104 protein-coding genes and 1 tRNA gene (1 of these 105 only partly in view) are annotated in these 113,593 nt (G+C 72.7%); 67 read left to right on the top strand and 38 right to left on the bottom strand.

The window, feature by feature from the left end:
- Positions 1-912, bottom strand: the 5' portion of a protein-coding gene (locus tag ACWGO8_RS01490; protein WP_452041385.1) for an NADH:flavin oxidoreductase/NADH oxidase. The gene continues 198 nt to the left of window position 1, outside the view; the window shows 912 of its 1,110 coding nt (coding positions 1-912); its start codon is at positions 910-912; its stop codon lies beyond the left edge, outside the window.
- Entirely contained in the window at positions 909-1,544 is a 636-nt protein-coding gene (locus ACWGO8_RS01485; RefSeq protein ID WP_452041384.1) for an HAD family hydrolase, read from the bottom strand. The genes ACWGO8_RS01490 and ACWGO8_RS01485 overlap by 4 nt, the downstream gene beginning before the upstream one ends.
- Positions 1,545-1,567: 23 nt before the next feature.
- Between ACWGO8_RS01485 and ACWGO8_RS01480 the strand changes: the two genes are divergently transcribed.
- Positions 1,568-2,410, top strand: coding sequence for an ADP-dependent NAD(P)H-hydrate dehydratase (locus ACWGO8_RS01480; RefSeq protein ID WP_452041383.1), 843 nt, complete (start codon positions 1,568-1,570; stop codon positions 2,408-2,410).
- Between the two features lie 34 nt (positions 2,411-2,444).
- Here ACWGO8_RS01480 and ACWGO8_RS01475 read toward each other — a convergent pair whose 3' ends face one another.
- From ACWGO8_RS01475 to ACWGO8_RS01465, 3 genes are read right to left on the bottom strand one after another with little or no spacing between them, the layout of a single operon-like run.
- Positions 2,445-3,239 carry an amino acid ABC transporter ATP-binding protein gene (locus ACWGO8_RS01475; RefSeq protein ID WP_452041382.1) on the bottom strand — a complete coding sequence of 265 codons (795 nt, stop codon included), beginning with the start codon at positions 3,237-3,239 and terminating at the stop codon, positions 2,445-2,447.
- Positions 3,236-4,111: an amino acid ABC transporter permease gene (locus tag ACWGO8_RS01470; RefSeq protein ID WP_452041381.1), complete on the bottom strand. Its 876-nt coding sequence runs from the start codon at positions 4,109-4,111 to the stop codon at positions 3,236-3,238. The genes ACWGO8_RS01475 and ACWGO8_RS01470 overlap by 4 nt, the downstream gene beginning before the upstream one ends.
- Positions 4,108-4,947, bottom strand: coding sequence for an ABC transporter substrate-binding protein (locus ACWGO8_RS01465; protein WP_452041380.1), 840 nt, complete (start codon positions 4,945-4,947; stop codon positions 4,108-4,110). The genes ACWGO8_RS01470 and ACWGO8_RS01465 overlap by 4 nt, the downstream gene beginning before the upstream one ends.
- A 103-nt stretch (positions 4,948-5,050) precedes the next feature.
- Between ACWGO8_RS01465 and ACWGO8_RS01460 the strand changes: the two genes are divergently transcribed.
- The 3 genes from ACWGO8_RS01460 (at position 5,051) to ACWGO8_RS01450 (ending at position 8,063) form a co-directional block, all read left to right on the top strand.
- Positions 5,051-6,325 (top strand): glycosyltransferase 87 family protein, encoded by a 1,275-nt coding sequence (locus ACWGO8_RS01460; RefSeq protein WP_452041379.1) that lies wholly within the window; start codon positions 5,051-5,053, stop codon positions 6,323-6,325.
- A gap of 61 nt (positions 6,326-6,386) precedes the next feature.
- Positions 6,387-6,707 (top strand): thiamine-binding protein, encoded by a 321-nt coding sequence (locus ACWGO8_RS01455; RefSeq protein WP_452041378.1) that lies wholly within the window; start codon positions 6,387-6,389, stop codon positions 6,705-6,707.
- An 81-nt stretch (positions 6,708-6,788) separates the two neighbouring features.
- On the top strand, positions 6,789-8,063 hold the full coding sequence (locus ACWGO8_RS01450; protein ID WP_452041377.1) for an MFS transporter: 1,275 nt from the start codon (positions 6,789-6,791) through the stop codon (positions 8,061-8,063).
- A 70-nt stretch (positions 8,064-8,133) separates the two neighbouring features.
- On the opposite strand, the gene ACWGO8_RS01445 is transcribed toward ACWGO8_RS01450, so the two are convergent.
- From ACWGO8_RS01445 to ACWGO8_RS01420, 6 genes are all read right to left on the bottom strand, one after another.
- Positions 8,134-8,784 (bottom strand): response regulator transcription factor, encoded by a 651-nt coding sequence (locus ACWGO8_RS01445; protein ID WP_148731917.1) that lies wholly within the window; start codon positions 8,782-8,784, stop codon positions 8,134-8,136.
- Positions 8,777-10,048: a hypothetical protein gene (locus ACWGO8_RS01440; protein WP_452041376.1), complete on the bottom strand. Its 1,272-nt coding sequence runs from the start codon at positions 10,046-10,048 to the stop codon at positions 8,777-8,779. Before ACWGO8_RS01440 ends, ACWGO8_RS01445 begins: the two co-directional genes overlap by 8 nt.
- Positions 10,045-11,205, bottom strand: coding sequence for a sensor histidine kinase (locus ACWGO8_RS01435; protein ID WP_452041375.1), 1,161 nt, complete (start codon positions 11,203-11,205; stop codon positions 10,045-10,047). Before ACWGO8_RS01435 ends, ACWGO8_RS01440 begins: the two co-directional genes overlap by 4 nt.
- A gap of 121 nt (positions 11,206-11,326) precedes the next feature.
- The gene (gene metX / locus ACWGO8_RS01430) at positions 11,327-12,532 is read right to left on the bottom strand and encodes a homoserine O-acetyltransferase MetX (protein ID WP_452041374.1); all 1,206 of its coding nucleotides are present in this window, start codon (positions 12,530-12,532) and stop codon (positions 11,327-11,329) included.
- Positions 12,533-12,685: 153 nt separating this feature from the next.
- A complete protein-coding gene (locus ACWGO8_RS01425; RefSeq protein WP_452041373.1) occupies positions 12,686-14,011 on the bottom strand; it encodes a bifunctional o-acetylhomoserine/o-acetylserine sulfhydrylase in 1,326 nt (441 codons plus the stop codon).
- A 115-nt stretch (positions 14,012-14,126) separates the two neighbouring features.
- Complete coding sequence (locus ACWGO8_RS01420) at positions 14,127-15,287, bottom strand: acyltransferase family protein (RefSeq protein WP_452041372.1); 1,161 nt, start codon at positions 15,285-15,287, stop codon at positions 14,127-14,129.
- A 120-nt stretch (positions 15,288-15,407) separates the two neighbouring features.
- Between ACWGO8_RS01420 and ACWGO8_RS01415 the strand changes: the two genes are divergently transcribed.
- The 6 genes from ACWGO8_RS01415 to ACWGO8_RS01390 are packed head-to-tail and all read left to right on the top strand — an operon-like array spanning position 15,408 to position 19,492.
- Positions 15,408-16,193, top strand: coding sequence for an SDR family NAD(P)-dependent oxidoreductase (locus ACWGO8_RS01415; protein WP_452041371.1), 786 nt, complete (start codon positions 15,408-15,410; stop codon positions 16,191-16,193).
- Positions 16,193-16,903, top strand: a complete 711-nt coding sequence (locus ACWGO8_RS01410) for a potassium channel family protein (protein ID WP_452041370.1) — start codon at positions 16,193-16,195, stop codon at positions 16,901-16,903. Before ACWGO8_RS01415 ends, ACWGO8_RS01410 begins: the two co-directional genes overlap by 1 nt.
- Positions 16,904-16,930: 27 nt before the next feature.
- Positions 16,931-17,449 (top strand): phosphoribosyltransferase, encoded by a 519-nt coding sequence (locus ACWGO8_RS01405; RefSeq protein WP_452041369.1) that lies wholly within the window; start codon positions 16,931-16,933, stop codon positions 17,447-17,449.
- Positions 17,446-18,171, top strand: a complete 726-nt coding sequence (locus ACWGO8_RS01400; RefSeq protein ID WP_452041368.1) for a Type 1 glutamine amidotransferase-like domain-containing protein — start codon at positions 17,446-17,448, stop codon at positions 18,169-18,171. The genes ACWGO8_RS01405 and ACWGO8_RS01400 overlap by 4 nt, the downstream gene beginning before the upstream one ends.
- Before the next feature lies 1 nt (position 18,172).
- Positions 18,173-18,904, top strand: a complete 732-nt coding sequence (locus ACWGO8_RS01395) for a uracil-DNA glycosylase (protein WP_452041367.1) — start codon at positions 18,173-18,175, stop codon at positions 18,902-18,904.
- Positions 18,905-18,913: 9 nt separating this feature from the next.
- Positions 18,914-19,492 carry an N-acetyltransferase family protein gene (locus ACWGO8_RS01390; protein ID WP_452041366.1) on the top strand — a complete coding sequence of 193 codons (579 nt, stop codon included), beginning with the start codon at positions 18,914-18,916 and terminating at the stop codon, positions 19,490-19,492.
- A 61-nt stretch (positions 19,493-19,553) separates the two neighbouring features.
- Here ACWGO8_RS01390 and ACWGO8_RS01385 read toward each other — a convergent pair whose 3' ends face one another.
- Positions 19,554-20,204, bottom strand: coding sequence for a hypothetical protein (locus ACWGO8_RS01385; protein ID WP_452041365.1), 651 nt, complete (start codon positions 20,202-20,204; stop codon positions 19,554-19,556).
- 48 nt (positions 20,205-20,252) lie between these two features.
- Between ACWGO8_RS01385 and ACWGO8_RS01380 the strand changes: the two genes are divergently transcribed.
- The 6 genes from ACWGO8_RS01380 (at position 20,253) to ACWGO8_RS01355 (ending at position 26,786) form a co-directional block, all read left to right on the top strand.
- A complete protein-coding gene (locus ACWGO8_RS01380) occupies positions 20,253-21,677 on the top strand; it encodes an amidase (protein ID WP_452041364.1) in 1,425 nt (474 codons plus the stop codon).
- A gap of 64 nt (positions 21,678-21,741) precedes the next feature.
- Positions 21,742-22,707: a siderophore-interacting protein gene (locus tag ACWGO8_RS01375; RefSeq protein WP_452041363.1), complete on the top strand. Its 966-nt coding sequence runs from the start codon at positions 21,742-21,744 to the stop codon at positions 22,705-22,707.
- Positions 22,708-22,712: 5 nt separating this feature from the next.
- Positions 22,713-23,777: a FecCD family ABC transporter permease gene (locus ACWGO8_RS01370; RefSeq protein WP_452041362.1), complete on the top strand. Its 1,065-nt coding sequence runs from the start codon at positions 22,713-22,715 to the stop codon at positions 23,775-23,777.
- On the top strand, positions 23,774-24,853 hold the full coding sequence (locus ACWGO8_RS01365) for a FecCD family ABC transporter permease (protein WP_452041361.1): 1,080 nt from the start codon (positions 23,774-23,776) through the stop codon (positions 24,851-24,853). The genes ACWGO8_RS01370 and ACWGO8_RS01365 overlap by 4 nt, the downstream gene beginning before the upstream one ends.
- Positions 24,850-25,656 carry an ABC transporter ATP-binding protein gene (locus ACWGO8_RS01360; RefSeq protein ID WP_452041360.1) on the top strand — a complete coding sequence of 269 codons (807 nt, stop codon included), beginning with the start codon at positions 24,850-24,852 and terminating at the stop codon, positions 25,654-25,656. Before ACWGO8_RS01365 ends, ACWGO8_RS01360 begins: the two co-directional genes overlap by 4 nt.
- 113 nt (positions 25,657-25,769) lie before the next feature.
- Entirely contained in the window at positions 25,770-26,786 is a 1,017-nt protein-coding gene (locus ACWGO8_RS01355; RefSeq protein WP_452041359.1) for an iron-siderophore ABC transporter substrate-binding protein, read from the top strand.
- A gap of 3 nt (positions 26,787-26,789) precedes the next feature.
- On the opposite strand, the gene ACWGO8_RS01350 is transcribed toward ACWGO8_RS01355, so the two are convergent.
- From ACWGO8_RS01350 to ACWGO8_RS01295, 12 genes are all read right to left on the bottom strand, one after another.
- Positions 26,790-27,269, bottom strand: a complete 480-nt coding sequence (locus ACWGO8_RS01350) for a Fe-S oxidoreductase (RefSeq protein WP_452041358.1) — start codon at positions 27,267-27,269, stop codon at positions 26,790-26,792.
- Positions 27,221-28,663 (bottom strand): dihydrolipoyl dehydrogenase family protein, encoded by a 1,443-nt coding sequence (locus ACWGO8_RS01345; protein ID WP_452041357.1) that lies wholly within the window; start codon positions 28,661-28,663, stop codon positions 27,221-27,223. Before ACWGO8_RS01345 ends, ACWGO8_RS01350 begins: the two co-directional genes overlap by 49 nt.
- Before the next feature lie 86 nt (positions 28,664-28,749).
- Complete coding sequence (locus ACWGO8_RS01340; RefSeq protein ID WP_452041356.1) at positions 28,750-29,628, bottom strand: arginase family protein; 879 nt, start codon at positions 29,626-29,628, stop codon at positions 28,750-28,752.
- 32 nt (positions 29,629-29,660) lie between these two features.
- Positions 29,661-30,284, bottom strand: a complete 624-nt coding sequence (locus ACWGO8_RS01335; RefSeq protein ID WP_452041355.1) for a J domain-containing protein — start codon at positions 30,282-30,284, stop codon at positions 29,661-29,663.
- A 149-nt stretch (positions 30,285-30,433) separates the two neighbouring features.
- Positions 30,434-31,171 carry a PspA/IM30 family protein gene (locus ACWGO8_RS01330; protein ID WP_452041354.1) on the bottom strand — a complete coding sequence of 246 codons (738 nt, stop codon included), beginning with the start codon at positions 31,169-31,171 and terminating at the stop codon, positions 30,434-30,436.
- A gap of 160 nt (positions 31,172-31,331) precedes the next feature.
- A complete protein-coding gene (locus ACWGO8_RS01325; protein WP_452041353.1) occupies positions 31,332-33,356 on the bottom strand; it encodes a TPM domain-containing protein in 2,025 nt (674 codons plus the stop codon).
- 110 nt (positions 33,357-33,466) lie between these two features.
- A complete protein-coding gene (locus ACWGO8_RS01320) occupies positions 33,467-34,249 on the bottom strand; it encodes a hypothetical protein (protein WP_452041352.1) in 783 nt (260 codons plus the stop codon).
- A complete protein-coding gene (locus ACWGO8_RS01315) occupies positions 34,236-34,769 on the bottom strand; it encodes a sigma-70 family RNA polymerase sigma factor (RefSeq protein ID WP_452041351.1) in 534 nt (177 codons plus the stop codon). The genes ACWGO8_RS01320 and ACWGO8_RS01315 overlap by 14 nt, the downstream gene beginning before the upstream one ends.
- A gap of 100 nt (positions 34,770-34,869) precedes the next feature.
- Positions 34,870-35,517, bottom strand: a complete 648-nt coding sequence (locus ACWGO8_RS01310) for a DUF2461 domain-containing protein (protein ID WP_452041350.1) — start codon at positions 35,515-35,517, stop codon at positions 34,870-34,872.
- A 52-nt stretch (positions 35,518-35,569) separates the two neighbouring features.
- Positions 35,570-35,642 (bottom strand) — tRNA-Arg (locus ACWGO8_RS01305).
- An 87-nt stretch (positions 35,643-35,729) separates the two neighbouring features.
- A complete protein-coding gene (locus ACWGO8_RS01300; protein ID WP_452041349.1) occupies positions 35,730-36,926 on the bottom strand; it encodes an ROK family protein in 1,197 nt (398 codons plus the stop codon).
- 11 nt (positions 36,927-36,937) lie between these two features.
- Complete coding sequence (locus ACWGO8_RS01295) at positions 36,938-37,558, bottom strand: iron ABC transporter ATP-binding protein (protein ID WP_452041348.1); 621 nt, start codon at positions 37,556-37,558, stop codon at positions 36,938-36,940.
- Between the two features lie 39 nt (positions 37,559-37,597).
- Here ACWGO8_RS01295 and ACWGO8_RS01290 point away from each other — a divergent pair, with 39 nt between their 5' ends.
- The 9 genes from ACWGO8_RS01290 (at position 37,598) to ACWGO8_RS01250 (ending at position 49,743) form a co-directional block, all read left to right on the top strand.
- Positions 37,598-39,274, top strand: coding sequence for an arginine--tRNA ligase (locus ACWGO8_RS01290; protein WP_452041347.1), 1,677 nt, complete (start codon positions 37,598-37,600; stop codon positions 39,272-39,274).
- Positions 39,271-40,059, top strand: a complete 789-nt coding sequence (locus tag ACWGO8_RS01285; RefSeq protein ID WP_452041346.1) for an LmeA family phospholipid-binding protein — start codon at positions 39,271-39,273, stop codon at positions 40,057-40,059. The genes ACWGO8_RS01290 and ACWGO8_RS01285 overlap by 4 nt, the downstream gene beginning before the upstream one ends.
- A 271-nt stretch (positions 40,060-40,330) precedes the next feature.
- Complete coding sequence (gene lysA, locus ACWGO8_RS01280; protein WP_452041345.1) at positions 40,331-41,746, top strand: diaminopimelate decarboxylase; 1,416 nt, start codon at positions 40,331-40,333, stop codon at positions 41,744-41,746.
- Positions 41,743-43,053, top strand: a complete 1,311-nt coding sequence (locus tag ACWGO8_RS01275) for a homoserine dehydrogenase (RefSeq protein ID WP_452041344.1) — start codon at positions 41,743-41,745, stop codon at positions 43,051-43,053. Before lysA ends, ACWGO8_RS01275 begins: the two co-directional genes overlap by 4 nt.
- Positions 43,050-44,147, top strand: coding sequence for a threonine synthase (gene thrC, locus ACWGO8_RS01270; RefSeq protein ID WP_452041343.1), 1,098 nt, complete (start codon positions 43,050-43,052; stop codon positions 44,145-44,147). Before ACWGO8_RS01275 ends, thrC begins: the two co-directional genes overlap by 4 nt.
- A complete protein-coding gene (thrB, locus tag ACWGO8_RS01265) occupies positions 44,144-45,106 on the top strand; it encodes a homoserine kinase (RefSeq protein WP_452041342.1) in 963 nt (320 codons plus the stop codon). The genes thrC and thrB overlap by 4 nt, the downstream gene beginning before the upstream one ends.
- A 258-nt stretch (positions 45,107-45,364) precedes the next feature.
- Positions 45,365-47,500 carry a transcription termination factor Rho gene (gene rho, locus ACWGO8_RS01260; RefSeq protein WP_452041341.1) on the top strand — a complete coding sequence of 712 codons (2,136 nt, stop codon included), beginning with the start codon at positions 45,365-45,367 and terminating at the stop codon, positions 47,498-47,500.
- A 4-nt stretch (positions 47,501-47,504) separates the two neighbouring features.
- On the top strand, positions 47,505-48,581 hold the full coding sequence (gene prfA, locus ACWGO8_RS01255) for a peptide chain release factor 1 (protein WP_376956799.1): 1,077 nt from the start codon (positions 47,505-47,507) through the stop codon (positions 48,579-48,581).
- Between the two features lie 187 nt (positions 48,582-48,768).
- On the top strand, positions 48,769-49,743 hold the full coding sequence (locus ACWGO8_RS01250; protein WP_452041340.1) for a hypothetical protein: 975 nt from the start codon (positions 48,769-48,771) through the stop codon (positions 49,741-49,743).
- A gap of 145 nt (positions 49,744-49,888) precedes the next feature.
- On the opposite strand, the gene epsC is transcribed toward ACWGO8_RS01250, so the two are convergent.
- Positions 49,889-50,467: a serine O-acetyltransferase EpsC gene (gene epsC, locus ACWGO8_RS01245; RefSeq protein WP_452041339.1), complete on the bottom strand. Its 579-nt coding sequence runs from the start codon at positions 50,465-50,467 to the stop codon at positions 49,889-49,891.
- A gap of 4 nt (positions 50,468-50,471) precedes the next feature.
- On the bottom strand, positions 50,472-51,407 hold the full coding sequence (gene cysK / locus ACWGO8_RS01240; protein ID WP_452041338.1) for a cysteine synthase A: 936 nt from the start codon (positions 51,405-51,407) through the stop codon (positions 50,472-50,474).
- Between the two features lie 136 nt (positions 51,408-51,543).
- Here cysK and prmC point away from each other — a divergent pair, with 136 nt between their 5' ends.
- Positions 51,544-52,413 carry a peptide chain release factor N(5)-glutamine methyltransferase gene (prmC, locus tag ACWGO8_RS01235; protein WP_452043506.1) on the top strand — a complete coding sequence of 290 codons (870 nt, stop codon included), beginning with the start codon at positions 51,544-51,546 and terminating at the stop codon, positions 52,411-52,413.
- Positions 52,414-52,443: 30 nt separating this feature from the next.
- Here prmC and ACWGO8_RS01230 read toward each other — a convergent pair whose 3' ends face one another.
- Positions 52,444-53,481, bottom strand: a complete 1,038-nt coding sequence (locus tag ACWGO8_RS01230) for a TetR/AcrR family transcriptional regulator (RefSeq protein ID WP_452041337.1) — start codon at positions 53,479-53,481, stop codon at positions 52,444-52,446.
- A 109-nt stretch (positions 53,482-53,590) separates the two neighbouring features.
- On the opposite strand from ACWGO8_RS01230, the gene ACWGO8_RS01225 reads away from it, so the two are divergent.
- From ACWGO8_RS01225 to ACWGO8_RS01155, 15 genes are all read left to right on the top strand, one after another.
- Entirely contained in the window at positions 53,591-54,508 is a 918-nt protein-coding gene (locus ACWGO8_RS01225; RefSeq protein WP_452041336.1) for an ATP-binding cassette domain-containing protein, read from the top strand.
- Between the two features lie 2 nt (positions 54,509-54,510).
- A complete protein-coding gene (locus tag ACWGO8_RS01220; RefSeq protein WP_452041335.1) occupies positions 54,511-55,335 on the top strand; it encodes an ABC transporter permease in 825 nt (274 codons plus the stop codon).
- A 145-nt stretch (positions 55,336-55,480) separates the two neighbouring features.
- Positions 55,481-56,386, top strand: a complete 906-nt coding sequence (locus tag ACWGO8_RS01215; protein ID WP_452041334.1) for an L-threonylcarbamoyladenylate synthase — start codon at positions 55,481-55,483, stop codon at positions 56,384-56,386.
- Entirely contained in the window at positions 56,383-57,765 is a 1,383-nt protein-coding gene (locus ACWGO8_RS01210; RefSeq protein WP_452041333.1) for an MraY family glycosyltransferase, read from the top strand. The genes ACWGO8_RS01215 and ACWGO8_RS01210 overlap by 4 nt, the downstream gene beginning before the upstream one ends.
- Positions 57,746-58,225 (top strand): hypothetical protein, encoded by a 480-nt coding sequence (locus ACWGO8_RS01205; protein WP_452041332.1) that lies wholly within the window; start codon positions 57,746-57,748, stop codon positions 58,223-58,225. Before ACWGO8_RS01210 ends, ACWGO8_RS01205 begins: the two co-directional genes overlap by 20 nt.
- A 180-nt stretch (positions 58,226-58,405) precedes the next feature.
- A complete protein-coding gene (gene atpB / locus ACWGO8_RS01200; protein WP_452041331.1) occupies positions 58,406-59,185 on the top strand; it encodes a F0F1 ATP synthase subunit A in 780 nt (259 codons plus the stop codon).
- Positions 59,186-59,231: 46 nt separating this feature from the next.
- Positions 59,232-59,468 (top strand): ATP synthase F0 subunit C, encoded by a 237-nt coding sequence (gene atpE, locus ACWGO8_RS01195; RefSeq protein WP_452041330.1) that lies wholly within the window; start codon positions 59,232-59,234, stop codon positions 59,466-59,468.
- A 30-nt stretch (positions 59,469-59,498) separates the two neighbouring features.
- On the top strand, positions 59,499-60,068 hold the full coding sequence (locus tag ACWGO8_RS01190) for a F0F1 ATP synthase subunit B (RefSeq protein ID WP_452041329.1): 570 nt from the start codon (positions 59,499-59,501) through the stop codon (positions 60,066-60,068).
- Positions 60,069-60,071: 3 nt separating this feature from the next.
- Positions 60,072-60,866 carry a F0F1 ATP synthase subunit delta gene (locus ACWGO8_RS01185; RefSeq protein WP_452041328.1) on the top strand — a complete coding sequence of 265 codons (795 nt, stop codon included), beginning with the start codon at positions 60,072-60,074 and terminating at the stop codon, positions 60,864-60,866.
- 76 nt (positions 60,867-60,942) lie between these two features.
- Positions 60,943-62,583 carry a F0F1 ATP synthase subunit alpha gene (atpA, locus tag ACWGO8_RS01180; protein ID WP_452041327.1) on the top strand — a complete coding sequence of 547 codons (1,641 nt, stop codon included), beginning with the start codon at positions 60,943-60,945 and terminating at the stop codon, positions 62,581-62,583.
- 42 nt (positions 62,584-62,625) lie between these two features.
- A complete protein-coding gene (locus tag ACWGO8_RS01175; protein ID WP_452041326.1) occupies positions 62,626-63,522 on the top strand; it encodes a F0F1 ATP synthase subunit gamma in 897 nt (298 codons plus the stop codon).
- Positions 63,523-63,543: 21 nt separating this feature from the next.
- On the top strand, positions 63,544-65,004 hold the full coding sequence (gene atpD, locus ACWGO8_RS01170; RefSeq protein WP_452041325.1) for a F0F1 ATP synthase subunit beta: 1,461 nt from the start codon (positions 63,544-63,546) through the stop codon (positions 65,002-65,004).
- A gap of 2 nt (positions 65,005-65,006) precedes the next feature.
- Complete coding sequence (locus ACWGO8_RS01165) at positions 65,007-65,267, top strand: F0F1 ATP synthase subunit epsilon (protein ID WP_376957226.1); 261 nt, start codon at positions 65,007-65,009, stop codon at positions 65,265-65,267.
- Positions 65,268-65,277: 10 nt separating this feature from the next.
- Positions 65,278-65,850 (top strand): AAA family ATPase, encoded by a 573-nt coding sequence (locus ACWGO8_RS01160; protein WP_452041324.1) that lies wholly within the window; start codon positions 65,278-65,280, stop codon positions 65,848-65,850.
- On the top strand, positions 65,850-66,608 hold the full coding sequence (locus ACWGO8_RS01155) for a YaaA family protein (RefSeq protein ID WP_452041323.1): 759 nt from the start codon (positions 65,850-65,852) through the stop codon (positions 66,606-66,608). Before ACWGO8_RS01160 ends, ACWGO8_RS01155 begins: the two co-directional genes overlap by 1 nt.
- A gap of 103 nt (positions 66,609-66,711) precedes the next feature.
- Here the strand turns inward: ACWGO8_RS01155 and ACWGO8_RS01150 are convergent, their stop codons facing one another.
- Positions 66,712-67,338, bottom strand: coding sequence for a DNA-3-methyladenine glycosylase I (locus ACWGO8_RS01150; protein ID WP_452041322.1), 627 nt, complete (start codon positions 67,336-67,338; stop codon positions 66,712-66,714).
- Positions 67,335-67,826 (bottom strand): methylated-DNA--[protein]-cysteine S-methyltransferase, encoded by a 492-nt coding sequence (locus ACWGO8_RS01145; protein WP_452041321.1) that lies wholly within the window; start codon positions 67,824-67,826, stop codon positions 67,335-67,337. Before ACWGO8_RS01145 ends, ACWGO8_RS01150 begins: the two co-directional genes overlap by 4 nt.
- Positions 67,827-67,993: 167 nt before the next feature.
- Between ACWGO8_RS01145 and ACWGO8_RS01140 the strand changes: the two genes are divergently transcribed.
- Positions 67,994-68,962, top strand: a complete 969-nt coding sequence (locus ACWGO8_RS01140; protein WP_452041320.1) for an aldo/keto reductase — start codon at positions 67,994-67,996, stop codon at positions 68,960-68,962.
- A gap of 99 nt (positions 68,963-69,061) precedes the next feature.
- Positions 69,062-70,249 carry a DUF4192 family protein gene (locus tag ACWGO8_RS01135; RefSeq protein ID WP_452041319.1) on the top strand — a complete coding sequence of 396 codons (1,188 nt, stop codon included), beginning with the start codon at positions 69,062-69,064 and terminating at the stop codon, positions 70,247-70,249.
- An 8-nt stretch (positions 70,250-70,257) separates the two neighbouring features.
- On the opposite strand, the gene ACWGO8_RS01130 is transcribed toward ACWGO8_RS01135, so the two are convergent.
- From ACWGO8_RS01130 to ACWGO8_RS01120, 3 genes are read right to left on the bottom strand one after another with little or no spacing between them, the layout of a single operon-like run.
- The gene (locus ACWGO8_RS01130) at positions 70,258-71,703 is read right to left on the bottom strand and encodes an NAD(P)/FAD-dependent oxidoreductase (protein WP_452041318.1); all 1,446 of its coding nucleotides are present in this window, start codon (positions 71,701-71,703) and stop codon (positions 70,258-70,260) included.
- The gene (locus ACWGO8_RS01125) at positions 71,703-73,175 is read right to left on the bottom strand and encodes an aspartate aminotransferase family protein (RefSeq protein WP_376957213.1); all 1,473 of its coding nucleotides are present in this window, start codon (positions 73,173-73,175) and stop codon (positions 71,703-71,705) included. The genes ACWGO8_RS01130 and ACWGO8_RS01125 overlap by 1 nt, the downstream gene beginning before the upstream one ends.
- A 27-nt stretch (positions 73,176-73,202) precedes the next feature.
- A complete protein-coding gene (locus ACWGO8_RS01120; RefSeq protein ID WP_376957211.1) occupies positions 73,203-73,685 on the bottom strand; it encodes an Lrp/AsnC family transcriptional regulator in 483 nt (160 codons plus the stop codon).
- Between the two features lie 192 nt (positions 73,686-73,877).
- Between ACWGO8_RS01120 and ACWGO8_RS01115 the strand changes: the two genes are divergently transcribed.
- The 14 genes from ACWGO8_RS01115 to ACWGO8_RS01050 all read left to right on the top strand — a co-directional run bounded on the left by ACWGO8_RS01115 (position 73,878) and on the right by ACWGO8_RS01050 (position 97,610).
- Complete coding sequence (locus ACWGO8_RS01115; RefSeq protein ID WP_452041317.1) at positions 73,878-75,329, top strand: gamma-aminobutyraldehyde dehydrogenase; 1,452 nt, start codon at positions 73,878-73,880, stop codon at positions 75,327-75,329.
- Positions 75,330-75,374: 45 nt separating this feature from the next.
- Positions 75,375-76,547 carry an FHA domain-containing protein gene (locus ACWGO8_RS01110; protein WP_452041316.1) on the top strand — a complete coding sequence of 391 codons (1,173 nt, stop codon included), beginning with the start codon at positions 75,375-75,377 and terminating at the stop codon, positions 76,545-76,547.
- Between the two features lie 25 nt (positions 76,548-76,572).
- Positions 76,573-77,400: a PP2C family protein-serine/threonine phosphatase gene (locus tag ACWGO8_RS01105; RefSeq protein WP_452041315.1), complete on the top strand. Its 828-nt coding sequence runs from the start codon at positions 76,573-76,575 to the stop codon at positions 77,398-77,400.
- Positions 77,401-77,533: 133 nt separating this feature from the next.
- Positions 77,534-78,949: a serine/threonine-protein kinase gene (locus ACWGO8_RS01100; RefSeq protein WP_452041314.1), complete on the top strand. Its 1,416-nt coding sequence runs from the start codon at positions 77,534-77,536 to the stop codon at positions 78,947-78,949.
- The gene (locus ACWGO8_RS01095; RefSeq protein WP_452041313.1) at positions 78,949-84,825 is read left to right on the top strand and encodes an Ig-like domain-containing protein; all 5,877 of its coding nucleotides are present in this window, start codon (positions 78,949-78,951) and stop codon (positions 84,823-84,825) included. The genes ACWGO8_RS01100 and ACWGO8_RS01095 overlap by 1 nt, the downstream gene beginning before the upstream one ends.
- A gap of 13 nt (positions 84,826-84,838) precedes the next feature.
- A complete protein-coding gene (locus ACWGO8_RS01090) occupies positions 84,839-85,810 on the top strand; it encodes an AAA family ATPase (RefSeq protein WP_376957196.1) in 972 nt (323 codons plus the stop codon).
- Positions 85,807-87,126 carry a DUF58 domain-containing protein gene (locus ACWGO8_RS01085; RefSeq protein WP_452041312.1) on the top strand — a complete coding sequence of 440 codons (1,320 nt, stop codon included), beginning with the start codon at positions 85,807-85,809 and terminating at the stop codon, positions 87,124-87,126. Before ACWGO8_RS01090 ends, ACWGO8_RS01085 begins: the two co-directional genes overlap by 4 nt.
- Positions 87,123-89,420 carry a transglutaminaseTgpA domain-containing protein gene (locus tag ACWGO8_RS01080; RefSeq protein ID WP_452041311.1) on the top strand — a complete coding sequence of 766 codons (2,298 nt, stop codon included), beginning with the start codon at positions 87,123-87,125 and terminating at the stop codon, positions 89,418-89,420. The genes ACWGO8_RS01085 and ACWGO8_RS01080 overlap by 4 nt, the downstream gene beginning before the upstream one ends.
- Positions 89,417-90,175 (top strand): hypothetical protein, encoded by a 759-nt coding sequence (locus ACWGO8_RS01075; protein ID WP_452041310.1) that lies wholly within the window; start codon positions 89,417-89,419, stop codon positions 90,173-90,175. Before ACWGO8_RS01080 ends, ACWGO8_RS01075 begins: the two co-directional genes overlap by 4 nt.
- 109 nt (positions 90,176-90,284) lie before the next feature.
- A complete protein-coding gene (locus ACWGO8_RS01070; RefSeq protein WP_452041309.1) occupies positions 90,285-93,212 on the top strand; it encodes an FtsK/SpoIIIE domain-containing protein in 2,928 nt (975 codons plus the stop codon).
- A gap of 181 nt (positions 93,213-93,393) precedes the next feature.
- Positions 93,394-94,581 carry an ABC transporter substrate-binding protein gene (locus ACWGO8_RS01065; RefSeq protein WP_452041308.1) on the top strand — a complete coding sequence of 396 codons (1,188 nt, stop codon included), beginning with the start codon at positions 93,394-93,396 and terminating at the stop codon, positions 94,579-94,581.
- Positions 94,582-94,600: 19 nt separating this feature from the next.
- Positions 94,601-95,800, top strand: coding sequence for an ABC transporter ATP-binding protein (locus ACWGO8_RS01060; RefSeq protein WP_452041307.1), 1,200 nt, complete (start codon positions 94,601-94,603; stop codon positions 95,798-95,800).
- Positions 95,801-95,802: 2 nt separating this feature from the next.
- Complete coding sequence (locus ACWGO8_RS01055) at positions 95,803-96,714, top strand: ABC transporter permease (protein ID WP_452041306.1); 912 nt, start codon at positions 95,803-95,805, stop codon at positions 96,712-96,714.
- 131 nt (positions 96,715-96,845) lie between these two features.
- A complete protein-coding gene (locus ACWGO8_RS01050) occupies positions 96,846-97,610 on the top strand; it encodes an ABC transporter permease (protein WP_376957269.1) in 765 nt (254 codons plus the stop codon).
- 129 nt (positions 97,611-97,739) lie between these two features.
- Here the strand turns inward: ACWGO8_RS01050 and ACWGO8_RS01045 are convergent, their stop codons facing one another.
- On the bottom strand, positions 97,740-98,729 hold the full coding sequence (locus tag ACWGO8_RS01045; protein WP_452041305.1) for an asparaginase: 990 nt from the start codon (positions 98,727-98,729) through the stop codon (positions 97,740-97,742).
- Between the two features lie 4 nt (positions 98,730-98,733).
- A complete protein-coding gene (gene gabT, locus ACWGO8_RS01040; RefSeq protein WP_452041304.1) occupies positions 98,734-100,110 on the bottom strand; it encodes a 4-aminobutyrate--2-oxoglutarate transaminase in 1,377 nt (458 codons plus the stop codon).
- A 148-nt stretch (positions 100,111-100,258) separates the two neighbouring features.
- Here gabT and ACWGO8_RS01035 point away from each other — a divergent pair, with 148 nt between their 5' ends.
- Positions 100,259-100,735, top strand: a complete 477-nt coding sequence (locus ACWGO8_RS01035) for an OsmC family protein (protein ID WP_376957267.1) — start codon at positions 100,259-100,261, stop codon at positions 100,733-100,735.
- 21 nt (positions 100,736-100,756) lie between these two features.
- On the opposite strand, the gene ACWGO8_RS01030 is transcribed toward ACWGO8_RS01035, so the two are convergent.
- Positions 100,757-101,671, bottom strand: coding sequence for a hypothetical protein (locus ACWGO8_RS01030; RefSeq protein ID WP_452041303.1), 915 nt, complete (start codon positions 101,669-101,671; stop codon positions 100,757-100,759).
- A 46-nt stretch (positions 101,672-101,717) separates the two neighbouring features.
- Positions 101,718-102,479 carry a lysophospholipid acyltransferase family protein gene (locus tag ACWGO8_RS01025; RefSeq protein WP_452041302.1) on the bottom strand — a complete coding sequence of 254 codons (762 nt, stop codon included), beginning with the start codon at positions 102,477-102,479 and terminating at the stop codon, positions 101,718-101,720.
- Between the two features lie 126 nt (positions 102,480-102,605).
- On the opposite strand from ACWGO8_RS01025, the gene ACWGO8_RS01020 reads away from it, so the two are divergent.
- The 6 genes from ACWGO8_RS01020 (at position 102,606) to ACWGO8_RS00995 (ending at position 108,150) form a co-directional block, all read left to right on the top strand.
- Positions 102,606-103,244, top strand: a complete 639-nt coding sequence (locus ACWGO8_RS01020) for a 4'-phosphopantetheinyl transferase family protein (RefSeq protein ID WP_452041301.1) — start codon at positions 102,606-102,608, stop codon at positions 103,242-103,244.
- 44 nt (positions 103,245-103,288) lie between these two features.
- The gene (dxr, locus tag ACWGO8_RS01015; protein WP_452041300.1) at positions 103,289-104,380 is read left to right on the top strand and encodes a 1-deoxy-D-xylulose-5-phosphate reductoisomerase; all 1,092 of its coding nucleotides are present in this window, start codon (positions 103,289-103,291) and stop codon (positions 104,378-104,380) included.
- Positions 104,381-104,438: 58 nt separating this feature from the next.
- Positions 104,439-105,764 (top strand): M50 family metallopeptidase, encoded by a 1,326-nt coding sequence (locus ACWGO8_RS01010; protein ID WP_452041299.1) that lies wholly within the window; start codon positions 104,439-104,441, stop codon positions 105,762-105,764.
- A 112-nt stretch (positions 105,765-105,876) separates the two neighbouring features.
- Complete coding sequence (locus tag ACWGO8_RS01005; RefSeq protein ID WP_452041298.1) at positions 105,877-107,061, top strand: sensor histidine kinase; 1,185 nt, start codon at positions 105,877-105,879, stop codon at positions 107,059-107,061.
- On the top strand, positions 107,058-107,723 hold the full coding sequence (locus tag ACWGO8_RS01000) for a response regulator (protein WP_452043505.1): 666 nt from the start codon (positions 107,058-107,060) through the stop codon (positions 107,721-107,723). The genes ACWGO8_RS01005 and ACWGO8_RS01000 overlap by 4 nt, the downstream gene beginning before the upstream one ends.
- 130 nt (positions 107,724-107,853) lie before the next feature.
- Positions 107,854-108,150, top strand: a complete 297-nt coding sequence (locus ACWGO8_RS00995) for an SHOCT domain-containing protein (protein WP_376957146.1) — start codon at positions 107,854-107,856, stop codon at positions 108,148-108,150.
- A 129-nt stretch (positions 108,151-108,279) separates the two neighbouring features.
- Here the strand turns inward: ACWGO8_RS00995 and ACWGO8_RS00990 are convergent, their stop codons facing one another.
- Together ACWGO8_RS00990 and ACWGO8_RS00985 are read right to left on the bottom strand one after the other, a co-directional pair.
- Entirely contained in the window at positions 108,280-109,566 is a 1,287-nt protein-coding gene (locus ACWGO8_RS00990; protein WP_452041297.1) for a low temperature requirement protein A, read from the bottom strand.
- 203 nt (positions 109,567-109,769) lie between these two features.
- Positions 109,770-110,954 carry an acetyl-CoA C-acetyltransferase gene (locus ACWGO8_RS00985; RefSeq protein WP_452041296.1) on the bottom strand — a complete coding sequence of 395 codons (1,185 nt, stop codon included), beginning with the start codon at positions 110,952-110,954 and terminating at the stop codon, positions 109,770-109,772.
- 216 nt (positions 110,955-111,170) lie between these two features.
- On the opposite strand from ACWGO8_RS00985, the gene ACWGO8_RS00980 reads away from it, so the two are divergent.
- From ACWGO8_RS00980 to ACWGO8_RS00970, 3 genes are all read left to right on the top strand, one after another.
- On the top strand, positions 111,171-111,917 hold the full coding sequence (locus ACWGO8_RS00980; RefSeq protein WP_452041295.1) for a 3-hydroxybutyrate dehydrogenase: 747 nt from the start codon (positions 111,171-111,173) through the stop codon (positions 111,915-111,917).
- A gap of 124 nt (positions 111,918-112,041) precedes the next feature.
- Positions 112,042-112,812, top strand: a complete 771-nt coding sequence (locus ACWGO8_RS00975; protein WP_452041294.1) for a CoA transferase subunit A — start codon at positions 112,042-112,044, stop codon at positions 112,810-112,812.
- Position 112,813: 1 nt separating this feature from the next.
- On the top strand, positions 112,814-113,455 hold the full coding sequence (locus tag ACWGO8_RS00970; protein WP_452041293.1) for a CoA transferase subunit B: 642 nt from the start codon (positions 112,814-112,816) through the stop codon (positions 113,453-113,455).
- The last annotated feature ends 138 nt before the right edge of the window (positions 113,456-113,593 follow it).

The raw sequence follows: 113,593 nt of genomic DNA, 5'->3' as shown, positions 1-113,593 counted from the left end.
CGCGGAGACGGGCACGTCGGCGCGGTCGCCCACGTACTCGGCGAGGTGCGCCTGGTAGCTCGGGCCGACCGGGATGCGCGCGTGCGCGACGAGGCCACCGGTGGAGACGTCGAAGAAGTCGGCGCCGGCGTCCTGCGCCCAGCCGGCGACGATCGCGGTCTGCTCCTCGTCCCAGCCGCCCTCGGTCCAGTCGGTCGCGGAGAAGCGCACGAAGAGCGGCATCCGCTCGCCGACCTCGAGCCGTACGCCGCGGACGAGCTCGAGGAGGAGCCGCGCTCGGTTCTCGAGGCTGCCGCCCCAGCGGTCCTCGCGCCGGTTCGACAGCGGGGAGAGGAACTGGTGCACGAGGTAGCCGTGCGCGGCGTGCACCTCGACGACGTCGAAGCCGGCCGCGACGGCGCGTCGGGCGGCGCTGCGGAAGTCGTCGATGACCTGCTGGATGCCGGCCTCGTCGAGCGCGGTGGGCTCGCGCAGCCCGTCGAACGCGACGGCCGACGCCGAGACGGTCGGCCAGCCGCCGTCCTCGATCGGCTGCGAGCCCGGGCGGCGCAACGGCTCGGGCCACACCGAGGCCTTGCGGCCGGCGTGGGCGAGCTGGATGCCGGAGGCCGCGCCCTGCGAGCGGATGAACCGCGTGATCCGGCTCCACGCCTCGGCCTGCTCGTCGTTCCAGAGCCCGGTGTCGTAGTCGGAGATGCGACCCTCGGGGCTCACGGCGGTCGCCTCGGCGACGACGAGCCCCGCGCCGCCGGCGGCCATCGCCCCGAGGTGCACGAGGTGCCAGTCGTGCGGCACGCCGTCGCGGTCGGTCACCGAGTACTGGCAGAGCGGCGGCACCCACACGCGGTTGCGGATCGTGAGGCCGCGGAGCGTGATGGGCTGGAACAGCGCCGGCTGGTCGTTCGCGCTCATGCCTGCAGGCCTCGCAGCCAGGCCTCGAGGCCCGCGGCATCCGTGAACACGTGCCCGTCGCCGCCCACGGCGCGCGCACCCTCGACGTTCTCGGACTTGTTGTCGACGAAGAGGAGCTCGGCCGGCGTGATGCCGAGCTCGGCGATGACGTGCTCGTAGATGTCGGCGTTCGGCTTCACCAGCCCGAGCTCGCCGCTCACGAACACGCGCTCGAAGAGCGGCGCGAACGATCCGGAGCGCAGCCAGCCCGAGAAGTCGGCGCCGGCGTTCGAGAGCAGCGCCATCCGCGTGCCGCCGTCGGCGAGGGCGTGCAGCACTCGCAGCGTGCCGGGGTCGACGCTGAGCCAGCCGCGGTGGTCGAGCGCCCAGAGCTCGTGCACGTCGACCGCGTCCCACTCGACGGCGAGGTCGGATGCAACGGCGTCCCAGTAGTCGGCGATCGACAGGGTGCCCTGGTCGAGGGGTTCGCGATGCGCCCAGTACGCCGTCCAGAACGGCTCGGCGTCGACGCCGGCGCGGGCGACGAGTGCGGCGCGGTCGGCCTCGGTCGGCTCGCGGGAGATCACCTCGCCGTAGTCGAAGACGACGACGTGCGGGGCGAGGCTGATGGGGGCTGGGGCTGTCGGAGGCATCCACCCCAACCTATCGTTGGAGCATGACGACGGGGTGGCAGGAGTGGACCGCCGAGGACGCGGCCGAGTGGATCTCGGCGCCCGGCGCCGGCGACGACAAGTACACGCGCGGCGTGCTGGGGGTCGTCACCGGCTCGCAGGACTACCCGGGGGCGGCGGTGCTCGGCGTCGAGGCGGCGCATCGCACGGGCGTCGGCATGGTGCGGTTCACCGGACCGCGGGCGTTGCGGCAGGCCGTGCTCGCCCGACGGCCCGAGACGGTGACCGTGTCGGGGCGCGTGCAGGCGTGGCTCATCGGATCGGGCATCGACCAGAACCGCCGTTCGTTCGTGCTGATCGGCGACCTGGAGCACGCGCTCGCCGACAAGGTGCCCGTCGTGCTCGACGCGGGCGCGCTCGACCTCGTCGGCACGCACACCGCCCCGACCGTGATCACCCCGCACGCGCGCGAGCTGGCCGGCGTGCTGACCTCGCGGGAGATCCGCACGACCGTCGAGGAGGTCGCCGCCGACCCGGCGACGTGGGCCGAGCGCGCCGCCCGGGAGCTCGGCGTCGCGGTGCTGCTGAAGGGCGCCGTCACGCACGTCTGCGATCCCGATGGGTCGCGCTACACGGTCACCGCGCCGACGCACTGGCTCGCGACCGCGGGCAGCGGCGACGTGCTCGGCGGCATCCTCGGCGCGCTCACGGCCACGCACCACGCCGAGCTCGCATCGGATGCCACGGTGCTCACGCAGCTCGGCGCGACCGCCGCATGGGTGCAGGGCGAGGCCGCCCGCCGGGCGAGCGCCGACGTGGGCGGCGGCCCCGTGACGGCGCTCGACATCGCGCAGGCGGTGCCGGGCGTCATCGGCTCGCTGATCTGAACCTCGCCGATCCGAGCGGGGCGCTCGGGTGCGCTCAGGCCTCGGGCGGCAGGAACCTCGTGAGGAAAGCGCGCGTCCGCGCCTCGCGCGGCGTGGCGAAGAACTCGTGCGCGGGGGCGTCCTCGATGATCAGGCCGTCGTCGAGGAAGACCACGCGGTCGGCCACGTCGCGCGCGAACGCCATCTCGTGCGTGGCCATGACGATCGTGGTGCCGCGGTCTGCGAGCGAGCGCACGAGTTCGAGCACCTCGCCGACGAGCTCGGGGTCGAGCGCGCTCGTCACCTCGTCGAGCAGGAGCAGCTCGGGCGACGTCGCGATGGCGCGCACGATCGCGACGCGCTGCTGCTGTCCGCCCGAGAGGCGATCGGGATAGGCGCGGGCGAGGTCGCCGAGCCCGATCGAGCCGAGCAGCTCGAGCGCCCGCGCCTCGGCGGCCGCCCGCGGCATCCGGTGCACGAGCCGCGAGGCCAGCGTGACGTTGTCGAGCACGCTGAGGTGCGGGAACAGGTTGTAGTGCTGGAAGACGATGCCGATGCGGGCGCGGACGCGGTCGGCGTCGACGCGCGGGTCGCTGACGTCCTCGCCGGCGAGGCGGATGACCCCGTCGTCGATCGGCTCGGTGAGGTTCACAGTGCGCAGCAGGGTCGACTTGCCCGATCCGCTCGCGCCGACGAGCGCGACGACCTCGTGCGCCGCCACGTCGAGGTCGATGCCGCGCAGCACGAGCCGGTCGCCGTAGGCGCGACGCACGCCGCTGAGGCTCAGCACGGGCCCACGATCGACGGATGCCGCGCCGCCCGCGTCGTGGGCTCCGGCGCTCGCCGTCACAGGATGCTCCCGGCCTGCTCGCGGGCGCGCGTGCGGGCGGTCAACCAGTCCGTGAAGCGGATCGTCGGCAGCGCGAGCAGCACGAACAGCAGGCCCGCCACGACGTACGGCGTGAAGTTGAAGTAGTGCGCCGTCTCGATCTGCGCGGCGCGCACGGCGTCGACCGCGCCGAGCACCGAGATGAGGCCCACGTCCTTCTGCATCGCGACGAAGTCGTTCATGAGCGCCGGCGTGACCCGGCGCACGGCCTGCGGGAGCACGACCCGGCGCATGGTCTGGCCGTGGCTGAGCCCGAGCGAGCGCGCCGCGAGGCGCTGCGACGGATGCACCGACTCGATGCCCGCGCGGAAGACCTCGGACACGTAGGCGGAGTAGACGAGGATGAGCGCGATCGTGCCCCAGAAGGCCGCCGGCATGCGCTGGAAGAAGTCGAGACCGGGGATGCCGTACCCGACGAGGTAGAGCACGATGATGAGCGGCATCCCGCGGAACAGGTCGGTGTACCCGGCCGCGAGCGCCCGCAGCGGGAAGAACACCGGGCCGCGCAGCGTGCGCAGCGTCGCGAGCAGCAGGGCGACGACGAGTACGCCGAGGCTCGCGACGACGAGCACCTGGATGTTGAGCCAGAGCCCCTCGAGCACGCGGGGGAACGAGGCCACCGCGACGTCGAGGTTGAAGAACGTCTCGCGCACGCGGTCCCAGCCGGGGGAGCCGATGAGGACGGCGCCGAGCGCCACCGCGAGCACGATCGTCGAGATCGCGCTGATGAGCACCGAGCGCCGCGTCTGCCGGCGCCGGAACGCCCGCCGGTCGAGCTCGAGGTCGCTCGGCCGCCACGCGGCGTCGGCCGCGGCGGGCGCGGCATCCGTCATTCGAGCACGGGAGCCGCGTCGTCGCCGCCCAGCCACTCGGCCGCGAGGTCGTCGAGCGTGCCGTCCTCCCGGAGGGCGTCGACGGCCGCCGTCACGCGCTCGGTGAGAGGCGAGCCCTTGGCCAGCACCAGCCCGAACTGGTCGCCGCCGGCGCTCGTCTCGGGGAGCTGGCCGATGATCTCGCCGCCGTCGAGCTCGACCGCGGTGAGGTAGAACGCGGTGGGCAGGTCGACGACGATCGCGTCGACCGTGCCGCTCTGCAGCGCGAGCTTGGCGTCGTCGTTCGTGTTGAACACCTGCGCGCCGGCCGAGGGGGCGATGACCTCCTCGATCGCGTCGAGGCTCGTCGTTCCGGTCTGGGCGCCGATCAGGAGGCCCTTCAGGTCGGCGATGCTCGAGGCGCCCGCCGCGGGGGAGCCGTCGACCGTGATCACGACCTGCGTGGTCTCGTAGTACGGCGAGGAGAAGTCGACCGCCTCCTCGCGCTCGGGCGTGATCGAGAACTGCTGGAGATTGAAGTCGAAGTCCTTCGGGCCCGGTGCGATGGCCTGGTCGAACGTGGTGCGCACCCACTCGACGTCGCCCTCGTCGAAGCCGAGCTGCGCGGCGACGGCGTACGCGACCGCGGCCTCGAAGCCCTCGCCCGACTCGGGGGAGTCGTCCTGCACCCACGGGTAGTAGGCGGGCTCGCCCGTGCCGATGGTGAGCTTGCCCGGCGTCACGTACTCGCTGCCCGCCTCGGACGAGGCGTCGGACGCGCCCGACGAGGCGCAGCCGGCGAGCGCGAGGCCGGCGGCGGCGAGGAGGGCGATGGTGGCGAGGGAGCGTCGGGGCATGGGTTCCTCCGGAGGTCGCTGTGGGCTGGGCTCCAGCATGGCGCACGAGGCGTCGGTGCGTCGACCGCGTGGCGGACTGTGACGCTCGGCTAGGCTCGTCGGCATGACGGCGGAGGACGTGCGCGAGGCATCCGCGCCCGGCCGGAACCGCGTCCGCCGCTTCCTGGGCGGCCGCGCCGCCCTCTGGATCGCGTTCGCCGTGGTGCACGCCGGCCTCGTGGTGCTGAACCTCTACGGCCAGGGGTGGCCGCTCGGCGACGTCGTGTCGGTCTACCGGGTCTGGGCCGAGAACGCGGCCGACGGCTACGTGCGCATGGGCATCGACGTGCCGTGGGTGTACCCGATCCTCGCGTTCGGCCCGATGGCGGCCGCGCTCGCGTTCGGCTCGGCCTGGTACGGGCAGACCTGGCTCGCGATCGTCGTGGTGCTGAACGCCGCGGCCTTCGTCATCCTGCTGGGCACGCGCCGGCTCTCGCGCACGCGCCGGATCGCGGCGTGGTGGTGGCTCGCCTTCCTGGCCCTGCTCGGTCCGATCGCGCTCGGGCGCATCGATGCGGTCACGGTGCCGCTCGCGATCACCGGCATGCTGTGGGCGGCGACGCGTCCGCGCCTGGCCGCCGTGCTGCTCACGGTCGGCATGTGGGTGAAGGTGTGGCCGGCGGCCGTGCTCGCGGCGCTCGTGGTCGCGTCGCGCAAGCGCTGGGAGGTCGTGACCGTCGCGGTGGCGCTCAGCGCGGGCATCGTCGGCGTCAGCCTGCTGGCGGGCGCGGGGATCAACGCCGTGGGCTTCGTGGCGGAGCAGGCGGGCCGCGGGCTCCAGATCGAGGCCCCGCTCGCGGTCGCCTGGCTGTGGCGGATCGTCGGCGGCGACCGCGCCGTCGAGGTGGTCTACAACCGCGAGATCCTGACCTTCCAGATCTCGGGTCCCGGAGCCGAGGCCGCGGCATCCGTCACCACCCCGCTGATGGCGATCGGCGTGGTCGCCGTGCTCCTGCTCGGGATCCGCGCGGTGCGACGCGGCGCCGCGTTCGGCCGGCTGTTCCCGCCGCTCGCGCTGTCGTTCATCGTCGTGCTCATGCTCGCGAACAAGGTGGGCTCGCCGCAGTTCGTGACCTGGCTCGCCGCCCCGATCGTGCTCGGCCTCGTGCTGAGCCCGCGCCGCTTCCTCGTGCCGGCCGCGCTCGCCGCGGCGATCGCGCTGCTCACCCAGGTCATCTACCCCTACTGGTACGGCTGGCTGATGGCGGCGACGCCCGGGTTCGTGCTCGTGCTGACGGTCAAGATCGCCCTGCTGGCGGTGCTGCTCGTCTGGGGCATCCGGGCGCTGTGGCAGGCTGGGAGGGCCCGCGACCGCGTCGAGGTCACGGCGGACGCCTGACCACGCGGGTCCGCCGACGTACGACACCGGATGCCGCGGGCCGACCACCCGAGGAGGGACCATGCTCGTCGCATTCTCCGTCGCCCCGAGCGGCACCGGCCGTTCGGACGGCTCCGTGCACGACGCCGTGGCGGCGGCCGTGCGGATCGTGCGGGAGTCGGGACTGCCGAACCGCACCACGTCGATGTTCACGGAGCTCGAGGGCGAGTGGGACGAGGTCTTCGACGTCGTGCGGCGCGCGACGGAGGGGGTCGCCGAGTACGGCTCGCGGGTGTCGCTCGTGCTGAAGGCGGACATCCGGCCGGGGTATTCCGGCGAGCTCGACGCGAAGATCGAGCGACTTGAAGCCGCGATCGACGAGCCCGGCGCCGGCGCGGAGTAGCGCGCCCCGAACCGCGTGGACGGTGTCGAATCGCTGCAGCCGCGGTTGTCGAATCGATTCGATCCGTGCGAGAATCGACGGGTGACCCACCCCATCGACGGGCCGACGACGTTGTCGCCGGCCCGTATCCGTTTCGCGCTGCTGGCACTCGCCCTCGGCGGCTTCGGCATCGGCTCCACCGAGTTCGTCGCGATGGGGCTGCTGCCGAACATCGCCGCCGACCTGATGCCCGGCCTCTACGCGCAGTCGCCCGACGAGGCGAACGCCGCGGCCGGCTGGATGATCTCGGCCTACGCGCTCGGCGTCGTCGTCGGCGCGCCGACCATCGCCGCCGCGGCGGCACGTTGGCCTCGCAAGCGCCTCCTGCTCGCGCTGCTCACCGCGTTCGCGCTCGGCACGCTCGCGTCCGCGCTGCTCCCGTCGTTCGGGCTCGTGCTCATCGCCCGGTTCATCGCCGCGCTGCCGCACGGCGCCTACTTCGGCATCGCCTCGCTCGTGGCGGCGAGCCTGATGGGCCCGGGCAAGCGCGCCCGCGGCGTCGCCCTCGTGCTCTCGGGCCTCACGATCGCCAACGTCATCGGCGTGCCCGCGATCACGTGGCTCGGCCAGGCCGCCGGATGGCGCGTCGCCTACGTCGCGGTGGCGGGCATCTTCGCGCTCACGTTCCTCGCCGTCGCCCTCGCGGTGCCGTGGCAGGCGGGCGACCCGCACGCGACCATGAAGCGCGAGTTGAAGGCCTTCAGCCGCGCGCAGGTGTGGTTCGCGCTCGCGATCGGCGCCATCGGCTTCGGCGGCCTGTTCTCCGTCTACAGCTACGTCGCGCCGCTCGCGACGAACGTGACCGGGCTGCCCGAGGCGGTCGTGCCGCTCGTGCTCGTCATGTTCGGCATCGGCATGACGATCGGCAACCTCGTCGGCGGCCGGCTCGCCGACTGGAGCGTGCGCCGCAGCATGTACGTCTTCTTCGGCATCCTCGCCGGCGCGCTCGTGCTGCTGGCGTTCACCGCCTCGAACCCGGTCGGCCTCTTCGCCGGCGTGTTCCTCATCGGCGGCTCGTCGGCCGCGCTCTCGCCGACGATCCAGGCCCGCCTCATGGACGTCGCCCGCGACAGCCAGTCGATCGCGGCCGCGCTCAACCACTCGGCGCTCAACCTCGGCAACTGGCTCGGCGCGTTCCTCGGCGGGATCGCGATCGCGGGCGGCCTCGGCTACGTCGCCCCGATCTGGATCGGGCTCGTGCTCACCATCGCGGGCGTGCTGCTCGCGCTCGCGACCTTCGCGCTCGACCGCGCGCGCGGCCGCCGCGGCGTGACCGTGCCGTACGCCACGGGCGCGGTCGAGGTCGTCGAGCCGTAGGGGCGCCGAGGCTCACGAGGCCGCGGGTCGGGCGCGTGCCCGACCGCCGGCGTGCCGGCGCGGCATCCGCTCAGTCGGACTGCAGCAGGATGCCGTCGAGGATCGCCCGCTTGCGCAGCGCCACCTTGGTGCCGACGTCGAAGCCGGCGACCCGGTACTTCTCGCGGATGCGCTTCAGGTAGCTCTTGGCCGTCTCCTCGGAGATGCCGAGCTGGAACGCGACCGCCTTGACCGGCTGGCCGGCGCCGTACAGCGCCATGACCCGGCGCTCCTGCGCCGAGAGCTTCGGCACCGCGCCCTCGTCGGCCAGCGCCACCTCGAGCTCGGGCGTGAGGTAGGAGCCGCCGGTGCGGGCCGCGCGGATGGCCTCGATGATGTTCTCGACGGGCTCGGACTTCACGAGGTAGCCGAGGGCGCCCGAGCCGAGCGCCTCGCGCACGACGGCGGGCTCGGAGTAGGTGCTCATGAGCATGGTCTGCACCCCGGCCGTCTTCAGCATCGAGAGCTTCAGCGAGATCGGGATGTTGTCGCGCAGGTCGAGGTCGAGGAGCACCACGTCGACCGGGAACTCGGGATGCGCGAGGAGCTCGGACCACGACGGCACCGCCGCCACGAGCTCGATGTCGGGTGCCGCACCGCGGATCCACTCGGTGAGCGCCCCGAGCAGCATGCGGTGGTCGTCGACGATCGCCAGCCGGATCGGTTGATCGGTCTCAGCCATTCAGCGTCCCCCTCGGTCGAGCGGCCCCACGGGCCGACGGGCTCCCTGCATGCGGGTTCGGTTGCACCCGGCAGGTGATGTCGATACGGAAGCCGTCGGCCCCCGCGATCACGTTGTGTTCTCCGACACTACCGATAGCGTCCCACGTCCCGGGGTCCACACGGCGTCGTGAGACGCCCGACACGTCGATGGACATCGCGAATGCGGGTTCGGCGAGGGTGTCGTCGGATGCCTCGCGGCAGGTCACCTGCACGCCGAGGGGCGGTCCGGACCCCTTCGGGTGCTCCGCCACGAGAAGCCAGAGGGCGAGCAGCAGCCCGTCGCGCTGGGCCTGGGAGAGGAGTCCGGCCGATCCTGTGGGGTCGACGACCGTGACGTGGTCGCTGAGGTAGGCGGACTCCGTCACGGCGTGGCGGAGCCAGGTGTCGGTGCGGCCCTCGATGAGGCGCACCCGCAGGCGCGCGGCCAGTGATCCGGCCCGTTCGGCGGCGTCGGGCGGCACCGGGATCGCGATGCGACCGGAGCCGACGTCGTCGAGGAGCGTCTCGGCGTCGAAGTCGAGCTGCGCCAGCTCCTCGGAGGCGCGCATGCCCACGGCCGAGCGGGCGGTGCCGACCGTGCTCTGCACGAGCGAGAGGTCGAGCTCGCGTCCGACGAGCCGGCGGAAACCCGTGAGCGCGAGCATCACCAGCATGGTCGGCACGACCGCGGATGCCGCGACCGCGAGCCCCGGCACGACGAACGGCCCGGCCCGGCCGACCTGCACCACGGCCTCGACGGCGAGGACCGCCGCGATGATCGAGGCGACGAGCAGCGGGATCCGGCTGCCGCGGATCGCCGCGACGGGCATGAGCACCGCTCCGGCGGCGGCCGCCGCGGTGGGCGTGACGCCGTTGTGCAGCTGCCCGGCCGTGGCCGAGACGTCGAGCCAGACCGGCACCGCGAGGCCCGCGAGCAGCACGATGTAGAGCCAGTCGGGCAGTTGCCGCGACACGGACCGCGCGATCACGCCGACGCCGACCACGGCGCCGAGCGCGATCCACGCGGGCCAGGGTCCGGGAGCGGGCGGCACGTAGTAGGGGGAGAGCGCGATCGCGTGCACGAGGTGCGCCGCGATGACGATGGCGGCCGCGATCGTGATGCCCGTCGCGAGCCGGCGTCCGCCGTGGCTGTCGCGGACGTCGCCCGCGGCCCGTGCCGACCGGGACGGTCGCCGGAATCCGCGGTCCCGGAGGCCGAGGGTCTCGCGCCCGCGCAGGCTCATGGCTTCGGCACCTCCAGCATCACGGTGGTGCCGGAGCCGGGTGAGGAGAAGATCCGGGCGCGGCCGCCGACCGTGTGCAGGCGGCCCACGACGGACTCCGCGTAGCCGAGCCGACGGTGGTCGACGGCGTCGGGCTCGAACCCGCTGCCGGCGTCGGTGACCATGGCGCGCACGGTGTGGTCGTCGTCGGTGACGGTGACATCCGCCTCGCTGACGCCCGAGTGGCGCCGGACGTTCTCGAGGCACTCGCCGAGCGCGCCGAGGAGCGCGTCCAGCGTCTCGCGCGGCAGGGCGAGCTGGCCGGCGCCGTGCCAGTTCACGTCGAGGCCCATGCGGGCGAACCGCTGCCGCACCGACTCGAACGTCGTCGACAGTTCGTCGTCGTCGTCGGAATCCGGGGAGAAGATGGCCGTGGAGCCGGCGTCGAGCGGGGCGCCGAGGCGCAGCTGCCGCAGCAGCCGGGCGTCGTCGCCGGCCTGCTGGCGCAGGGCGCTCACGCCGACGCCGACGCCCGAGTGGGCGAGCAGCGAGAGGGTCGCGAGCACGGTGTCGTGCAGCACGCGGGCGTCCTGGCGCTGCTGGGCCTCGAGCTCCGACGCGAGCCGCTCGGCCTCGTGCGCCCGGCCGACCTCGGCGATGCGGTCGGCGGCGTCGGCGATCGCGCGGTCGATCCAGGCCCCGATCACGGCGCACGCGCCCCAGCCGGCGGCCGTCGCGACCGCGGGCGCGCGCAGGTCGTGTCCCCACGCGGCCACGATCCACGTCGCGGCGAGGACCGCGGCGAGCAGCCCGGCGACGAGCAGTCCGCCGCGGGGACGGACGACGAGCGGGATGGCCACGGAGGCCGATGCGACACCGCCGAGGATGCACATCGCCGTGACGGTCGGCGGGTCGAGCACCGACCCGGTGCCGAGGATGGCGATGAGCCCGATGGCGACGGCGACCACGCCGAGGGCCGGCAGCACGGCACCGCGCGAGGTGTGCAGGACGACGAGCAGCGCGATGGCCGCGCAGAGGACCACGCCGACGACGAGTTCGCCCGTGGTGGCCGCACCGGGCCAGAGCAGGCACGCGAGTGCGCCACCGGACCCGACGAGCCCGGCGACGCGTGCGAGGCGACGCAGGAGCCGGTCGCGTTCCTTGTGGATGCGCTTCACGCCACCCCCAACCGCATGTTCGGGCACCGCGACACGCGGGTGCCGTCTCTCGAACTGTAGCGGAGTCGAGGCGGAAGTCGCGTACCTCTTGCGCGAAGGGGTCGTGACGGGTTCGGGCGCGTCACGCCTCGAGGAGCAGCCGGAGGGCGTCGCCGACCACCGCGTGCTCGATGAGGAACGCGTCGTGGCCGTACTCGGAGTGCACGAGCACGGGCTCGGACCCGTGCACGCTGCCCCGCAGCCGGCGCGCGATCTCGACCTGCCCGTCGAGGGTGAAGTAGCGGTCGCTGTCGATGCCGAGCACGAGGCTCTTCGCGCGCACCGCGTCGAGCGCCGCGCCGACGCCGCCGCGGCCGCGCCCGAGGTCGTGCGAGTTCATCGCCTCGGTGAGCACGAGGTAGCTGTTGGCGTCGAACCTGCGGGTGAACCTGTTGCCGTGGAAGTCGAGGTAGGACTCCACGGCGAACCGGCCGCCCCCGCCGAGCGGGTCGAGGTCGGACTGCCAGTGCCGCTCGAAGCGCCCGTTGAGCTCGGCCGCGGTGCGGTAGTTGAGCATCGCCATGCGACGGGCGAGCGCGAGGCCGCGCGTGGGCCCCTCGCCGTCGGGCGCGTCGTAGTACTCGCCGCCGCGGAACGCGGGGTCGGTGCGGATCGCCTCGATCTGCACCGAGTTGAGCGCGACCTGGTCGGCGGTCGCGGCGGCGGGCGCCGCGAGCACGGCGATGCGCTCGAGCGCGTCGGGGGCCATGATCGCCCATTCGAGCACGTGCATCGCGCCCATCGATCCGCCGACGACGGCATGGAACCGTTCGATGCCGATCCGGCGGGCGAACGCGACCTGCGCCTGCACCTGGTCGCGGATGGTGAGGAACGGGAAGCGCGTGGCCCACTCGACCCCGTCGGGCGCGAGCGAGGCGGGGCCGGTCGACCCCTGGCATCCGCCGATGACGTTGGGGGCGACGACGAAGTACCGATCGGTGTCGATCGGGAGCCCCGGCCCGACGACGCCCGGCCACCACCCGGCGCTCGGGTGCGCGGGGCCGGCCGGCCCGACGACGTGGCTGTCGCCCGTCAGGGCGTGCAGCACGAGGATCGCGTTGTCGCGCGCCGGCGACAGCGTGCCCCAGGTCTCGTACGCGATGCGCGCGTGGGGGAGCACCGCACCCGACTCCAGTGCGACGTCGCCGATGGAGACGAAGCGGCGGTCGCCCACCGGGTCGCCCTCGCGCCAGGCGCCCGTGGCGGGGGCGCGGCCCTGCAGCGACTGGGCACGCGCCTCCGAGACGATGCGCGCGGGCACCGCGTCGGCCGTCGTCTGCCAGTCCATGTTCCGATTCTCTCGAAGGTCCGCGTGCGGCACCCGTTTGTTACACGACGTGCTCGTCGCGTGACGGATGCCGCGGCGAGGCGACGCGTCGCCGGGACGACGGATGCCGCGGGCCGGTGCGGCCCGCGGCATCCGTCATGCGTCGGTCGGTCGTCAGACCCGGGCGGCCTCCGTGGCCGCTCGGGCGGCGGCGAGGCCGGCCTCGAGGTCGGCCTTCAGGTCGTCGATGTTCTCGATGCCCACCGAGAGGCGCACGAGGCCGGGCGTGACGCCCGTCGTGAGCTGCTGCTCGGGCGTGAGCTGCGAGTGCGTCGTCGACGCCGGGTGGATGACGAGCGAGCGCACGTCGCCGATGTTCGCGAGGTGGCTGAACAGCTGCAGGTTGTCGACGAGCGCGCGACCGGCGTCGACGCCGCCCTTGAGCTCGAACGACAGCACCGCACCGACGCCCTTGGGGGCGTATCTGTTCGCGGCGGCGTACCACGGGCTCGAGGGCAGGCCAGAGTAGTTCACGCTCGCGACATCGGGGTGGTTGTCGAGCCACTCCGCGATCTCCTGCGCGTTCTGCACGTGCCGCTCGATGCGCAGCGAGAGCGTCTCGATGCCCTGGATGAGCAGCCACGCGTTGTTCGGCGCGATGGCGGCACCGAGGTCGCGGAGCAGCTGCACGCGCGCCTTGATGACGTAGGCGATCGCGTCGCCGACGGCCGCGGTGTAGCTCGCGCCGTGGTACGACGGGTCGGGCTCGGTGAGGCCGGGGAACTTCTCGACGTTCTTCGACCACTCGAACCTGCCGCCGTCGACGATGACGCCGCCGATGACGGTGCCGTGGCCGCCGAGGAACTTCGTCGCCGAGTGGATGACGATGTCGGCGCCGTGCTCGAACGGGCGGATGAGGTACGGCGTCGCGATCGTGTTGTCGACGATGAGCGGGATGCCGGCCTCGTGCGCGACGCCCGACACGAGCTCGATGTCGAGGATGTTGATCTTCGGGTTGCCGATGGTCTCGGCGAAGAAGAGCTTGGTGTTCGGGCGCACCGCGCGGCGCCACTCGTCGGCGTCGTCCTGGTTCTCGACGAACGTGGTCTCGATCCCGAGCTTCGCGAGCGTGTACTTGAAGAGGTTGTACGTGCCGCCGTAGATCGACGACGACGAGACGATGTGGTCGCCCGCCTGCGCGATGTTCAGCACGGCGAACGTCTCGGCCGCCTGGCCCGAGGCGACGAGGAGGGCGCCGGTGCCCCCTTCGAGCGCGGCGATGCGCTCCTCGACGACGGCCTGGGTCGGGTTCATGATGCGCGTGTAGATGTTGCCGAACTCGGCGAGCGCGAAGAGGTTCTGCGCGTGCTGCGCGTTGTCGAACACGTAGGACGTGGTCTGGTAGATCGGGGTGGCCCTGGCGTTGGTCACCGGGTCGGGGGCGGCGCCTGAGTGCACCTGCTTCGTCTCGAAGCGCCAGTCGGCGGCGTGCTCTGCCATGAGGTCTCCTTCTCGGTCGGGTGTGCGGACCCGCCGCAACCGCGAGACACGTTACGACGGCACCCTGGGACGGGCAACGGATGCCGACACACGGCGTCATCGTGGGCGACGCGCGTCACACGGGGGGCTTCGGCGCCTCCGGGGCGGTCGGGTCCTCGGGCGCCGACGGCGGCGGCAGCGGCGGCATGGCGCCGGGAGGCAGCACGAGGGTGCCGGTCGCGGTGGACGGCTGCGGCCGGAACAGCCAGCGCGCCCGGGGCTCGACCAGCGGGCGGAAGACGCGCCGCACGGGCTTCAGCGAGAGCACGACCGAGATGCCGATGCAGAACAGGATCATCGCCGGCAGCACCCAGAACGGCTGCTCGCCCGCGAGGATGCCCGTCTCCCGGAACGGGAACAGCACGAACGAGTGCAGCAGGTAGATGTACATGGTCGCGGTGCCGAAGGCCGTGAACCACGTCGTCCGGCGGGGCATGAGCACGAGGAACGCCACCGAGAAGAGCATCGCCGAGAGCAGGAGCACGAGCCGGATGGCGCCCGACCACGGCTCGTCGTAGCCGATCGCGACGTACGACTCGTCGTAGAGCATGAAGCGGCGCAGCTTCAGGTCGCGCCAGGTCTCGATGGCGATCGGCATGAGCACGAGCACCGCGGCGAAGAGTGCGATCGCCCCCGCCCGCCAGCGCCAGGCGACCCGGGTGGGGAGCGCGAGCCAGCGGCCCGTGAGCTGCCACTGCCGGAGCTTCCAGCCGAACACGAAGAACGGCAGCATGCCGAACGTGCGCGACAGGGCGAGCGTGGAGTCGATCGTCTCGGTGTACCCCGCGCCGATCGAGATCGCGATCGCGATGAGGAGCGGGAAGCGCAGCAGCACGAGGTAGGGCAGCGAGATGCGCCAGAGTGCGAGCGCGATGAGGAACCACAGCGTCCACGACGCGGTCGTGTAGTCGAGGGAGAACCCGCCGCCGAGCACCCAGCGGAGCACGGTCCAGATCGTCTCGAAGATGAAGTACGGGAAGACGATGTCGGTGAGGATCTGCCGCAGCGACCGCGCGTTCGGCGGCCCCGACTTCGCGAAGTACCCGGCCACCGTCACGAACACGGCGACGTGGAACGAGTAGATGAACAGGTAGACGCTGTAGGCGAGGTCGTCCTCGGAGATGAGCGGCAGGATGCCGTGCCCGATCACGACGAGCGTGATCGCGATCCACCGCGCGTTGTCCCAGAGCGGCACGCGTCGCTTCGTCGAGGTCGTCGCGGGCGGCGTCGTCTGCATCGCTCCATTCAACCGCACCGCGTCGGCCGGGCGCACGGCGAGCGGATGCCGCGGGCCGCCCGCGCAGGGCCACGGCACGCCGTTCGCGGCATCCGCCGTCGGCGCGGCACAATGGGCGCCATGGGAGTGCTGCGGGTGGTCGTGACCGGTGCGAGTTCGGGGATCGGCGCGGCGACCGTGCGCGCCTTCCGCGCCGCCGGGTGGGAAGTGGTGGGCGTCGCCCGCCGCGAGGACCGGCTGCGCGAGCTCGCCGAGGAGACCGGGGCATCCGTCTTCACCGCCGACCTCACGCGGCAGGAGGACGTCGACGCCCTGCGCGACCACCTCGAGGCGACCGGCCCCGTGCACGCGCTCGTGAACAACGCCGGCGGCGCGAAGGGCCTCGACTCGGTCGAGCACGGCTCGGTCGAGGACTGGATCTGGATGCTCGACGTCAACGTGATCGCGCTCAAGCGCGTGACGAGCGCGCTGCTGCCCGTCCTGCGCCGGGGCGCCGTCGAACGCGGCGTCGCCGACATCGTCAACGTCACGTCGGTCGCGGGCCACGAGCCCTACGTCGGCGGCGCCGGCTACAACGCCGCGAAGTTCGCCGCGCACGCGCTGACGGCCGTGCTGCGACTCGAGCTGAACGGCGAGCCGCTGCGCGTCGTCGAGGTGGCGCCCGGGATGGTGCGCACCGACGAGTTCGCGCTCGTGCGCTTCGGCGGCGACCGCGAGCGCGCCGACAAGGTCTACGACGACGTGCCCGAGCCGCTCGTCGCCGACGACGTCGCGGCGGTGATCGCCGACGCGGTGCTGAAGCCCCGGCACGTGGATCTCGACCTCATCGTGGTGCGGCCCGTCGCGCAGGCCGCGGCAACCCGCCTCGCCCGCGGTCCGCTCGAGGTGCGGAAGGACCCGGAGTGATGGCCGCCGAGCGGACCACCGCACGACGGACGGCCTGGGAGCGGTACACCGCCACCCCGTTGGTCGTGCTCGGCATCCTCTTCATCGTCGCGTACTCGTTCTGGGTCCTCCTCCCCGAGGAGCGGGGGCAGGCGCGGGCGTGGATCGGGTGGACGCTGCTCATCTCGTGGGCGGTCTTCCTGGTCGACGTCGTGGTGCGGATCGTCCTGACGCCGCGGGGCCACAAGTGGCGCTTCGTCTGGCGGCACCCGGTGGAGGTGCTCTCCGCGGTGCTGCCGATCTTCCGTGCGCTGCGCGTGCTCGTGCTGCTCCGGGAGGTGCCGTACCTGCAGCGGCGCAGCGGGAACGCGGTCCGCACCAACATCCTCATCTATGCCGCGAGCTACGCGGTGGTCTTCGTGTACTTCATCTCGCTCGCCACCCTGAACGCCGAGCGCGATGCGCCGGGCGCGAACATCACGACGTTCGGCGACTCGATCTGGTGGGCCATCGTCACGGTCGCCACCGTCGGATACGGCGACGAGTACCCGATCACCCCCGCGGGACGCTTCTACGCGGTCTTCCTCATGGCGGGGGGCATCGCCATCGTCGGAACGGCGTCGGCGACGATCATCTCGCTCATCAACGAGCAGATCGGATCCGCCAGGGACCAGGAGAAGCAGCGCCGCTCGACCGCCGCGGACTCGGCGCCGACCGACCCGACGGACTGACGCCCGGCCGCCGACTACCCTGAATCCATGACCTTCGACGCGAATGACGCCGGCCTCGACGAGCCCCGGCGCGAGGTGCTGACCTGGGACGATTTCGAGGGCGCCTCGCGCTCCCTCGCGAGCGAGGTGCTCGCCTCGGGATTCCGTCCCGACGTCGTGATCGCGATCGCGCGGGGCGGCCTGCTGCTGGCGGGCGCCATCGCGTACGCGCTCGGCACCAAGCAGTGCGGCTCGATCAACGTGGAGTTCTACACGGGCGTCGACGAGCGCCTGCCCGAGCCCGTGCTGCACCCGCCGATGCTCGACGTCCCGGCGGTCGCCGGCAAGTCGGTGCTCCTCATCGACGACGTCTCGGACTCGGGTCGCACGCTCGCGAAGGTCGTCGCCCTGCTCGTCGAGGCCGGCGCCGAGGTGCGCTCGGCCACGCTCTACGTGAAGCCGCGCACGGTGCTCGTGCCCGACTTCGCCTACCGCGAGACCGAGGACTGGATCGTGTTCCCCTGGTCGGCGCGTCCGCCGGTCACCCTCGGGGAGGGTGCCGCGTGAGCGTGCACCTCGTCGGCGGCGGCGCGACCGAGACAGCGGATGCCCCGCTGTACGCGCCGTTCGTCGCGGAGGCCGCCCTGCGGGCCCGTGCGGCAGGTCGCGAACGACCGCGCATCGCCGTGATCTCGTTGCACCCCGAGGCCGAGGAGAAGGCCGCGGCGCTCGCGGAGCTGCTCGCCGCGGCCGGCGGCGGCACCGAGATCGAGGCGCAGCGCACCGCTGGCCGACCCGGCGAGCCGATCGGGCTCACCGCGATCGCCGACGTCGACGGCATCGCCGTGGGCGGCGGCATCGTCGAGGAGGTGCGCGCCGGACTCGAGCCCGTGTCCGGAGAGCTGCGGCGTCTCGTCGCCGGCGGAGTGCCCTACCTCGGGGTCTCGGCCGGCGCGATGATCGCGGCCGAGGGCTCGTTCGGCGGCGGCTCGCGCATCGGCGGCGTGCGCGTGTCGCCGGAGGATCCCGACGAGCCGGGAATGGAGCTCGAGATCGAGGCCGGCCTCGGCCTCGTCGACGTGGCCATCGAGGTGCACGTCGCCGAGCGCGGCATGCTCTCCCGACTGGTCGCCGCGGTCGAATCCGGGCTCGTCGCCGGCGGCCTCGGCATCGACGAGCGCACGGCGCTGATCGTGGGCGACGGCGGCCTCCGAGTGGAGGGCGCGGGCAGCGTGTGGCGCGTCCTGCCGACCGACCAGGGCGTGCTCGTCTCCACGATCGGGTCCTGACGTGGCGATGACCCTCGACCAGCTCGCCGCGGCCGGCCTGATCGACCCGGGCTGGGCCGGCGCGCTCGCACCCGTCGGCCCGAGGATCGCCGAGCTCGGCGACTTCCTCCGCGCCGAGACCGCCGCGGGCCGCGGCTACCTGCCGAGCGGCGATCGCGTGCTCCGTGCGTTCGGGGCGCCGATGGAGGACGTGCGGGTGCTCATCGTGGGGCAGGATCCGTACCCGACGCCGGGGCATCCGATCGGCCTGTCGTTCGCCGTCGACCCCCACGTGCGCCCGGTCCCGCGGAGCCTCGCCAACATCTACAAGGAGCTCGGCGACGACCTCGGCGTGCCGACGCCCGACCACGGCGACCTCACCTCGTGGAGCACCAACGGCGTCATGCTGCTCAACCGGGTGCTCACGGTGCGTCCCGGCACGCCCGCCTCGCACCGCGGCAAGGGCTGGGAGGACGTGACCGACCACGCAATCCGCACGCTCGTGGCGCGCGGCACGCCGCTCGTCGCGATCCTGTGGGGGCGCGACGCGCAGAACCTCAAGCCGCTGCTCGGCGCGACGCCCGTCATCGAGTCCGTGCACCCCAGCCCGCTCTCGGCGAGCCGCGGATTCTTCGGGTCGAAGCCCTTCAGCCGGGCCAACGCGCTGCTCGAGGCGCAGGGCGGCCGAGCGGTCGACTGGCGCCTGCCCGCGACGCCCGCACCACGTCATCCGGCTGTCATCTCCGCGGAGTAGTCTGGCGCGATGCTCGAGGAGGAATACCAGGAACGCCGGGTGCTGCCGCGCCACCTGCGCAAGGCCGAGGCACCCGAGGCGACCTTCGAGTACGCCATCCGCGAGGCCCGCCTCGCCGACATGCCCGCGGTGCGCGAGATCTACAACCACTACGTCGCGAACTCGACCGTGACCTTCGACGAGGACGCCATGACGCTGCGCGAGTGGAAGCACAAGTTCGCGCAACTGCAGAAGCTCGGCCTCCCGTTCCTCGTTGCCGAGTCGCCGACCGGGCAGCTGCTCGGCTACGCGCTCGTCGCCCCGTGGAAGCAGAAACGCGCCTACCGGTACACCGTCGAGGACTCGATCTACCTCGGTCCCGCGGCATCCGGCAAGGGTCTCGGGCGGGCACTGCTCGGGGCGCTCATCGACGCCAGCAGGGCGGCGGGACTCAAGGAGATGCTCGCCGTCATCGCCGACCAGGGGGCGGAGGCGTCGATCACCCTGCACGAGCGGTTCGGCTTCAAGGAGATCGGGCGGATGGGGCGGGTCGGCTTCAAGTTCGACCGCTGGCTCGGCACGGTGCTGCTGCAGAAGTCGCTGAAGTAGGGGCCGGCGGGCGGATGCCGCGTGCGCGGGCCAGCCGACGGCGTCGCGCCGGGGCATCCGGTCACAGGACCAGCGTCACCTCGCCCTGGGGCGCGAACAGCGCCGTGATGCCGGCGACCACGCCGACGGCCAGGAGCAGCCCGGGGTGCGCGAGCCCGATCGCCACGCGCCGCAGCGCCGGGCGGTCGGCGAGCAGGCGCGCGGGCACCTCGCTCGTGGCGGGCGCCTCACCCCATCCCCGGAGCCGGCCGAGGAACCAGGCGCAGCGCACCACGAGTCCGAGCCAGAGCAGCGCGACGACTACCGGCGTGAGGGTTCCCAGCAGCTGGAGCCCGAGGCCCACGATCTCGTCCTCGTCGCCGCGGGCGGCGGCCTGGATCGACGTCGAGATCGCGGCGCCCAGGATGATCGAGACGGCCCAGGTCAGGAAGGCGAACACGAGCGCGAGGTAGCGCACGAAGAAGTGCCCGAACACGCTCGACCGGGCGTGCAGGTGGTCGCGCGGGGTCCCGGTCAGCACCACGATCGTGGCGACGAGGCACGGGGCGATGAGGAGCGCGGCCAGCACGATCCACGCCCAGGCGGGCCAGGCCGCCACGACGGCGACGATCACGAGGGCGGCGAACACGGCCGACCACGCGGCGCCCCACCACAGCGGATGCGCCACGATCGACGCCCCGACCCCCGACCCGCCGCTCCCGCCCGCGCGCATGCCCTCACGATAGCGGCGACGGTCGCCCGCCGGTCCTAGGCTCGGAGGATGAGCGAGCTGCACGAGTACACCGCCCTCGAGCTCCACCAGCTGCTGCAGCGACGCGAGGTCTCGCCGGTCGAGCTGGCGCAGCACTACCTCGACCGCATCGAGCGCCTCGACCCGGGGGTCGGGGCGTTCGCCACGGTGACGCCCGAGGCCGCCCTCGAGCGCGCCCGGCACGTCGAGGAGCAGGTGCCGACGGCCGCGCCGCTGTGGGGCCTGCCGCTCGCCGACAAGGACCTGCACCGACGCGCGGGCGTGCCGGCGCGGTTCGGATCGCGCGCGTTCGCGGACTTCGTGCCCGACGAGTCCGACGAGCTCGTGCGGGCCGTCGACGACGCCGGAGCGGTGAGCCTCGGCAAGACCGCGACGCCCGAGTTCGGACTGCCGTCGTACACCGAGGGCCTCGTGGGCGCGCCCACGCGCAATCCCTGGGACCCCGCGCTCGGCGCGGGCGGGTCGAGCGGGGGAGCGGCTGCCGCCGTCGCCGCCGGGATGCTCCCGTTCGCACCGGGCACCGACGGCGGCGGCTCGATCCGGATCCCCGCCGCCGCGTGCGGGCTCGTCGGCGTGAAGCCGTCGCGGGGGCGGGTGCCGGCGGGACCGGGGCTCGCGACGCTCGCCGGCCTCGGGGTCGCGGGACCCATCGCGCGCACCGTCGCCGACGCGGCGCTGCTGCTCGACGGACTCATCGCGCCGACCGGGTATCCGGCGGCGCACCGCTACGCCGTGCGCGCGCCCGGCGACGACGGGCCGTACCTCGGCGCGGCGATCCGCGGCGAGGGCCGCTTCCAGCTCGGCGTGATGACCGACTCGCCGTGGGACGACGGCTACGACATCGAGGTGTCCGAGGAGGCCCGGTCGGCGCTCGACCGGGCCATCGCGGCGTTCGAGGGCCTCGGGCACGGGATCGAGGCGATGGCGCCCGAGCCCGAGCCGGGCTATCCCGACGCGTTCCGCACGATCTGGCAGGCCGGCGCCGCCACGATCCCGGTCGACGGCGCGGACGAGGCCCTGCTCGAGCCGCTGACGCAGTGGCTGGTCGAGCGCGGGCGCGCCGTGCCGGCACGACAGCTCGCCGAGGCGCTCACGTGGCTCGCGGGCTTCGAGGAGCGGGTCATCCGCCGTTTCTCGTCCTTCGACGCCGTGCTCACCCCCGCGCTCGCGACCCCGCCGCCGCCGATCGGCTGGTACGACCAGGAGGACGGGGAGCGGAACTTCGCGCAGCAGGTGCAGTTCACGCCGTTCACGTCGTTCGTCAACGTCTCGGGGCTGCCCGCCATCACCGTGCCGGTCGAGGACACCGCCGACGGCCTTCCCATGGGCGTGCAGCTCATCGGTCGCCCGGGCGGCGAGGCGACGCTGTTCGCACTGGGCGCGCAGCTCGAGCGCCGCGTGCGGCGGCGGTACCGGCATCCGTCGATGTGGTGACGGAACCGAGCTGTGTGTGACGCCGCGATTCACGACACATGGGACCGTGTGCAAGACTTAGGTAATGCTTACCTCACTCGCTGAAGCCGCCCCGCGCGAGCGCCCTGCCTATCGCAGCTTCCGAGTGCAGGTCTCGCGGGTCGAACGCCTCGCACCGCACTTCACGAGCGTCACGTTCGCGGGCGACGACCTCCGCGACTTCGGCACGGCCGGGCTCGACCAGCGCGTGAAGGTCGTGCTCCCGCTCCCCGAGATCGGGTTCGCGGCGTTCCCCGACGGCGACGACTGGTACGGCGCCTGGCGCGAGCTGCCCGCCGAGCTGCGCAACCCCTTCCGCACCTACACGGTGCGCGCGGTGCGGCCCGAGGAACGCGAGGTCGACATCGTGTTCGTCGGCCACGGCGACGCCGGTCCCGCCTCGGCGTGGGCCGAGGCGGCGACACCCGGCGACGAGATCGTGCTCATCGGCCCCGACGAGCTGAGTGTCGGCCGCACGGTCGGCATCGACTGGCGTCCGGGCGAGGTCGAGACACTGCTGCTGGCCGGCGACGAGACGGCCGCACCCGCGATCGCCTCGATCGTCGAGTCGCTCGCGGCCGACGCCTCGGGCGTCGCCCTCATCGAGGTGCCCGCCGACGGCGACCGGCTCGAGATGCGCGCTCCGGCCGGTGTCGAGGTGCGCTGGCTCGCCCGCGACGAGGCCGGCTGCGGCCACGGCGGCCTGCTCGTGCCCGCCGTGCGCGACTGGGTGGTGCGCCACCTCGCCGCCCGCGGCCTCCCGACGAACGACGTCGACGTCGACGCGGCCGCCGAGGCGCTCGCCGCCGCCGAGCACGAGGACCTGGCCGACACGCCGCTGTGGGACGTGCCCGAGGGGCACAGCCTCGACGGCGAGTGCTACGCGTGGCTCGCGGGTGAGGCCGCCGCCATCACCACCCTCCGTCGCTTCCTCGTGCGCGAGGCCGGCCTCGACCGCCGCCAGGTGGCGTTCATGGGCTACTGGCGCATGGGGCGCGCCGAGCTCGACTGACGAGGGTGGTCGACCCGATGCCGCGCACCGCCACGGTGACGCACCCGACCGGCGCGCCCGACCGGCGGATCCGCCGGAGGCTCCCGCCGGCGGCCACGCTCGGGATCGCCGTCGGGCTGCTCGCGGTCGTCGCGATCGCGAGCCTCGCCATCGGCGCCCGGCAGATCCCATTCGACGTCGTCGTGCAGGCCTTCACGGCGCCCGTGCCCGGCGACCCCGACCAGGTCGTCGTGCGCGACCTGCGGCTGCCGCGGGTGATCATCGGCATCATGGCGGGCGCCGCGTTCGGCGTGGTGGCCGCCATCCTCCAGGGTGCCACGCGCAACCCGCTCGCCGACCCCGGCCTCCTCGGCATCAACGCGGGAGCGTCGCTCGCCGTCGTCACCGCCATCTCGTTCCTCGGCGTCGCCTCGCCGTTCGGCTTCATCTGGTTCGCCTTCGCCGGCGCCGCGCTCGCCGCGGTCGTCGTCTTCCTGATCGGCTCCGTGGGCGGCGGGGCGAGCCCCGCCCGGCTCGCGCTCACCGGCGCGGCCGTCACGGCCGCGACGACCCCGCTCATCACGCTCCTGCTGATCCGCGACGTCGGCACGCTCTCGCAGTACCGGTTCTGGTCGGTCGGCTCGCTCGCCGGGCGCGGCCTCGAGACGGCGAGCGTGCTCTGGCCGTTCCTGGTCGGCGGCCTCGTGCTCGCGGCGTGGCTCGCGGGGCGCATGAACCTGCTCGCGCTCGGCGACGACGTCGCGCGCGGACTCGGCGTGCGGCTCTCGACCACCCGGATCGTCACGGCCGTGGCCGTCATCGTGCTGGCCGCGACCGCCACGTCGCTCGCCGGCCCCATCGCCCTGCTCGGACTCGCCGTGGCGCACGCGGCCCGCGGCCTCGTCGGCGCCGACTACCGCTGGCTCACGCCGCTCGCGGGGGTGCTCGGCGCGATCGTGCTCGTGGCCGCCGACGTGATCGGCCGGGTGGTCGTGGCGCCGGCCGAGCTCGAGGCGGGCATCGTCGCCGCCATCGTCGGCGCGCCCGTGCTCATCGCGCTCGTGCGCCGGGGCCGGGGAGCGTCGCTGTGACCGCCGCACCGCTCGTCGCACCGGCCGCCGCGGGCGACCCCGTCGAGGTCGTCGCCGGGCGCGTCGCGGCGGCGCGGTCGCGCCGGCGGCGGCGCGCGGCATCCGTGCTCGTCGCCCTGACCTTGGTGGCGCTGGCCGCCGCCGTCGCGTCGATGGTGCTCGGCGCGGCCGGACTCACGGTCGGCGAGGTGGTCGCCGCGCTCGTCGGGCAGGGCTCGCCGAAGGCGGAGTTCGTGGTGCTTCGGCTGCGGCTGCCGCGCGTCGTCGCCGCGATCGTGGCCGGCACCGCGCTCGGGCTCGGCGGCGCGCTGTTCCAGACCACGCTGCGAAACGCGCTCGCGAGCCCCGACATCCTCGGCGTCACCGGAGGCGCGAGCCTCGCCGCGGTCGGGTCCATGCTGCTGCTCGGCCTCGAGGGTCCGGCGGTCGCGCTCGCCGCGTTCGCCGGCGCGCTCGTCGTTGCGGGGCTCATGTGGGGCCTCGCGTGGCGCGACGGGCTCACCGGCATCCGCTTCGTGCTCGTCGGGATCGGCCTCGCCTCGATCGTGAGCGGCCTGCTCGGCTGGCTCCTCACGCGCGCCGAGGTGCGCGAGGCCTCGGAGGCGCTCGTGTGGATGGTCGGCGGCATCGGCTCGATCGGCTGGCCCGAGCTCGCGACGGCGGGCGGCGCGGTCGTCGTGCTGCTCATCGCCACGGCGCTGTTCTCACCGCGGATGCCGCTGCTCTCGCTCTCCGACGACAGCGCCCGCTCGCTCGGGCTCGACGCGACCCGCGCGCGGGTGACCGCGATCCTGCTCGGCGTCGGACTCGTCGCGGTCGCCACCGCGCTCGCCGGGCCGATCGCGTTCGTCGCGCTCGTGTCGGCGCCCATCGCCCGCACGCTCGTCGGGCACGGGCAGGCGGCACTCGCGGCATCCGCGCTCACCGGCGCCGCCATGGTGCTCGTGGCCGACCTCGTGGCGCAGCACGCGTTCGCCGGCGTCGCCGTGCCCGTCGGCATCGTGACGGGCCTCATCGGCGCGCCGTACCTCCTCTGGCTCATCGCGAGGGGCAACCGGAAGGGATCAGACGGATGACCCGGACAGCACCGCATGCGCTCCGCGCCGAGTCGCTCACGCTCGCCTACGACGGCCGCACGGTCATCGAGGGGCTCGACCTCGAGGTGCCCGACGGCCGCATCACCGCGATCGTCGGCCCGAACGCGAGCGGCAAGTCGACGCTCCTGCGCGGCCTCGCCCGCCTCATGCGGCCCGAGGCCGGCCGCGTCACACTCGACGGACGCGACATCCGCACGTTCGCGCCGAGGGAGTTCGCCCGGCGCGTCGCCGTGCTGCCGCAGCAGCCCATCGCGCCCGACGGCGTCCTCGTGTCGGAGCTCGTGTCACGTGGGCGGCATCCGCACCGCGGCTGGTTCGGCGGACGCTCGAGCGACGACGACCGCATCGTCGCCGAGGTGCTCGCGGCCACCGGCACGTCGGAGCTCGCCGACCGGGCCGTGGCCGAGCTCTCCGGCGGCCAGCGCCAGCGGGTCTGGATCGCCATGGCGCTCGCACAGCGGGCCGACATCGTGCTGCTCGACGAGCCCACGAGCTTCCTCGACGTGAGCCACCAGCTCGACCTGCTCGACCTCCTCACGGAGTCGAACCGGGAGCACGGAACGACCGTGGTGATGGTGCTGCACGAGCTGAACCTCGCCGCCCGCTACGCCGACCACCTCGTCGTGGTCGAGGGCGGGCGCATCGCGGCGGCGGGAGAGCCGTCGGAGGTTCTGACGGCCCAGACGGTCGGCGCGGCGTTCGGGCTCGACTGCGTGGTCGCCGAGGACCCGGTGTCGCGCTCGCCGATGATCGTGCCGATCGGGCGCTACCACCAGGCGTGACCGCACCAGGAGAGCGCCCGTGTCGCTCGTGTCGCCTCGTGTCGCGGGGTTTCACCGCATCGCGAGTTTAGGTTAGGCTAACCTCAGTCAACCCCACCTCCGAAAGGGAGTTCATGCACGCCCGACGCACGATCGCCGTCCTCGCCGCCGCAGCAGCTGCGGCCCTCGCCCTGGCCGGGTGCTCCCCGTCCGCTCCCGAGGAGACCGGTTCCGACGCCGCCGCGGGCGAGGGGTTCCCGATCACCATCGAGCACGCCTTCGGCGAGACCGAGATCCCCGCCGCGCCCGAGCGCGTGGCCACGTGGGGCTGGGGCAGCACCGAGGCGGCGCTCGCGCTCGGCGTCGTGCCCGTCGCGATGGCGCAGCAGACCTACGGCGCGAACGAGGACGGCGTGCTCCCGTGGGTCGCCGACGAGCTCGACGAACTCGGCGAGGACACGCCCGTGATCCTGACCGACGACGGCGAGGCGCCGCCCTACGAAGAGCTCGTCGAGGCCGCCCCCGACGTCATCCTCGCGCCCTACTCGGGCATCACCGAGGAGCAGTACGAGCTCCTGAGCGAGATCGCCCCGACCGTCGCCTACCCCGACGAGCCGTGGACCACGCCGTGGCGCGAGACCGTCACGATCGTCGGCACGGCGCTCGGCCTCGCCGACGAGGCGCAGGGCGTGCTCGACGACCTCGACGCCGAGCTCGCCGCACATGCCGAGGCGCACCCCGAGCTGGCCGGCAAGACCGTCGCCGCGGTCTGGGACGTCGCGGGCACGTTCTACGTCTACACGCCCGAGGACTCGCGCGTGGAGTTCCTCTCGGGCCTCGGCCTCGAGGACGCGCCCGCCGTCGCGGAGCTCGCGAACGGCGACTCGCCCTTCTACTACACGCTCTCGTACGAGCAGCTCGACCAGCTCGAGAGCGATCTCGTCATCAGCTACCACGACACGCAGGAGGAGGCCGACGCGTTCCTCGCCTCGGCGCCCATCCAGGCGATCCCGGCGGTCTCACGCGGCCAGGTGGCGCAGGTCGTCGGCACCGAGCTGATCGCCGCGGTCTCGCCGCCCACCGCCCTCTCGCTCACCTACGGGCTCGACGAGCTCGTCGCGTCGCTCTCGGCGGCCGCCCAGGCGGGCTGACCCTCACGCGCTCCTGGGCGCGTTCCCATCGACCGGTCGGGATGCCGCAGCGCGCGGCGCCCGGGCCGGTCGGCGTCTCGGCAGGTAGCCGCCCGCCTCGAGCCCGGCCTCGATCTCGAACCGGTTGCGCAGCGGGTTCCGCCCGGCGATGAGGTAGAGGAGGGGGAAGAGCATGCCGTACTTCCGCCACTGCTCGCGGTGCACGGCCTCGTGGCCGAGCACCACGTCGCCCGCGTTGCGGTCGGTGAGGTAGCAGCCGCCGACGCACGAGCCGCCGCGACCGAACGTCCACTTCGGCATGCCGGTGAAGACGATGAGCCCGCCGCGGCGCTCGACGCGGCCGGTGCTCCAGAGGAAGCCCCAAGTGAAGCCCACCGACGTCGCCCACCAGTAGCCGGCGCGGCTGATGGGGGAGTCGATGAGGCCCAGCCGGCTCACGCGTCGACCTTGGGCCGGCCGAGGTCCTCGAGCAGTCGCAGCCACACCTCGCTCATCGTCGGGAACGCGGGCACGGCGTGCCAGAGCCGGCTCACGGGCACCTCGCCGACCACTGCGATGGTGGCGGCGTGCAGGAGCTCGGCGACGTCCTGGCCGACGAACGTCGCGCCGATGATCACGTCGCGCTCGGCGTCGACGACGAGGCGCGCCCGACCCTCGTAGCCGTCGGCGAGGATGCCGGCGCCGCTCGCGGACTGCATGGGCACGTCGGCGAGGCGCACCTCACGGCCCGCGCGCCGCGCCGCCGCCTCGGTCAGGCCCACCGACACGGCCTCGGGCTCGCCGAACACGACGCCCGGCACCGCGGAGTGGTCGGCGGTCGCGACGTGCGCGCCCCACGGGGCGTCGTCGACCGGGCGCCCGGCGGCGCGTGCGGCGATCACGTCGCCGGCGGCGCGGCCCTGGTACTTGCCCTGGTGGGTGAGCAGCGCACGGTGGTTGATGTCTCCGACCGCGTAGAGCCAGTCGCCGTCGCCCTCGGCACCGCGCACGAGCATCGTCTCGTCGACGTCGAGCCACGATCCGGGCTCGAGGCCGACGGTCTCCAGTCCGACCGACCGCGAGCGCGGGACGCGGCCGGTGGCGACGAGCACCTCGTCGGCCGTCACCGTGGAGTCGTCGTCGAGCGTGAGCACGACCTCGCCCGAGCCGTTGCGCTCGACCTGCGTCGGCTCCACGCCGAGCCGCACGGTCGCCCCGAGCCCGCGCAGGCCCTCGACGACCGCGTCGCCGACGAAGTCCTCCATGTCGCCGAGCACCTCGTGCCGGGCGAGCACGGTGACCTCGGTGCCGAAGCCGGCGAAGGCGGTCGCCATCTCGACCGCGACGAAGCCGCCGCCGATGATCGCGAGCCGCGCGGGCGGCTCCTCGACGCTCGTCGCGTCGCGGCTGGTCCACGGCGACGCCTCGGCGAGGCCGGCGATCGGGGGGATCGCGGGGTCGGAGCCGGTGCTCACGACCACCGCGTGCCGGGCGGCGAACGTGGTCTCCGTGCCGTCGGCGCTCGCGACGACGACGCGGCGGGGTCCGTCGAGCCGGCCGTGTCCACGCGCGAGCTCGATCCCCACGCTCGCGACCCACTTCGCCGCGCCCGCGTCGTCCCAGTCGGACACCCAGTAGTCGCGCCGCTTCAGCACGGCCGCGACGTCGAGCGGCCCGGTGACCGCCTCGGCGGCCCCGCCCACGCGCTGGGCCGCGCGGAGTGCCGCCGCGCTGCGCAGCAGGGTCTTCGACGGGACGCACGCCCAGAACGAGCACTCGCCGCCGACGAGCTCGTGCTCCACGAGCACGACGTCGAGGCCCGCGGCCCTCGCCCGGTCCGCGACGTTCTCGCCCACGGGTCCGGCGCCGATGACGACGACGTCCACCTCGCGCTCCATGCTGCTCCCCTCCGAACCCGGCCGGCGCCGGGCAGACATGGCCCCAGCCTAGGCAGAACGGCCGACGGGCGGCACCCGTTGCGCGATCAGTCCGGGGTGTCGGATGCCGCGTCGTCGGCGTCGCGGGCGGGGCGCGAGGTCAGGGCCGCGACGAGTCGCAGGATGGTCGGCAAGTCGTCCTCCGCGGCCTCCGGCGACGCCGGGGCGAAGCCCGCGATCGCGGCGCCCGCGAGCGGGAACGCGACGACGATCGCGCGCAGCAGGGCCACCAGCGTGGCCGCGTCGATGCCGAACGGCATCGGGTACGAGAGGCCGACCAGCGCCGACGGGTCGAGCACGTCGAGGTCGATGTGCACGAACACCTGGGACGCGCCCGTGTCCTGCAGCGCGGCGATGACCATGGTGGGATCGGAGAGGTCCTCGACCGTGAGCACCGTCACGTCGTGCTCGTCGATGAAGCGCTGCTCCTCGTCGTCGATCGCGCGGATGCCGCCGAGCACGAGTCGCGCGGGCGGGACGCGCGTGTCGGCGTCGAGCGCCAGGCCGTCGGCACCCTCGCCGGCGATCGCCCGCAGCGTCATGCCGCCGAATCCGCCCGACGGGGACGTCTCGGGGGTGTTCAGGTCGGGATGCGCGTCGAGCCAGAGCACCGCGAGGTCGCCGCCGGTGCGGCGCGAGGCGTGCGCCACCGCGGCGAGCGACGCGCTGCAGTCCCCGCCCACCGTGAGCGCCCAGTCGGGCACCGCGGCGAGGGCCTCCTCGGTGAGCTCGCGCACGCGGCGGAGCGCGCTGTAGCGGCGGACGCCGGTGCCGAGCGCGTCGCCGGCCTCGACCGGGACGTCGACCACGACGGTCGCCGCGGCGGGCAGGTCGCCGCGGATCGCGGCCGCGCCGTCGGCGTGGCTCATGGCACGCGACGACACGGAGCCTTGCCACATGGGGACGACGACGAACGTTGCGGGCATGCCTCACAGTATCGCGCGCGCCCGCGCGCAGGTCACTGGTCGGGGAACCGCACGAGCCGTGCCTGGATCGCCAGCCCGAAGCTCGCCACGATCATGAATCCGAGCCCGAGGAGTCCGCCGAACGTCGTGGCGAGCACCGTGGCGACGGCGTTGAGCCCGATGAGCACCAGCGTCACCCGCCACACCCATCGCCGGCCGGTCAGTCCGGTCGCGAGGGCGAAGCCCACGAGCAGCACCACCCGCAGCCAGAGGTCGACGGGCGACCACACCGGGAGTCCCGACAGGGTGAGCAGTGCCCCGACGACGAGGACGAGCGTCCAGGTGGCGAAGAGCCACCAGCCGAACGGCTCGGGCGGGTTGCCGGATGCCGCGGCATCCGCAGCGCGCCGACCCGGCCTGCCCGGAGGCGTGCCCGGCCCCGCCCTCGTCGCCGCTGCCGTCGCGCGCGCCTGCGCCCGAGCTCTCCGGACGAGCACCTCGTGCGCCGTCATCACGGCGACGAACCGGTCGTTCGCCGCCCGCACCGCGCCCGGCGACGAGCCCGCGACGCGGTCGGGGTGCAGCTCCCTGGCGAGGCGCCGATAGGCGTGCTCGATCTCGGCCTCGTCGGCGTCGGGCCGGACGCCGAGCACTGCGGCGGCCTCGTCGGGCGTCATGCGGCCACGGTACGCCGCGGGGCGGGCCTCCGGCCACGGCTTGCGAGCAACATGCGGGGAGCTCGGCGTCGCCGTTGTCGTCACGACGAGCCGCAGACGCACGGATGCCGCGAGCCAGTGCGGCCCGCGGCATCCGTCACTGCAGTGGATCAGCCCGAGATCGCACCCTGCGACGAGCCGCCCGCCTTGAGCGCGGCGAGGCGCGCGTCGACCTCGGTGAGCTCGCCGAGGTCGTCGAGCTCGTTGAACTGGGCGTCGAGGCTCGATGCTGCGAGCTCGGCCTGGCCGCGCACGACCGCCTCCTCTCGACGGATCTTGTCCTCGAAGCGCCCGATCTCGCTCGTGGGGTCGAGGATGTCGATCGACTTCACGGCGTCGTGCACCTGGCGCTGCGCCTGGGCGGTCTTGGCCCGGGCGATGAGCTCGGAGCGCTTGTTCTGGAGCTGTACGAGCTTCTCCTTCATGCCGTTGAGGCCCGCCTTGAGCTTGTCGACCACCTCGGTCTGCGCGGCGATCTGCGGCTCGGCCGCCTTCGCCTCGTTCTCGGCCGAGATCTGGCGGCTCAGCGCCACCTTCGCGAGGTTGTCGAACTTGTCGCCGCCTGCGGGGTCGCCCGCCGAGCGCAGCTCGTCGCCCTTGCGGCTCGCCGCGAGCGCCTTCTCGCCCCACTCTCGGGCGGCCTCGACGTCCTCGCGGTGGTCGTCCTCGAGCAGGCGCAGGTTGCCGATCGTCTCGGCGATGGCCGCCTCGGCGTCGGCGATGGAGTTGGTGTAGTCCCGCACCATCTGGTCGAGCATCTTCTGCGGGTCCTCGGCCTCGTCGATGAGGGCGTTGATGTTCGCCCGCATGAGCTGCGAGATGCGGCCGAAGATGGACTGCTTCGTCATGGTGTTCCCTTTCCTGTGGTGCGTGTGCGTCGTGTCGTGGTCGTGGAGTTCGTGGAGTTCGTGGAGGTCGTGGAGTTCGTGGAGGTCGTGGAGGTCGTGGTCGTCGTGTCGGCGTCGTCGGCTCGGGATCGGTGGGTCGTCGCGTGGGAGTCCGCCGGGCTCAGAAGCGGCCCCCGCCCCCGCGGCGCGATCGGGTGCCCGACCCGCCGAAGCTGCCGGGCGAGCGCCGTCCGCCGCCGCCGAAGCCGCCGCCGAACCCGCCGCCGCTGCTTCCGCCGCCGCCGAACATTCCGCCGCCGCCGCCGCCGCCGCCGCCGAGGACCGAGTTGATCAGGATGCCGCCGAGCACCGCGCCGAACAGGTCGCCGCCGCCTCCGCCGCCCTGCTGGGCGCCGTAGCCGGCACCGAACCCGCCGCCCATGGCGCCGCCGAACCCGCCGACGTCCTGCTGGGCGAGGGAGAGCGCCGTGCGGGCGAGGGACTCCGCGCGCTGGGCGGTCGTGAGCGCGCCCGCGGGGTCGGTCGGCGCGAGCGCCTCCGCCTCGACGAGCAGGCGCCCGGCCTCGGCGAGGCGCGTGCGGGCCTCGGCGCCGACGGCGCCGCGCCGCGCCACGAGGTAGTCCTCCGCGGCCTGCACCTGCGCCCGTGCGGTCGCGAGGGAGCGTCCGAGCTGCGCCTCGGCCCGGGCGCGCTGCTCCGCGGCGTTGCGCACGCCGGCGATCGCGGCGTCGATCTCGGTGTTCACCTGCTGGACTCGGGCCTGCGCCGCGAGGGGGTCGCGCCCGGGGGCGCCGAGCCCGGCGCGCAGGGCGGCTGCCTCGCCCGCGACGCGGTCGGCGAGGGTCGCCGCGCCAGGGTCGCCGAGCCCGCGTGCGGTCTGCACGTCGGCCTCGAGGTCGGCGACGCCGGCCGACACCGCCTGGTCGGCGGCGGCGAGGTCGGTCGCCAGGCGGTCGATGGCGTCGGCGAGGAGCACGGCCTGGTCGACGGACTCCTCGGCCGCGCGGATGCCCACGGCGGCGTCGCTCGCGCGCTGCGCGGCGACCGCGGTCGCCGCCTGGGCGAGCTCCTCGCGGGCGAACGCGAGCCGGGCATCGGCCTGGGCGGGGTTGTCGGCGATGGGTGCCACGGCGGATGCCGCGTACGTGCCGGTGAGGGCCGCGAGCCGCTGCGGGGCGGCGGAGACGCGTGCGGCCGCGGCATCCGCCTCGCCCTGCACGCGCTGGAGCTCGGCCGGCGCGTTGCGCTCGAGCGCGCGCAGCTCGTCGAACTTCTCGGCCTGCTCGTCGAGGATGGCGTCGGCCTCGCCCGCGAGCCGGATGATGCCGGAGTACCAGGCGCGGCGCTCGTCGTCGGTGTCGGGGTCGGCGTCGTCGAGCTGCTGCTGCAGCGAGAACGCCTCGGCGACCTTGCCCTTCGCGCCGTCGAGGGCCGCCTTGAAGTCGGCCGTTGCCGCCTCGCCGTACGACGCGACCGCGAACCCCAGCTCATCGTCGCTCGTCTTCACCGCGTCGTCGGCCTGCACGAGGGCGCTGCCGGCCTGCCGGCGAAGCTCGTCGATCGAGGGTTGCGGCGGACCCGCCGGGCCGGCCTCCGCCTTGGACTTGCGTCGGCGGCGCGCGAGGACGATGGCGATGATCGCAACGACCACGGCCGCGACCACGAGGAAGATCACCCAGCCCCAGCCGCCTCCTCCGCCGCCGCCCGCGCTGCCGCCCCCGATGGCGTCGGCGGCGGCGATCGCGGCGCCGGCCCAGTCGCCGTCGCGGAGCTTCGGCTCGATGACGTCCTGGCTGATCCGGGCCAGCTCGGCGTCGGACAGCGACGCGTTGGCATCGGCCGAGAGGTAGTACGCGCGACCGTCGACGGCGACCGCGAGGAGGTAGTCCTCGGCGCCCATGTTGTTGCCGATCGCGGTGTCGTTCGCCCAGGCGTCGGCGGCCTCGGGATTCGTGAACTCGTCGACGTACGCCACGAAGAGCTGACGCCCGGTCGCGTCGGTCGCCCGCTCGATGGCGGCCTCGACCTCAGCCGTGCTGCCGCTCAGGGCCCCGACCGTGTCGACGATCGGGCTCTGCCCGAAGTCGACCGGGTCCTCCGCCATGGCCGGCGCCGTCGCACCGAGCGCGAGCACCGCGCCGACGATGATCCCGAGAACTGCTGACGTGCGACCTCGAGACGACATGCACCAGTGCCCTTCCCCCGCCCCCGCGGGCCATCCCGAGTCTATGGGGGAGTCGGAGGCCTCGTCCATGCCGCGCCCGTGCCCTCGCAGCGCCTCCACAGGCGCCGTGATCAGCCGACCGACATCGGCACCAGCGGGGACGTGAGCAGCAGCACCATGCCCTCGACGGGCGTGGAGAACGCGACGGTCGCGCCCAGCGCGTAGGGGCCGGGGGAGAGCGGCGGCAGGTCTCCCGGGAGCGCCTCGCCGTCGTCATCCGCGGCCGTGCAGTGCAGCGCCTCGACCACGCCCGGGAGCGTGACCGACTCGCCCGGCGCGAGCGAGACGTGCACGGCGCCGGCCTCCGACGTGCCGCTCGAGTGCCAGGTGACGACGTCCACGTCCGCCACCGTGATCGCCGGTACGCGCGAGAGCTCGCCCTCGACGACCTCGGTGCCCGTGTTCGTCACGGTGACGACGACGGATGCCGCGGCGCCGGGCGGCACCGGCGCGACGGGCGCCTCGACCGACACCGCGAGCGGCGTTCCCGCACGCTCCCCGGCGCCGACCACGGCCGAGCCGCAGCGGTTGACGGTCTCGGGTGCCGCGAGCCGGAGGCCCGAACCGGCCTCCTCCTCGACGGCGCCGGCCTCCGCGCCGGCCGACTCCGACACGGCGGGCGCGCCGGCGGTGGTCGAGCCGCCGGAGCCGCCCTGCAGGCCGATCACGAGCCCGCCCACGACGAGCACGGCCGCGAGCGCGCCCGCACCGCTCGCGATCGCCGTCCGTCGAGACCGGCGACGGGAACGGCTCGCCGCCAGCACCGCGTCGACGTCGACGGGACGCGGCGTCGCGGCATCCGCTGCGCGCTTCAGGCCCTCGCCGAGCCCGGTGGTGGGATCAGGTGCTGACATGGTCGCCTCCCGTCCGCGCGGCGCGCGTCCCGGCCGGATCGAGGGAGGAGGAGAGCGCGTGCAGGCCGTCGCTGAGGTACCGCTTCACGCCGCCTGAGCTGATGCCGAGCACGCCGGCGATGCCGTCGACCGTGAGGTCCTCGTAGTAGCGCAGCACGATGCACGCGGCCTGCCGGGGCGGGAGCGCCCGGATGCGCTCCAGCAGGTCGAGCCGCTCGTCGGTCGCCGCGTTCGCCGAGTCGACGCTCGATGGCGCGACCGCGAGGTGCCGCACCCGTCGCCACGTGCCGTCGCGGCGGGAGCGGTCGATCACCGCGTTGAGGATCGCGCGGCGGACGTACGCCTCCGCGCGCGGCAGCGTGAGGCCGAGGCGGGGCGTGCCGAACGTGCGCACGAGGGCGTCCTGCACGAGGTCGGCGGCGTCGTCGAGGCTGCCCGTGAGCAGGTAGGCGTAGCGGCTCAGCGCATCGCCGCGCTCGACGACCAGCGCCGTCGCCACCTCGTCCCACGGGCGTGCCACCCGAGTCCTCCTCCCGACGGCGGGACTCCGCCGTCACCTGTATCGACGAACGAGCGGGCCGTTTCGTTGGGTGCCCGAGCGGATGCCCAGTGCCGGCACGTCAGCGCGAGCGCTCGAGCTCCGACGCGCCGACGTGCTCGTCCAGCCAGTCCGTGAGCGGACGGGACGCGCGGAGCGCGCCGACGACCCGGTCCTCCGCCTCGGGCGTATGCAGCCACGGCTCGACGGGCCACTCGACCCAGGCGGTGAGGTCCTTGTCGCGGAGCAGGTCGGCGCGCGGATGGTCGGCGTCGAAGCCGCGCGGCACCCGCTTCAGCTGGTCGCTCGCCGACACGCCGACGCCACCCGCCTCCACCGCGGACACCGCGGCGACGAGCGCCTCGCCGCTCCGGTCGTCGGCGACGGCCTCCCGGAACCGTGCCAGCTGGTCGGACGCCATGACGTGGCATCCGGCGCCGACGCCGAGGCCGGACGCGGAGAAGTGCACGTAGCCCGAGCCGCCGACGGTCGCGCCGATGGCGGTCTTGTACGGCGACTTGTCGGCGCTGAACCGGATGTCGCGATACGGCCGGAAGACGCGTCCCTCGCCGAACTCGGCGGCCAGGTCGTCGAGCAGGGCCTGCATCGGCGCGAGGACCAGCTCGTCGTACTCGGCGCGATGCTCGGTGAAGTACGCCTTGGAGTTGTCGGCCTCGAGGCCCTCGTAGAACGCGACGGCGCCCGGGAGCCAGCCGGTGAACACGGTCATCTCCGCCTCCTCCAGGAGGTTCGGAACGGCTCGGCGAGGTTATCGCCTGGAGTGCCCCCGGAGGGATTCGAACCCCCGACCTACGGTACCGGAAACCGGCGCTCTATCCCCTGAGCTACGGAGGCGCACAGCAGTAGACACTACCACTGCCGCGGGACGCGCTCCGACCACCGGTCGCCCGGGAAGACCCTCTGAGCGGGCTTGCTCGACGGTCAGGCGAGGCTGACGCTGGCGACCGTGTCGAGCAGCTCCTCGCGCACGCGCGCGGCGAGCTGGATGCGCGCCCCGCGCAGCACCGGGTCGCGGTCGACGCGCGTGGCGACCACCTCGGGGTACCAGCGGCTGATGCGGCGGATGCCCCGCTCGACCTCCGCGGCGAAGGCGTCGCCGCCGAGGCTGGCGGTGGGTCCCGCGAGCACGAGGCGTCCGGGGTCGAGCGTCGCCAGGAGCGGCAGGGCGACGTGGGCCACGCGCTCGGCGAGATCGTGGAAGACGCCGGCGCGCACGGCCTCGGCATCGGGCTCGGCCAGCGCCTCGCGCGCCGCGTGGTAGCCGGCGACGTCGAGCCCGTGCGCGCGGGCGAGCAGCGCGACGGCGCGGCCGCCGACCAGGTCCTGCGCGGTGCGCGCGCTCGGGTCGAGCGCACTCGCCGCGACCGACAGCGGGAGGAAGCCGATCTCGCCCGCGCCGCCGAAGCTGCCGCGGTGCAGGTCGCCGGCGACGTCGAACGACGCGCCGACGCCGTTGCCGAGCCAGAGCACCGCGAACACGTCGCGGTCGACGCCCGCGCCCAGCTCGCGCTCCGCGACGGCGGCGAGGTTCACGTCGTTCTCGATGCGCACCTCGCGCCCGAGCTCGCCCTCGAGGATCGAGCGCAGCCCGCGCACGGGCCAGCCCGGCAGGGTCTCGCTGAACAGCTCGCCCGTCTCGCCGGGGTCGACGTAGCCGGGGATGCCGATGACGATCGAGTGCACGACGTCGGGATCGGTGCCCGCGGCCTGGCTCGCATCCGCGATGGCGCGCGACACCTCGTCGACGGGGGAGCGCTCGGTCGGATCGTGTGGGAGCGCCCGGCGCACGACGGGGCGCTCGTCGCCCGTCGCGTCGACGACCGTGGCACGCAGCTCGAACGCGTCGAGGTCGAGCGCGACGCCGAGCGGGCGGTCGGTGCGCGCGGCGTACACGACGGCGCTGCGGCCGGCCGAGCCCGACGTGCGGCCGCGCTCCTCGATGAACCCGGCGGTGAGCAGCCGCGACATCATCTGCGAGGCCGTGGGCTTCGACACCCCGACGAGCTCGCAGATGCGGTTGCGCGTGAGCGGACCCTGCTCGAGCAGCACGGCGAGGCCGGCACGGTCGTTGACGGCGCCCAGCCACGAGGGCGTTCCCGTCGAGGAGTTCGCCGCCATGCGCCGGACCGTCAGGCCGCGGGGAGGTTGGCGAGCACCGACGCGACGAGCTGCTGCGCGTCGCCCGGCTCGAACAGGTCGGGCGACTGGATCACGATCCAGTAGTCCCCCTGGAAGACCTGCGCCTCGCCGATGCCGCCGGCCTGCGTGAAGTACCCCGCGACGTCGGGCGGCGTGCCGTAGGTCGGCACCGGCTTGGACGAGACCGCGGCCTGGTTGCGGCGCGCCTCGCCGGCCGCCGTGGTCGGGGTCGCGACGCCGACCTCGATGATCTCGCCGCTCGTCTGGTTGAGGTAGCCGCACGCCGTGCCCGCGTCGTCCTCGACGAGCGTCGCGATGTCGCCGCCGCCGGGCTGGTAGCCGGGGTCGGCGCCGACGTTCGGGTTGAAGGCGTAGAGCTGGTCGGCCGTGAGCAGCGCGTCGCACGCGATCTCGAACGGGATGGGCGGTTCGGCCGACTCGGTGGGCTCGGGGTCGGCGCTCGCCGGAGCGGTCGGCGCGGTCGTCGGGGCGGCCGTCGCGTCGGACTCTGCGGCGTCGGGCGCGCAGCCGACGAGCAGTGCCACGGATGCCGCAGCGACGAGCGCGAGGCCGGCAGGACGGGTTCGGGCGAGGTGGGGCGAGCGCGGCATGTGCGAAACCCTATCAACCGTGCCGGGTAGGATTTGCGGGTGACTCCCGACGACCTCTCGCGTGCCCTGTTCGACCTCGTGAACGGGCTCGTGGAGCGACGTCGCGCGGCCGGCGCCGACGTCTCGCTCGAGCTCTCGGCCGACCAGGTGACCCTCGAGCGTCCCAAGCTGCGCGAGCACGGCGACTGGGCGTCGAACATCGCCATGCGCGTCGCGAAGCCGCTCGGCGCCAACCCCCGCGAGATGGCCACGGAGCTCGCCGACGCCCTGGCCGGCATCGACGGGGTCGCCAGCGCGGAGGTCGCGGGACCCGGCTTCATCAACATCCGGCTCGACGCCGCCGCGGCCGGCGCGCTCGCCAGGACCATCGTCGATGCGGGTGACGGCTACGGGCGCAGCGAGTCGCTCGCCGGCGGGGGCCGCATCAACCTCGAGTTCGTCTCGGCCAACCCCACCGGTCCGCTGCACATCGGCCACACCCGCTGGGCGGCGCTCGGCGACTCCATCGGCCGCGTGCTGCGCGCGGCGGGCGCCGACGTGGCCAACGAGTACTACATCAACGACGCCGGGACCCAGATGGACAACTTCGGGCGCTCCGTGCTCGCGGCGGCCAAGGGCGAGCCGACCCCCGAGGGCGGCTATCCCGGGAGCTACATCGGCGACCTCGCGGCACGCGTGCTCCAACGCGAGCCGAAGCTGCTCGAGCTCGACGAGGCCGTCGCCCTGCACACGGCCACCGAGATCGCCTACGAGCTGCAGCTCGCCGAGATCCGCGCCTCGCTCGAGCGCTTCAACGTGCACTTCGACGTCTGGACGAGCGAGCGCCGCCTGCAGGACAAGGGCGACGACGGGCTCTCCGACGTCGACACCGCCGTCGAGCGGCTCCGCGCGCAGGGCCACGTCTTCGACGAGGACGACGCCGTGTGGGTGCGCACGACCGACTTCGGCGACGACAAGGACCGGGTCATCCGCCGTGGCACCGGCGCCTACACGTACTTCGCGGCCGACGCGGCCTACTACCTCGACAAGGGCGACCGCGGATTCGGCCACAAGATCTACCTCCTCGGGGCCGACCACCACGGGTACGTGCATCGCCTGCGCGCGCTCGCGGGGGCGGCGGGCGACGACCCCGAGCGGGACATCGAGGTGCTCATCGGGCAGCTCGTGAGCATCAACGGCGCGAAGCTCTCCAAGCGCGCCGGCAACATCATCGAGCTCGACGACCTGCAGGCGTGGCTCGGCACCGACGCGCTGCGGTACACGCTCGCCAGGTACCCCGCCGACTCGCCGCTCACGATCGACCCCGAGGTGCTGAAGCGCCGCACGAACGACAACCCCGTGTTCTACGTGCAGTACGCGCACGCGCGCACGTCCGCCGTGGCCCGGAACGCGGCATCCGTCGGCGTCGACCGCTCGTCGTTCGCGCCCGAGCTGCTCACGCACGAGACCGAGTCGGCGCTCCTCGGCGGGCTGCAGGAGTTCCCGCGCATCGTCGCCCAGTCGGCGGAGCTGCGGGAGCCGCACCGCGTCGCGCGCTACATCGAGGAGCTCGCGGGCCTCTACCACCGCTGGTACGACAACTGCCGCGTGCTGCCGCTCGGCGACGAGCCGGTCGGCGACCTGCACCGCACGCGACTCTGGGTGAACGACGCCACCGGACAGGTCCTGCGCAACGGCCTCGACCTGCTCGGCGTCTCGGCTCCGGAGCGCATGTGACGCAGGCGGCGCCGGCCACGGATGCCGCGGGGATGCCCCCGCGGCGGAGGAACCGCGCCGCCCGCGTGTGGATCACGCTCGTCGTGATCTTCGGCGTGCTCGTCGCGCTCGTCGTGATCGCCGACATCGTCGTGCGCAACATCGCGGAGCAGCGCGTCGCGGAGCAGCTCGAGCAGAACCTGCCCGAAGGCGTCGAGGGCGACGTGCACGTGAAGCTCGGCGGACTCTCGGTCATCGCGCAGTACCTCGCGGGCTCGATGGAGCAGGTCGAGCTCTCGGCGCCCGAGCTGACCGTGAACGGCGTCCCGATCTCGGTGCACGTCGAGGCGCAGGACGTGCCGCCCGGGCTCGACGCCCGCGTCGGCCGCGCGACGGCCACGATCGAGGCGAGCGAGGCGGCGGTCAACTCCCTCATCGAGGTCCCCGGCGTGCAGGGCGACGTGGTGCTCGGCGACGGCGCGGTCGCGTACTCCGACACCGTGCGGTTCCTCGGCCTGCCGATCGAGTACACCGTCACCGCCCGTCCGACGGCGGCCGGCGACACCGTGCTCCTCGAGCCGACCGGCGTCGAGGTGGGTGCCGGCGGCGGCGCCATCGACGTCTCGGGGCTCGTCGACCGCCTCATGGGCGACGACCCGATCCCGGTCTGCGTCGCCGAGTACCTGCCCGAGGGCGTCGAGGTGCAGCAGATCACGGTCGAGCCCGGCTCGGCGACCGTCACGCTCGGCGCGACCGGCATCAGCCTCGACGAGCAGAGCCTGGCGACGCGCGGCAGCTGCGGCTGAGCCTGACCGCTCGGCTCCCACGGCTGGCCGAGACCCGAATGCAGGAAGAATCTCGCGGGAGTCGGCGTGTTGCGCCGGCCGCCACGGCGCGTCGCATGGAAGTTCCTGCATTCGTACCGCGGACCGTCACCGATTCGGCCCGGCATACGACCCTCGGTAGACTCACCGGTGAGTCGCCCCACAAGGGCGGCGCGCAGCAGGCTTCAGGAACCGATCCGGGTTCGCTCGCCGCGAGCGATCCGTCGATACTCCGTCCCGTGAGGTTTCCCCCGTGGCATCCACTGCAGCAGTTCCCGGCTGGCTCCGCGTGCCCGAAGATCCCAACGCCCTGGCGCCGCAGGTGTGGCCCGAGCGTGCGCACCGCGACGCCGACGGCCGGCTCGTGATCGGCGGCGTCCCGGCCACCGACCTCGCCGCCAGGTTCGGAACCCCGCTCTACGTCGTCGACGAGGACGACGCCCGGGCGCGCGCGGCGCGCATCCTGGCTGCGTTCGAGGCCGCCGCGGCATCCGTCGGCACGACCGTGACGGTCTATTACGCGGGCAAGGCGTTCCTCTCCGGAGCCATCGTGCGGTGGGTGACCGAGGCCGGCCTGTCGGTCGACGTGTGCACCGGCGGCGAGCTGGCGGTCGCGCTGGCGGCGGGCGCCGACCCCGCGCGCATCGGCTTCCACGGCAGCAACAAGTCGCTCGGCGAGATCGAGCGTGCGGTCGCCGCCGGCGTGGGCGCGATCATCATCGACTCCGAGATGGAGGTCGAGCGGGTGGCGGATGCCGCGGCGCGCGCCGGTCGCGTGCAGCGCGTGCGCCTGCGCGTGAACAGCGGCGTGCACGCCTCGACGCACGAGTTCCTCGCCACCGCGCACGAGGACCAGAAGTTCGGCGTCTCGCTCGACCGCGCCGTCGAGATCGGCACGCGCATCCGCTCGCACCCCTCGCTCGACCTGCTCGGGCTGCACTGCCACATCGGGTCGCAGATCTTCGACTCGGCGGGCTTCGCCGAGTCCGCCGAGCGCCTGCTCACCGCGCACGCCGAGCTCGCCCGCGTCGCGCCGCTGCCCGAGCTCAATCTCGGCGGCGGCTTCGGCATCGCCTACACGTCGGCCGACGACCCCACGCCCATCGAGGAGATCGCGCTCGGCATCGCCGAGGCCGTCGCGAGCGGATGCCGCGATCGCGACGTGCCCGTGCCGAAGCTCGCGTTCGAGCCCGGCCGCTCCATCATCGGCCCGGCCGGCATCACCCTCTACACGGTCGGCACCGTCAAGCCCGTGCCGCTCGACGGCGGCACCTGGCGGCACTACGTCTCGGTCGACGGCGGCATGAGCGACAACGCGCGCACCGCGCTGTACGGCGCGGACTACACGGTGCGCCTCGCGGGCCGCGTCTCCGACGAGCCGCCCGCACTCGTGCGGCTCGCGGGCAAGCACTGCGAGTCGGGCGACATCGTCGTCGACGCCGACTACCTGCCGCACGACGTCGCGCCGGGCGACCTCGTCGCGGTCGCCGCCACGGGCGCCTACTGCTGGTCGCTCGCCAACAACTACAACCACGTGCCCCGGCCGCCGGTCGTCGCAGTGCGCGACGGGGAGGCCCGCGTGATCGTGCACGGCGAGACCGAGGCCGACCTGCTCGCCCGCGACGCCGGGCTCGAGGCATCCGCCGGCCTGGAAGGGACCCCTGCATGATCGAGTACCGCTCCATCCGCGTCGGCCTGCTCGGCGCCGGATCCGTCGGCTCGCAGGTGGCGCGCCTGCTGCTCGAGCACTCCGACGAGCTCACCCAGCGCATCGGCGCGCGCCTCGAGCTCGTGGGCGTCGCCGTGCGCGACGTCGACGCCCCGCGCGACGCCGAGCTGCCGCGCGACCTCTTCACCACCGACGCCGAGTCGCTCATCCTCGGCTCCGACATCGTCATCGAGCTCATGGGCGGCCTCGAGCCGGCTCGCACCCTCGTGCTCGCCGCGATCGCGTCGGGCGCCGACGTGGTGACCGGCAACAAGGCGCTGCTCGCCACGCACGGGCCCGAGCTGTTCGCCGCGGCGCAGCAGGTGGGCGCGCAGCTCTCCTACGAGGCGGCGGTCGGCGGCGCGATCCCGATCATCCGGCCGCTGCGCGACAGCCTCGCCGGCGACCGCATCGACCGCATCCTCGGCATCGTCAACGGCACGACGAACTTCATCCTCGACCGCATGGACACGACGGGCGCCTCGCTCGAGCACGCGCTCGCGACCGCGACCGAGCTCGGCTACGCCGAGGCCGACCCCACCGCCGACATCGGCGGCTACGACGCCGCGCAGAAGGCCGCGATCCTCGCGAGCCTCGCGTTCCACACGAGCGTGCCCGTCGACGCCGTGCACCGCGAGGGCATCACGGGCGTCACCGCCGCCCAGGTCGAGTCCGCCAAGCGCGCCGGCTTCGTGGTGAAGCTCCTCGCGATCTGCGAGCGGCTCGTCGACGACGAGACCGGCGAGGAGGGCGTCTCCGCCCGCGTCTATCCGGCGCTCGTGCCGCGCAGCCACCCCCTCGCAGCGGTGCACGGCGCGAACAACGCCGTCTTCGTCGAGGCGGCCGCGGCCGGCCCGCTCATGTTCTACGGTGCCGGCGCCGGCGGTGTGCAAACCGCGTCCGCGGTGCTCGGCGACCTCGTCGCCATCGCCCGCCGCCACGTCATCGGCGGCCCCGGCACGGCCGAGTCCACCCACGCGGAGCTGCCGGTGCTCGACATCGGCAGGATCACGACCCGGTACGCGATCACGCTCGAAGTGGCCGACGAGCCCGGCGTACTCGAGCGCATCGCGCACATCTTCGCCGAGCACGGGGTCTCGGTCGAGCAGCTCCAGCAGACCGTCAGCAGTGCGACGGAGCGGGCTACGCTGGTCATCGGGACGCATGAGGCGAAGGAGTCCGCGCTCGCCGAGACCGTCGCCGCCCTCGAACAGAGCCCCGTCGTCGCATCCGTCGCGTCCGTCCTCCGAGTCGAAGGAGCAGTGTGAACCAGCCCACCCCCAAGCCGTGGTCGCGCCAGTGGCGCGGTGTCATCCGCGAGTACGCCGACCGCCTCGACGTGACGGATGCCACGCCCGTCGTCACCCTCGGCGAGGGCGGCACGCCGCTCCTGCCGGCGCCCGCGCTGTCGCGCCGCACGGGTGCCGACGTCTGGGTGAAGTTCGAGGGCATGAACCCCACGGGCTCGTTCAAGGACCGCGGCATGACGATGGCCGTGACCAAGGCCGTCGAGCACGGCGCCAAGGTCGTGATCTGCGCGTCGACCGGCAACACGTCGGCATCGGCCGCCGCCTACGCCACCCACGCGGGCATCTCGGCCGCGGTGCTCGTGCCCGAGGGCAAGATCGCGATGGGCAAGCTGAGCCAGGCGATCGCGCACAACGCCCACCTCCTGCAGGTGCAGGGCAACTTCGACGACTGCCTCGACATCGCGCGCGACCTCGCCGAGAACTACCCGGTCCACCTCGTCAACTCGGTGAACAACGACCGCATCGAGGGGCAGAAGACGGCCGCGTTCGAGGTCGTCGAGGTGCTCGGCGACGCGCCCGACTTCCACTTCATCCCGGTCGGCAACGCCGGCAACTACACCGCGTACACGCGCGGCTACCGCGAGGACATCGCCGCGGGCAACGCGACGCGCCTGCCGCGGATGTTCGGCTTCCAGGCCGCCGGCTCGGCGCCCCTCGTGCGCGGCGAGGTCGTGCGCGACCCCGAGACCATCGCGAGCGCCATCCGCATCGGCAACCCGGCTTCGTGGGAGCTCGCGCTCGAGGCCCGCGACGCGTCCGACGGCTACTTCGGCGCGATCGAGGACGACAAGATCCTCGAGGCGCAGCGCATCCTGTCGGCCGAGGTCGGCATCTTCGTCGAGCCCGCCTCGGCGATCTCGGTCGCGGGCCTGCTCGAGCGGTCGGCCGCGGGCGTGGTCCCGCAGGGCGCACGCATCGTGCTGACCGTCACGGGCCACGGCCTGAAGGACCCGCAGTGGGCCCTCCGCACCGCCGACGGGTCCGACGTGCAGCCCACGGTGGTGCCCGTCGACACGGCACAGGTCGCCCAGGTGCTCGGACTCGCCTCATGAGCAGCGCGACCGTCGCCCCTGACTCGGGCGTCGCGGCATCCGTCGTCGGCCGCATCGTGCACGTGAAGGTGCCCGCCACCTCGGCGAACCTCGGCCCCGGCTTCGACACGCTCGGCCTCGCGCTCGCCCGCTACGACGAGCTCGACGTCGAGGCCACGGATGCCGCGACCCACGACATTCAGGTGCACGGCGTCGGCGCTGGCGAGGTGCCGCTCGACGAGACGCACCTCGTGGTGCGCGCCATCAGGCACACGTTCGACCGGGCGGGCGTGCCCCTGCCCTCGCTGCGGCTGGTCGCCCACAACGCGATCCCGCACGGACGCGGCCTCGGCTCGTCGGGCGCCGCCATCGTGGCGGGCGTCATGGCTGCGAAGGGCCTGCTGGCGGGCATCGTCGAGTTCTCGCCCGACGAGCTCCTCGAGCTCGCCACGGAGCTCGAGGGCCACCCCGACAACGTCGCCCCGGCGCTGTTCGGCGGCCTCACCATCGCGTGGACGACCCCCGAGGGCCCGCGGCACAAGAAGCTCATCGTGCATCGCGGCGTCTCGCCGCTCGTGCTCGTGCCCGAGCACGAGATGTCGACGGCGCTCGCGCGCTCGCTGCAGCCCGAGTCGGTGCCGCACGAGGACGCGGTGTTCAACGTTTCGCGGTCGGCCCTGCTCGTCGCGGCGCTCATCCAGAGCCCCGAGCTGCTCCTGCAGGCGACGGAGGACAAGCTGCACCAGAACTACCGCGCCCAGGCCATGCCCGAGACCGACCGGCTCATCCGCGTGCTCCGCGCGGCGGGGCATCCGGCCGTCGTATCGGGCGCCGGCCCGTCGATCCTGGTGCTCGCGAGCGATCCGAGCGAGCGGGCCGACGCGATCCGCCTCGTCGAGGAGTCGGCCGACACGGCGTGGCAGGCGCTGCCGCTCGCGGTCGACTTCCTGGGCGCAACGGTCGTCGAGGTCGAGCGCTAGGGTCGGCCGCCGCGGCTGCGGCGCGGGTACGGCTGGCGCGTCGCGCGTCCGGAGGACGTCCGTCCTGGTGTTAGGATTGGACCGCACCCGGAAGGCGACGCATCGTCAGCGTTTCCCACCCCGCTCGTGCATTTCCCTAGCAATCATTTGCATTTCGCCTTCGCGCATGTCTGCGCCCCCGCGCACGACACCGCTCGTGCCGGCGATCAGCTCTCCTGGGTCCGCAACTCCTGCGACCAGGGGAAAGGAACATACCCAGTGACCAACGGAACCGACCACGCCGACGTGAGCGTGGCGAACCGCACCCGCCTGAACGGCCTCAAGGTCGCCGAGCTCCAGGAGCTCGCGGCCTCGCTCGGCATCTCCGGCGCCTCGAAGCGCCGCAAGGGCGAGCTCGTGGACCTCATCTCGGCCCACCAGGACGGCGCCGAGGCGCCCGCGCTCATCGACCAGGCCCTCGTGACCGTCGAGCCGACGTCCGCCGCACCCGCGACGGAGGCGCCCGAGGCGTCCGCCGTCGAGGCACCGGTCGAGGCCCCTGCCGCCGAGACGGCTGCACCTGAGGCTCTCGCGACCGAGGCTCCCGCCGAGGCCGCTCCGGCCGACTCGACGGATGCCGCGGCCGACGCCGCGCCCGCCACCACCGCACCCGCGCGCCAGGGCCGTCAGCCCCGCCGCGCCACGAGCGCCACCACGGCCACGCAGCACGTGAACGCCGGGGGAGCGGGCGTGCCGCTCGTCCCCTCCGACGCCGATGCCCGCGAGGCCGCCCGCGCCGCCGTGCGCGAGGAGCTCGCGGCCGCCACGGGCGAAGGCGCCCGCAACGGCCAGCCCGCGGAGGGCGAGGGCGAGCAGCCCGCCGAGCAGCCCCGCCAGGGCCGCAACCGCAACCGCGGCCGCCGTGGCGGCGACCGCGCCGAGCGCGGCGGCGACGACCAGCAGAAGCCCGCAGAGGGCCAGGGTCGCCAGAACGGCCAGGGCGGCGAGCGCCAGGCCGGCAAGGGCGACGAGCAGGGCGGTCGTCCCGCCCGCGAGCGCCAGGCCGAGGGCGACGCCGGCAAGCCGCAGCAGGGCGAGGGCCGTGGCCAGCAGCAGCAGGCCCGCGGCGGCGACCAGCAGCAGCCCGAGGGTGAGGGCGGCCGTCGCAGCCGCTACCGCGACCGCAAGCGCCGCGGCCAGGGCACCGGCGACGACCTCGAGCCCGAGATCCTCGACGACGACGTGCTCATCCCCATCGCCGGCATCCTCGACGTGCTCGACAACTACGCCTTCGTGCGCACGACGGGCTACCTCCCCGGCCCGAGCGACGTCTACGTCTCGCTCGGCCAGGTGAAGAAGTACAACCTGCGCAAGGGCGACGCGGTCGTCGGCTCGATCAAGCAGCCGCGCGACGGCGAGTCGAACAGCCGCCAGAAATACAACGCCCTCGTCAAGGTCGACTCCGTCAACGGGCAGACCCCCGAGGAGTCGGGGGCGCGCGTCGAGTTCCAGAAGCTCACGCCGCTGTACCCGCAGGAGCGCCTGCGCCTCGAGACCGAGCCGACGAAGCTCACGCAGCGCATCATCGACCTCGTCGCGCCGATCGGCAAGGGCCAGCGCGGTCTCATCGTCGCGCCGCCCAAGGCCGGCAAGACGATCGTGCTGCAGCAGATCGCGAACGCCATCTCGATCAACAACCCCGAGGTGCACCTCATGGTCGTGCTCGTCGACGAGCGCCCCGAAGAGGTCACCGACATGCAACGCACGGTGAAGGGCGAGGTCATCGCCTCGACCTTCGACCGTCCCGCCGAGGACCACACGACGGTCGCCGAGCTCGCCATCGAGCGTGCGAAGCGCCTCGTCGAGCTGGGCCACGACGTGGTCGTGCTGCTCGACTCGATCACCCGCCTGGGCCGCGCCTACAACCTCGCGGCGCCGGCCTCCGGCCGCATCCTCTCGGGCGGCGTCGACGCGTCGGCGCTCTACCCGCCGAAGCGGTTCTTCGGCGCGGCGCGCAACATCGAGAACGGCGGCTCGCTCACCATCCTCGCCACGGCGCTCGTCGAGACCGGCTCGAAGATGGACGAGGTGATCTTCGAGGAGTTCAAGGGCACCGGCAACTCCGAGCTACGCCTCTCGCGCCAGCTCGCCGACAAGCGCATCTTCCCGGCCGTCGACGTGAACGCGTCGTCGACCCGTCGTGAGGAGATGCTGCTCTCGCCCGACGAGGTCAAGATCACCTGGAAGCTGCGTCGCGCCCTCGCGGGCCTCGAGCAGCAGCAGGCCCTCGAGGCGGTGCTCGGCCGGCTCAAGGAGACCCAGTCGAACGTCGAGTTCCTCATGCTCATGCAGAAGTCGATGCCCGTGACCAACGGCGCGGCGCACTCGCACGGGCACGAGACCGACCACCGCTGAGCCCATGTTCGAGTCCGTCCAGGCCCTGCTCGCCGAGCACGGCGAGCTCCAGCAGGAGCTCGCCGACCCGGCGCTGCACGCCGACGCCGCACGCGCGAAGAAGGTGAACCGGCGCTACGCCGAGCTCAGCCGCATCGTCGCCGCGCACGACGCGTGGCAGCAGGCGGGCGACGACCTCGAGGCGGCCCGCGAGCTGGCCAAGGAGGACGACGCGTTCGCCGAGGAGATCCCCGACCTCGAGGAGGGGCTCGCCCAGTCTCAGGAGAAGCTGCGCCGGCTCCTGATCCCGCGCGACCCCGACGACGGGCGCGACGTGATCATGGAGATCAAGGGCGGCGAGGGCGGCGCCGAGAGCGCCCTCTTCGCGGCCGACCTGCTGCGCATGTACATCCAGTACGCGCAGTCGAAGGGCTGGAAGACCGAGCTCCTCGAGCGCAACGAGTCCGACCTCGGCGGCTACAAGGACGTGCAGGTCGCGATCAAGTCGAACGCCACCGACCCGTCGCAGGGCGTCTGGGCGCACCTCAAGTACGAGGGCGGCGTGCACCGCGTGCAGCGCGTGCCGGTGACCGAGACCCAGGGCCGCATCCACACGTCGACCACGGGCGTGCTGGTGTTCCCCGAGGTGGACGAGCCCGAGGAGGTCGACATCAACCAGAACGACCTCAAGATCGACGTGTACCGCTCGTCGGGCCCCGGCGGCCAGTCGGTGAACACGACCGACTCCGCGGTGCGCATCACGCACCTGCCCACGGGCATCGTGGTCTCGATGCAGAACGAGAAGTCGCAGCTGCAGAACCGCGAGGCGGCGATGCGCGTGCTGCGTGCTCGACTCCTCGCGCGCCAGCAGGAGGAGCTCGCGGCCGCGGCATCCGATGCCCGCAAGTCGCAGATCCGCTCCATGGACCGCTCCGAGCGCATCCGCACGTACAACTTCCCCGAGAACCGCATCGCGGACCACCGCACGGGCTACAAGGCGTACAACCTCGACCAGGTCATGAACGGGGCGCTCGAGCCGATCATCGACTCGGCGATCCAGGCCGACGAGGAGGCCCGCCTGGCCGACCTCGCCGCCGAGTAACTCCCGCACCCTCCCTCGCTGCGCCACTTCGACATCGTCTGCGCCAGTACAAGTGGCGCAGACCACGTCCGGGTGGCGCAGTCGGCCGCGTGTCGACTCGTCCTCGACCGGCTGACGCATCCAGTGGCGGTTCCCCGGTCGACGGATGCCGCGTCAGGCCAGGGGCCGAAGCGAAGATGCTGTCCACATGGACGTCGAGTCGCTCCCGCGTGCACCGGGCGAGGTGTTCACGTCGGCGCGGGCGCGGGCGGCGGGCCTTTCGGCCACGCTCCTGACGGCGCGTGACGCCGGCGAGCTCGTCGCGGTGAGGCGCGGCGTCTACGTCGCTGCTGCAGGTCACGAGGAGCTCTCGCCGATCCTGAGACATCGCGAGATGGCGCTCGCCGTCGCCCAGCAGCGGCCCGGGGTCGTGTTCGCAGGATTCACGGCAGCGGTGCTGTCGGGAATGCCGATCGTGGGTGAGGTGCCGCACGACGTCGTCGTGCTCGCTGCGGGGAAGTCCGGCCGACGGCGAAACGGCGTGGTCGAGATCGTTCGGCGCGCGGAGCCTCCGCTCCTGACCCGTGATGGCATCGCGGTGACTCCGGTCGTCGACACCCTGATCGAGGTCGCGCGCACCCGCCCCCTGCTCACGGCGCTCACGATGGCGGATGCCGCACTCTGGGTTCCGAGATTCGGGACGGGGCAGCCGTCGTCCACCATCGACCGGCTTCGCGACGGCTTCGACGCGCGACTGCCGTTCCCCGGAAGTCGCCGAGTGTCCGCCGTGCTCGACCGAACGACTTCGTGTGCCGAGACGCCGCTCGAGACGCTCAGCCGACTCCGGATCGAGGAGCTCGGCTTCCCGCCACCCGACCTGCAAGTGCGCGTCGATCGACCGCACGGACGAGGGCCGGCGTTCCTCGACTTCGCCTGGCCCGAGCACGGCGTGTGGGGCGAAGCGGACGGTGGCGGCAAGTACGTCGGTAGCGGCGTGGTCGACAGTGCTCGGCGGTCGCCCGTCGAGGTCGTCCGCGACGAGAAGGAACGCGAGAACGACGTGCGGTCGGTGACGAAGTGGGCGTGCGGACGATGGGACTGGGACGAGGCATGGAACGGTGGCGTGCTGCGCGGGATCCTGCTCCGGGCGGGTCTGCCGCTCATGGCGCCGCCACGACGCTGACGCGTCTCCGCCACACCACCCTGGAGGACAGCTTGCTGCGCCACCTGCACGTCCTGTGCCCCACTTGTCGTGGCGCGGAGGCCGCCGAAGTGGCGCAGCGGCGGCACGAGATGCCCGGCTCGGCGCGCGGGCGGCGAGGCCCGCGCTAGATGTGCCAGTCGTGCACGCCGCGGGCGGCGTCGGCCGTCGCGTGCGAGAGCGGACGGACGCTCGCCGGCACGCCCACGAGGAGCGAGTGCGGGGGAGCGGGCCTGGTCACGACCGCGTTCGCGCCGACCGCGCTCCACGCACCGATGACGATGTCGCCGAGGATCTTCGCGCCCGCGCCCACCGTGACGCCGTCCTGCAGCGTGGGGTGGCGCTTGGTGCCGGGGAGCGTGTGGCGCGGAGCCTTCCCGCCGAGCGTGACGCCGTGGTACAGCATCACGTCGTCGCCCACGATCGACGTCTCGCCGATGACCACGCCCATTCCGTGGTCGATGAAGAAGCGGCGGCCGATCGTCGCGCCGGGGTGGATCTCGATGCCCGTGAGGAAGCGCACGAGCTGCGACAGCAGCCGCGCCGGCAACCGCCAGCCGGCGACCCAGAGCCGGTGCGCGAGCCGGTAGGACCAGATGGCGTGCAGCCCCGAGTACGCGAGGAAGACCTCGATATCGCTCCGCGCAGCCGGGTCGTGCGAGCGGGCGGTCGCGAGGTCTTCCCTGAACGTCCTGAGGATGGGCACCCGATCAGTCAAGCAGACCCTCGTACAGGACCGTGGACAGGTACCGCTCGCCGTAGCTCGCGACGATGACCACGATGGTCTTGCCCGCGTTCTCGGGGCGCTTCGCGAGCTGGGTCGCCGCGTAGACGGTGGCGCCCGACGAGATGCCGCCGAGGATGCCCTCCTCGACGCCGAGGCGACGCGCGGTGGCGACGGCCTGGTCGATGTTCACGTCGATGATCTCGTCGTAGACCTCGCGGTCGAGGATCTCGGGCACGAAGTTCGCGCCGATGCCCTGGATCTTGTGCGGGCCGGGCTGGCCGCCGTTGAGGATCGGCGACTCCGCCGGCTCGACGCCGACGACCTGCACCTCGGGCTTGCGCTCCTTGAGCACCTGGCCGACGCCCGTGATGGTGCCGCCCGTGCCGATGCCCGACACGAAGATGTCGACGCCGCCGTCGGTGTCGTTCCAGACCTCCTCGGCGGTGGTGAGGCGGTGGATCTCGACGTTGGCGAGGTTCTCGAACTGCTTCGCGAGCACCGCGCCGGGCGTCTCGGCCGCGATCTGCTCGGCGCGCGCGACGGCGCCCTTCATGCCCTCGCCGCCGGGGGTGAGCACGAGCTCGGCGCCGTAGGCGCGCAGCAGCGCGCGGCGCTCCTTCGACATGGTCTCGGGCATCGCGATGATGACACGGTAGCCGCGGGCCGCGCCGATCATGGCGAGCGCGATGCCGGTGTTGCCGCTCGTGCCCTCGACGATGGTGCCGCCGGGCTGGAGCGCGCCCGCCGCCTCTGCGGCGTCGACGATCCCGATGCCGAGGCGGTCCTTCACGCTCGCGCTGGGGTTGTAGAACTCGAGCTTCGCGAGCACGGTCGCCTCGGCGCCGTCGGTGACGCGGTTGAGCCGCACGAGGGGCGTGCGTCCGAAGACCTCGGTGATGTTGTCGAAGACCTGGGCCATGGGAGGTTCCTCTCGGATGGGCGTCGTCATCGGCGACGACCGGGTTCGCTGGCGGGGGCGGGTGCCGCGGCCCAGCCTACGGCGGCGCCTGCCGCCGGTCACGTGCGTTACATTCCATTTCGTGGATGAGGGCACGATTCAGGCCGGAGGGCGCGACCTGCGCGTAGTGCGCGACGAGACGGTCGGGCGGCTTGCGGCGGCCGGCGTGCCCGACCCCGAGGTGGACGCCGAGCTGCTCATCGGGCACGTCCTCGGGCTCTCGCGCGGCGGCGTGCAGGCACGACTCGTCGTCGGCGGTGCGCTCGGCGAGGCGGATGCCGCGACGCTCGAGTCGCTCGTCCGCCGCCGCGAACGGCGCGAGCCGCTGCAGCACCTCACCGGCCGCGCCGCGTTCCGCTCGCTCGACCTGGCCGTGGGACCCGGGGTCTTCGTGCCGCGTCCCGAGACCGAGCAGGTCGCGCAGCTCGCGATCGACGCGCTCCGGGCCACCGCCGAGCCCGAGCCGATCGCGATCGACCTCGGATCCGGCAGCGGTGCGATCGCGCTTGCGATGGCGACCGAGGTGCCCCACGCCCGCGTGTGGGCCGTCGAGAACTCGCCCGCGGCGTTCCCGTGGACGCGTCGCAACGTCGAGGAGGTCGGCGCGCCGAACCTCGAGCTCGTGTTCGGCGACCTCGCGACCGCGCTCGCGGATCTCGATGGCCGCGCCGCGGTCGTCATCTCGAATCCGCCGTACGTGCCTGCGGGCGAGCTCCCGCGCGACCCCGAGGTGCGCCTGCACGACCCGGATGCGGCGCTCTACGGCGGAGCGGACGGGCTCGATGTCGTGCGTGTGCTCTCGACGCGTGCAGCCGAGCTGCTGCGTCCGGGCGGCCTGCTCGTCATCGAGCACGCCGAGACGCAGTCGGCGCCGATCGCGGCGATCCTCGCGGCCGACGGCTGGCGCGCGATCGCGCACCACCGCGACCTCACGTCGCGCGACCGCGCCACGACCGCCCTGCGCTGAGCGCGCCGGCGGGGCATCGCGACGACAGGGCTACGACCGCGCCGCGTCCCGAGCCGCCCGCTCCGCGGCCTTCGCCGCGCGCTCCGCCGCCTTCGCGTCCTGCTCGGTCGCGCGCTGCCGCGCCGCCGCGATCTCGTCGCGCTCGCGGCGGCGGGCCTCGCGCAGCGACTTCTCCGCCTCGCGCACGGCGCGCTCGGCGTCGCGGCGACGGCGATTCGCCTCGCGCACCTTCGGATCGCGGGGGAGGGGCTCGTCGCCGACGGCCTCGCGACCCACGTCGCGCGCCGCACCGGCCGGGGCCGTCGCGGCATCGACGTCCCCCGCGCGGCGGGCGAGGTAGAGCTCGAGCCCGTCGAGGATGCGCTCGAGGCCGAACGCGAAGTCCACGTCGGGATCCTCGGGCTCGTCGCCGCCCAGGTAACCGCCCGACATCAGGAACGGGGCGAAGTCGGGGAACCGCTCGGGGGTGACGAGCTGGGCGAGCCCCGACATGAAGTTCGCGCCGTCGATGTCGCCGGGATCGGCCGCGGCGAGCTCGTGCTCCTGGCGGGACGTGCCGCGGGCGTAGTTCGCGAGCAGCAGGAGCATCCCCATCTTCTCGCCGGGATCGAGCGGCAGGCCGCGCACCTCGCGAAGGAACCAGTCGACCATCGCGAGGCTGTTCGGCGTGATCGGCACCCCCGAGATCGGGATGTCGCTGAGCCACGGGTGCTCGCGGTAGGCGGCGCGCGACGACCCGACCCACCGGGTGAGCCCGGCACGCCACCCGCCCTCGTGCGCCGCCTCGGGGATCGGCACCTCGCTGGCCTGCTCCTGCATGAGCAGCAGGAGGTCGTCCTTCGCGGTGACATAGCGGTAGAGCGACATGGTCGTGTACCCGAGGGACTGGGCGACCCTGGCCATCGACACCGCCGCGAGGCCCTCGGCATCGGCGATGCCGATCGCCGCGTCGACGATGCGCTCGATGCTCATCTCGCGCTTCGGGCCGCGCTGCGGGTTCGCCGCGACGCCCCAGGCGAGTGCGACGGCGCGGGGCAGCTCGGGCTCGGCGGGCGTCTCGTGGGTCATGGGGCTCCAATCGGCGGGCGGTGCTTGCGTCAAGCATAGAACTGTGTATTACTTAAACAGTCGTGCATGGCATAAACAGTTTAACTCGTACACCGGAAAGGCGCAGCCCATGACCCTTGCGATCGACGCGCGCGGGATCGCCAAGCGATTCCGCTCCACCACGGTCCTCGACGACCTCGACCTCGCGGTCGAGACCGGCAGCGTGTTCGCCCTCCTCGGGCCGAACGGCGCCGGCAAGACCACCACCATCAACATCCTCACGACGCTCGTGCGGCCCGACGCGGGCACCGCGCTGGTCGCCGGCGCCGACGTCCTGGCCGATCCCGATGCCGTGCGCGCCCGCATCAGCCTCACCGGGCAGTCGGCCGCCGTCGACGAGGTCCTCACCGGCCGCGAGAACGTCGTGATGCTCGCCCGGCTCTCGGGACTCGGCGCGCGAGCGGCCCGGGCCCGGGCCGACGAGCTGCTCGAGCGCTTCGACCTCGCCGAGGCATCCGGCCGACGCGTGGCCACCTACTCGGGCGGGATGCGACGGCGGCTCGACCTGGCGCTGAGCCTCGTCGTGCCGACGCCCGTCATCTTCCTCGACGAGCCGACCACGGGCCTCGACACCCGGAGCCGCCAGGAGCTCTGGCGGATCATCCGGGAGGTCGCCGACCTGGGCGCGACGGTGTTCCTCACCACGCAGTACCTCGAGGAGGCCGACCGGCTCGCCGACCGCGTCGCCGTGCTCGACCGGGGACGGATCGCAGCCGAGGGCACCGCATCCGTGCTCAAGGCGCAGGTCGGCGGCGAGGTCGTCGAGCTCCTCGGGCCCCACGACGAAGTGCTCGCCGAGCTGCCGACCGACGGTACCGTGCACGGTCTCCGCGCCGCCATCGACGAGCTGGACCGGCTCGCGGCCTCCGCCGTCGACGGCGCCAGGGTCGCCATCCGCCGCCCGAGCCTCGACGACGTCTTCCTCGCCATCACCTCGCACCCGGCCGAGCCCGAGCGCGCGGCCGACCTCATCGGAACGAAGGGCTGACCATGACCACCCTCATCGACACCGCGCCGTCGCGCCCGGCCTCCGCGCCGGCGCTCGTGCGGGCCCGCCCCGCCGGGCTCACGGCCGAGGCCGTCTTCATCCGCCGGAGCATCACGCACTCGCTGCGCGACACCGAGGCGCTGCTCATGGCGGTGATCCTGCCCACCATGCTCATGCTGCTCTTCACGTACGTGTTCGGGGGCGCGCTCGACCCGTCGGGCGGGTACGTGGACTACGTCGTGCCCGGCATCATCCTGCTCTGCGCGGGGTTCGGCGCGAGCTCGACCGCGATGTACGTCGCACGCGACATGACGACGGGGATCATCGACCGGTTCCGCACCATGCCGCTGCGGGCGGGCGCCGTGCTGACCGGCCACGTCGTCGCGAGCGTGCTGCGGAACCTCTTCGCGACCGGCGTCGTCATCGGCGTCGCGCTGCTCGTGGGCTTCCGGCCGACGGCGACGCCGCTCGAGTGGGTCGCGGCGATCGCGCTGATCGCGTTGTACATCCTCGCCATCACGTACCTCTTCGCGGCGATCGGCCTCGCGGCGTCGAGCCCCGAGTCGGCGAGCGCCTACGGGTTCATCCTGCTGTTCCTGCCGTACCTCTCGAGCGCGTTCGTGCCCGTCGAGACGCTGCCCGACTGGCTCTCGTGGTTCGCCGAGCACCAGCCGATCACGCCGATCATCGAGACGATCCGCAGCCTCCTCATGGGCACGCCGATGGGCGACTCCGCCTGGTGGGCCGTGGGCTGGTGCCTGCTGTTCATCGCGGTCGCCGCGGTGTGGGGCGCCTGGCTCTTCCGCCGCAAGGCGGGGCGCCGCTGACGCGAACGGCGACGACGACGGATGCCGCGGGCCGCACGGGCTCGCGGCATCCGTCGTCTCGTGCGAGGCGGTCGCACCGGGCGACGCGCACGGCTGTCCCCATGCCCCGGGAACGGCGACCGCGCTGGTCTAGAATCGAGCGGTCATGACCACCATCTACGACTGCTCGGTCGATTCCCAGCTGCTCACCGGCATGCGACTCGCACGTGGCGCCATCGGCCGCGGCGAGCTCGTCGTGATCCCCACCGACACGGTCTACGGGGTCGCCGCCGACGCGTTCGACCCGAAGGCCGTGGAGCGCCTCCTGCAGGCGAAGGGCCGCGAGCGCACCTCGCCGCCCCCCGTGCTCATCCCCGGCATCCCCACGCTCGACGCGCTCGCGACCGACGTGCCCGGGCCGGTGCGCCAGCTCGTCGCCGAGTTCTGGCCGGGCGGGCTCACCGTGATCCTGCACGCGCAGCCGTCGCTGCAGTGGGACCTCGGCGAGACGCGGGGCACCGTGGCGCTGCGCATGCCGGCCAACCGGATCGCGCTCGAGCTCCTCTCCGAGACCGGCCCGCTCGCGGTGTCGAGCGCGAACCTCTCGGGGCAGCCGTCCGCGACGACCGCGGCCGACGCGGAGGCCATGCTCGGCGAGTCTGTGACGGTGTACCTCGACGGCGGCCGGGCCGGCGAGGCCTACGAGCCCATCGGCGAGCGACCCGGCGACACGAGCTCGACCATCATCGACGCGACGTCGCTGTCGGGCGAGGGCGGCCTGCTGCGCATCGTGCGCGCCGGCGTCATCTCCCGCGAGCGCATCGCGGAGGTCGTCGGGGAGGAGCTGCTCGCACCCGCCGACGGCGAGGAGGCCGCGGAGACCGTGCCGGTCGCGCCCGACGCCGAGGCGACCGCGGTGGAGGACGCGGTTCCCGACGCGGCAGCCGATGCGTCCGCCGGGACGCCCGCCGCCGACGACGTGCCGGCCGCCGACGTGCCCGCCGCCGACGACGTGCCCGCGGCATCCGCCTCCCCGACCCCTGACGATGGAGCGGACGCCGCCGTCTCATGACCCTCTTCCTCGCGCTCGCCCTCGTGGCCGCGCTCGTCACCTTCGGCGGCTCGGTGCTCGTCTGGAAGCTCAGCCTCAAGTACCGCCTGTATCCGAAGATCCGCGAGCGCGACGTGCACACGCGTCCGACGCCGAGGCTCGGCGGCATCGCGATGTTCGTGGGCATCGTGGCGGCCATCGCCGCGGCGGCGTTCGTGTCCACGCTGGGGTCGTCGCGGTTCTCGGTGGTGTCGATCATCTTCCAGAACCCGACGCAGATGCTCGCGATCCTCGGGGCGGCCCTGCTCATCGTGCTCATCGGCGTCGCCGACGACATCTGGGACCTCGACTGGACGACGAAGCTCGCGGGCCAGTTCATCGCGGCGGGCCTCATCGCGTGGCAGGGCGTCTCGATCGTGTCGCTGCCGATCGGCGGCATCACGGTGGGCTCCTCGTGGATGAGCGCCACGATCACGGTCTTCACGATCGTGCTCGTCATGAACGCGATCAACTTCATCGACGGCCTCGACGGCCTCGTCGCGGGCGTCGCCCTCATCGCGAACGGCGTCTTCTTCCTCTACACGTACCTCCTCGTGCAGAAGACGTCCCCGCTCAACTACTTCAACCTCGCGTCGCTGCTCGCGATCGTCGTGGTCGGCGCGTGCGCCGGGTTCCTGCCGCTGAACTGGCACCCGGCGAAGCTCTTCATGGGCGACGCCGGCGCGCTGCTCATCGGCCTGCTGATGGCCACCTCGGCCATCGCGGTCACGGGGCAGATCGACCCCGCCTCGCTCGGGCTCGGCGAGCTGTTCCCCGCGTTCATCCCGATCATCCTGCCGTTCGCGGTCCTCGTGATCCCGTTGCTCGACTTCGGGCTCGCGGTCGTCCGGCGGCTCCGCGCCGGCAAGTCGCCGTTCGCGGCCGACCGCAAGCACCTGCACCACCGCCTGCTCGACATGGGCCACTCGCACCTCAACGCCGTGCTCATCTTCTACGCATGGACGGCGGTCGCCTCGATCGGATGCCTCCTCTCGTTCGTGTTCCCCGTCTACTTCGGGATCCCGTCGGGCTGGGCCTTCCTCCTGCTCGCGGTCGGGTTCCTCGTCTGCGCGGCCTTCACGCTCGCACCGCTCGGACGGCGCAAGCGGCTCACGGTCGCGGCCGAGGCCGACGGGGACGATCCCGTCGCGGCGACGGTGTTCGACGAGCTCGAGTCGCCCGAGCCGGTCGCGGTGGCGACGGGGTCGGTGCCGGTGGCGACGGGGTCGGTGGCTGTCGCGACGGGTTCGGTGCCCGTGGCGACGGGTCCGGCCGACGTTGCCGGCCCGGCATCCGGTCAGGGCCGCCCGCTAGAATCGGGCGACCCCGAACTGGAGCACGATGACCGACGCACGTCCTGAGCCCGCCGACCGCACGCCCACCTCGAACCCGGTGCTCCGCAAGGCGCTCGCCTGGGGCGGCGTGCTCGCCGCGATCGTCCTCGTGGTCAGCTGCGTGCTCGGCCTCGTCTTCGCCGGCACCGAGGGGCTCGTCAGCGCCATCGTCGGCACGCTCATGGCCGTCGTCTTCATGGGCATCACCGCGGCGAGCATCCTGCTCGCCAACCGGTTCGCCGGGAGCGACGTCTTCGTCGGCGCCTTCTTCGGGATCGTGCTCGGCGGCTGGCTGCTGAAGTTCATCGTCTTCATCGTGCTCGTGGTCGTGCTGCGCGACGCCGACTGGCTGAACCCGACCGTGCTGTTCCTCAGCCTCGTCGGCGGCGTGATCGCCTCGCTCGTGGTCGACGTCATCGTCGTCTCGACCTCGCGGATGCCCTATACGAGCGATGTGAAGCTGCCCGAGGCGCCGACCGACGACTGAGCTCGATCCCGAATTCGTCTGCTCGTAGAAGTCTTGCTAGAGTAATGGCGATCCCCCCGGTTTCCGCGTGTTTTCACGTGTGCGGAAACTGTTCCGATGTTCGACGACGCGAGAGCCGAGCTCCACGCCCCGAAACAGGAGATAGCGCTGCTAGCTAACGCTCTGAACCTGCTGGTTCCGATGTCAACCGATGATGGTGAGTTCCACGGGCCGTCGATTCTGGAGTTCTTCCCCGACCCGATCGCGTTCGAGGGCACCCCCTTCGAGATCAACCGCATCATCCTGGTCCGCTGGGTCGCGGTCATCGCGCTGCTCCTCGTCTTCTGGCTCGGCACGCGTCGCATGAAGGTCGTCCCCGGCCGCTTCCAGAGCCTCGTCGAGATGGGCCTCGACCTCGTCCGCGTGAACATCGCCGACGACCTGCTCGGCAAGAAGGACGGCCGTCGCTTCCTGCCGATCCTCACCACGATCTTCTTCCTCGTGCTGTTCATGAACCTCACGGGTGTCATCCCGTTCCTGAACATCGCCGGCACGTCGGTCATCGGCGTGCCCCTGGTCCTCGCGATCGTGGCCTACGTCACGTTCATCTACGCGGGCATCAAGAAGAGCCCCAAGAACTTCTTCAAGAACTCCCTGTTCCCCGCGGGCGTGCCGTGGCCGGTGTACATCATCGTCACGCCGATCGAGCTGATCTCGACCTTCATCATCCGTCCGATCACGCTCACCCTCCGACTCATGATGAACATGATCGTCGGTCACCTCCTGCTCGTGCTCTTCTTCGCGGCCACGCAGTTCTTCATCTTCACCCTCGGCGGCTGGTACACGGCCCTCGGCGTCGGGACGCTCGCCTTCGGCTTCGTCTTCACGCTCTTCGAGATCCTCGTCGCCGTCCTGCAGGCCTACGTCTTCGCACTCCTCACCGCGGTCTACATCCAGCTCGCGGTGGCGGAAGAGCACTGAGCCCGGGCGCCCGCCCAGAACATCCCTAGGAAAGGAAAACCCCAACGTGGACGCAACTACCGTTCTCGCTGAGATCAACGGCAACATCGCGACCGTCGGCTACGGCCTCGCGGCCATCGGCCCGGCCATCGGCGTGGGCATCGTCGTCGGCAAGACGATCGAGGGCGTCGCTCGCCAGCCCGAGCTCGCCGGTCGCCTCCAGGTGCTGATGTGGATCGGCATCGCCTTCACCGAGGCGCTCGCCTTCATCGGCATCGCGACCTACTTCATCTTCCAGCCGTAGACCGACGCCGCAGCTAATTAGGAGGCCAACGTGCTTCATGCAGTACTGAGGGCTGCAGAGGAGGGTCACGAGGCGACGCCCAACCCCATCCTGCCGGCGTACTACGACATCGTCTGGTCGGCAGTCTGCTTCGTCGTCATCCTGGTGTTCTTCTGGATCTACGTGCTCCCGCGCGTCCGGAAGCTGCTCGACGAGCGCGCCGAGGCGATCGAGGGCAACATCGCGAAGGCCGACGAGGCCCAGCGCAAGGCCGAGGCCGCGCTCGAGGAGTACACCGCCCAGCTCGCCGACGCGCGCGCCGAGGCCGGTCGCATCCGCGAGACCGCGCGCGAGGACGGTCGCAAGATCGTCGCCGAGGCGAAGGACCAGGCCACCAGCGAGGCGGCTCGCGTCACCGCGACCGCGCAGGCGCAGATCGAGGCGGAGCGCCAGTCGGCGCTCGTGTCGCTGCGCTCAGAGGTCGGCACCCTGGCGATCGACCTCGCGTCCGGCGTCATCGGCGAGAGCCTCACCGACGACCGCAAGGCGCAGAACGTCGTGGACCGCTTCCTCGCCGATCTCGAGGCGAGCGAGCAGGCCGCTGCCGGAGGGAAGAAGTAATCCATGGGTAGCGCTACGAGAGGGGCCCTCGCCGGCACGCGAGCCGCGCTCGCGCAGCTCGGCCGGGCCGAGCTGCAGGTCGCCGAGGACCTCCTCGCGGTCGGCCGGGTCGTGGGCTCGTCGTCGCAGCTGCGCTCGGCGCTCATCGACGCCGAGGCGGACGACGCGCAGAAGCGCGCGCTCGTCGAGTCCGTCTTCGGCGCCAAGATCACGGCCGACGCGGTGACGCTCGTCACCGCAGCCGCGACGCGGCGCTGGTCCTCGGGCGACGACTTCATCGCCGGTCTCGAGGACCTCGGCTACCGCGTGGCCGCGGAGTCGGCGGGCGAGGGCGTGCAGATCGATGCGGAGCTCTTCGCATTCGAGCGCGCCGTGGCATCCGACGACGAGCTGGAGCTCGCGCTGGGCAGCAAGCTCAGCCCGCTGCCGCCGAAGCTCGCGATCGTCGACCGCCTGCTCGCCGGCAAGGCGTCGCCGCAGACCGTGGCGATCGTGCGGCACCTCGTGCAGCAGCCGCGCGGCCGCCGCATCGGCGAGCTGCTGCGGCACGCGGCATCCGTCGTCGCCGACCAGCGCGGCTTCGACGTCGCGACGGTCACGACCGCCGTGCCGCTCTCGGCCGACCAGCTCGCGCGCCTCGCGCAGGGCCTCGTCGCGCAGGCGGGCCGCCGGGTCCGATTCGACACCATCGTCGACCCCGCCGTCATCGGCGGAGTCCGCGTGCAGATCGGCGACGACGTCATCGACGGCAGCGTCGCCTCGCGCCTCAGCGAGCTGAGGCAGAAGCTTGCCGGCTGACGCCGGATGAAACGACCGGCGTCCCGCGCCGCGACAGACCAGTAGCTGTACAACGAGTACAGAAAAGGGAAAGACAATGGCAGAACTCTCCATCAGCCCCGACGAGATCCGTTCGGCTCTCTCGGAGTTCGTCTCGTCGTACGAGCCGGGCGAGGCGCAGAAGACCGAGGTCGGGTACGTCTCCGACGCAGCCGACGGCATCGCGCACGTCGAGGGCCTGCCCTCGGTCATGGCGAACGAGCTCGTGCGCTTCGCGGACGGCACGCTCGGCCTCGCGCTGAACCTCGAGGAAGACGAGATCGGCGTCGTCGTGCTCGGCGAGTTCACCGGCATCGAGGAGGGCATGGAGGTCACCCGCACGGGCGAGGTCCTCTCGGTGCCCGTCGGCGAGGGCTACCTCGGCCGCGTCGTCGACCCGCTCGGCAACCCGATCGACGGCCTGGGCGAGATCACCGGCATCGAGGGCCGCCGCGCCCTCGAGCTCCAGGCTCCCGGCGTCATGCAGCGCAAGTCGGTGCACGAGCCGCTGCAGACCGGCATCAAGGCCATCGACGCGATGATCCCGATCGGCCGCGGCCAGCGCCAGCTCATCATCGGCGACCGCCAGACTGGCAAGACCGCGATCGCGATCGACACGATCATCAACCAGAAGGCGAACTGGGAGTCGGGCGACCCCTCGAAGCAGGTCCGCTGCATCTACGTCGCGATCGGCCAGAAGGGTTCGACCATCGCCTCGGTGAAGGGCGCCCTCGAGGACGCCGGCGCGATGGAGTACACCACCATCGTCGCGGCCCCCGCGTCCGACCCCGCCGGCTTCAAGTACCTCGCGCCGTACACCGGCTCGGCCATCGGCCAGCACTGGATGTACGACTCGAAGCACGTGCTCATCATCTTCGACGACCTGTCGAAGCAGGCCGAGGCCTACCGCGCCGTGTCGCTGCTCCTCCGTCGCCCGCCGGGCCGCGAGGCGTACCCGGGCGACGTCTTCTACCTGCACTCGCGTCTGCTCGAGCGCTGCGCGAAGCTGTCCGACGAGCTGGGCGCCGGTTCGATGACGGGCCTGCCCATCATCGAGACGAAGGCGAACGACGTCTCGGCGTACATCCCGACCAACGTGATCTCTATCACCGACGGCCAGATCTTCCTCCAGTCCGACCTGTTCAACGCCAACCAGCGTCCCGCGGTCGACGTCGGCATCTCGGTCTCCCGAGTCGGCGGTGACGCCCAGGTCAAGTCGATCAAGAAGGTCTCGGGCACGCTGAAGCTCGAGCTCGCGCAGTACCGCTCGCTCGAGGCGTTCGCGATGTTCGCGTCCGACCTCGACGCGGCCAGCCGCCGCCAGCTCGCGCGCGGTGCGCGCCTCACCGAGCTCCTCAAGCAGCCGCAGTACTCGCCGTACCCCGTCGAGGAGCAGGTCGTCTCGATCTGGGCCGGCACGAACGGCAAGCTCGACGAGGTGCCCGTCGAGGACATCCTGCGCTTCGAGCGCGAGCTGCTCGACTACCTCGGCCGCAACACCAACGTGCTGAACGAGCTCCGCGAGACCAACGTCCTGTCTGACGACAACGTCTCGACGCTCGAGGCAGAGGTCGACAAGTTCAAGCTCGAGTTCCAGACCGGCGAGGGCAAGCCGCTCGCCTCGGTCGGACGCGAGGAGTTCGAGGCCAGCGCCGAAGAGGACGTCAACCAGGAGAAGATCGTCAAGGCTCGCCGCTAGGCGACCACGATCGACGACGAACTCTAGGGATACAGGAGAGACATGGGAGCGCAACTTCGGGTCTACCGGCAGAAGATCAGGTCTGCCCAGACGACGAAGAAGATCACGAAGGCGATGGAGCTCATCGCCGCCTCGCGCATCCAGAAGGCGATGGCGCGCGTGACGGCTTCGTCGCCGTACTCGCGCGCCATCACCCGCGCCGTGTCGGCCGTCGCGACGTACTCGAACGTCGACCACGTGCTCACGACGGAGCCCGAGAAGATCGAGCGCGCCGCCGTGGTCATCCTCACGTCGGACCGCGGCCTGGCGGGCGCCTTCAACTCGCAGGTGCTGCGCGAAGCCGAGGAGCTGAGCGAGCTGCTCCGCTCGCAGGGCAAGGAGGTCGTGTACTTCCTCGTCGGGCGCAAGGCGGTCGGGTACTTCCAGTTCCGCCGCCGGGCGTCGGAACGGCAGTGGACGGGCAGCTCCGAGAACCCGCAGTTCGAGCTCGCCAAGGAGATCTCCGACGCGGTGCTCGAGGTGTTCCTCCGCGACGCCGCCGACGGCGGGGTCGACGAGATCCACGTCGTCTACAACCGGTTCGTGAGCATGATGACGCAGTCGCCCGAGATCGTGCGCCTGCTGCCGCTCGAGGTCGTCGAGGGCGTCGAGGAACCCGATGCCACGGTGCAGCCGCTGTACGAGTTCGAGCCCGACGTCGAGACCGTGCTCGACTCGCTCCTGCCGGTCTACATCGAGAGCCGCATCTTCAACGCGCTCCTGCAGTCCGCGGCCGCGAAGCACGCCGCCACCCAGAAGGCGATGAAGTCGGCATCCGACAACGCGGACACGCTCATCACCGACTACACCCGGCTGGCGAACGAGGCGCGCCAGGCCGAGATCACGCAGCAGATCGCCGAGATCGTGGGCGGCGCCGACGCGCTCGTCGCCAAGAAGTAATCCAGAAAAGAGAGAGCCACAATGACTGACACCGCAACCGCGCCGGTCGCCGAGCCGACCGCCGGCGCCGTCGGCCGCATCGCCCGCGTCACGGGCCCCGTCGTCGACATCGAGTTCCCGCACGACTCGATCCCCGAGATCTACAACGCTCTCAAGACCGAGATCACGATCGACGACACGACCACCGTCCTCACGCTCGAGGTCGCCCAGCACCTCGGCGACGACCTCGTGCGCGCCATCGCGCTGAAGCCCACCGACGGGCTCGTGCGCGGCCAGGAGGTCACGGACACGGGCGAGGCGATCTCGGTCCCCGTCGGTGACGTGACCAAGGGCAAGGTCTTCAACGTCATCGGCGAGATCCTCAACGGCGAGCCCGGCGAGCAGATCGAGATCACCGAGCGCTGGCCGATCCACCGCAAGCCCCCGGCCTTCGACCAGCTCGAGTCGAAGACCCAGCTCTTCGAGACCGGCATCAAGTCGATCGACCTCCTCACGCCGTACGTGCAGGGTGGCAAGATCGGCCTGTTCGGCGGTGCGGGCGTCGGCAAGACCGTCCTCATCCAGGAGATGATCCAGCGCGTCGCGCAGGACCACGGTGGCGTCTCCGTGTTCGCCGGCGTCGGCGAGCGCACGCGTGAGGGCAACGACCTCATCCACGAGATGGAGGAGGCGGGCGTCTTCGACAAGACCGCCCTCGTCTTCGGCCAGATGGACGAGCCCCCGGGGACGCGTCTGCGCGTCGCCCTCTCGGCGCTCACGATGGCGGAGTACTTCCGCGACGTGCAGAAGCAGGACGTGCTCCTCTTCATCGACAACATCTTCCGCTTCACGCAGGCGGGTTCCGAGGTGTCGACGCTGCTCGGCCGCATGCCCTCCGCAGTGGGCTACCAGCCGAACCTCGCCGACGAGATGGGCGTCCTGCAGGAGCGCATCACCTCGACGCGCGGTCACTCGATCACCTCGCTGCAGGCGATCTACGTGCCGGCCGACGACTACACCGACCCGGCCCCGGCCACCACGTTCGCGCACCTCGACGCCACGACCGAGCTCTCGCGTGAGATCGCGTCGAAGGGCCTCTACCCGGCGATCGACCCGCTCACCTCGACGTCGCGCATCATGGACCCCCGTTACCTGGGTGAGGACCACTACCGCGTCGCCACCACGGTCAAGCAGATCCTCCAGAAGAACAAGGAGCTGCAGGAGATCATCGCCATCCTCGGTGTCGACGAGCTCTCCGAGGAAGACAAGATCACCGTGGCCCGCGCGCGCCGCATCCAGCAGTTCCTCTCGCAGAACACCTACATGGCGAAGAAGTTCACGGGTGTCGAGGGCTCGACCGTTCCGCTCAAGGACACGATCGAGTCGTTCGACGCGATCGCCCGCGGCGACTTCGACCACGTGGCCGAGCAGGCGTTCTTCAACGTCGGCCCGATCACGGACGTCGAGGAGAACTGGGCCCGCATCCAGAAGGAGAACGGCTGAGCATGGCCGCCCTCAACGTGAGCGTCGTCTCGGCCGACCAGGAGGTCTGGTCGGGCGAGGCGTCCATGGTGGTCGCCCGCACGGTGGAAGGCGAGATCGGCATCCTGCCGGGCCACGAGCCCATGCTGGCCATCCTGGCCGGGGGCGAGGTGCGCGTGACGCTGCCGAGCGGCGAGAAGGTCACGGCCACCGCCGAGGACGGCTTCCTGTCGGTCCAGTCGGACTCCGTGCAGGTGGTCGCGTCCCGAGCCGAGCTGGCCTGAGGAGGTCCGGATGCAGGGGGAGCAGCCGATCGACCGCCAGTTCGGTGACCTGAGCGTCACCCAGCTCATCGTCATGGCCGGGTTGCCGGGTGCGGGCAAGTCGACGATCGGGGAGATCGTCGGCGCCCGCCTCGGCGCCACGGTCGTGTCCGTCGACCCGATCGAGTCGGCGATCCTGCGTGCCGGGATCGACTCCGATCAGCCGACCGGACTCGCCGCCTACCTGGTTGCCGAGGAGATCGCCGAGAAGGAGCTCCTCTCGGGGCGCACGGTCATCGTCGATGCCGTGAACGCCGCCGAGTCCGCCCGCCTGCAGTGGCGCGATCTCGCCGCACGCACCGACGTGCGTCTGCGCGTGATCGAGGTGGTCTGCTCCGATGAGGCGCTGCACCGCGCGCGGCTCGAGAAGCGCGAGCGCGGGCTGCCGCACCTCGAGGAGACCACCTGGCGTGCCGTCGAGCAGAGCCTCGACGGGTACGCACCGTGGACGGGCCCCTCGTCGGCGCTGCCGCGCATCACGATCGACAGCGTCGAGTCGCTGGGGTCGAACGTCGACGCCGCGCTGGCGTTCATCGCCGCCTAGTGCTCCTCCTGCTGCCGCCGTCGGAGACGAAGCGCGACGGCGGGGACGGCGTCCTCGACCTGTCGGTGCTGTCGTTCCCCGAGCTCACCGCCGCACGCGCGGAGCTCGTCGGGCGCGTCGTCGAGCTCGCCGGGGATCACGACGCCGCGATGCGCGCGCTGAAGCTCGGACCGCGCCAGGCCTCCGAGGTCGATCGCAATCGCGGTCTCATCGAGGCACCGACGATGCCCGCGATCGACCGCTACACGGGCGTGCTGTACGACGCCCTCGACGCGGCCACGCTGGACGCCGACGCCCGCGCCTTCGCGAACCGCACGGTGGTCGTGCACTCGGCGCTGTTCGGTCTCGTGCGGGCGCTCGACCCGATCCCGGCCTACCGGCTCTCGCACGACTCGCGGGTGCCCGACGTGCGGCTCCGCAGGTTCTGGCGCGAGTCGCTGCCGGCGTTGCTCGCCGCGAGCCCTGGCGTGATCCTCGACCTCCGGTCGGAGGGCTACGCCGAGCTCGGGCCCGCGCCGGCGCGCGAGGGGAGCGTGTTCGTGCGCGTCGTGTCGGTCGAGGCCGACGGTCGCCGTCGTGCCCTCAATCACTTCAACAAGCACGCGAAGGGCCGCTTCACGCGTGCGTTCCTCGAGTCGCGCCCCGAGGTCGCGTCGCTCGACGAGCTCGTCGACTGGGCCCGCGGCGCGGGGTTCCGACTCGACCTGCGTGAGGCCGACTCGCCCGACGCCGTGCGCGAGCTCGAGCTCGTCGCCTGAGCCGTACGGGCGGCGCGACCCCGTGCCGTGCCCCGGGTAGCTCTCGCCTGCCGCCGTAGACGCGGCGTGGTCGAGGTGGCCAGCCAACGCCGGCGCAGCCAGATCAGGCCCGAACGGCGGCGGCTGCCTCCTCGACGTGGCGCGCGGCGTTCGAGCGGAAGCAGCCGGCCACGTGGTCGTCGACCATGCCCGCCGCCTGCATGAGCGCGTACATGGTCGTCGGTCCGACGAATCGGAAGCCGAGCTTGCGCAGCTGCTTGCTCATCGCCGTCGACTCGGGCGTCGTGGCCGGCACCTCGGCGAACGAGGTGGGCGAGTCGTCGCGGGGCGGCGGTGCGAAGCTCCAGAGCAGCTCGTCGAGCGGCTGGTCGAGCGCGAGCGTGGCGCGGGCGTTCTGGATCGTGGCCTCGATCTTGCCGCGATGCCGGATGATGCGGGCATCGCCGAGGAGGCGCTCGACGTCGACTTCGGTCATCTCCGCGACCTGCTGCGCGTCGAAGTCGTGGAAGACCTCGCGGAACGCCGGTCGCCGGCGGAGGATCGTGATCCACGAGAGCCCCGACTGGAACCCCTCGAGGCAGACCTTCTCGAAGAGCCGCACGGGATCGTGCTGGGGCGTGCCCCACTCCTCGTCGTGGTAGCGCCGGTACTCGGGATCGGACGCGCCCCATGCGCAGCGGGCGAGGCCATCGTCGCCCACCACGACGTCGGCCCGCGGGACGACGCTCACGCGGCGAAGCCGATCTGCTCGTGCCCGAGGAGCCAGAGCTTGGTGGGGATGCCCTCGCCGCCGGAGTAGCCGGTGATGCGACCGTCGGAGGCGAGCACGCGGTGGCAGCCCACGATGATGGGGATCGGGTTGGCGCCGACGGCGCCGCCGATGGCGCGGGCGGAGCCGGGCTTGCCCACCGCGGCGGCGAGTGCGCCGTAGGAGGTGGCCTCGCCCCAGCCGAGGCGTTCGAGCTCGGCCCAGACGGCCTCCTGGAACGGGGTGCCGGAGAGGCGGACGGGCAGGTCGAACTCGGTGCGCGAGCCGGCGAAGTACTCGGTGAGCTGGGTGCGCGCGTCGTCGAGCACGGCGTTGGACCGCTCGGGCTCCCCGTCGTGGGGGAGTGCGCCGTCGCGTTCGATGGTGAGGCCGGTCACGGCCTCGTCGTCGCCGGTGAGCTCGAGGCGCCCGATGGGGCTGTCGAGGCGGATGAGGAACACGTTGGTCATGCTTCGAGCGTAGCCGCGGCATCCGACATCGACTCGCGGGAATCGGACATCGCGAGCAGCCGCCCGGCGAGCCGGGTTGGGGAGGACGAGTCCGGGCCGCGGCGCGGCGGTGCGGCATCCGATCGACCCGGTCACGACCTGCGCGCGGGCCCGCATAGGCTGGTCGGATGACCGATCTCGAGTACCGTTCCCTCGGCCGGTCGGGGCTCCGCGTGTCCGCGGTCGGCCTCGGCGGCAACAACTTCGGACGCACGGGCACCGCGACCGAGACCCAGGAGGGCACGAACGCGGTGATCGAGGCGGCGCTCGACGCCGGCGTCAACTTCGTCGACACGGCCGACATCTACGGCAGGGAGTACGGGCTCAGCGAGGCGCTCCTCGGCGAGGCCCTGCGGGGCCGGCGCGACGAGGTCGTCATCGCCACGAAGTTCGGCCACGCCTCGCTCCCGTCGCCGCTGCCCGCGTGGGGCGCGCGCGGCTCGCGGCGGTACGTCCGGCTGGCGGTCGAGGGCTCGCTGCGTCGCCTGCAGACGGACTGGATCGACCTCTACCAGCTGCACACGCCCGACCCCGCGACGCCGATCGACGAGACGATCTCGGCGCTCGACGACCTCGTGCGCGAGGGCAAGGTGCGCTACATCGGGCACTCGAACCTGAGCGGATGGCAGCTCGCCGAGGCCGACCTGGTGGCCCGCGAGCTCGGCGCGACCCGGTTCGTCTCGGCGCAGAACGAGTACAACCTGCTCGCACGCGGTGCCGAGGCCGAAGTGCTGCCGGCCGCGCGCCACTTCGGGCTGGGCTTCCTCCCGTTCTTCCCGCTGCACAACGGCCTGCTGACCGGCAAGTTCCGTCGCGACGAGCACCCGGCCGACACGCGCATCATGCGCCAGCGCCGGCACCTCGTCGACGACGCGCCATGGGACGTGCTCGACCGCTACCGGGCGTTCGCCGAGGACCGCGGCCTCACCATGCTGGAGGCGACGTTCGGGTGGCTGCTCGCCCAGCCGGGGCTCGCCAGCGTGATCGCGGGCACGACGCGGCCCGAGCAGGTCCGGCAGAACGCGGCGGCCGGGGCCGCCTGGCGGCCCAGCGAGGCCGAGGTCGCCGAGGTCTCGGAGCTGTTCGCCGCGCGCTGACGCACGCACTCGCCCTCCACAGGGTGTCGCGGCGCGAGTCGGTTGCGCAGGTCGCGACGGCACGAGGTCGACGGATGCCTCGGGCGGCAGGCTCCCGGCATGACCACCATCATCCGTGCCGCTGCGGCGCACGACCTGCTCGCGCTCGTCCCCGCCCTCGCCGGCTTCGTGCCCGAGCGCTCGATCGTCTGCGTCGCGTTCCGGGGCTCGAGGTCGGCCGGCGTGCTGCGCCACGACCTGCCCCGCCGCGCCCGCGACCGACCGTCCCTCGTGTCGGCGATCGTGGGCACGCTGTGCCGGATGCCGGGCGTCGACGCCGTGGTGCCGATCGCCTACACCGACCGCACGTTCGAGTCGTCCCGCGGGCTCCCCGAGCGCGTGCTGCTCGCGCTCCTGGTGCGGCGCTTCGAGCAGGCGGGCTTCCAGGTGCGCGATGCGCTCTGCCGCGCGGCCGACGGCTGGGGCTCGCTGCTCGATCCGGCCACGCCGGCACGAGGGCATGCGCTGGCGATGATCGACGAGAGCGCCGCGGCAACGGCCCTTCCCGAGGGGGAGCCCGGGCACGCGTCGGCGACCGCGAGCGCACGAATGCCCGAGCGCGACGAGGCACTGGCGGAGGCGATCGCCGGCGAGCTCGCGGCGTTCGCGGAGATCGACGACGTCGCGACGCAGCTGGACCGGCTCGGTGACGACGCCGATCCGGTCGCCCTCGTCGAGGCACTCGTCGAGGAGGTGCCCGACGGCCCGGAATCGAGCAGCGTGACCGGCCTGCGGCTCGCCTGGTTCCTCCACCTCGCCGAGCGGCCGCCGATCCGCGACGCGATGATGCTCCAGTTCGCGTTCGGCCCCGTGGTGGGTGCCGCCGCGCACGACGACGCCCTCGAGACCGCTGAGCGCGCCGAGCGTCACGGCGAGACGGTCGACGAGCTGGTCCGCCGGGAGCTGGCCGACGGCGCCGAGGGCGAAGTGTCCGAGCTGCTCGGCCGCCTGCTGCTCGGCCGATCGACCCTGCGGCCCGACGCTCCCCGCGTCGAGCGCGCGCTCGAGGCCACCCGCCTCGCGGCGGCGCACGCGCCCGACGAGCTCCGCGTCGCACCGCTGTGCATCGCCGCCTGGCTGGCCTGGTCGCTGGGTCGCGGGTCCGCCGCCGGCGCGCTCATCGACCTCGCGGTCGAGGCCTCGCCCGGCCACTCGATGGCGTCGCTGCTGTCGGCGTTCATCGGCAGCGGGACCCTGCCCGAGTGGGCGTTCGCGGATCCGCGCTCGTCGAGCCCCCGACGACCGTGACCGCGGGATCAGTGGCCGACGAGCGGCGCGATCAGGCGGGCGGCGAGCGACGGGCGCTTCGTGACGCGCTCCTCGAGGTCGGCGAACTGCATGCCGAGGATGCCGAGGTTGGCGCCGGCGAACCGCAGCGGCTCGGGCTCCCAGAGGGGCGAACGGTGGTTCGTCCAGGGCAGCGTCGTCAGCTCCGTCTCGCGTCCGAGCACGAGGTCGGCGAGCGTGCGCCCGGCGAGGTTGGTCGTCGAGAGCCCGTCGCCCACGTAGCCCCCGGCGAAGCCGACGCCCGTCCTCGGGTTGTAGCTCGCGGTGGCGTGCCAGTCGCGCGCGATGCCGAGCGGGCCGCCCCAGCGGTGCGTGACCCGCGCGTCGCCGACGGCGGGGAAGAGGTCGCGCAGCGCGTCGTGCAGGTGGTCGAACACCTCGTCGACGCGCTCGTGCGACGGGTCGACGCTGCTGCCCCAGTGGTAGCGGGCGCCGCGTCCGCCGAACGCGAACCGGTTGTCGGCGGTGCGCTGTCCGTAGATCAGCAGGTGCCGGTAGTCGCTGAAGGTCTGCCCGTGGTCGATGCCGATCTCGTCCCACACGTCGTCGCCGAGCGGCTCGGTGGCGATCATGAGCGAGTACAGCGGCATGAGCCGGCGTCGCACCCGCGGCAGCTGCGAGCCGTAGCCCTCCAGGGCGATGATCACATGGCGCGCCGAGACCGTGCCCTCGAATCCCGTGTCCACCGCGCGGAACCGCACCGTGCCGGCCGCCCAGTCCTGCACCTCGGTGCGCTCGAAGAGGGCGACGCCCATGCCCTCGACCACCCGTGCCAGCCCGCGGACGAGCTTGGCCGGGTGCACGCTGGCGCACGCGGGGTCGAACACGGCGGCAGGCGGACGGCCATCGCGACCGGTCGCGCCGAATCGCGCGCCGACCGTGCGCTCGTCCCAGTACTCGGTGCGGTCGACGCCGTACTGCCGGGCCTCGGCCACGTCGGCGCGTGCGAACTCGCGCTGCACGTCGTTGCGGGCGAACACCACGGTGCCGCCGCGCTCGTAGTCGCAGTCGATGCCCTCCAGGGCGGCGACGCGGCCCACCTCGTCGACGGTATCGACCATGGCCCGTCGCATGGCGACCGCAGCGTCGTAGCCGTGCCGGCGCTCGAGCGAACCGGGCGACCGGGGGAAGAGGGCCGAGCACCAGCCGCCGTTGCGGCCCGACGCGCCGAACCCCGAGATCTCGCGCTCGAGCACGGCGATCCGCAGGCTCGGGTCCGCCGTCGCGAGCGAGTACGCGGTCCAGAGCGCGGTGAGGCCGCCGCCGACGATGCACACGTCGAATCGGGCGTCGGCCGTGAGGGCGGGGCGCGGCGCGAGATCGTCGCGCCCCGTCGTCACGAGGTCGTCGAGCCAGAAGCTCGCCCGACGGTAGCCGGCAGCCGTGCCGTCGGTGGCCCGGTGCAGGCTCGCCATCAGACGCGCGCGGGCACGAGGAGGTGCTCTCCGCCGTGCTGGTGACCCTTGAAGTCGGCCGCGCGGTCGGACGCCTCGGTCAGCACCGAGCGCAGCGTCTGCTCGATCTCCTGGAACTCGGGCACGCCGATCGTGAGCGGCGGCGCGAGCTGGATCACGGGGTCGCCACGGTCGTCGGCGCGGCAGTACAGCCCGGCGTCGAAGAGGGCCTTCGACAGGAACCCGCGCAGCAGGTACTCGGACTCCTCGTCGTTGAACGTCTCGCGGGTGGCCTTGTCCTTCACGAGCTCGATGCCGAAGAAGTACCCGTCGCCGCGCACGTCGCCGACGATCGGCAGGTCGAGGAGCTTCTCGAGCTCCGCCCGGAACAGCGGGGAGTTCTCGCGTACGCGCTCGTTGAGGCGCTCCTCCTCGAAGATGTCGAGGTTCGCGAGGGCGACGGCCGCCGACACCGGGTGCCCGCCGAAGGTGTACCCGTGGTAGAAGCTCGTCGTGCCCTTCGAGAACGGCTCGTAGATCTTCTCCGACACGATCGTCGCGCCGATGGGGGAGTAGCCCGAGGTCATGCCCTTGGCGCACGTGATCATGTCGGGCACGTAGCCGTAGGCGTCGCAGGCGAACATGTGGCCGATGCGGCCGAACGCGCAGATCACCTCGTCGCTCACGAGCAGCACGTCGTACTGGTCGCAGATCTCGCGCACGCGCTGGAAGTAGCCGGGAGGCGGCGGGAAGCAGCCGCCCGAGTTCTGCACCGGCTCGAGGAAGACCGCGGCGACGGTCTCGGGGCCCTCGAACAGGATCATCTCCTCGATGCGGTTGGCCGCCCAGATCCCGAACGCCTCGAGGTCGTCGGCGGGGGCGCCGACGTCGGCCGCGCGGTAGAAGTTCGTGTTGGGCACGCGGAAGCCGCCCGGGGTCAGGGGCTCGAACATCGCCTTCATCGCCGGGATGCCCGTGATGGCGAGCGCGCCCTGCGGGGTGCCGTGGTAGGCGACCGCACGCGAGATGACCTTGTGCTTGGTGGGCTGGCCCTTCAGCTTCCAGTAGTACTTCGCGAGCTTGAAGGCGGTCTCGACCGCCTCTCCGCCGCCCGTGGAGAAGAACACGCGGTTGAGGTCGCCCGGAGCGTAGTCGGCGAGCCGGTCGGCGAGCTCGATCGCGGAGGGGTGCGCGTACGACCAGATCGGGAAGAACGCGAGCTCCTGCGCCTGCTTCGCGGCGACCTCGGCCAGGCGACGGCGCCCGTGGCCGGCGTTGACGACGAAGAGGCCGGAGAGGCCGTCGAAGTACTCGCGACCGTGGATGTCGTAGATGTGGTGACCCTCACCGCGGGTGATGATGGGGACGCCGTTCTCCTCCATCGTGGACTGCCGCGCGAAGTGCATCCAGAGGTGGTCCTTCGCCTTCTGCTGCAGGTCGGCGTCGTCGTAGCCGGCCGAGCCGAGGCTCGTCGCTGCGTCGATGGTGGTCATCGGGATCTCCTTCCGGGCGGCCCGCGGTCAGCGGGTGCCCCAGTTGTAGAACTGCTTCTGCAGTTTCAGGTAGACGAACGTCTCGGTGCTGTGCACGCCGGGCAGGTTGCGGATGCGCGAATTGAGGAGGTTGATGAGCTCCTCGTCGTTCTCGCATACGACCTCGGCCATGAGGTCGAAGCTCCCCGCCGTGAGTACGACGTAGTCGAGCTCGGGGATCTCCGCGAGTCGCTCGGCGAGCTCGCGCGTGTCCCCGCCGGCGCGGATGCCGATCATCGCCTGTCGCGTGAAGCCGAGCTGCATCGGGTCGGTCACGGCCACGATCTGCATCACGCCCGACTCGGTGAGCCGCTGCACGCGCTGGCGCACCGCCGCCTCGGAGAGGCCGACGGCCTTGCCGATGTCGGCGTAGGAGCGTCGCCCATCGACCTGGAGCTGCTCGATGATCGCCTTCGAGACGTCGTCGAGGTGCACCGGGCGCGACGAGTTGGAGCGCGGGGCGTTCGTCATGCGACCGATTGTGTCAGTGGCGGATGCCGCAAGCAAGCGATTCCGTCGATTTCCACCCCTTTCACAACTGATTCCTATGCATTCACTCGCATTTCACCACTGAACCCGCCTATCATGGGCGCCACGGCGCCGGTCCGGCGCTGCGGGCGCGCGCGCCGCGCCGACGGCTTCACCTCCGAGGATCGATACCCCATGAGCAGCGGCACCCTCCTGAGCACCGGCACCCTCCGGAACTTCGTCGGCGGCGAGTACGTGGAGGCGCAGGGCGACGATGCCCTCGACCTCGTCGACCCGGCGACCGAGGAGATCTACGGCTCCGCGCCGATCTCGACCCCGGCCGATCTCGATCGCGCCTACCGTGCGGCGTCCGACGCGTTCGAGACCTGGGGCGAGACCACTCCGGCGGAGCGCCAGCTCGCGCTCTTCCGCATCGCCGACGCGATGGAGTCGCGTGCCGACGAGTTCGCCGACGTCGAGTCGCAGGACACCGGCAAGCCGCGCGCGTCGCTCGTCGCCGACGAGATCCTGCAGTCCGTCGACCAGCTCCGGTTCTTCGCCGGCGCCGCCCGCAACCTCGAGGGGAGGTCGGCCGCAGAGTACCTGTCGGGCCACACCTCGTTCGTGCGCCGGGAGCCGATCGGCGTCATCGGCCAGGTCACGCCGTGGAACTACCCGCTGAACATGGCCGTGTGGAAGATCGCGCCGGCCATCGCCGCCGGCAACACGGTCGTGCTGAAGCCGTCGGACACCACACCGCTCTCGACGCTGAAGCTCGCCGAGGTCGCGGCCGAGTTCCTGCCCGCCGGCGTGCTCAACGTCGTCACCGGCGACCGCGGCACGGGCGCCGCCCTGCTCGAGCACCCCACCCCGCAGATGGTCGCGATCACCGGCTCGGTCCGCGCCGGCATGGAGGTCGCGCGCGCCGCGGCATCCGACCTCAAGCGCGTGCACCTCGAGCTCGGCGGCAAGGCGCCCGCCATCGTCTTCGCCGACACCGACCTGCAGGCCGCCGCGGCGGGCATCGTCACCGCCGCGTACTTCAACGCCGGTCAGGACTGCACGGCCGCCACCCGCGTCATCGTCCACGAGTCGGTGCACGACGAGTTCGTCGCCGCGCTCGTCGCCGAGGCGTCGGCGAACGCCCGCACGGGCGGCCCGCGCGAGGACGGCGTCCTCTACGGCCCGCTCAACAACGCCAACCAGCTCGCGCACGTGTCGGGCTTCGTCGACCGCCTCCCGGCGCACGCCGACATCGCCCTCGGCGGTCGTCGCCAGGGCGACCGCGGCTACTTCTGGGAGGCGACCATCGTGACCGGGCTCCGCCAGGTCGACGAGGCCGTGCAGCGCGAGATCTTCGGTCCGGTGCTCACCGTGCAGTCGTTCCGCGACGACGCCGAGGCGCTCGCGATGGCGAACGGCGTCGACTACGCGCTCGCGGCATCCGTCTGGACCGGCGACCACACGAGGGCGATGCGGTTCGCGAAGCACCTCGACTTCGGCTGCGTCTGGATCAACACCCACATCCCGTTCGTGTCCGACATGCCGCACGGCGGGTTCAAGCACTCCGGGTACGGCAAGGACCTCTCCAACTACGGCTTCGAGGACTACACGCGGATCAAGCACGTGATGAGCCACATCGGCTGAGGTCGCGCACGCGGTCCCGCGCGCCGCGGTGCCAGACTGTTCGACATGGTCGCGGGAACCGTCACGAGCTCGGCGGTGCCCGGCGCATCCGCGTGGGACGTCGTGGTCGGCGACCGCTTCATCGTCGCCGTCGCCGCGCCGTCTCCCGACATCACGACCTCCGCGTTGGCCGCCGCCGCGGCGGACGACACGGTGACCGTCGAGGCGCTCGTCGGGATGATCCCGCTCGGCGGCGCCGACGCCGTCGAGTCGTTCGCCATCGTGTGGTGGCCCGGCCCCGGCACCGATGAGGTGACGGCCGTCGTGCGCGGCGACGCCGTGGTCGACCTGACGTCGCCCGGCGGAACGCGGCGCTTCGACGCCCGCGGCATCCGCCCATGGCATCTGGCGGATTTCGGCGCCGTGATCGCCCTGCGCGTCACGAACGCCGACGCGCCCCTCGATCGCCTCGGCGAGTCGGGCGACCCGGTGGGCCATGCACGCGCGGGCGTCCGGGCGTCCGCGGTCGAGTGGTCGGCTGCCCCGCCGCGGCCCCGAAGGCCGGATGCCGCGGTCACCGACGCGGACACGGTGCTCCTGCCGCGACCGCACGACCCCGACACCGTGCGCAGCGCCGCCGAGGAGGTGCCCGTCGCCGGCGAGCCCGCCGACGGGAATGCCGACGCCGACACCGTGCGGCGCCCCGGCCGACCACCGACGCGGACGCCGAACCCCCTGCGGGAGCCGTCGGACCCGGTCGCCGCTCCCGCCGAGCCGACCGAGCCCATGGCCGAGCGCGCGGCCGCGGCATCCGCCGCGCCGAGCGGGGCCGCTGCCGTGCCCGCCGCCGCGCCGTCCGCCCGACCCACCGCGGCGCCCGACGTGCCCGCCTTCCGCATCGGCGGCGGCCAGCCGCACCCCGTCACGGGCCCGGTGCTCATCGGCCGGCGGCCCTTCGCGCCCCGCGTTCCCGATCCGCACGGCCTCGCGCCCGAGCTCGTCACGGTCGCGTCGCCGCGCGCCGTGGTCTCGGGCACGCACCTCGAGCTGCGCGTCGAAGGAACCCGCGTCGTCGCGACCGACCTGCGCTCGACGAACGGCACGATCGTGCGCAGCGCGACCGGGACGCGCCGCATGCGCGCCGGCGAGTCGATCGTGGTCGCACCGGGCACCCGGCTCGACCTCGGAGACGATACGATCATCGAGATCCTCCCCGCCCCCAGCGCTCCCCCCGAGTGAACAGAACAGACAGCAGGCACGTCCCGTGACGCAGATCGGCAACGGCAACGCCCGTCATCGCGTGACGCTGCCCGACGGCACCGAGATCACGATCGCGTGGGCGGCCGTCACCGACACGGGCCTCCGTCGCGAGGTCAACGAGGACAGCTTCGTCGCGCAGGCGCCGATCTTCGCCGTCGCCGACGGCATGGGCGGCCACGCCGCGGGCGACTTCGCCAGCGCCGCCGTGGTCACCCGGCTCGCCGAGCACGGCGGCAAGGCGATGATGGGCACCCCCGAGATCGACGCGGCCCTGCGCCTCGCCGTGCAGGACATGGGCCGCGGCGCCGGCGTCACCGACGAGGGCAGCGGCACCACCGTCACGGGGGCCGCGCTCGGCAGCATCTCCGACGAGCCCGCCTGGATCGTGTTCAACATCGGCGACTCGCGCGTCTACCGGCTCGTCGGCGGCGTGCTCGAGCAGCTGACCGTCGACCACTCGATCGTGCAGGAGCTCGTCGACGCCGGCCAGATCACGCGCGAGGAGGCCGACACCCACCCGCACTCCAACGTGATCACGCGCGCGGTCGGCTTCCACGAGGCGCCGATCCCCGACTACCGCGCGATCGCGGTCGAGGCGGGCATGCGCCTGCTCATCTGCTCCGACGGGCTCACCAAGGAGCTCACGTCGTACGGCATCCGGCACTTCCTCGTGGCCAACCCGAAGCCCGAGCAGGCGGCCCGCCAGCTCGTCGAGGCGGCGGTCGGCAACGGCGGCCGCGACAACATCACGGTCGTCGTGCTCGACGTGCTCAAGGTGGTCCGACCGGCCCACGCGCCGCTGCACCGGCACCCCGACAGCGACGTCGACTGACGGATGCCGCGGGCCGCCCCGGCCCGTGCCCACAGGGGTCCTCGCGGCATCCGCACGCCCGCCTACAATGGGGGTCACCGGGGCCCGCCGGGCGTTGGTGCGGGCGCCGATGGACTCGAACGCTGGGAGGATCGTGACGAGGCGCCTGCCGTCCACTCCACCGAACCTGCCCGGGTTCGCGTTCATCCGCGTGCTCGGTTCCGGCGGGTTCGCCGACGTGTTCCTCTACGAGCAGAACATGCCCCGCCGGCTCGTCGCGGTGAAGGTGCTGCTCGCCGAGGTCGTGAACGACGACCTGCGCCGGATGTTCCAGGCCGAGGCGAACCTGATGGCCCAGCTGTCGTCGCATCCGTCGATCCTCACCGTGTACCAGGCGAGCGTCGCCGCCGACGGGCGCCCGTACCTCGTCATGGAGTACTGCTCGTCGACGCTGGGCCAGCGCTACCGCGCGGTGCAGCTGCCGCTCGCCGAGGTGCTCTCGATCGGCGTGCGCATCGCGAGCGCCGTCGAGACGGCCCACCGGCAGGGCGTGCTGCACCGCGACATCAAGCCGTCGAACATCCTCACCACGGCCTACGGCCACCCCGTGCTCTCCGACTTCGGCATCGCGGCGACCCTCGGCGAGGCCGAGACGACCGAGGCCGTCGGCCTCTCGATCCCGTGGTCGGCCCCCGAGGTGCTGCACGACGACGTGTCGGGCACCGTCGCGAGCGAGGTGTGGTCGCTCGGGGCCACCGTGTACTCGCTGCTCGCCGGGCGCAGCCCGTTCGAGGTGCCGGGCGGCGACAACGCGCCCGTGACGCTCATGGGCCGCATCGAGAAGGCGAAGCCCGCCCCGACCGGCCGGGTCGACGTGCCGCCGAGCCTCGAGCGCGTGCTGGCGCGCTCGATGTCGAAGCGGCCGCAGGACCGGCAGGCGAGCGCGCTCGAGTTCATCCGCGACCTGCAGTCGGTCGAGGAGGAGCTCGGCCTGCCGCAGACGCCGCTCGAGGTCGCCATGGACGACTGGGCCCTCGCCACCGCGGTCGACCTCGACGAGCGGACGCGAGTGAGCGGTCACCCCTCGACCGTCGATCGCCAGGGGGGTCGCCGTCGTCCCCGTCGGACGCCCGTGCGCACGCAGAGCACCGCGCAGGGGATCGACGGCCGCTCGAGCGAGCTCTCGACGGGCCGCTCGCGCACCGCGCCGCCCACCACGAAGCGGCTCGTCTGGGGCATCTCCATCGCCGCCGCGCTCATCGTCGCGCTCGTCGGCGCGGGCGTCGTGGCGGTCCTGCAGGGCACCCGGTCCATCCCGGTCGTCGCGAACGTGCAGGGCTCGGTCGTCGACGGCTCGGCCGTCTTCACGTGGGACGATCCGGGCATCCAGGGCGGCGACGCCTACCTCGTGGCGGTCGACGGGGATCCCGAGCCGGTCCAGCGCGTCGCGCGGGTCGAGGTGCCCGTGCACGAGGGCGACCGCGTCTGCGTCACGGTCACGGTGACGCGCGAGGGCAAGACGGGCGACCCGAGCGCCGAGCGCTGCGTCGACGTGACGGGAGTCGGCTGATGCGGCTGCCGAAGCTCGGCGGCCACCGATCCGCCCTCGTCACCGCGGGGGCGATCACGGGCGTGGTCGCCATCGTCGTCGGCGTCGCGGTCGCGTCCGGCGGGTACGCCGCGCAACGGGTCGACCTCGGGGACGCGGCGGTCTGGGTCGTGAACGACGGCCTCGAGTCCGTGGGCCGGGCCAACACGAAGATCCACGAGCTGAACGCCGTCGTGCAGACGGGCGGCTCCGACGCCGAGGTCGTGCAGCAGGGCTCGACGGTGCTCGTCGTCGACCGCGACAGCGCGAGCGTCGGCGTCGTCGACGCCACCACGTCGGAGGTCGTCGAGACCGTGCCCGTGCCGCCCGGCGAGACGTCGCTCGCACTCGCCGGCGACCGGGTGGTCGTGGCCACCGACGGCGACCTCTGGTCGATGCCGTCGGCCGACTTCGTCGACTTCGACGCCGAGGCCGACCCGCTGCTGCGGTTCGGCGCCGGCACGGTCACGTCGGTCGACCCCGAGGGGGTGCTCTTCGCCTTCACGCCGTCGACGGGCGAGGTGGCCCGGGTCGACGCCGCCGGCGAGGAGACCGTCGCCGGCCGATGGCAGGCCGACCCGGTCGACGACGACCACGGCGTGCAGATCACCTCGATCGACCAGCACTGGGTGGTGCTCGACGCGTTCGACCGGACCCTCACGATCGACGGCCGCCGCATCGACCTCTCGGGGTTGATCCGCCAGGGCGACGCGGTGCGCCTGCAGGAGCCGGCGTCGAGCGGCGAGACGGTCGCCGTCGCCCACCGCCGGGGACTCGTCGTCGTCGACCTCGACGGCGGCACGCCGATCCCCGTCATCGAGGACGTCGCCGGCGACCCCGCGGCGCCGGTGCAGTTCGACGGATGCCTCCACGCCGCGTGGGCCGGCGGCAAGGCGGCCGTCGCCTGCCCCGGCCAGCAGGGTCGCCCGTTCGAGCTCGCGGACGGCGCCGGCGCGACCGCGCTCGACTTCGGCGAGAACGGCGACGCGCTGGTGCTCAACGACCGCCGGAGCGGCCGCACCTGGGCCGCCTCCGCCGACTACGGCCTCATCGACAACTGGGCCGACCTGCTCGAGACCGAGCGCGACGACGAGACGATCGAGGAGAACGACCCCGACACGCCGCCGATCCTCGAGAAGGGCCAGGTGGCGCCCGTCGCGACCGACGACGAGCTCGGCGCGCGCCCGGGGCGGTCGACCATCCTGCCCGTGCTGCTCAACGACTACGACGCGAACGGCGACGTGCTCGTCGTCGACTCCGTCGACGGCGAGCTGCCGCCCGGCGCGACGGTCGACCGGGTGTCGAGCAACCAGCAGCTGCAGCTCACGCTCGACGACGCGGCATCGGGCGTCGTCTCGTTCGGCTACACGGTCGGCGACGGCCGGGGCGGCACCGCGCACGCGCGGGTGAACGTCACGGTGCGCGAGAGCGAGGAGAACTCGCCGCCCGTGCAGCAGCGCGCGAACCACGCCGCCGTCGCGGTCGGCGGCCGCGTGACCACGGCGGTGCTCGGCGAGTGGGTCGATCCCGACGGCGATCCCTTCTTCCTCCGCTCCGCCACCACGGGCGAGGGCGACAAGGTGTCGTCGACCGCCGAGGGCGTCGTGGTGTTCGACGAGCGCGGCGGCGTCGGCGGCGAGCGGGGCGTGTCGCTCACGGTGTCCGACGGCCGGGACGACGGCGGCGGCGCCCTCACCGTCGCGGTGCGCGCGCCCGGCGACGTGCCGCTCGTGGCCGAGCCCTTCGTCGCGCTCGCGACGGCGGGCGAGGAGATCCGGATCGACCCGCTCCGGCACGTGCGCGGGGGGTCCGGGACGGTCCGCCTGAGCGCGGTGCCGGCCAAGCCCGACGTCGAGCTCACGCCCGACTTCGACGGCGGCAGCTTCCGGTTCACGAGCTCGGCCGTGCGCACCCACGTCATCGAGTACTCCGTGACCGACGGCACCGTGACGGCCACGGGCACCGTGCGCGTCGACGTGTCGGCGCCGCCCGACCGCGACACGACGCCCATCACGGTGCCGCACACCGCGTTCCTGCGCGCGAACCAGCCCTTCGACGTCGACGTGCTCGCGACCGACATCGACCCCACCGGCGGCGTGCTCGTCGTCACGGGCCTCACCGACACCGCGGAGGGCGAGGGCGTGCAGGTGGAGATCGTCGACCACCGCATCCTGCGCGTCACGCTCTCGCGCCCGCTCGCGACGGGGTCGACGGTGTTCGGCTACCGCGTGAGCAACGGCCTCGCCGAGGCCGATGGCGAGGTGACCGTGGTGGAGGTGCCGCCGCCGCCCGTCGACCAGCCGCCGGTGGCGGTGCCCGACACGATCTCGGCACGCACGGGCGACGTCGTCGACATCGCGGTGCTCGACAACGACGAGCAGCCCGACGGCCTCCCGCTCACGCTCTCGCCCGACCTCGTGCTCGAGCCCGACGCGGGGCTCCTGTTCGCGGCCGGCGACCGCCTGCGCTACTTCGCGCCCGACCAGCAGGGCGAGTACGACGCGCAGTACCGCGTCGTCGGGCCCGACGGGCAGAACGCCACGGCCGACGTGCACATCTCGGTGCGCGAGGCCGTCGTCGAGACGAACACCGCGCCGGTGCCGCCGACCATCACGGCGCGCGTCCTCGCCGGCGAGACCGTGCGCATCCCGATCCCGCTGGGCGGCGTCGACCCCGACGGCGACTCCGTGCAGCTGCTCGCGCAGGAGTCCAACCCCGACCGGGGCGCCGTCACCGACCGCGGCGGCGACTGGCTCGAGTACCAGGCCGGCGAGTACTCGGCCGGGACCGACACCTTCCAGTACTCGATCATCGACGCGCTCGGCGCCCGCGCCGACGGCACGATCCGAGTGGGCATCGCCGCGCGCCTCGACGGCTCGCGGCCACCCGTCGCGGTCGCCGACGAGGTCACGGTGCGCCCCGGCCGCACCATCGCGGTGCGCGTCCTGGCCAACGACTCCGACCCCGACGGCGGCGGGCTCTCGCTGGTCGGCGTGGAGGCCAACGGTAACGACGCCCAGGCCTCGGTCGACAAGAAGGCCGGCGTGGTGCGCGTCGACGTCCCCGAGCACGAGGGCGTCTTCGGCTTCGTCTACGAGGTCGAGAACGAGGGGCTCGGCTCGGCGCAGGCGTTCCTCACGGTGACGGCCGACGATGACGCGCCGTTCGCGCGCCCCGAGGCATCCGACACCGTGCTCAGCCTCAGCGACATCCTCGATGAGGAGTTCGTCGACGTCGAGGTGCTGCGCAACGTGTTCCTCGCCGACGGCAACCCCGCCGACCTCCAGGTCGGCCTCGTCGCCGGCTACGACCAGGGCGCCCAGGTGCGCCGCGACGGCAGCATCCGCGTGGCGGTGCAGGACGAGCGGCGGATCATCCCGTTCTCGGTCACGCATCCCGAGGACCCCGAGGTGACGGCGTTCGCGTTCATCTGGGTTCCCGGCCGCGACGACGCGCTGCCGCAGCTGCGCCGCGACGCCCCCGACGTGGTGGTCGAGAGCGGCGAGGAGGTCGTGCTCGACCTCGCGGACTACGTCATCGCGGCATCCGGTCGGCCCGTGCGCATCACCGACACCGCGACCGTGCGCGCCTCGCACAGCGACGGCAGCGAGCTCGTCGTCGACCAGGACACCCTGCGCTTCCGCAGCGAGCCGGGCTACTTCGGCCTCGCCTCGCTGTCGTTCACCGTGACCGACGGCGAATCCGACGGCGATCCCACCGCGCGCACCGGCACGATCGTGATCCCCATCACCGTCGAGCCGACCGAGGACCAGCCGCCCGCCTTCACCGGCGGCGTGATCGACTTCGAGCCCGGCCAGTCGAAGACCGTCGACCTCGTGCGCCTCACCAACTACCCCTACCCCGACGCGGTCGACGACCTGGTCTTCAGCGTGCTCGCACCCGAGCCCGAGGGCTTCCGCGTCACCGCCACGGGCCAGGAGCTCGAGATCTCGGCGCTCGATGCCACCCCGACCGGCACGCGCCAGTCCGTCACGGTGGCGGTCACGGATGCCAGGGGCCAGGGCACGCCCGGCCGCATCGAGCTCCGCGTGGTGCCCTCGACCCGCCCGCTCGCCCAGCCCGCGCCCGACCTCGCCGTGGCCGCCCGCGGACGCACGACCACGATCGACGTGCTCGCGAACGACTCGGCCACCAACCCATTCCCGGGCACTCCGCTGCGGGTCGTCGGCGTGCGCGGCATCGACGACAGCCTGCCGGCCGGCGTGTCGATCGAGCCGAGCGCCGACAATGCCACACTCACGGTCGACGTGTCGCAGGGCGCGGCTCCCGTGAACACCACGCTGCAGTACCAGGTCGCGGATGCCACGGGTGATCCGAGCCGGTACGCGTGGGGCACGATCACCATCTCGGTGCAGGACCGCCCCGACCCGGTGAGCGCCCCGCAGGTGACGGGCTTCGGCGACCGGACGCTCGACGTCGTGTTCGGCGCCGGCGGCTTCAACAACTCGCCGATCACGGGGTACGAGATCGCGCTCGTCGATCCCGCGAGCGGAGGGATCGTCGGCACGTCGACGTGCGCCGCCACCACGTGCACCGTGCCCACGCTCGGCAACGGGCAGGGCAACGCCGTGGTCGTGCGCGTGCAGGCGCGGAACGCGATCGGCCTGTCCGACCCGGTCGACGCGCCGGGCCCGATCTGGTCGGACGTCATCCCGCCGCCCCCGCAGGGCCTGCGCGCGCTGCCGCTCGACGGCCGCCTCGCGATCGAGTGGCAGCCCGTGTCCACGGGGGCGGGCAGCGCCGTGCGCTCCTACGTCGTCACCGTCGCCGGCGTGTCGAGCGAGGTCGACGCCGCGACCTGCACCGCGACCGTCTGCTCGACGGTGTCGCAGGGCATCCCCAACGGCACGCAGGTCCCGTTCACGGTCAGCGCGCGCAACCAGGCGTATCCCGCCCTCGCCGCCTGGACCGAGGCGGGCGGCACCGGCACCCCGTTCGGCCCGCCCATCGCGGGCGGGATCACCGTGACGGGCGACGCGCTGGCCGGCACCGTCACGGTCTCGTGGGCGCCGTTCAACGGCAACGGCGACGCGATCGGCGGGTACTTCGTGCAGCGCCTCGCCGACGGGCAGACCGCCGTGCCGAGCGGGCCGCAGGCGTGCTCGGTGACGAGCCCGGCCCCCGGCGGCGTCGTCGCGCCGTCGAGCGGCGGCACCGTCGCCGAGGTCGTGCAGGTCGGGCCGGATGCCTCGAGCGTGCAGTTCACGGGCACGGCCACCGAGTCGACGCGGTACTCCTTCGTCGTCTGGGGCTACAACCGCTCGGCCTGCGTCAACACCGAGGTCGCCGGCATCGTGGTGCGACCAGCGCCGGGTGCCATCGGCACCGTCGACAGCCACATGGACTGGATGAACGTCGAGACCTGGGACCGCTACATCGACCGCGTCGACGCGGGCGGCCCGCGCCTGCAGATCGTCGCGGTCGACGCCAACGGCGCGCAGATCGGCAGCCCCACGGAGTTCAAGGGCACGGGCTGGCTGCGGACGCTGCTCAACCGCCCGTTCGGCGAGGCCGCGCGGTTCCAGGTGCGCTCGTGCACGGTGTGGGGCAGCTGCGGTCCGTGGTCGGCGATCTTCCCCGCCGACGCCCAGCCGACGCTGACCTTCGCCCTGCCGAGCCGGCTGTGGAACGAGACGACGGGGACGTGGTCGTGGACCGCCGCGCCCGACAACTCCGGGCTGCCGGCCGTGTTCCGCTGCGGCATCGAGGGCGCGAACGGACAGCCGCGCACCGCGCAGACGGCCACGACGTGCCAGATCCCGGAGGCCAAGCCCACGGACCGGGTCTGGTTGGATGTTGAGGTCGCGGGCGTGGTGGCCCGCTACTGGAACCGATGAGCGAGGAGCGAGCATGACCATGACCCCCGAGGAGGCGACGCGGTTCGCCGCGAACCTCGACCGACTCGTCGGCGCGGTCGAGGAGGTGCTCCTCGGCAAGAACCGGGTCGTGCGCCTGGCGTTCACCGCGTTCCTCAGCGAGGGCCATCTCCTGCTCGACGACGTGCCCGGCACCGGCAAGACGTCCCTCGCCCGCGCGATGGCGCAGTCGGTCGCGGGCTCGAGCAACCGGGTCCAGTTCACGCCCGACCTGCTGCCCGGCGACATCACCGGGGTCACCGTCTACGACCAGCGCAGCGGCGTCTTCGAGTTCCACGCCGGACCGGTCTTCGCGAACATCGTGCTCGCCGACGAGATCAACCGCGCGAGCCCGAAGACGCAGTCCGCGCTCCTCGAGGTCATGGAGGAGGGCCAGGTCACCGTCGACGGGCAGACGCACCCCGTGGGGCATCCGTTCATGGTCATCGCGACGCAGAACCCGGTGGAGCAGGCCGGAACGTACCGGCTGCCCGAGGCGCAGCTCGACCGGTTCCTCATGAAGTCGTCGATCGGCTACCCCGACCACGCGTCGACCATCCGCATCCTCGAGGGCGCCGACCAGCGCGCCCACGACCACCGCGTCGGCGCGCAGCTCAGCGCCGAGGAGATCGTCGAGATGGCCGCGCTCGCGCGCACCGTCTACGTCGACCCCACGATCCACGACTACGTGTCGCGCCTCGTGGACGCCACCCGCACCGCACGCGAGGTGCGGCTCGGCGTCAGCGTCCGCGGCGCGCTCGCCCTCATCCGCGCGGCGAAGACGCACGCCGCCGGCCGCGGCCGCCACTACGTGGTGCCCGACGACGTGAAGGCGCTCGCCGAGCCCGTGCTCGCGCACCGGCTCATCCTCGACCCCGAGGCGGAGTTCGACGGGGTGACGACCTCGAACCTGATCTCCCAGGTGCTCATCGAGACCCCGCCGCCGTCCAGCAGGCAGGCCGTGTGACGTTCACCCAGACCCGCACGTCGATCCCCGAGGAGGCGAAGAGGGAAGGTCTCCTCGCGGTGGTCATCGGACGCGCCGTCGGCGGCATCGTCGCCGCCGCCGGGGTCGTGGGGGACTGGGCGCGCGCCGTGCAGGGCGTCGTCACGCCGCTCGGCTGGGCGGTCGTCGCGGGCGCGGTCGCCGCACTCGCGGTCGGGTACACGTGGGGGTGGATCGAGTTCATCGCGATCGGGTGGGGGCTCGTGCTGCTCGTCGGCGTGGCATCCGTGTGGCTCATCGGCCGAGGCGCATCGACGATCGAGCTCATGCTGCCGACGCCGCGCGTGGTCGTCGGCGAGCAGGCGCAGGCGCGGCTCATCGCGGCGAACCCGGGCCGTCGCCGATTCGGCGGCGTCCAGCTCGAGGTACCGGTCGGCAGCAGGGTCGTCGAGCGCGTCCTGCCCGGGCTCCCGCGCGGCGGGGCGTTCGACGAACAGTTCAAGATCCCGACCGAGCGGCGCGGCATCGTGCCCGTCGGACCGGCTCGCACGGTGCGCGCCGACCCGATCGGGCTCATGCGTCGCGAGATCGTGTGGTCGCAGTCGGTCGACCTGCACGTGCATCCGCGCACGATCGCGATCGGCACGCTCAGCACGGGCTTCATCCGCGACCTGGAGGGATCGCCGACGCGCGACCTCACGGCGAGCGACATCGCGTTCCACGCGCTGCGCGAGTACGTGCCCGGCGACGACCGCCGGTTCATCCACTGGAAGAGCTCGGCGAAGACGGGCACCTTCATGGTGCGGCAGTTCGAGGAGACCCGGCGGAGCCGGCTCATGGTGCTGCTCGACCTCGAGCCCGGCGCCTACGCCGACGACGAGGAGTTCGAGCTCGCGGTGAGCGCAGCGGCATCCGTCGGCGCCCGCGCCATCCGCGACGCGCGCACGGTATCGTTCGTCGTGTCCGGGCGCGGCCGTGTCGGCTCGCGGGGGAGCGGCATGCGCGAGCTGCCCACGGTGTCGCGGGATCGGCTGCTCGACGCGCTCTGCGTCGTCGAGCGCGACGACGCCGCCGTGCTCCTGCCCGACGTCGCGCGGGCGGCGGCCGAGTCCCTGCCCGGGGTCTCGCTCGCCTTCCTCATCACCGGCACCGGCCGCGGCGCGGGCGCACTGCGCGCGGCATCGTCGCGGCTCCCCGCGGGCGTCGAGGCGATCGCCGTGCAGTGCTCGCCCGGCGGCGAGGCCACGGCCCGAACCGTCGCCGGCCTCACCGTGTTCGGCATCGGATACCTCGAGGACCTCCGCGCCATGCTCGCTCGATCGGCGTCGATCGCATGAACGCGCAGCGACGGCCGGGCGCGCCCGAGGGCGTGTGGTCCACCGCGATCACGATGGCCCTCGTCGGCGCCATGCTCGTCGCCGCGATGATCCCGTGGTGGCCCATCTACGAGAGCCCGGCCTTCCTCGTGGCCGCGACGGTCGCGATCGTCGCCGGATCGGCCATCGGGCTCGCGGGCGCACGCTTCCACTGGCCGGCCTGGGCCGTCGTCGTCGCGGTGTTCGGCGCGTACCTGACGCTCGGCGTGCCGGCTGCGGTGCCGGGGAGCGCGATCGCGGGCGTCATCGCGACGCCGCACGGACTCGTCGAGCTCCTCGCCGGCGCCGCGCTGTCGTGGAAGCAGCTCGTCACGATCGCGGTGCCCGTCGGCTCCTACCAGGCGCTCCTGGTCCCGGCCTTCCTGCTCGCGCTCGTCGCCGCCGCGACCGCCGTCACGATCGCACTGCGCAGCCGGCGCCCCGCGGCCGCGATCATCCCGCCGGCGCTGCTCCTCCTCGCGGGCATCGCGCTCGGCGTGGTACACGCGACGCTCGCGGTCGAGACCGGCCTCGCCTTCCTCGTCACCTCGATCGCGTGGCTCGTGCGGGTCGCCATCGCCCGGCGCCGGGCGATCACGACCGGCCGTCCGGTGGAGGCGGCGCTCGCCGACGCGCGGCGCGTGCTCGGGGCATCCGCCCTGCTCGCCGTCGCGCTCGTCGGGGCCACGGCCGCCGCCGTCGCCCTGCCGTCGCCGCCCCGCAGCGTGGTGCGCGCTGAGCTGCAGCCGCCGTTCGAGCCGCGCGAGCACGAGAGCCCGCTCGCAGGATTCCGCACGGCGTTCGACCCCGACACCGACGAGGACGAGATGCTCGAGGTCACCGGGCTGCCGCCCGGCGCGGGACTGCGGATCGCGACGCTCGACACCTACGACGGCATCGTCTACAACGTGGGCGGCACCGACGGCACGGGCGAGTCCGGCCGGTTCACGCGCGTGCCGTACCGCCTCGACCAGGGCGACGTCGACGGGACGTCCACGCGCATCGACGTGCTCGTGCTCGGCTACGACGACGTGTGGGTGCCGGGGATCGGACAGCTCGAGCGCATCACGTTCGGCGGCAACCGTGCGCCGGTGCTCGCCGACGGGTTCTTCTACAACGACGTGACCGGCACCGGCGCGGTGCAGACGGGGCTCGCAGCCGGCGACCGCTACACGGCCGAGTCCATCACCCCGCTGCGGCCCGAGCGCCTCGAGGCGCTGCGACCCGGCACGAGCGTGCTGCCCGCGTCGCCGTCGATGCCCGACGAGCTCGGACCATTGCTCGACGAGTGGGCACCGGCATCCGACACCCAGGGCCAGCGACTGCAGGGCATGATCTCGGGCCTCAAGGCCACCGGGTTCGTGAGCCACGGCACCGAGGACGAGGAGTGGAGCCGTTCGGGCCACTCGCTCGACCGGATCATCGAGCTCGCCGAGGAGCGTCCCATGCTCGGCGACGGCGAGCAGTACGCCGTGGCCGCCGCCCTCATGGCCCGCGAGATCGGCTTCCCGGCGCGCGTCGTCGTGGGCTACCTGTCCGACCCCGAGGCGCCCCCCGCGAACGCCGGCGACGCCGTCGTGTTCCAGCGCGACGACCTGCAGGCATGGATCGAGGTGCAGGACGCCGAGGGCGAGTGGGTGGCGATCGACCCCAACCCCGTACCCCGCGAGATTCCCGAGCGCGAGCCCGACCAGCCGACCGTCGTCTCCCGGCCGCAGTCCGCGCTGCCGCCGCCGGCGGAGCGCACGCCCGTCGACGACCTCGACCCCGACCCCGACCTGACGCTCGACCAGCACGACCAGGGCGTCGAGCCGTGGGTCGAGGCGCTGCTCGCCGCGCTCGCCGTCGCCGGGTTCGCGCTGCTCGGCCTCGCCGTGCTCGTGAGCCCGTTCCTCGCGATCATCGTCGCGAAGCTGCGGCGGCGGCGCCTCCGCCGGCGCGCGCCCACCCCGGTCGAGCGCATCGAGGGCGGCTGGCAGGAGTTCGCCGACACCGCAGTCGACTACGGGTACCCGATCCGCCAGAACGCGACACGGGCCGAGCAGGCGGCGACGGTGGGCGGACTCGGTCCGCTCGTGCTCGCGTCGGTCGTCGACCGCGCGGTCTACGCACCCGACGGGCTGGCAGACGGCGACGACGAGCGGGTCTGGAACACGGTCGACGAGCTGCAGGAGCGGCTCGCCGCGCCCCGCACGCGCCGCGATCGGCTCCGCGCCGCGATCTCGCTGAACTCGCTGGCCGGGTACGCTGTGACGCGGAGAGGAGCCAGGCCGTGACGTGTCGGATCTGCGGTGCGGACCTCCCCGAGGGGGCGATGTTCTGCGGCGAGTGCGGCAGCTCGACGAGCGCGACGCCCGAGTCCCGCCGCCGGCCCGATCCGCGACCCGGCGACACGACCGCGATCGAGCGCCCGGCGCGCCGCAACAGCGGCGTCATCAGCATTCCGGTGCACGGGTTCCGTGCGAGCGACGACGAGGACGACGGCGACGGCGACGGCGAGCGAGCGGATGCCGGCATCGCGCGCGTGCTCGACGATGCGGCGTCGTCGGCGGTCGAAGGCGGTGACGTTCTGCGCGCGGATGCCGCGATCGCCCGCGTGCTCGACGCCGCCGCGTCGTCCGCGCTGACGGGGCCGCCCTCGGCGCCCGCTGCGGCGCCCGCCGCGACGCCGGCTGCGCCGACCACGGTCGCCTCCGCGCGCACCTCGCCCCGGTTCGTGCTGTCGTTCAGCACCGGCGAGACGCGCACGGTCTTCGGCACGGGACTCATCGGGCGCAGGCCGCTGCCCCAGCCGGGCGAGGAGTTCGACCACCTCGTCCAGATCGCCGACCGCACGCTCTCGGTGTCGAAGACGCACCTCGAGTTCGGCGAGCACGAGGGCCAGCTCTGGATCGCCGACCGCTTCTCGGGCAACGGCACGGTCGTGCGCCGCCCCGACGACGGCGCGCTGCGCTGCGAGCCCGGGCGCCGGTACCTCGTGCCGCGCGGGAGCCTCGTGGAGCTGGCCGAGCAGTCGTTCACCGTGGCCTGACGCGGCGACGCGCTCGTCCCGTCCTCCCCAGTCGAGCGGATGCCGCGGGCCCGGAACGGCCCGACCCGGACGCGCCCGAGCGAGTGATGTCGCATGATCGGATGACGGGATGGATCGTCCCCCGCCCGAGCTCGCCGCACCGGGCGACCCGCCGCTCGCACTCCCGCCTCGGGCGTCCCAGCCGGTCGCGCAAGGCTTCCCGTGGCTCGCGGCGGTGGCACCGCTCGCCGGTGCGGCGGTGCTCTGGGCGGTGACGGGATCGGCCCTCTCCCTGGTGTTCGCCGCACTCGGCCCGCTGGTCGCCGTCGCGTCGGTCGTCGACGCGCGACGCCAGGGTCGCCGCGCGCGCCGGCGGGGCGCCGCGGGGCGGGCGGCGCTCCTGGCCGAGCTGCGCACGGCCGTGGCCGACCGCCACGCGGAGGAGCGCGCTGCCCACTGGCGCCGCGTCGCGTCGGCGAGGCAGATCGTCGAGGGCGTTCGCCCCGTCGAGTGGCGTCACGGACCGCCCGACCGAGTGGTGCTCGGTCGCGGCACCATCGCCAGCGGCGTCCGGATCGACGGCGTGCCCCACGACGATGACGATCGGGCGCTGCTCCGCTCCGCGGGCGCGCTCGACGACGCGCCCGTGCTCGCGTCCGTCGCGGGCGGCATCGGCGTCGTCGGGGTCGAACCGGTCGCCGGCGCGCTCGCCCGCGCCCTCGTCGTCCAGGTCGCGCACGCGGGCCGGCCCGATGCGGTGGGCATCGCGCTGCCGGCCGGAGACGCCTGGGCGTGGTCGGCGGCGTTGCCGCACCGGAGCGGGCCGCCCGCCATGCGCGTCGTCGGAGGACCGGACCGCGGCACGGAGACAGCGCGTGCGAGGACGACGGCGGACGCGGATGCCGTCGCGACGATCGCCGTGGCCGATGCGGCCGAGCACCTGCCGCACGGCCTCGAGACGGTCGTCCGGGTGTCGGACCACCGGCGGGCGGTCGTCGAACGGCGCGGGGCGGCGGTTCCCACGCTCATCCTCCCCGACCTCGTCGGCGTGGCCGAGGCATCCGAGTGGGCCGACCGCATGCGCACCGCGGCCGCGCGGGAGCAGGCGGGTTCGGGCTCCGGCGTGCCCGAGCGCGTCGCGTTCGACGCGCTCGAGCAGCCGTCGCCCGACGCCTCGAGGACCTCGCTCCGGGTCGTCGTGGGCATGGCCGCCGACGGGCCGCTCGCGCTGGACCTCGTCGAGCACGGACCGCACGCGATCGTGGCGGGCACGACGGGCAGCGGCAAGAGCGAGTTCCTGGTCGCCTGGCTGGCGGCGCTCGCGACCCGCCATCCGCCTGATCGCGTGGCCTTCCTGCTGGTCGACTTCAAGGGCGGTGCGGCGTTCGAGCCGCTGCGCGGGCTGCCGCACGTCACGGGCATCGTCACCGACCTCGACGAGGCCGAGGCGGAGCGCGCGGTCCTGAGCCTGCGCGCCGAGCTGCGGCATCGCGAGGCCGTGCTGCTCGCGGAGGGCGCGCGCGACCTCGCCGCCTTGCCGGACCGGGCGGTGCTGCCTCGCCTCGTGCTCGTCGTCGACGAGTACCAGGCGATGGTCGAGCGGTTCCCCGACCTGGGCCCGGTCGTCGCCGACGTCGCGGCGCGGGGCAGGTCGCTCGGCGTGCACCTCGTGCTCGCCACGCAGCGACCGAACGACGTGGTGCGCGAGCAGGTGTCGGCGAACTGCGCGATCCGGGTGTCGCTGCGCGTGCGGCAGCGGTCCGACAGCGTGGCGGTCGTGGGCTCCGAGGCCGCCGCGGCGATCCGGCCCGACAGGCCGGGTCGTGGCATCGTCGACCTGGGCGACCGATGCCCCGTCGAGTTCCAGTCCGCCCTGGTCGACCCCGGCTCGCTCGAGCGCCTGCAGCGATCCACGTCGACGCTCGCGCGGGCCCGCCGCCCGTGGATGGATCCGCTGCCGGCGCGACTGACGCCGTCGGTGCTCGCCGAGCTGGTCGCCGCCGCCGGTGCGGTCGCCGAGGGTGCCCGAACCCGTGAGCGCGTCCGGGGGGTCCCGTTCGGGGTCCTGGACGACCCCGAGCGGCAGCGGCACGTCCCGGCGGTCTGGACCCCCGAAGCCGACGGGCACCTCCTCGTCGTCGGCGAGCCCGGCAGCGGTCGGACGACGGCGCTGGCGGCGATCGCGCGGGCGGCGAAGGCGTCCTCGTTCGAGGTGCGCCGCGTCGCCGGACCGCCCAGCGCTCGATGGGACGCGTTGCAGGTGCTCGCCCTCGACGATCGCCGAGGCGCATCGTCCCGCCGCGTCGTCCTCCTCGTCGACGACCTCGACGTCGCCTTCCGGGACTGGCCCGACGAGCACCGCGTCGCGGGCGTCGGCATACTCGAGCGACTGTTGCGGGAGGGCCGGGAACGGGGACTCGCCGTCGCGGCGTCGGCAGGCTCGGCGCAGCGCCTCCCGGCCGGCCTGCGCGAGCTGCTCGGCTCGGCCGTGCTGCTGCGGCATCCGACGCGGACGGACCTCGCGCAGGCCGGCGGAGCGACCGCACTGTGGCGGGCCGGCGACCCGCCCGGCTCCGGCCAGTGGCGCGAGCGTCGGCTGCAGGTGGTCGACGTCCCGCCGCTCCCGGCCGAACCCGGCGTCGAACCGCCGATCCTCCGCTTCGGCACGACGCGGCTCACCGCGGTCGTGAGCGCGCGACCGCGAGCGGATGCCGCGACGCTCGGGCGCCTCGGGCGCCTCGGGCCCGCGCCCGTGCTCCTCGAGCCGGGCCTCGACGCGACCGTCCGCGCCGCGATCGGCGCGGTCGCGGGCGGGGGAGCGGGGCATCCGCTCGTCGTCGTCGGCGACGCCGACGCCTGGGCCGCGAACTGGACGGTCGCCGCCCTCGTGCGCGAGGAGGCCGTGATCGTCGTGCACGGCGGATCGCGCGAGTTCCGCGTGTTCTCGAGGGGCTCGTCACCGGCGCCGCTGCTCGACGATCCGGTCGCGCAGTGCTGGCTGATGCGACCCGACGGCGAACCGATGAGATGCGTATGGCCTGTCCACGTGGACAACTGAAAACGTGCGTCAACCTGCGCGATCGGTACTGAATCCGCACACGATGTTCGCAGAAATTAACGATTCGGACATTATTCCGTGAATCTCGCCTCCCAGTGTGTCAGTATCGACCCACCCCCAGCACGCGCCCGATTCCGAATGGAGTTCCCCCGTGACCGCTCGGCCCCTTCCCCAGGATCCGATGATCCGCTCGTTGATCGCCCAGGCCCGTCAAGCGCAGATCAACCGCCGAACGCTGCTGGCCGGTGCCGGCGCCAGCGCCACCGCCCTCGCGCTCGCGGCCTGCGCCAACACCGGTGGCGGCCAGGCGAAGCCCTCCGCGGCCGCCGACAAGTCCGAGACCGACAAGACCCTGAACTGGGCGAACTGGGCGGCCTACATCGACGAGGACGACGACGGGAACTACCCCACCCTGGTGGCCTTCACCGAGCAGACCGGCATCGAGGTCAACTACGAGGTCGCCGTCGACGACAACAACACCTACTACGGCAAGGTGAAGGACCAGCTGGCCCTCGGCCAGGACATCGGCGCCGACACCGTCTGCCTCACCGACTGGATGGTCGGCCGCTGGATCCGCTTCGGCTACACGCAGGAGCTGGACCACGCCAACATCCCGAACCTGTCCAACCTCACGCCCGCGCTGGCGGACCCCGACTTCGACCCGGGTCGCAAGTTCTCGGTGCCGTGGCAGGGCGGCTTCGCCGGCATCTGCTGGAACAAGGAGGCGATTCCGGGCGGCCTCGAATCGGTCGAGGACCTCTGGAACTCCGAGCTCAAGGGCCGCATCGGCGTGCTCTCCGAGATGCGCGACACGATCGGCCTGCTGATGCTGCAGAACGGCGTCGACATCTCCGGCGACTGGGGCGACGCCGAGTTCGAGGCGGCGAACGAGATCCTCCGCGAGCAGGTCGAGTCCGGCCAGGTCCGCAACATCAAGGGCAACTCCTACTTGGAGGACCTGAAGAGCGAGGACACCCTGGCCGCCATCTGCTGGTCGGGCGACATCACGGTCATCAACGCCGAGGCCGGCGACAAGTGGGAGTTCGCGATCCCCACGGCGGGCGGCACGCTCTGGAACGACAACTTCCTCGTGCCGATCGGCTCGCCGCGCAAGACCAACGCCGAGACGCTCATCAACTACTACTACGAGCCCGAGGTGGCCGCCGAGGTCGCCGCGTGGGTGAACTACATCACCCCTGTCGTCGGCGCCAAGGAGGCGGCCATGGCGATCGACCCGGAGCTCGCCGAGAACCAGCTGATCTTCCCCGACGAGGACACGCTGTCGCAGGCGCACATCTTCCGCACGCTCACGCCGGCGGAGGAGCAGAAGTACCAGGCCGCGTTCCAGAGCATCCTGCTCGGTTCCTGAGACGAGCGGAAACGACGACATGGCTGTTCGCGAATTCGCCGAGCGGGGCGCCGACCTCGAGCTCGTCGGCATCCAGAAGCGGTTCCCCGGCTTCACGGCGATCGAGGAGCTCGACCTCCTGATCCCGGCCGGCTCGTTCTTCGCCCTCCTCGGCCCGTCGGGCTGCGGCAAGACGACCACCCTCCGACTCGTCGCCGGACTCGAGGAGCCGACCCGCGGTCGCATCCTCATCGGCGGCAAGGACGTCACCGACACGAAGTCGCACGAGCGTCCGGTCAACACGGTGTTCCAGAGCTACGCGCTGTTCCCGCACATGACGGTCATCGAGAACGTCGCGTTCGGCCTGAAGCGCCGCCGCATGGCCGACCCGATGGGCAAGGCGCACGAGGCGCTCCGCCTCGTCGAGCTCGACCACCTCGCGCAGCGTCGGCCGCAGCAGCTCTCGGGTGGCCAGCAGCAGCGCGTGGCCCTCGCCCGCGCCATCGTGAACCGCCCGGCCCTGCTCCTGCTCGACGAGCCGCTCGGCGCGCTCGACCTGAAGCTCCGGCGCCAGATGCAGCTCGAGCTGAAGACGATCCAGGAGGAGGTCGGCCTCACCTTCCTCCACGTGACCCACGACCAGGAGGAGGCCATGACCATGGCCGACACCGTGGCCGTCATGAACAAGGGCGCGATCGAGCAGATGGGCGCTCCCGAGGAGCTGTACGACCTGCCGCGCACCTCCTTCGTCGCGAACTTCCTCGGCCAGTCCAACCTCTTCACGGGCGAGGTCGTCAGCACGACGGCCGATGCGATCACGGTCGACGCAGCCGGGACGCGCATCGTCGTGCCGGCGGCGCGGGCGCAGAAGCACCAGGGCGAGATCACGGTCGGCGTGCGGCCCGAGAAGGTCGTCCTCCACACCGAGGAGCCCACCGAGACCGCCGGCCGCAACACCATCGGCTCGGGCCGCGTCATCGACGTGTCGTTCTCGGGCGTGAGCACCCAGTACCTCGTCGACCTCGGGGCCCTCGGCACGCTGCTCGTGTTCGCGCAGAACATCGGCTTCGCACCGGTCGCCGGCCTCGGCACCGAGGTGTGGCTGAGTTGGGACGTCACGCACGGCTTCGGCCTCGCCGACGAGCCGGCCGAGACCGGGCGCTTCCCCGCCGACGACTCGACCACCTCGATCGCCGTGCAGCGACGCGAGGCGCTGGTCTCGGAGCTCGAGGAGCACTGACGATGGCCTTCGCAGCGTTCGCGACGACGGAGGCACAGCCACAGGCACCGAAGCGGAAGAGCCGCATCGCGCTCTTCCTGCTCCTGCCCGGCATCCTCTACCTCGTCCTCTTCTTCCTGACCCCGCTCATCTCGCTGACGCTCACGTCGCTGCAGGTGCCGAGCGAGTTCGGCGACATCGGCCAGTTCGACTACGCGTTCAACTGGCAGAACTACGTCGACGTGGTGCAGCTGTACTGGCCGCACATCCTCCGCTCGTTCGGCTACGCGCTCGTGGCCACCGTGCTGGCGCTGCTGTTCAGCTACCCGCTCGCGTACTTCATCGGCGTCAAGGCGCGGCGCTGGCCGCTCCTGCAGAGCCTGATGCTCGTGCTCGTGATCGCCCCGTTCTTCATCAGCTTCCTGCTCCGCACGCTCGCGTGGAAGCAGCTGCTGTCGGACGAGTCGTTCATCATCACGTCGCTGAAGGCGCTGTCGCTGCTCGCACCCGACGCGCACTTCACGGGGACGCCGTTCGCGGTGATCTTCGGCCTCACCTACAACTTCATCCCGTTCATGACGCTCCCGCTCTACACGACGCTCGAGCGCCTCGACCTGCGCTACCTGGAGGCGGGTTCCGACCTGTACGCGAACCCGTTCACGGTGTTCCGCAAGATCACGATCCCGCTCTCGATGCCGGGCATCGTGGCCGGAACGCTGCTCACGTTCATCCCCGCCGCGGGCGACTACGTGAACGCGAGCCGCGACTTCCTCGGCGGTCCCGACACCCAGATGATGGGCAACGTGATCGAGGCGAACTTCCTCGTGCTGCTCAACTACCCGGCGGCCGCCGCGCTGTCGATCATCCTCATGGCCGCGATCCTCGTGCTCGTCGGCATCTACGTGAGGCGCTCGGGAACGGAGGACCTGCTGTGAGCGGCGAAGTCCAGGCCGCCGCCGTGCTCGGCGGCTTCCAGGAGAACGAGGAGCTCGACAACCGTCGTCAGGCGGGCCCCGCCCGACCGCGTCGGCTCGGCCTCGGCGACTGGCTCCTCCCGGCGTACACGATCATCGCGTTCGTGTTCCTGCTGATCCCGATCGTCTACACGTTCGTGTTCTCGTTCAACGACTCGATCAAGTCGAACATCTCCTGGCGCGGGTTCACGCTCGACAAGTGGCTCAACGTCTGCAACGTCGAGGGCGGCGCGGTCTGCCAGGCGTTCGGCAACAGCATCGTCATCGGCCTCGTGGCGACGGTCATCGCGACGACGCTCGGCACGATGATCGCGATCGCGCTCGTGCGCTACCGGTTCCGCGCGCGCTCGGCGATCAGCCTCCTGCTGTTCCTGCCGATGGCGACCCCCGAGGTCGTGCTCGGCGCGGGCCTGGCCGCGCAGTTCCTCGCGGTCGGCGTCCCGAAGGACATGCTGACGATCATCCTGGCGCACACGATGTTCTGCATCAGCTTCGTCGTGGTCACGGTCAAGGCGCGCGTCGCGAGCCTCGACCCGGCGCTCGAGGAGGCGGGCCGCGACCTCTACGGGTCGCCGTCGCAGGTGTTCTGGCGGGTGACGTTCCCGCTGCTGCTGCCCGGCATCCTCGCGGCAGCGCTGCTGTCGTTCGCGTTGAGCTTCGACGACTTCATCATCACGAACTTCAACTCCGGTTCGGTGTCGACGTTCCCGAAGTACATCTACATCTCGGCGTCGCGCGGCATCCCGGCCGAGGCGAACGTCATCGCCTCCGCGGTGTTCATCATCGCGCTCGTGATCGTGGTCGCCGCGCAGGTCTCCCGCGCGGCGAGGGTGCGGCGCCTGGCCAAGCTCGGATGAGACGGGAGCCGGCGGAAACCCGAACCGCCGGCTCCGGATCCGGGCTCGCGCCCGGGTCGCAGACGACGGATGCCGCGGCAGGAGCGATCCCGCCGCGGCATCCGTTCGTCTGCGTCGAAGGCTGAAGCGTCAGACGGTCGCGCGGATGCGCCCGACCCGGCGCTCGCCGCCCATGACCCACAGGTCGAGCTCGGTCTGCACGGCGTCGACCGCGTCGTCCTCGACGGCGCCCGCGGCGGCGAGCAGCCGCAGCGCGATGATGGTCGAGGCGCGCGAGGAGCCGTCGAGCACCTTGAGTGCGGTCGTCGTGCCGTTCGGCGCGGTCATGACCATGACGCCCTCGGCGCCGATCTTCGCGAACACGCCGAGGCGCTCCATCGCGACGGTGTCGGGCTGACCGGGCCCACCGACGGCCCACGCGTGCTCGCGGGACGCCTCGGTGAGCGCCGCCGCCTCGCGGTAGAGCGCGAACGGCGAGGACGGCGAGGCGGTCGTGATCTTCTGGATGCCCCGCGCGAGCGCGTGCAGGCTGATCGCGTGCACGGGCGCGCCGCAGCCGTCGACGCCGGTGGCCGCCGGCCGCTCGCCGGTGAAGCGCTCGAGCACATCGAGGATCCGCTTCTGAAGCGGGTGCTCGGGATCGAGGTAGCCGTCGAGCGGCCACTCGTTCGCGGCGCACGCGAGCAGCATTGCGGCGTGCTTGCCCGAGCAGTTCATGTAGACCCGCTCGCGCGGAGCGCCGCTGCGGATGAGCTCGTCGCGTGCCGCGTGATCGGTCGGCGTCGCCGGCGGGCAGCCGAGCGCCGACACGGGCAGCGATGTGCGGGCGAGGAGCCCGCGCACGAGCGCGACGTGCGCGGCGGTGCCGGAGTGGCTCGCCGTCGCGATCGCCGCGTCCTCGCCGCGGAGGGTGACGCCCGACGTCATGACGGCGACCGCCTGGAACGGCTTGAGGCTGGACCGGGGGAAGATCGCCGTGCGCGTGTCGCCGAGGTCGCGCAGCACCTCGCCCTCGGGGGAGAGCACGACGGCGGAGCCGGCGTGACGGGACTCGATGAAACCGCTTCGCTCGACCACGGCGAGTTCGAGGGCGTCGTTGACGGTGAAGGTGCCGGTCACCGGGTCACCCGAGCGACGCGAAGCCGTCGTCGAGCACGCGGAGTCCGTCTTCGAGCAGGGCGTCGCTGACCGCGAGGCTCGGCAGGAACCGGAGCACGTTGCCCCAGGTGCCGGCGCTCAGGAACAGCACACCGTGCTGCGCCGCGAACGCGACGAGGCGTGAGACGGCCTCGGCGTTCGGCACCTTCGTGGTGGCGCCGGTGCCGGGCTGCACGAGCTCGATCGCGATCATGGCGCCGCGGCCGCGGATGTCGCCGATGATGTCGTAGCGCTGCTTGAGGCGCTCGAGGCCGGTGCGGAGCGTCTGCTCGATGCGCTCGGCCTCGGCGAGCAGGTGGTTCTCGTCGATCGACTCGAACACCGCGATCGCCGCGGCGCACGCCACGGGGTTGCCGCCGAACGTGCCGCCGAGGCCGCCGGGCTGCGACGAGTCCATGATCTCGGCGCGGCCGGTGACCGCTGCGAGCGGCAGGCCGCCTGCGATGCCCTTCGCCGACAGCACGAGGTCGGGCTTCCACTCGAAGTGCTCGCTCGCGAAGTAGCGGCCGGTGCGCGCCATGCCGCTCTGGATCTCGTCGGCGATCATGACGACGCCGTGCTCGGTGCACCACTGCTGCAGGATCGGCAGGTAGCCCTCGGCGGGCACCATGAAGCCGCCCTCGCCCTGGATGGGCTCGACCACGAGGCAGGCGAGGTCGCTGGCGCCCACGGCCTTCTCGAGGTACGCGATCGTGCGCGCCGCGGCATCCTGGCCCGAGAGGCCGTCACGGTAGGGGTACGAGCTGGGCGCGTGGTACACGTCACCCGCGAAGGGACCGAACCCGGTGCCGTAGGGGCTCGCCTTGTAGTTCATGGCCATCGTGAGGTTGGTGCGGCCGTGGTACGCGTGGTCGAGCACCGCCACGGCTCGGCGACCCGTGTACTTGCGCGCGATCTTCACGCCGTTCTCGACCGCCTCCGCGCCCGAGTTCACGAGCACGGTGCGCTTCTCCCAGCCCCCCGGCGTGTGCTTCGCGAGCAGCTCGGCGACGCGCACGTACTCCTCGTAGGGCGTGATGGTGAAGAGGGTGTGGATGACGTCCTGCAGCTGGCTCGCGGCCGCCGCGACGACGCGCTCCTCGGTGTGGCCGACGGTGGTCACGCCGATGCCGGCCCCGAAGTCGATGAACCGGTTGCCGTCGACGTCGACGAGGATCGCCCCGTTGGCGCGCTCGATGTACACCGGCAGGGCCGAGGAGACGCCGGCCGAGACGACCTTCATGCGTCGCGCGTGCAGTGCCTCGGACTTCGGGCCGGGCACGGCGGTCACGATCTGACGCTCCTGCGGCACGGAGTACACCGGCGCGGTCGCGGTCTCTGCGGGGATGTTGGTGTCAGTCATGGTGCTCCCACCCTATCGCCGTCGCGCGCGGCCGCCTGAGGGTCGCGCGGCCCCCTCGGGGGGTCCGCGTGGCCGCCCGAGGCTCCGAGGGTGCAGAATCGGAGTCGCGACCCGCGCCCGACGGAGCTCGCAGCGACAGGAGGCCCGGATGTTCGGCGAGCACCACTACGCGGTCGAGGTCGAGTGGCAGGGCGATCGCGGCGAGGGCACGTCGAACTACCGCGCCTACGGGCGACAGCACGTGGTGCGCGCGGAGGGCAAGCTGCACGACCTCGCAGGCTCGAGCGACCGGGTCTTCCACGGCGACCGCGAGCGCTGGAATCCCGAGGAACTGCTGATCGCGGCGCTCAGCCAGTGCCACATGCTCTCGTACCTGCACGTGGCGACCCGCCACGGCGTGGTGGTGCACGGCTACACGGATGCCCCGACGGGCACCATGCTCGAAGACGGACGCGGCGGCGGCGCGTTCAGCGAGGTCGTGCTGCGACCCCGCGTCGTCGTGGCCGACGAGTCGATGGTCGACACGGCGAGGCGGATCCACGGGGAGGCCGGCGAGAAGTGCTTCATCGCGGCATCCGTCGCGTTCCCGGTGCGCCACGAGCCCACGGTGGTCGTGGCGAGCTGAGCCGGCCGCGCCCAGCGGCACCTAGCTCAGCGGCGGCGACGGCAGCTGCGGTTCCGACGGCGGACACGGATGCCCGCCGACGAGCCGGGAGCACGGCGGGAAGAACGCCGGAAGCCGCTCGGTCTCGGGGTCGCCGAACCAGCGGTGCCAGATCCGCCAGAAGTTGAGGTTGCCGAACGCCGAGCACGCGTCGCCCCGGTCGGGGTCGGCCAGGGTGGCGGCGCTCGGCTGGTACGGCGTGTAGTTGTACAGGTTCGCGGTGGCCTGGTTGCGGATGTCGACGGGCGAGGCGCCGCACGCGGCGTCGGGGTGGTACCCGACGTTCACCGTGCCGATCCTGTACTGCCGGTCGGGCTCCTCGGTGTACTGACGGAACTGCCAGGCCGCGTTGTAGACCTGGTTGAAGAAGCCGAAGTACTTCTGCTCGCAGTCGGCCGTGTCGGGGCATCCGTAGCCCGTCGCCCGTTCGTAGCCGTAGGCGCTCGGGCGCGTGAGCAGCGACTGCTCCTTCTGCAGCAGCACGAGCAGCGTGCGCGGGCTGATGCCGCAGGCCTCGGCCGTCTTCGCGATGATGCGGCTCGCGCGCTCGCGGATGCCACCGCGGTACTCCGCGCAGTGCGCGCCGCCGACCGCCGGCTGGGTCGTCGTCGACTGGGTGTAGTCGGCGAGGCACTTCACGCCCGCGTCGGGGCGGCACGGAACCTTCTCGAGGAACGCCTGGATCTCGTCCTCGGTCATGGCGTCGCTGTCGTAGAACGAGTCGTCGCTGACGATGTAGCCGGGGTCGAACTCCGAGGCCGGCGGCTCGGGCAGCGTCGCCCGCGTGGAGAGGGACGCGGCGGGTGCGCCACCGCCGGCGGGAGCGGTGCAGGCCGCCAAGGACACGACGACGAGGGCGACCGCGGCGAGGCGGGCGGCGACGTCGGCGAGGCTCATCGTGCCGACGATACCGGGCCGCGCCCGGTCTCCGCTGGGAATACCGTCAGACCCGCTCGCGCGGCGCGACGCGGTCGGCGAGCTTCGCGAGCGTGCCCGTGGGCGGGACCTCGTTGTAGCGGCCGGCGAGCTCCTGGCCGGTGAGCTCGTGGATCGCGGCCATGATGTCGTCGGTCGCGGCGCGCCGGGCGCGACCCGACGACGCCGGGCCGTGGCCGCTCAGGTCGAGGGGCGCGCCGAAGCGCACGGTGACGGGTCGGATGCGGGGGAGCTTCGCGCCGACCGGCTGGATCTCCTGCGTTCCCGTGAGGCCGACGGGCACCACGGTCGCGCCCGTCTCGAGCGCGAGCCATGCGACGCCGGTGCGGCCGCGATAGAGGCGTCCGTCGAGCGAGCGCGTCCCCTCGGGGTACAGCGCGAACGCGGCGCCCGACTCCAGGATGCGCCGGCCCTGCTCGAGCGCCTCCTGCGCCTGCGCGCCCGCGCCGCGCTCGACGGGGACCGCGCCGATCGCCGAGAAGAACGTACGTGACACCCAGCCCGAGAACCCCGTGCCGGTGAAGTAGTGCGACTTCGCCAGGAACTGCACCGGTCGCGGCGACGCGAGCGGGATCACGATGCTGTCGACGAACGAGAGGTGGTTGCTCGCGAGGATGACGGGACCGTGCTTCGGCACGTGCTCGGCGCCGGTGATCGTGGGCCGGTAGACCAGGCGCACGAGGGGGCGGAGGATGCCGCGGACGATCCGGTAGAGCGGCCCCTGGCGCACGGGGGAGTGCGGGACGGCGACGGCCTCGATCTCGGTCACCTTCCGACGATAGGCCCATCGGCATTCCGGGCCGGGCATATGGAAGACGGGGCGAGGCGCGGCCGCGGCGGCCGGGACGACGCCGGTGCGGCCCGGATCGGGGCGTCATGCGCGAGGATGGTGGGCATGGACATCGCAGGCGACGGCGAGCTCATCGAGCTCGAGGAGGCGGGCGCGCGCGTGCTCGTGCTCGGCGGCGCCCGACGCCAGCCCGCCGCCGACGCGGTGCTCCGCGGCCTCATCGCCGAGGTCTCGGGCGTGCCGGCCGACGACGTGGAGCTCGTGCACGCGTGCGGCGTCTGCGGCGCGCGGCACGGGCGCGTCGGCATCCCGTACCCGCTCACGGCCTCCGGCGCCTCGTGGTTCGCGGACATCGCGGTGTCGGGCGACGCGACCGTCGCGGCGGTGGCGACGCGGCATCCGCTCGGGGTCGGCATGGAGACGGCGACGCTCGACTCGGGCGAGGTGATCGACGAGGCGGCGTTCCACGCGAGCGAGCGGGCCGCGCTCGCCGAACTCGACCCCGCCCGTCGCGCCCTCGTGCGGGCGACCCTCTGGGCCCGCAAGACGGCGCTCCTGCGGGCGGTCGGCCACACCGACTTCATCGAGCCGTCGCGACTCGCCCTGTCCATCCCGGGCGACGACGGGGGCGCCGGGCGCATCGTGCGGAGCGTGCCCGAGTTCGGGTCGGCCTGGCAGCAGGTGCGCTTCCACGACATCGCGGTGCCGGGCAACCGCGCGGCATCCGTCGCCGTCATCGGCTGAGGCGCGTTCTGCACCACTCGACGGCGCCGCCGTAGGGTGGGACCGTGCGCAGCGTCATCATCCTCGGCTCATCCGGTTCGATCGGCACCCAGGCGCTCGACGTCATCCGCGCCAACCCGCGGCGGTTCGAGGTCGTCGGCCTCGCGGTCGGCTCGAACCGCGCGCTGCTCGAGCAGCAGGCCGCCGAGTTCGGCGTCGAGCAGACCGCGGTGGGCATCGACGAGGCCGTTCAGCTCGTGCGCGACGTCGACGCCGACGTCGTGCTCAACGGCATCACGGGCTCCGTCGGGCTCGGGCCGACCCTCGCGACGCTCGAGCGGGGCGCCACGCTCGCCCTCGCGAACAAGGAGTCGCTCATCGTCGGCGGCGACCTCGTGACGCGGCTCGCGGCGCCCGGCCAGATCGTGCCGGTCGACTCGGAGCACTCCGCCATCGCGCAGGCGCTCCGCTCGGGCACCCACGACGAGGTGCGACGGCTCGTGCTGACCGCGTCGGGCGGGCCGTTCCGGGGCCGCACCCGCGAGGAGCTCGTCGACGTCACCCCGGCCGAGGCGCTCGCGCACCCGACGTGGGACATGGGCCTCGTCGTCACCACGAACTCGGCGACGCTCGTGAACAAGGGCCTCGAGGTCATCGAGGCGCACCTGCTCTTCGACGTGGCGTACGACCGCATCGACGTCGTCGTGCACCCGCAGTCGATCGTGCACTCGATGGTCGAGTTCGTCGACGGATCGACGATCGCGCAGGCGTCGCCGCCCGACATGCGCCTGCCGATCTCGCTCGGGCTCGACTGGCCGAACCGGGTCGCCGCGGTCGGGCGTCCGCTCGACTGGACGCAGGCGACGAGCTGGACGTTCGAGCCGCTCGACGCGGGCGCGTTCCCGGCGGTCGCGCTGGCGAAGCAGGTGGGTCGCGCGGGCGGCGAGTACCCGGCCGTCTTCAACGCGGCGAACGAGGAGGCCGTGGCGGCCTTCCACGCGGGTCGCATCGGCTTCCTCGACATCGTCGACACCGTGCGAGCGGTGGTCGAGGCGCACGAGGCGGCCTCGGGAGAGGTCACCGTCGCGTCCCTCGCGGAGGCCGAGCGAGCCGCCCGCCGGGCGGCGAACGACCGGATCGAGCGGTCGGGCCGCTGATCGGCTCCTCACAGCCGACCGCCAGCAGACGTGAAGGCACCGGCAGTACGCTCGTCGGGTGGAATCCGTGCTGCCCTTCGTGATCGGCGTCGTCATCATCGTGATCGGCCTCGCCGTCTCGATCGGCCTGCACGAGATCGGGCACCTCGTGCCCGCCAAGCTCTTCGGCGTCAAGGTGACGCAGTACATGATCGGCTTCGGGCCGACCGTCTGGTCGCGGCGCAAGGGCGAGACCGAGTACGGCGTGAAGGCCATCCCGCTCGGCGGCTACATCGCGATGATCGGCATGTTCCCGCCGGCCAAGGGCCAGCAGGTGCACGAGGACTCCACGGGCTTCTTCCGCGGCCTGGTGCAGGACGCACGCGACTCCAGCATGGAGTCGATCACGCCCGGCGACGAGGAGCGCGCGTTCTACCGGCTCCCCGTGTGGAAGCGCATCGTCGTCATGTTCGGCGGCCCGTTCATGAACCTGGTGCTCGCGGTCGCGCTGTTCGCGGTCCTGCTCATGGGCTTCGGCGTCACGCAGCCCTCGACCACGGTCGGCTCGGTGTCGGCTTGCGCGCTGCCCGCGACGAGTGAGCGGCAGACGTGCGAGTCGGGCGACCCCGCCGCGCCGGGTGCGGCTGCGGGGATCGAGCCCGGTGACCGCATCGTGTCGGTCGACGGCCAGAAGATCACGTCGTGGAACGAGTCGACCGCGATCATCCGCGACCACGCCGAGGAGCCGATCGAGCTCGTCGTCGTGCGCGACGGGAAGCAGGTCACGCTCGAGGTCACCCCGATGCTCAGCGAGCGGTACGCGACCGACGAGAAGGGCCAGGTCGTGACGGATGCCTCGGGCGACCCGGTCACGGTGCAGGCGGGCTTCGTCGGCATCAGCCCGGCCAGCGAGACGGTGCAGCAGCCCGTGACGGCCGTGCTGCCCGCGGTCGGCGAGCAGATCACCGGCGTCGCCGGGATCATCGTCAACCTGCCGCAGCGCATGGTCGACGTCTGGAACGCCGCGTTCGGCACCGAGGAGCGCGATCCGAACGGCCCCATCTCGGTGGTGGGCGTCGGCCGCGTCGCCGGCGAGATCGCGAGCCTCGACGAGATCCCGCTCGCGTCGAAGGCCGCGGGTCTCCTCGGCATCCTGGCGTCGCTGAACATCGCGCTGTTCGTCTTCAACCTCATCCCGCTGCTCCCGCTCGACGGCGGCCACATCGCGGGCGCCCTCTGGGAGGCGATCCGGCGCGGGTTCGCGAAGCTCTTCCGCCGGCCCGACCCCGGTCCCGTCGACCTCGCGAAGCTCATGCCGCTCACGTTCGGCGTGGTCGTCGTGCTCGGCGCGATGAGCGCGCTGCTCATCTACGCCGACATCGTGAAGCCGGTGACGCTGCTCTGAGCACGTCGCAGCACGGTGCGGCGAGCGGATGCCGCGCCTACTCCCTCGGGAGTACCCCGTGAGCCTCCGGACAGCCGATCCGGCGCGCCGGGCTCGGCGATACGATCGGGGAATGCCGGTCACCCAGTGGGACGGACGGCCCCCCTGGGACGGACGACCCGAGCGCTTCCGCCCCCCGCCGGGCGTCGTGCTGCTCGTGCCCGTCATCCTGAGCCTCCTCGTGCAGGTCCCTGCGGCCATCGGCATCGCGGTGTGGTTCGACGTCGGCTGGCCCGAGGGGCTCGGCATGCTGGCGCTCGCCGTGATCGGCCCGCTCGCGCTGCTCGGCTCGCGGCGGTACCCGGGGCCCACGGTCGCGGTCGTCTCGGCCGCCGCGCTCGCCGACCTGCTCACCGGCCCCGACATCGGACCGCCGTACATCGCGCTCGCCTTCGCGATCGTGCTCGCGGTGGTGCGTGGCGCCGTGGCCTGGGCGGTCGTGTCGGTCGTCGTCGCGTGGGTGGCGGCGATCGCGCTCGGCGCGGTGATCGGCCTGCACTGGCATCCGTTCCGGATCGCCATCACGACCGTGCTGCTGGCGGGCTGCTTCGGGATCGGCGCCTTCCTGCGCGTGCGCCGCGAGCGCGCTGCGGAGTGGCGCGCCGAGGCCGCGCGGCGCCGGCAGACCGCCGAGGAGCGGGAGCGCGTGCGCATCGCCCGCGAGCTGCACGACGTGATCGGCCACGCGCTCTCGCAGATCAACGTGCAGGCCAGCGTCGGCCTGCACCTCATGGACCGCGACCCCGAGCAGGCGCGCACCGCGCTCGCGGCCGTGAAGGAGACGTCGAAGACCGCCCTCGAGGAGGTGCGCAGCGTGCTCGGCGTCATCCGGAACGAGGGCGACGCGCCGCTCGCACCGCAGGCGGAGCTCGCCGAGCTTCCCCGGCTCGTGGCCGGCGTGCGCTCGCCGGGATTCGAGGCCGAGTTCGTCGATCGGCTCGACGGCGCCGTGCCCGGCCGCGCGGCCCAGTTCGCCGCCTACCGCATCGCGCAGGAGGCGCTCACGAACGTCGTCCGGCACGCGCGCGCGACCTCGGCCGTCGTCGCGGTGGAGCGGCTCGGCGACGAGCTCATGATCACGATCGACGACGACGGATCGGGCATGGGCGACCAGGGCGTCGACGGCGCGGCCGAGGGCAGCGGCATCCTCGGCATGCGCGAGCGCGCGGCGCTCCTCGGCGGCGCGGTCGAGGTCGGTCCGTCGCCGCGCGGCGGCACGCGCGTGACGGCGCGACTGCCGTGGGGGGCGACGTCGTGATCCGCGTCGCGCTGGCCGACGACCAGGTGCTCGTGCGTGCGGGCTTCCGCGCGCTGCTGCAGGCCGAGGACGGGATCGAGGTCGTCGGCGAGGCGTCGGGCGGCGAGGAGCTCCTCGCGCTCGTGCGCCGCGAGCCGGTCGACGTGGTGCTCATGGACATCCGGATGCCCGACGGCGATGGGCTGTGGGCGACCGAGCAGATCGCCGCCGACTCCGCGCTCGCGGGGGTGCACGTCGTCATCGTCACCACCTTCGAGCTCGACGAGTACGTCGCACGGGCGATCCGAGCGGGCGCGAGCGGCTTCCTCGTGAAGGACACGGAGCCCGAGGACCTCGTGCGGGCCGTGCGCGTCGTCGCGAGCGGCGAGGCCCTGCTCTCGCCCGGGATCACGAAGCGGCTGCTCGAGCGCATGGCGGTCGGCCTGCGCGACGCGCCCGACGCCGAGCGCCTCGCCGCGCTCACCGAACGCGAGCGCGAGGTGCTGCGCCTGGTCGGACAGGGCCTCACCAACGACGAGATCGCCGAGCGGTTGTTCCTGTCGCCCCTCACGGCGAAGACGCACGTGTCGCGCATCATGGCGAAGCTGCACGCTCGCGATCGGGTGCACCTCGTGGTGGTCGCCTACGAGTCGGGCCTCGTCGCGCCCGGCTGGCAGCAGTAGCGGGCGGCTCCGAACGTGCTCCCGGGGGAGCAGCGCAGGTGTCACCACCGGGCGGATTCGCCGGGGCGCCGTCATCGCGAGCATGGAATCGACGGTCCGCACCGGGCCGCACGAACAAGGGAATGACACCATGCTCACCACGCTCGCGACCACCGCGGTCGTCGCCCACGCCGGCCCCTGGATGGCCGGTTGGGGCTGGGCCTTCTTCTTCATCCCGATCTTCTGGATCCTCATCATCGGGCTGGTCATCTTCCTCGTCACCCGCGGCCGTCGCCGCGCCTGGGCGAACGGCGACTACGGCCCCCCGTGGGCGCGCGGCGCGAGCGCCGAATCGACACTCGCCGAGCGCTTCGCCAAGGGCGACATCGACGAGACCGAGTACCGCGCGCGCCTCGAGGTGCTGCGCGCGAACCGGCCGAACGCGTAGCCGGCCGACCGACCGACGCGTCCGCCCTCTTCGGAGTCCGTCGAGACGGCTCGGATGCCGGGTCGCACCCTGCATCCGCGACCGTTCGATGCGTCGTGTCACGGATGCCGCGGCATCCGCCCCCTCGCCTCAGTCGCCGAGCGCGCGCTGCAGCGCGGCCGCCTGGTGCCGGTGGCCGACGGTCTCGAAGCCGACGACGACCACGAACGGCGCCACCGCCGTGATGAGGATGCCGACGCCGAAGGTGGCGCCGGCCGCGACCGCGACGACCGCGAGCACGAGCATCACGATGCTGCCGACGAACAGCCAGACGTGGAACGGATCGAACTGCTTGAGCAGCAGCGAGTAGATCGTGAAGAGCGCGACCATGAACAGCCCGACGGGCACGACGACGGTGAGGATCGCCTGCACGAGGCCGATGTGCGCGACGCCCTCGATCTCGAAGGCGGCCACGTGGAGCCCCGCGCCCGTCCCCGCCAGCGCGACGAAGATGAAGTAGTGGAGGTAGCCCCACGTGAACCCGCGCTCCCGGAAGCGCGCGAGCACCTTGCCCGACGGCATCGTGAAGTACACCCACCACAGCCCGAACGCGAGCGCCGTGCCGCCGAACGCGACGGCGATCGCCTCGGGTGACCAGCCCTGCTCGTCGATGACGGCCGAGATGGCGAGGATGGTGCCGAGGATGATCTCGCCGAGCGTGATGATGACGAGCAGGCCGTAGCGCTCCGCGATGTGGTGCGCGTGCCAGGGCGTGCCGCCGCCGCGGCCGTGCTCGGCGACGTACGGCCCGACGAGCTCCGAGATGATGAGCAGCGACGTGAAGGCCAGCGTCGGCGCGAGCGGGAGGTTCACGAAGATGAGCACGATCCAGCCGAGCTGGATCACGGACACCATCCCGGCGTAGGTGAGCGCCGTGCGGCGCCTGGCGGTGTCGTGCTTGGCGGCGCGCAGCCAGAGCGCGATCGTCGCCACGCGCATCACCACGTAGCCCGCGACCACCACGCCGTTGTCGACGTGCTCGCCCTCGTCGAGCGAGTGGAAGAGCGCCGGCAGGCCGAGTGCGAGCACCAGCACGCCGAGCATCTCCACCATGGTGGCCACGCGGAAGAAGATGTCGTCGTTGTCGTACGCCGAGGCGAGCCACGAGTAGTTGATCCAGGCCCACCAGATCGCGAAGACCGCGAACAGGAAGCCGCCGATCGCCGGCCCCCAGTGCCCGAGCTCGAGCAGGTGCGCCGTCTGCGCGCCGGCCTGGCTGAACGCGACCACGAACGTGAGGTCGAAGAGCAGCTCGAGCGGCGTCGACGCCCGGTGCGGTTCGTCGGGGTCGCGGCCCACCATGCGCCGCAGCCGGTGGTCGAGGGGCGGGCGGGCGGATGCCGCGGCGTGCCCGTCCTGCGTGTGCTGCTCGCTCATGGTGCGGCCCTCTCGGGGCGCACCGGCGGCGCCCGTCGCATCATGCTGCCACAGGCGTCGGCGCGCTCGCGCGCGGAGCGTGACGGACGGAACCGGCGGGCCGCCCTCCGTCCGTCACGCGCGTGCGGCCGTACCGAACGGCGCACGGCGAAGCGGGCCCGGCTCAGCGGGCCCGGATCAGCGGGCCCGCTTCAGCGCGAGGTTCAGCGCGACAGGATGAGCGCCTCGCCCTGGCCGCCGCCGCCGCACAGCGCGACCGCGGCGCGGCCGCCGCCCCGACGGGAGAGCTCGAGCGCCGCGTGCAGCGCGAGGCGTGCGCCGGAGGCGCCGATGGGGTGTCCGACGGCGATCGCGCCGCCGTGCATGTTCACCTTCGCAGGGTCGAGGTCGAGGTCGCGCATCGACTGCAGCGACACGGCGGCGAACGCCTCGTTGATCTCGACGAGGTCGAGGTCGGCCGCCGAGACGCCCTCCTTCTCGAGCGCCGCGGCGATCGCGTTCGACGGCTGCGAGTGCAGCGAGTTGTCGGGGCCGGCGACCTGGCCGGCCGCGCCCACGAGCGCGAGCCACGGGAATCCGCGCGACTCCGCCCATTCGCGGCTGGCCACGACGACCGCGGCCGCGCCGTCGGAGAGCGGCGACGAGTTGCCGGCCGTGATCGCGCCGTCGGCGGCGAACGCCGGACGGAGCTTGGCGAGCACCTCGGCGGTCGAGTCGGGGCGCACGCCCTCGTCGGCCGCGACGACGACGGGGTCGCCCTTGCGCTGCGGCACCTCGACCGACACGATCTCGTCGTCGAACACGCCGCCGGCCTGCGCGGCGCCGGCGCGGCGGTGCGACTCGGACGCGAGCTCGTCCTGCTCCTCGCGCGTGAGGCCGTATCGGGCGTTGAAGCGCTCGGTCGACGCGCCCATGGAGTCGTGGTCGAACGCGTCGGTCAGGCCGTCGTTCGCGGCGTGGTCGAGCATCTCGACGGTGCCGTACGCCCAGCCCTTGCGGGATCCGGGGAGCAGCAGCGGAGCCTTGGTCATCGACTCCTGGCCGCCGGCCACGACGACGGATGCCTCGCCGAGCCGGATCAGGCGCGCGGCATCGGTGATGGCGACGAGGCCCGACAGGCAGACCTTGTTGACCGTCGTGGCGGGCACGCGCCAGGGGATGCCGGCGGCGACCGCGGACTGCTTCGCGGGGTTCTGGCCAGCGCCGGCCTGGAGCACCTGGCCCATGATCACGGCGTCGACGTCGTCGGGGGAGACCCCCGCCTTCTCGAGTGCGCCGCGGATCGCGACGGTGCCGAGCTGCACCGCGGTCTGGCCCGCCAGGTTGCCGTTGATGCGGGCGAACGGCGTGCGGGCTCCGGCGATGATGACGACGTCGGGGATGCTCATCGGTGGTGGACTCCTTCGTCTCGATGGGGGGATCGCCCCGTTGGCAGTCTATGTCGGCGCGACTGGGGGAACGCCGCCGAGGGGGACGTGCGGGCTGTGCATTTGTGCACGTCGAGGCTGCAGTTCTCAGCATTGTCGGTGCGTTCGTGCGCAGTGCAGACTCGGTTCCGGCCGGCCCTGCAGCCGCGCCGCACGACGAGGTGGAGGAGTCGCCGCATGACGGGATTCGACGGGCGCCGGGTGCTGGTCACCGGCGGGGCGAGCGGCATCGGGCGTGCGTGCGCCGAGGCGTTCGCGGCGCGCGGCGCGGCGGTCGTCGTGGCGGACATCGACGCCGGCGCTGCATCCGAGGTCGCCGACGCCATCGGCGGCGAGGCGTGGCCCGTCGACCTCGCCGACACCGCAGCGCTCGCCGACCTCTCGCTGGATGTCGACGTGCTCGTGAACAACGCCGGCCTCCAGCACGTTCGTCCGATCGAGGAGTTCGAGCCCGAGCGGTTCGCGCTGATCCTCCGGGTCATGCTCGAGGCGCCGTTCCTGCTCATCCGGGCGGCGCTGCCGGCCATGTACGAGCGCGGGTTCGGCCGCATCGTCAACGTGTCGAGCGTGCACGGCCTCCAGGCCTCGCCGTTCAAGTCGGCGTACGTCGCCGCCAAGCACGGACTCGAGGGCCTGTCGAAGGTCACCGCGCTCGAGGGCGGCGCCCACGGCGTGACGTCGAACTGCATCAACCCGGGCTACGTGCGCACGCCGCTCGTCGAGAAGCAGATCGCCGACCAGGCGCGGCTGCACGGCATCAGCGAGGCCGAGGTGCTGCCGAAGGTCATGCTCACCGAGCCGGCCGTCAAGCGCCTCGTCGAACCCACCGAGGTGGCGGGCCTCGCACTCTGGCTCGCCGGCGACGACGCGGGCATGGTCACGGGCGCGAGCTACACCATCGACGGCGGATGGAGCGCGCGATGAGGCGGCCGGATGCCGCGCGCCGCCCGGGTCGCGGCCGGATGCCCGTGTCGTCCGCCGACGCCGGTAGCGTGATGACTGCAACCCGCGCCCGACCCGGGGCCGCGGAAGCTCAGGAAGGTGCATCGTGACACTCGACAAAGTCGTCGGGTCCGCTCAAGAGGCGGTCGCCGACATCCCCTCGGGCTCGAGCCTCGCCGTCGGCGGGTTCGGCCTCTGCGGCATCCCGATGGTGCTCATCCAGGCGCTGCTGGAGTCCGGCGTCGACCGGCTCTCGGTCGTGTCGAACAACTGCGGCGTCGACGACTGGGGGCTCGGCGTGCTGCTGGCGCAGCAGCGCATCGCGAAGATGACCTCGTCGTACGTCGGCGAGAACAAGGAGTTCGAGCGGCAGTACCTCTCCGGCGAGCTCGAGCTCGAGCTGACGCCCCAGGGCACGCTCGCCGAGAAGCTGCGCGCGGGCGGCAGTGGGATCGCCGCGTTCTTCACGCAGACGGGCGTGGGCACGCAGGTCGCCGAGGGCGGGCTGCCGCGGCGCTACCACGCCGACGGCTCGATCGCGATCGCGAGCCCCGTGAAGCCCGTGCAGTCGTTCACGGTGCGCGGCGAGCAGCAGGACTTCGTGCTCGAGGAGGCGATCACGACCGACTTCGCGCTCGTGCACGCGCTGCGCGGCGACCGGTTCGGCAACCTCGTGTTCGACAAGTCGGCACGCAACTTCTCGCCGCTCGCGGCGATGGCGGGCGCGGTCTGCATCGCCCAGGTCGAGGAGCTCGTGGAGCCTGGCGAGCTCGACCCCGACACGATCCACCTGCCCGGCATCTACGTCGACCGCGTCGTGGTCGTCGGCAGCGACATCGAGAAGCGCATCGAGCGCCGCACCGTGAAGGAGAACTGAGATGGCGCTGACGCGATTCGAGATGGCCGCGCGCGCCGCGCGCGAGCTCCACGACGGCTCCTACGTCAACCTCGGCATCGGGCTGCCCACGCTCGTGCCGAACTACGTGCCCGAGGGCGTGACGATCCTGCTGCAGTCCGAGAACGGCATCCTCGGCGTCGGCCCGTACCCGACCGAGGCCGAGGTCGATCCCGATCTCATCAACGCGGGCAAGGAGACGGTCACGGTGCTCCCCGGCGCCGCGTACTTCGACTCGGCCACGAGCTTCGGCATGATCCGCGGCGGCAAGATCGACGCCGCGATCCTCGGCGCGATGCAGGTGTCGGCCGCGGGTGACCTGGCGAACTGGATGATCCCCGGCAAGATGGTGAAGGGTCCCGGCGGCGCGATGGACCTCGTGCACGGCGCCCGCCGCAAGATCGTGCTCATGGAGCACGTCGCGAAGGACGGCTCGCCCAAGATCGTGGACGAGTGCTCGCTGCCGCTCACCGGCAAGGGCGTCGTCGACCGCATCATCACCGACCTCGCCGTGATCGACGTCACGCCCGACGGACTGAAGCTCGTCGAGGTCGCGCCCGGCGTGACGGTCGACGAGGTCGTCGCGGCGACCGAGCCGCCGCTCGACACGAGTGCCATGGCCTGACCCAAGCGGACCCTGCCCTCCGATACGGAATCGTGATGCGGTGGGGCACCCTCGGGTGCGGCACCGCAGCCCGGTTAGGCGGAGGCGGCTGCCGCGACGGCGAGGATCCAGACCCAGGGGTGCGAAGAGCCGAAACAT

Source organism: Agromyces sp. NPDC055661, assembly GCF_053618135.1.
The sequence above is the reverse complement of the archived record's forward strand: the minus strand, read 5'-3'. Positions and strand labels throughout refer to the sequence as shown.

Bases quoted from the DNA above. Each gene is read 5' to 3' on its own strand.
- ACWGO8_RS01485 (WP_452041384.1), bottom strand. From the start codon at position 1,544: ATGCCTCCGACAGCCCCAGCCCCCATCAGCCTCGCCCCGCACGTCGTC.
- ACWGO8_RS01480 (WP_452041383.1), top strand. From the start codon at position 1,568: ATGACGACGGGGTGGCAGGAGTGGACCGCCGAGGACGCGGCCGAGTGG.
- ACWGO8_RS01470 (WP_452041381.1), bottom strand. From the start codon at position 4,111: ATGACGGATGCCGCGCCCGCCGCGGCCGACGCCGCGTGGCGGCCGAGC.
- ACWGO8_RS01465 (WP_452041380.1), bottom strand. From the start codon at position 4,947: ATGCCCCGACGCTCCCTCGCCACCATCGCCCTCCTCGCCGCCGCCGGC.
- ACWGO8_RS01460 (WP_452041379.1), top strand. From the start codon at position 5,051: ATGACGGCGGAGGACGTGCGCGAGGCATCCGCGCCCGGCCGGAACCGC.
- ACWGO8_RS01455 (WP_452041378.1), top strand. From the start codon at position 6,387: ATGCTCGTCGCATTCTCCGTCGCCCCGAGCGGCACCGGCCGTTCGGAC.
- ACWGO8_RS01445 (WP_148731917.1), bottom strand. From the start codon at position 8,784: ATGGCTGAGACCGATCAACCGATCCGGCTGGCGATCGTCGACGACCAC.
- ACWGO8_RS01440 (WP_452041376.1), bottom strand. From the start codon at position 10,048: ATGAGCCTGCGCGGGCGCGAGACCCTCGGCCTCCGGGACCGCGGATTC.
- metX (WP_452041374.1), bottom strand. From the start codon at position 12,532: ATGGACTGGCAGACGACGGCCGACGCGGTGCCCGCGCGCATCGTCTCG.
- ACWGO8_RS01425 (WP_452041373.1), bottom strand. From the start codon at position 14,011: ATGGCAGAGCACGCCGCCGACTGGCGCTTCGAGACGAAGCAGGTGCAC.
- ACWGO8_RS01420 (WP_452041372.1), bottom strand. From the start codon at position 15,287: ATGCAGACGACGCCGCCCGCGACGACCTCGACGAAGCGACGCGTGCCG.
- ACWGO8_RS01415 (WP_452041371.1), top strand. From the start codon at position 15,408: ATGGGAGTGCTGCGGGTGGTCGTGACCGGTGCGAGTTCGGGGATCGGC.
- ACWGO8_RS01410 (WP_452041370.1), top strand. From the start codon at position 16,193: ATGGCCGCCGAGCGGACCACCGCACGACGGACGGCCTGGGAGCGGTAC.
- ACWGO8_RS01405 (WP_452041369.1), top strand. From the start codon at position 16,931: ATGACCTTCGACGCGAATGACGCCGGCCTCGACGAGCCCCGGCGCGAG.
- ACWGO8_RS01390 (WP_452041366.1), top strand. From the start codon at position 18,914: ATGCTCGAGGAGGAATACCAGGAACGCCGGGTGCTGCCGCGCCACCTG.
- ACWGO8_RS01385 (WP_452041365.1), bottom strand. From the start codon at position 20,204: ATGCGCGCGGGCGGGAGCGGCGGGTCGGGGGTCGGGGCGTCGATCGTG.
- ACWGO8_RS01380 (WP_452041364.1), top strand. From the start codon at position 20,253: ATGAGCGAGCTGCACGAGTACACCGCCCTCGAGCTCCACCAGCTGCTG.
- ACWGO8_RS01375 (WP_452041363.1), top strand. From the start codon at position 21,742: ATGCTTACCTCACTCGCTGAAGCCGCCCCGCGCGAGCGCCCTGCCTAT.
- ACWGO8_RS01360 (WP_452041360.1), top strand. From the start codon at position 24,850: ATGACCCGGACAGCACCGCATGCGCTCCGCGCCGAGTCGCTCACGCTC.
- ACWGO8_RS01355 (WP_452041359.1), top strand. From the start codon at position 25,770: ATGCACGCCCGACGCACGATCGCCGTCCTCGCCGCCGCAGCAGCTGCG.
- ACWGO8_RS01345 (WP_452041357.1), bottom strand. From the start codon at position 28,663: ATGGAGCGCGAGGTGGACGTCGTCGTCATCGGCGCCGGACCCGTGGGC.
- ACWGO8_RS01340 (WP_452041356.1), bottom strand. From the start codon at position 29,628: ATGCCCGCAACGTTCGTCGTCGTCCCCATGTGGCAAGGCTCCGTGTCG.
- ACWGO8_RS01335 (WP_452041355.1), bottom strand. From the start codon at position 30,284: ATGACGCCCGACGAGGCCGCCGCAGTGCTCGGCGTCCGGCCCGACGCC.
- ACWGO8_RS01330 (WP_452041354.1), bottom strand. From the start codon at position 31,171: ATGACGAAGCAGTCCATCTTCGGCCGCATCTCGCAGCTCATGCGGGCG.
- ACWGO8_RS01325 (WP_452041353.1), bottom strand. From the start codon at position 33,356: ATGTCGTCTCGAGGTCGCACGTCAGCAGTTCTCGGGATCATCGTCGGC.
- ACWGO8_RS01320 (WP_452041352.1), bottom strand. From the start codon at position 34,249: ATGTCAGCACCTGATCCCACCACCGGGCTCGGCGAGGGCCTGAAGCGC.
- ACWGO8_RS01310 (WP_452041350.1), bottom strand. From the start codon at position 35,517: ATGACCGTGTTCACCGGCTGGCTCCCGGGCGCCGTCGCGTTCTACGAG.
- ACWGO8_RS01300 (WP_452041349.1), bottom strand. From the start codon at position 36,926: ATGGCGGCGAACTCCTCGACGGGAACGCCCTCGTGGCTGGGCGCCGTC.
- ACWGO8_RS01295 (WP_452041348.1), bottom strand. From the start codon at position 37,558: ATGCCGCGCTCGCCCCACCTCGCCCGAACCCGTCCTGCCGGCCTCGCG.
- ACWGO8_RS01275 (WP_452041344.1), top strand. From the start codon at position 41,743: ATGATCGAGTACCGCTCCATCCGCGTCGGCCTGCTCGGCGCCGGATCC.
- thrB (WP_452041342.1), top strand. From the start codon at position 44,144: ATGAGCAGCGCGACCGTCGCCCCTGACTCGGGCGTCGCGGCATCCGTC.
- prfA (WP_376956799.1), top strand. From the start codon at position 47,505: ATGTTCGAGTCCGTCCAGGCCCTGCTCGCCGAGCACGGCGAGCTCCAG.
- ACWGO8_RS01250 (WP_452041340.1), top strand. From the start codon at position 48,769: ATGGACGTCGAGTCGCTCCCGCGTGCACCGGGCGAGGTGTTCACGTCG.
- cysK (WP_452041338.1), bottom strand. From the start codon at position 51,407: ATGGCCCAGGTCTTCGACAACATCACCGAGGTCTTCGGACGCACGCCC.
- ACWGO8_RS01230 (WP_452041337.1), bottom strand. From the start codon at position 53,481: ATGACCCACGAGACGCCCGCCGAGCCCGAGCTGCCCCGCGCCGTCGCA.
- ACWGO8_RS01225 (WP_452041336.1), top strand. From the start codon at position 53,591: ATGACCCTTGCGATCGACGCGCGCGGGATCGCCAAGCGATTCCGCTCC.
- ACWGO8_RS01220 (WP_452041335.1), top strand. From the start codon at position 54,511: ATGACCACCCTCATCGACACCGCGCCGTCGCGCCCGGCCTCCGCGCCG.
- ACWGO8_RS01215 (WP_452041334.1), top strand. From the start codon at position 55,481: ATGACCACCATCTACGACTGCTCGGTCGATTCCCAGCTGCTCACCGGC.
- ACWGO8_RS01210 (WP_452041333.1), top strand. From the start codon at position 56,383: ATGACCCTCTTCCTCGCGCTCGCCCTCGTGGCCGCGCTCGTCACCTTC.
- ACWGO8_RS01205 (WP_452041332.1), top strand. From the start codon at position 57,746: ATGACCGACGCACGTCCTGAGCCCGCCGACCGCACGCCCACCTCGAAC.
- atpB (WP_452041331.1), top strand. From the start codon at position 58,406: ATGTCAACCGATGATGGTGAGTTCCACGGGCCGTCGATTCTGGAGTTC.
- ACWGO8_RS01185 (WP_452041328.1), top strand. From the start codon at position 60,072: ATGGGTAGCGCTACGAGAGGGGCCCTCGCCGGCACGCGAGCCGCGCTC.
- atpA (WP_452041327.1), top strand. From the start codon at position 60,943: ATGGCAGAACTCTCCATCAGCCCCGACGAGATCCGTTCGGCTCTCTCG.
- ACWGO8_RS01175 (WP_452041326.1), top strand. From the start codon at position 62,626: ATGGGAGCGCAACTTCGGGTCTACCGGCAGAAGATCAGGTCTGCCCAG.
- atpD (WP_452041325.1), top strand. From the start codon at position 63,544: ATGACTGACACCGCAACCGCGCCGGTCGCCGAGCCGACCGCCGGCGCC.
- ACWGO8_RS01165 (WP_376957226.1), top strand. From the start codon at position 65,007: ATGGCCGCCCTCAACGTGAGCGTCGTCTCGGCCGACCAGGAGGTCTGG.
- ACWGO8_RS01160 (WP_452041324.1), top strand. From the start codon at position 65,278: ATGCAGGGGGAGCAGCCGATCGACCGCCAGTTCGGTGACCTGAGCGTC.
- ACWGO8_RS01145 (WP_452041321.1), bottom strand. From the start codon at position 67,826: ATGACCAACGTGTTCCTCATCCGCCTCGACAGCCCCATCGGGCGCCTC.
- ACWGO8_RS01140 (WP_452041320.1), top strand. From the start codon at position 67,994: ATGACCGATCTCGAGTACCGTTCCCTCGGCCGGTCGGGGCTCCGCGTG.
- ACWGO8_RS01135 (WP_452041319.1), top strand. From the start codon at position 69,062: ATGACCACCATCATCCGTGCCGCTGCGGCGCACGACCTGCTCGCGCTC.
- ACWGO8_RS01130 (WP_452041318.1), bottom strand. From the start codon at position 71,703: ATGGCGAGCCTGCACCGGGCCACCGACGGCACGGCTGCCGGCTACCGT.
- ACWGO8_RS01125 (WP_376957213.1), bottom strand. From the start codon at position 73,175: ATGACCACCATCGACGCAGCGACGAGCCTCGGCTCGGCCGGCTACGAC.
- ACWGO8_RS01120 (WP_376957211.1), bottom strand. From the start codon at position 73,685: ATGACGAACGCCCCGCGCTCCAACTCGTCGCGCCCGGTGCACCTCGAC.
- ACWGO8_RS01115 (WP_452041317.1), top strand. From the start codon at position 73,878: ATGAGCAGCGGCACCCTCCTGAGCACCGGCACCCTCCGGAACTTCGTC.
- ACWGO8_RS01110 (WP_452041316.1), top strand. From the start codon at position 75,375: ATGGTCGCGGGAACCGTCACGAGCTCGGCGGTGCCCGGCGCATCCGCG.
- ACWGO8_RS01095 (WP_452041313.1), top strand. From the start codon at position 78,949: ATGCGGCTGCCGAAGCTCGGCGGCCACCGATCCGCCCTCGTCACCGCG.
- ACWGO8_RS01090 (WP_376957196.1), top strand. From the start codon at position 84,839: ATGACCATGACCCCCGAGGAGGCGACGCGGTTCGCCGCGAACCTCGAC.
- ACWGO8_RS01080 (WP_452041311.1), top strand. From the start codon at position 87,123: ATGAACGCGCAGCGACGGCCGGGCGCGCCCGAGGGCGTGTGGTCCACC.
- ACWGO8_RS01070 (WP_452041309.1), top strand. From the start codon at position 90,285: ATGGATCGTCCCCCGCCCGAGCTCGCCGCACCGGGCGACCCGCCGCTC.
- ACWGO8_RS01065 (WP_452041308.1), top strand. From the start codon at position 93,394: ATGATCCGCTCGTTGATCGCCCAGGCCCGTCAAGCGCAGATCAACCGC.
- ACWGO8_RS01060 (WP_452041307.1), top strand. From the start codon at position 94,601: ATGGCTGTTCGCGAATTCGCCGAGCGGGGCGCCGACCTCGAGCTCGTC.
- ACWGO8_RS01055 (WP_452041306.1), top strand. From the start codon at position 95,803: ATGGCCTTCGCAGCGTTCGCGACGACGGAGGCACAGCCACAGGCACCG.
- gabT (WP_452041304.1), bottom strand. From the start codon at position 100,110: ATGACTGACACCAACATCCCCGCAGAGACCGCGACCGCGCCGGTGTAC.
- ACWGO8_RS01035 (WP_376957267.1), top strand. From the start codon at position 100,259: ATGTTCGGCGAGCACCACTACGCGGTCGAGGTCGAGTGGCAGGGCGAT.
- ACWGO8_RS01030 (WP_452041303.1), bottom strand. From the start codon at position 101,671: ATGAGCCTCGCCGACGTCGCCGCCCGCCTCGCCGCGGTCGCCCTCGTC.
- ACWGO8_RS01020 (WP_452041301.1), top strand. From the start codon at position 102,606: ATGGACATCGCAGGCGACGGCGAGCTCATCGAGCTCGAGGAGGCGGGC.
- ACWGO8_RS01005 (WP_452041298.1), top strand. From the start codon at position 105,877: ATGCCGGTCACCCAGTGGGACGGACGGCCCCCCTGGGACGGACGACCC.
- ACWGO8_RS00995 (WP_376957146.1), top strand. From the start codon at position 107,854: ATGCTCACCACGCTCGCGACCACCGCGGTCGTCGCCCACGCCGGCCCC.
- ACWGO8_RS00990 (WP_452041297.1), bottom strand. From the start codon at position 109,566: ATGAGCGAGCAGCACACGCAGGACGGGCACGCCGCGGCATCCGCCCGC.
- ACWGO8_RS00985 (WP_452041296.1), bottom strand. From the start codon at position 110,954: ATGAGCATCCCCGACGTCGTCATCATCGCCGGAGCCCGCACGCCGTTC.
- ACWGO8_RS00980 (WP_452041295.1), top strand. From the start codon at position 111,171: ATGACGGGATTCGACGGGCGCCGGGTGCTGGTCACCGGCGGGGCGAGC.
- ACWGO8_RS00970 (WP_452041293.1), top strand. From the start codon at position 112,814: ATGGCGCTGACGCGATTCGAGATGGCCGCGCGCGCCGCGCGCGAGCTC.